This window comes from Antrihabitans cavernicola (assembly GCF_008297975.1).
GTDB lineage: Bacteria > Actinomycetota > Actinomycetes > Mycobacteriales > Mycobacteriaceae > Antrihabitans > Antrihabitans cavernicola.
In genome coordinates, this window is the sequence record NZ_VLNY01000002.1 from 339,372 (window position 1) to 454,714 (window position 115,343).

Below are 115,343 nucleotides of genomic sequence, written 5' to 3' on the forward strand. Positions count from 1 at the left end.
CTCCACAACGTGTGCGAACACAGCCGGGTTGGTCCCGAACAACGTCGCGTGCAGTTGGTCCGCCGTGACGGTGCACTGCACGCGCGCCTTCTCGTACTCGGCGAGCTGGTAGATCAGGTCGACGATGGCCTCGACGTCGCCAGGTGTAGCGCGCCGGATCGTGCCGCTCACGCCAGCTCCGGCGCGATGTTGTGGTGCACGATCTGCTCGGCGCCGTGCTCGTAGCCGAGCACCGAGTAGCCGGCCGCGGACATCCCGAACCGTTGGCCCGCCGTGACCGGGAACTTGGCCCAGCGTGCGACCAGGCAGCGTGAGAAATGGCCGTGACCGATCAGCACCACATCGCGATCGGGGAGGATCGGTGCGACGGTCGACAGCACCAGATCGGCGCGGGTCTGCACGTCTTCGGCGGACTCGCCGTTGGCGCACGGATTCGTCCAGACAGTCCAATTCGGTACGCGCTCACAGATTTCCGGCGTCGTCAGGCCTTCGTAGTCGCCGTAGTCCCATTCGCTCAGGTCGTCCCACGTCCGATCGGCGTGCAAGCCGGCGAGCTCAGCCGTTCGGATTGCGCGTTTGCGTGGGCTGGTGATGACGAGCGGGTCGCGCAGCTTCAACGCGGCGATCGCCGGGGCGGCCGCGCGGGCCTGCGCTTCGCCGACGTCGGTGAGCGGAATGTCGGTGAGCCCGGTATGGCGGCCGTCGCGCGACCACTCGGTCTCCCCATGACGCATCAGGACCAGCCGAACGACTGCTGCACTCATGGTGCACATCATGCCTCGGCGGTGTCCTCGCTCGGGCGGGGTGGTGCTCGCGACGTGCTAGCTGCGGGCAAATACTCGCAGGATCGGGCGATGTACGGAAGGATCGTGGGCGTGACAAAGGTACTCGCGGTGGCGAATCAGAAGGGTGGGGTCGCAAAAACGACGACGGTCGCGTCGCTCGGTGCGGCCCTCGTGGCACTTGACCAGCGCGTACTCGTCGTTGATCTTGATCCTCAAGGATGCCTCACGTTCTCCCTCGGGCACAACCCCGATCGGCTGGATTCGTCGATCTACGACGTCTTGACCGCGGGGACGCACGCGAAGGAAGTTCTTCTCGACACCTCCGACGGCGTCGCACTGCTTCCGGCAACCATCGATCTTGCGGGTGCCGATGCGGTGCTGTTGATGCGTCCGGGACGCGAGTTCGCGCTCAAGCGCGCGTTGGCGCCGCTGCGCGACCAGTACGACGTGATCATCATCGACTGCCCGCCGTCGCTCGGCATCATGACGCTCAACGGGCTCACCGCCGCCGACTCGGTGCTGGTGCCCCTGCAGTGCGAAACGCTGGCCCATCGTGGCGTCGGCCAGCTGCTGCGCACCGTTCGTGAGGTGCAGGAGATCACCAACCCTGATCTGGCACTCCTCGGTGCGCTACCGACCCTGTACGACGCCCGGACCACCCACTCGCGTGACGTGCTGTCCGACGTCTCGGATCGCTACGGGCTGCCCGTTCTATCCCCGCCGATCCCACGCACGGTGCGCTTCGCCGAAGCATCCGCCTCCGGTTCGACCGTGCTGGCCGGTAGGAAGAACAAGGGCGCCGAGGCATACCAGGAACTCGCCGAGCAGTTGGTCGGATACTGGTGGGGCGGTAAAGAACTCGCGACATACGCGACACATCACTCGGCCTGACGGCGGTTGCGGGTCAAGCCAACCTGTTTACGTGGGATTCCTACCGGATACCGGGAGGGAAGCCACACGATCAGGAATCGCGCAGCGGGATCTTCGGCCCGACTGATCGCTGAGTGGCGACGGTGGTCCGGGCGATAGTGAAGGATCTTGCTCGGAATTCGATCAGAATCCTTCAAAGTTGGCCAGGCTCAACCTTGATCGCCCGGAACCCATGGCGATGGCCAATCCTTTTGCCGCAGTAGCGCATCTGTGCCACCGTCGGCGTAGACGATACTCCCGCAGAGCAGTGCCGAACCTGGACCGAGCAAGAATTCGACCAGCGCTGCTACCTCGTCCGGCGCACCTCGACGACCACGAGGAACCGGGTACAGGTCCAACAGCGCTGCCATCTTCGGATCGACATCCGGCCCCGAGGTCATCGGTGTATCGATCATTCCCGGCGCTACGGCGTTCAGCCTGATACGTGCGCCGATCCACTTGCGGCGCACCGCCTCACGGCGCGTCCACCAGGCGAGCGCCAGCTTGGTTGCGGGATAGGCGGCGACCGGGCCTACCGCATCCGCGAGCGCTACGGCGTCATCCTCTCGATCGTCGAGGAGCGCATCAACCAGGTCCGCGGGGACGCCTGGTTGGGTAGTGGTGCTGCTGGACGAGATCGCAACGGCCGCGGGCGAGCTCGCGCGTTCGAGTGCCGGACGCAGTCCGTTCAGCACAGCCACGGTGCCGAAGTAGTTGACTGAGGCCAGCTTTCCGCCGGTATGGCTGGACAGAGGACCGAGGCCTGCGCAACACACAACACCGTCGACGACGCCGGAGCAGGCTTCTAGTGCCTGCGCGACCGCGCCCGAACGGCCGTCTCGCGTCGAGAGGTCTGCGGTCACGGTGGCCCCGGCAAGGTCGATGCCTATGACGGTGGCACCGGCGGATGTCAGGCGCTGAGCAGTCGCGGCACCGATTCCCGACCCTGAACCGGTGACGACGATAGTAGGCATGCCTGCAAAGCTACGTCACCCGAGCGCGACGACAGTGTCGCCGCGTTGTTCGAGCACGAAATTGCCGAGGACAGCCGTGCCGATCGGTCCCTGCGTGATCGGCTTGCCATCGGATCCGTTGCGCTGCAGATCTATTCGCCGTACCTCACGACCGTTGGACGGATCGAGCACAGCGAGCCCGCCCACGATCGGCACCAGCAGACTGCCCGCCATCATCGAGCCCGGACCCAGCACGCCTTGGGCGGCCCAAATCGGTACGAAGTCGCTCATTCGCAACGCGATGAGCTGCGATCCGGTCCAGATCGTGTAGTTGCTCGCATTCTTCGCAACCACCGAGTCGGCGGCCAAGGGTTGGGAAAGCGCATATTGCTGAACGGGATTCGCGTCGCCGTCGAAGACTCCGATGCGCGGACCCTCGTTGCCGCTCGGCGGTAGATACACCGCAACCCGATCGCCGGAGACCGCGAGCACCTGCGCGCCGTCGACGCCCGGTGTAAGACCCGCGATCACGCTGGAGCCGTATTCCTCGGGCTTCTGATTGTCCTTGGGCGACGGATTGAGCAACGTCAGGCGGTCGCCAGCCTCTTTCGGGCAGCGTTCGAGCACGGCGACGCGAGTATTCGACGATCGTGCGGAGTCGTAGTGACAGCCCGAGCGGGGTTGTGCTTTCGGCTGGACGGGTGCGTCGATGCGTCCGTACTCGAGCGTGCGCACCAGGTCCGAGCGCCAGACTTCGAGTCGCGAATCACCCTGTGCGACAACGTAGGTGCCGTCGGCTGACAAGCGGATGCTGTTGTCCGCGTCGCTGGTCCGTTGCGCTTCCCTGAGCCCGTCCGGGCCGTCCAGTTCGGTGACCTGGCTACAGCCGCGACGATCGCGGTAGACCGCAACCGCCGTGCCCCAGGAGTTGATCACGCCACACAGCGGCATGTTGCGCTGGTAATGCCAGAGTTCTTTGCCGTCTTCGATGTTGCGGCCCGTGACGGTTCCGTCGTCGCCGGTGACCACAGCCCCGCCCGCGGTGAGCGGGACCGTGGTGACGTTGCTCGGCTGCCGCCAGATCTCGCGCAGTCGATCGGGGATCGTCAATGCCGTCTTCGGCGGCACAGCGGAGGTTTCCGCCGTGACGGACGTGGTGCCCCTGGCATCGCTGTGCAGCCAGATCACCGAAATGGCAACGACGACTGCGACAACGAGAGCCGCGGCAACTATGAGGTCGACGCGGCTACGTCGCTCGGGTGCCAGCACGGTGCGAGGCTACTCCGCTGCCGCCGACACGGTTTCCGGTGCGGTGGCCGCTGCGCCGTTGCCCGATCCCCGACGGCGACGCCGCTTGCGCGGTGCCTTCTCGTCGGTGCCTGCTGTTGGGGCGCCGGGGGACTGGACCGGGGGAGCGGACTCCGCGTTGTTGCCGGTTGTCGCTGCCGCATCCGCAGGCTGACCCGCGCGGGTACGGCGACGGCTGCGGTTGCGATTGCGCGGGGCCCTCGTGGCAGCTTCGCCGGACTCGGAGGTCTGGTCCCGCTTCGGAGCGTCCTTCTTGGCCTTGCGAACCGTGCCGGTGGCGTCTGTCGGAATGTCGAGCTCGTCGAACAGATGCGGTGAGCTCGAGTAGGTTTCGACGGGATCGGCGTTGTCGAGGCCGAGAGCCTTGTCGATCAGTTGCCAGCGCGGGATGTCGTCCCAGTCCACCAGCGTGACGGCGATACCTGTACGACCTGCACGACCGGTGCGGCCGATTCGGTGCACGTAGGTCTTCTCGTCCTCGGGGCACTGGTAGTTGATGACGTGGGTGACGTCGTCGATGTCGATACCGCGGGCGGCCACATCGGTGGCGACCAACACGTCCACCTTGCCGTTGCGGAACGCGTTCAGCGACTTCTCACGCGCCACCTGGCCGAGATCGCCGTGCACGGCGCCGACTGCGAAGCCGCGCTCCGCGAGATCGTCGGCGACCTTCTGTGCGGTGCGCTTGGTGCGGGTGAAGATCATCGTGGCGCCGCGGCCCTCTGCCTGCAGGACACGTGCGATCATCTCGGTCTTGTCCAGGGCGTGTGCGCGGTAGACGAACTGCGAGGTCCGCTCGTGGACGGCCGACGAATGGGCCTCTTCGGCGCGGATGTGCGTCGGCTGCGTCAGGAACGTCCGAGCCAGGGTGATGATCGGTCCCGGCATGGTCGCGGAGAACAACATCGTCTGACGTCGGTCCGGAACCATGCCGAGGATGCGCTCGATGTCGGGAAGGAAGCCGAGGTCCAGCATCTCGTCGGCCTCGTCGAGAACGAGGACGCCGATCTTGCCCAGGATCAGGTGACCTTGCTTCGCCAAGTCGAGCAGTCGGCCGGGCGTACCGACGACCACGTCGACACCGACCTGCAGCGCCTCGATCTGTGCCTCGTACGGACGACCGCCGTAGATGGAGAGCACCTTCAGGTTGCCCTGGTGGTTCTTCAGGTACTTGCCTGCGTTCTCGAGGTCTTCGGTGACCTGGATGCAGAGTTCGCGGGTCGGCACGATGATGAGCGCGCGCGGGGTGCCGTCGAGGACGGCGGTGCCGGTGTCGGCGGTCGCGATGCGGTGCAGCAGCGGAACGCCGAAACCGAAGGTCTTACCCATGCCGGTGCGGGCCTGGCCGATCAGATCCTCGCCCGAGAGGGCCAGGGGGAGCGTCAGTTCCTGGATTGCGAAGGTGCGTTCGATGCCGATCTCGTCGAGCGCGCGCACGATTTCGTCGCGAACACCCAATTCGGCGAAAGTGGGGGGTGTATGGGTCTCGTCCAACTGTGCGTCGACGAACGTCTCGGTCAAGCCGGGTTCTTGGTCGACAGTGATCTTGCTCAGGGGTCTGGCCTTCCTCGTGGTCTCGCGCGCACGAGGTTTAGGGCCCGGCCGATGGGTCAGCCGTTCGTTGCCCAGAAAATCCGGTGTGATTTCGCAGTCGGCCTCGGCGCGGAAATCGAAGAAGATTTCGGCGAAGCTGCAGCAACGACTCGGATCTGTGCGCGCACATTATCGGCGGGCATCTGCGTAATTCTCTTCACCGATCTCGGGAAAAGTCGCCGATGTCCTCCCTCATGGTAACTTGCCAGGTCGCAATGGCGGAATCGGCGACGGTCCGGCCCAGGTGGGGGTGCAGAATGCGGCTACTCTTGGGCGTCATGGGAGCCAATCCATCCGCGTCGCTGACCCCGTCTATCGCATCCGATCACCCCGGTGTGGCCGAACTGTTCGCCGTTCTTGCCTACGGCGAGATCTCCGCCTTCTATCGACTGGCCGAGGAGGCTCAGCTTTCGCCCAGCATGAAGGGCAAGCTGGCGCTCGCGAAGATGGCCGCAGCCGAGATGAATCACTTCGAGACGCTGGAAACCGCGCTGTCGGACCGTGGGATCGACGTCTTCGACGCCATGGCACCGTTCGTCAGAGCCCTCGACGCCTATCACGACTCGACCAACCCGTCGACGTGGCTGGAATCGATGGTGAAGGCCTACGTGGGCGACGGCATCGCTGCCGATTTCTACCGCGAGATCGCCGGCGCGCTGGAACCCGAGGTCGCCGACATCGTCCGCGATGTGCTCGCCGAAACCGATCACTCCGAGTTCGTCGTCGACGAGGTGCGTAATGCCGTCGCCGCAAGTCGCCAGGACAAGGACCGACTGATGCTGTGGGGCCGCCGCCTGCTCGGCGAGGCGATCACCCAGGCGCAGTTCGTGTTGGCGCAGCGCGAGGAGCTCACCGAACTCGTCATCACCGCCACCGGCGATCTCAACAACATCATCGCCCTCTTCGATCGCATGCAGGAAAGTCACGCCGAGCGCATGGCCGTGCTCGGCTTGATCTGAGTCGGGCGTTCGCTGACAGCACAGCCGCCGGGCGGTCCGCTGCGCACACGCTGCACTAGCCTGACGTTGACACGTGATGGACGAACGTTCGGAGGTTGGCCGTGGAGGTCAAGATCGGTATCTCGGATAGCCCGCGCGAATTGATTGTCAACAGTGCGCAAACGCCGGACGAGGTGGAGAAGATCGTGTCGGGTGCGATCGGTGCGTCCGACGGCGTCGTCTCGCTGATCGACGAGAAGGGTCGCAAGTTCCTCATCCAGGCATCCAAGGTCGCCTACGTCGAAATCGGTCCTACGACCGGCGGCAAGGTCGGCTTCGCGCGGAGTTGAGCGCGTCAGAGGTGATGTAGCGGTACGTGCGACAAGCCGCCCCATGCGAGGGCGACGGTCGTGTCTACTGCTTCGTCTTTCGGAATCGGACGGGCGGCCTCTAGCCAGTAACGAGCTGTGAACTGGCTGGCGCCGACCAGTCCGACCGCAAGAATTCGTGCCCGATACGGGTCGAGTCCCGAATCCTGGCTCACCAGATCGAACACCGCGTCGACGCAGGCCTCGGTTGCCTGCTCGACACGCTGCGCCACCTGCGGCTCGCCCATGAGGTCCGATTCGAAGACCAAGCGGAAGCCCTGCTGCTCGTGATCGACGAAATCGAAGTAGGCCTGCACAGCTGCTCGGACTCGCTGCTTGTTGTCGGTGGTGGAGCGCAACGCCTGGCGAACACCTGCGATCAGGCTGTCCACATAGTTCTGCAGCACTGCGACGTACAAGTCCAGTTTGCTCGGAAAGTGCTGGTAGAGAACAGGTTTGCTGACTCCGGCGCACTCCGAGATTTCGTCCATGCCGGCGGCGTGGTAGCCGCGGGTGACGAAAACTTCGCTTGCCGCAGCAAGTAATTGGACGCGACGCTCGTCCTTGGGGAGACGCGTTCCGCGTCGGGTGGAGGCCGCGCTCCTGGACCCTTTTCCGTCCGGTGAGGCCCGGTCCACGAGGTCAGTCATGTCGGTCACGATACTCGCGGAGGGTGTGCCCGCTCACGCGCCGGTCGGCGCGCCGGGGCGCCGTACACGGAGTATGTGAGATTCTGGACGCGTGATCGAGTATCGAGGGCCGGACATGCGTGGGCGAGGCCCACGCGGCCGTGACCCCCGACAATCGTTCGAAGACGGCGATACGGACGAGCTCGGCGGTGCCCGCGACCGCGACCGTCGACCCGATCCGAGGCGGGCCGAACCCGGACGAACGACCGATCGCTACTCGGCGACACGCTCACATCAGCCGCTGCGTGCGCAGTGGGACCCGACCAGCCGCGACGACACCCGCGTCCGGCCCAAACGTCCCGAGCGCCGAACGAAGAAGCAGAGCAGGCTCGGGCGGTTCGTATCCACCTACGGGTGGCGGGCGTATGCGATCCCGATCCTTGCGATCGTGACGGTGTTCGTTCTGGTCGACGCGTTTCGGCCCGATGATCCGGTGGCGGGGCAAACCGGTTCGCAGTCCGGGGTCGCCGATCCGGGTTTCGGCGCGTTGAGCAAAAGCACCGATGGGACCAGCGTCGTCGGTGTGCCGCCCAAGGGCGATGGAAACTTTGCGAAAGACCTACCGACCGGCGCCCTTCCCGACGGTGGTTTCTTCACCCCGTCGGGCGCGGGCACTTGGCACGTGTTGCCGGGAACCACCGGCCAGGTCGGCCAGGGCACCCAGCAAGTGTTCACCTACACCGTCGAGGTGGAGGACGGCATGGACACGTCGGCCCAGGGCGGCGACGACTCGTTCGCGAAGATGGTCGATCAGACGCTGTCGAATCCGAAGAGCTGGACCAAGGACCCACGGTTCGCATTCAAGCGAATCGACCAGGGGGACCCGGACTTTCGGATTTCGCTCACCACGCAGATGAGTACCAGGACGGTCTGCGGATACGACATTCCACTCGACACCTCGTGCTACGACCCAGCCATCGATCGGGTGGTTCTCAACGACGCGCGTTGGGTCCGCGGTGCTGTCGCTTTTCAGGGCGACATCGGCTCGTATCGGCAGTACCAGATCAACCACGAGGTCGGGCACGCGATCGGCTACTTCCAACACCAGCCGTGCGAGCAGGACGGCGGGCTGGCACCGGTGATGATGCAGCAGAGTTTCGGTACAGCCGACAACGACATCGCGAAGCTGGATCCTGAAGGCGTCGTCCCGATGGATGGCAAGGTGTGCCGCTTCAACCCATGGCCGTTCCCACGCGGCTGATTTGTTCCCCGCGGTGTCGTTCCGCCACGGTCGACGGTGCGGGATGATTGCACCGGGTTCCCGTGTTGCATCGAAGTGAGTATCGCGAAACCGTGAGGAGTCGACGTGTCGTCGAAGAGTTCACTTCCGCCGCTGGTGGAGCCGAGTGGCGAACTGAGCAAGGACGAAGTTGCCCGCTACAGCAGGCATTTGATCATTCCCGACCTGGGCATGGCGGGTCAGAAGCGTTTGAAGAACGCCAAGGTGCTGGTGATCGGCGCAGGCGGTCTCGGCTCGCCCGCGCTGCTTTATCTCGCCGCGGCAGGCGTCGGGACGCTGGGCATCGTCGACTTCGACGAGGTGGACGCGTCGAACCTGCAACGCCAGGTCATCCACGGCGAATCCGATATCGGCAAGCCGAAGGCGGTCAGCGCCAAGGAGTCGATTCACGAGATCAACAGCAACATCGACGTCCGCCTGCACCAAGTGCGCCTCGAACCCGAGAACGCGATCGAGATCTTCCGCGACTACGACCTGATTCTCGACGGCACAGACAACTTCGCGACTCGCTACCTGGTCAACGACGCGGCCGTGCTGGCAGGCAAGCCGTACGTCTGGGGCTCGATCTACCGCTTCGAGGGCCAGGTGTCGGTGTTCTGGGAGGACGCGCCCGACGACTCTGCTGGTGAAAAGCGGGGCCTCAACTATCGCGACCTCTACCCGGAGGCGCCGCCGCCGGGAATGGTGCCGTCCTGCGCCGAGGGTGGCGTGTTGGGTGTGCTGTGCGCATCGATCGGATCGGTGATGGTGACCGAAGCGATCAAGCTGATCACCGGCATCGGCGATCCGCTACTGGGCCGTCTGATGGTCTACGACGCACTCGACATGAGCTACCGGACCATCAAGTTGCGCCGCGATCCCGACCGTCAGCCGATCACCGAACTGATCGACTACGACGCGTTCTGCGGGGTGGTGTCCGACGAAGGTCAGGCTGCCGCTGCCGGCTCCACCATCACCGCCGTCGAACTGAAGCAGATGATCACTGCCGGTAAGGACTTCGCGCTGATCGACGTCCGCGAGCCGGTGGAGTGGGACATCGTTCACCTGCCCGGTGCCACGTTGATTCCGAAGGACCGAATTCTGTCGGGCGAGGCGCTTGCCGAGCTGCCGCAGAACAAGCCGATCGTGCTGCACTGCAAGACCGGTATCCGTTCGGCCGAGGCGCTGGCTGCACTGAAGAAGGCCGGCTTCGCCGATGCCACCCATCTGCAGGGCGGTGTGATCGCGTGGGCGAAGCAGGTGGATCAGAGCCTGCCGGTCTACTGAGTTTCTGTCCTCACCAGGCGCGTCAGGCGCAGGGTGCGGGCGGTGCGGCGGTAGCGTGACGGCTGTGAGCTCAGCCGAACCCCCCGAACATGTGCGCTCCACCTTCGGTTTACGAGGCGTGGAGCCCGTTCCGCTGGGCTCGGAATGGGACGGTGGTTGGCGGTGCGGCGACGTGGTGCTCTCGCCTGTTGCCGATCATGCGCGGGCGGCCTGGTCGGCGAAGGTGCGCGAGACGTTGTCGGTCGACGGTGTGCGCTTGGCGCGTCCGGTCCGTGGCACCGACGGGCGCTACGTGGCATCGGGGTGGCGCGCGGACACCTTCATCGAAGGGACGCCGGAGCCTCGTCACGACGAGGTGGTGTCGGTATCGCTGCGTCTGCATACCGCGACCGCGCAGCTGGAGCGCCCGCGCTTTCTTGCACAGCCACCGGTTGCGCCGTGGGTCGATGTCGACGTCTTCGTCGCTGCCGATCGCTCCGCCTGGGAAGCCGTTCCGCTACGCAGCGTTCGTGGGTCGGCGCAGCTGGAGTCCACCTCACCCGACGGCCAGCGCAGCGTCGAGCTGATCGGCCAGCTGGCCACTCTGCGTAAACCCGTCGAGACGCCTGCGCAGCTGGTGCACGGCGACCTCTTCGGCACCGTGCTCTTCACCGGCACCGCGGCACCCGGCCTCACCGACATCACACCGTATTGGCGACCGGCACCGTGGGCTGCGGGCGTGGCCGTCGTCGACGCGCTGTCCTGGGGTGGTGCCGACGACGGGCTGATCGAACGCTGGGAAGACCTGCCCGAATGGCCGCAGATGCTACTGCGCGCCTTGATGTTTCGCCTTGCGGTGCATGCTTTGCATCCGCGATCGACGGCAGAGGCGTTTCCGGGTTTGGCGCGGACTGCCGATCTGGTGCGGTTGATTCTCTAAGCTTCAGCTTCTCGAGTACGCCAGTTTGGCGGCAAGGCGTTCCAGATAGGCGATCACTTCTTCTTCGCTGCGATCGGGCATGCCGTAGACCACGTCGGTCACTCCGATGCTGTCCCAATGCTTCAGTCGCTCCACGTCCGGTTTGCCGTCGAGCACCACGATTCGTGGTGTGCCGTCACGGTTTCCGTCGCGCCATAATTTCTGCAGCAGCGCTACGCGGTCGTCGATTTTCTGCTCGCCCGGCGTGGTGATCCAGCCGTCGGCCGACCTGACGATCCATGCGAACGTCTTCTCTGTTCCGGCTGCGCCGATGAGGACAGGTGGAACCTGCGCAGGTTTCGGCCAAGCCCAGCTGGGGCCGAATTTCACGAACTCGCCGTCGTAGCTGGCTTCGTCCTGGGTCCAGAGCGCACGCATAGCCTCGAGGTATTCACGTAACACCGTTCGACGTTTCCCTGACGGCACGCCGTGATCGGTGAGTTCGTCTGTGTTCCAACCGAACCCGGCACCAACTGTCACGCGCCCACCGGAGAGATGATCGAGCGACGCGATGGTCTTGGCGAGCGTGATCGGATCGTGTTCGACGGGCAATGCGACCGCGGTCGATAGTTCGATGGTCGTGGTGACCGACGCGATGGTCGCCAGCGCAACCCAGGGATCGAGCGTGCGCATGTAGCGATCGTCAGGCAGCGACGCGTCGCCGGTCTGCGGATGCGCGGCGTCACGCTTGACCGGGATATGGGTGTGCTCCGGGACGTAGAACGTGTCGAATCCGTTTGCCTCTGCCGCGCGCGCCGCGCTGGCGGGCGTGATGCCGCGATCGCTGGTGAACAACACGATTCCGAATTTCAACGTCACGGTGAAAGTAGAACACGTTCTTGTTTGGTGTGGCAATGGCCCCGGTGTCGGCGAGTTGATGGTTACGTAGCCATTGGCCGAGTGGCCGCCTACGTAAGCATCAACTCGAGGGGTGTGTCGTACCCCATGGGCAGTATTAACGCATGGGGGAGTTCGATCGGCCGTTCTTGGCGTCGGCCGCGCTCAGCGCGGGGAAGCTGACGCTCCACACGTTACGTAAGGAATGTGCGCGGATCTATCGGGACGTATACGTACGCAAAGAGATTCGTATCGATGCGCGGATGCGCGCCGAGGCTGCGCTGTTGTTCGGAGGCGACGGCGCGGTGCTTGCCGGAATGTCTGCAGCCGCGGCGCTCGGTACGAAATGGATCTCGGACGAATGCCCGGCGGAAGTCGTGCGTCAGGGATATCAAGGCAGTCCTGCACGACTGATCATCAGGTCGGATCAAATCGCGCCCGACGAGCAGGTGCGGACAGCGATCGGCCCGGCAACCAGCCCTGTGCGGACGATGTTCGATCTAGGTCGGCGGCTGCCGTTCGGCCAGGCGGTGGAGGTGCTCGATGCACTGTGCCGAGCGACGTCGTCGAAACCCGTCGACGTTGCCGAGTTGATCGACCGGCACCGCGGCTGTCGTGGCCTGCTGCAGTTGCGGCGAGTTCTCGACGTGGTCGACGGCGGTGCTGAGTCCCCGCCGGAAACGCGCACCAGACTGCTCCTGATCGCGAACGATCTGCCGCGTCCGAGTACCCAACTCGAGATCCGCGACGAGTCCGGTTATCTGATTGCGCGGGCCGACATGGGTTGGTGGGAGTGGCAAGTCGTCGTCGAGTACGACGGTGAGCAGCATTGGACGGATCGCCGGCAGCGAGCGTGGGATATCGACCGGACGGCGATGCTGGAAGCGATGGGTTGGCGCGTCGTTCGAGTGAGCTCCGACATCCTGCGGAAGCGCCCGCACGTCGTCGTCGAGCGGGTTCGGGCCAAGTTGCTCGCAGCTGGAGCGCCGATCGCGTCGAGATGATGGTTACGAAGCCATCGACCGAGTAGCCGTCTACGTAGCCATCATCTCGACGTAGCCACTACTCCGGAATCTCTGCGAGCAGGTCGCTGAAGAAGCAGCGGGCGGAGCGGGCTGCCCGCTCGCTGTCGCCGTCGATCACGGCGTGCACCAGGTCGGCATGCTCTTGGTGAAAAGTGTCGCCGGACTTGGCAGTTCGTGCCCGGATGCCGTGCTCGATGACGGGCAGCAACGAATCGTAGAACTCGAGGTAGACCGTGTTGTGGCTCGCGACGACGATCGCGCGGTGCAGCTCCACGTCGGCATCGATGGCGCGGGTGTCGTCGTCGTTCCACGCAAGGCGCCGAATTTCCAAGAGCCGCAGCATGTCTGCGATATCGGAGTCGTCGCGCCGCTTCGCTGCGAGTGCTGCCGCTGTCGTGTCGAGCGCCTGTCGCAGCTCGAGGATGTCGCGCTCGTGGGCGTCCGCGAAATACTTGCCGAGGGTTCCGCCGAGGTCGGATGCCGCGATGACGAACGTGCCGGAGCCCTGTCGCCGCTCCAACATGCCCGCATGGACCAGCGCCTGAACGCCTTCGCGAACGGTGTTGCGGCCGGTGCCGGTGAGTTCGGTGAGCTCGGGCTCGGTCGGGATTCGGGTGCCCACCGGCCAGCGACCGTCGAGGATCTCCTGACGAAGGAGTTCGGTGACCTGCGCGATCAAGCTCGAACGGCGAGCGGGCTGCATGTGTGATTGCTCCTGACGAAAGTGACGTTGCTCGCCATCAGGTTAGCGCGTCTTGCCCTAGTCATCCGGTCATCCTATGATTTTGTGGTGTCTGCAACCATCGAAACCCAGCGTCCGGAAACGAACGACCTCCGTCGGTCCTTGATCGCCGGACGCATCTTGGTATTCGTTGCAATCGCATTCTCCGCATTGACCCTGCGCGTTGCCGTCACCGCATTCACACCGCTCGCCGCGCGCATCAGCGACGAGGTCGGGTTCTCGTCCACCGTCGTCGGCGTTTTCGGTATGCTCCCGACGGCAATGTTCGCCCTGTTCGGCCTGTTCACCCCCGCACTCGGCAAGCGTTTCGGCCTCGAACGCACCGCGCTGCTGGCCATGCTGCTGGCGGGAATCGGCATGCTGACCCGTGCGCTGGTGTCCGACGTGTGGTCGTTGCTGTTCCTGTCGGCCGTCGCGCTGGCCGGTATGGGCATCGGCAACGTGGTGATTCCTCCGCTGGTCAAGCGCTACTTCTCCGACCGCCTCGCCGTGATGAGCAGCATCTACATCACGATGGTGCAGTTGGGCACCGTCGTTCCCGCACTGATCGCGGTGCCGGTTGCGGACAGCCACGGCTGGCGGACGTCGCTCGGTATCTGGGCTGTCGTCGGCTTCGTTGCCGCAGTGCCCTGGATCGCGATCATCGCCGATCGGCGCGGTCGCGATCGCACCGACCGCACCGGTGTGGCGCCCCATAACGCCCAGCGGAAGGGCAAGACCTGGAAGACCTCGCTCGGCTGGGGGATGGCAGGCATGTTCGGCATGACCTCGTTGATCACCTACTCGATGTTCACCTGGGTCCCCAAGCTGCTCACCGATGCAGGAGCCAGCTCGGCATTCGCAGGCAGCATGGTCGGGGTGTTCGCTCTGGTCGGCCTGATCTCGGCGTTCGCCGCACCCACACTGTGTGCGCGCATCGCCAACCCGTTCCCGATAGTGGTTGGTTGCGCCCTCTGCTACGTCGTCGGATTCCTAGGACTGCTGATCGCGCCGATGTCCGCACCGGTGCTCTGGATCGTGATCGTCGGACTCGGCCCGAGCACGTTCCCGATGTCGCTCACGCTGATCAACCTACGGACCCGTTCCCAGGTGGGATCGTCGGCGTTGTCCGGGTTCACCCAGGGGATCGGGTACACCGTTGCGTGCGTCGGTCCGCTGCTGTTCGGTGTGCTCCACGACACATCGCACGGCTACGCGCTGCCGTTCGGCCTGCTGTTCGTCGCGGTCGGCGTTGTGCTCGTATCCAGTTGGCACGCCTGCAAACCCAGGTATCTGGAGGACATGTGGCCACGTTCGTGATCACCGACAACATGCCCGTAACATCCGCGTAACCCTCACTGGCGAAGTACCGCGCGGGTGAGAACCAATTGACGCGCAGGACATTTCACGCAGCATCGCGGCAATACCGTCTTTCTACCGTTGGGCCACCTAATAATTCAGGAGGCCCACGTGACCACTGTGTCGCTCAAGCAGTCCCGCAAGCGGTGGATCGAGAACTGGGACGCCGAAGATGTCGACGCCTGGGAAGCAGGCGGTAAGACCGTCGCCAAGCGCAATCTGATCTGGTCGATAGTTGCCGAACATGTCGGTTTCTCGGTGTGGTCCATCTGGTCGGTGATGGTGCTGTTCATGCCCCAAGCGACCTTCCACATCGATGCAGGCGGCAAGTTCTTCCTCGTCGCGATGCCGACGCTGGTCGGTGCGATTCTGCGGATTCCGTACACCGTTGCCACCGCACGTTTCGGCGGCCGCAACTGGACGGTGTTCAGCGCTCTGGCATTGGCGATCCCGACGCTGTTCACGCTGTATTTCGTGATGCACCCGGGCACGTCGTACACCACGTTCATGATCGTCGCCGCATTCGCAGGCTTCGGCGGCGGCAACTTCGCGTCGTCGATGACCAACATCAACGCCTTCTACCCGCAGCGGCTCAAGGGCTGGGCGCTCGGCCTGAACGCGGGTGGCGGCAACATCGGTGTTCCGGCGATTCAGCTGATCGGGTTGTTGGTGATCGCGACCGTCGGCAACACTGCGCCCTACCTGGTGTGTGCCGTCTACCTGGCTCTCATCGCTGTCGCTGCTGTCGGTGCATCGCTCTTCATGGACAACCTCGGCAACCAGAAGGCCAACCTCGCGTATATGGGCAAGGTGCTGCGGCACCGTGAAGCCTGGGTGATGAGCTTCCTTTACATCGGCACGTTCGGATCGTTCATCGGCTTCAGCTTCGCTTTCGGCCAGACACTGCAGATCAACTTTCTCGGTTCCGGTGACACCGCCGCGCAAGCGGCTCTGCATGCGGCGCAGATCGCGTTCATCGGTCCGCTGCTCGGTTCCATCGCACGCCCGCTCGGCGGCAAGCTGTCCGACCGGATCGGTGGCGGCAAGGTCACCCTGTACACCTTCGTCGCGATGATGGCGGCGGCCGGAGTTTTGGTGACCGCGGGTGTGATGGACGACAACACGAAGGGCGCCGCAACGGGCGCGACGATGACCGCCTACGTCCTCGCCTTCATCGCACTGTTCATCCTCTCCGGCATCGGCAACGGCTCGACCTACAAGATGATTCCGTCGATCTTCGAGGCCAAATCGAAGAGCCTCGACGGTTTCGACCGGGAGCAGAAGGCCACCTGGTCGCGCAACATGTCCGGTGCGCTCATCGGATTCGCCGGTGCCGTAGGCGCTCTCGGCGGTGTGGCGATCAACCTGGTGCTGCGCGCGTCGTACAACGGCCAGGCCAAGTCGGCGACCAACGCCTTCTGGGTGTTCCTCGCCTTCTACGTGGTGTGCGCCGCCGTCACCTGGTTCGTGTTCCTGCGTCGGCCGTCTGTCGCCACAGCGTCGCCCGCCGTCGAGGGCGAGAAGGCTGCGGTGTCGGCATGAGTGCGCCTGTGAAGTCCGCAGTGGTCATCGGCCACGGCATGGTCGGGCATCGCTTCGTGGAGGCGCTGCGCTCGCGCGACGACGCCCGTGCGTGGAAGGTGACGATCCTCTGCGAGGAGCGGCTGCCCGCCTACGACCGCGTCGGTCTCTCGTCCTACGTCGGTGCCTGGGACCACAAGGAATTGGCGTTGGCGGGCAACGAGTACGACGGCGACGCCCTTGTCGACCTCCGCGTCGGTGAAGGTGCCGCCTCGATCGATCGGGACGCCAAAACGGTGACCACGACGGCCGGTGCAGTCGTCGCCTACGACTCGCTCGTCATGGCCACCGGTTCGTACGCCTTCGTGCCGCCGGTGCCCGGCCACGACTTGCCCGAGTGCTTCGTCTACCGCACCATCGACGATCTCGACGGCATCCGGGCAACGGCTGAGGCCGCGGGTCCGGGAGCGACAGGCGTGGTGATCGGCGGTGGACTGCTCGGCCTGGAAGCCGCGAATGCGCTGCGTCTGCTGGGGATGACTCCGCATGTGGTGGAGTACAACTCGCGCCTGATGCCCGCGCAGGTCGACGAGGGTGGTGGCGCGGTTCTCGAACGCCTGGTCACCGATCTGGGTCTGACCGTGCACACGGGTGTCGGTACGCAGTCGATCGAGTCCACCGAAACCGGCCTACTTGTCCAGCTCTCCGACGAGTCCACGATCGACGCCTCACTCGTGGTGTTCTCCGCAGGCATCCGCCCGCGCGATCAGCTGGCGCGCGATGCGGGCATCGAGGTTGGGCCGCGCGGCGGCATCATCACCGATCTCGGCCTGCAGACATCGGATCCCAGCATCTACGCTGTCGGCGAATGTGCTGCGGTGGAAGGCGTTTGCTACGGATTGGTCGCACCCGGTTACACCACAGCAGAGATCGTGGCGGACCGGTTGCTCGGCGGCGTGGGGGAGTTCCCCGGCGCCGACATGTCCACCAAGTTGAAGCTCCTCGGCGTCGACGTCGCGAGCTTCGGCGACGCGCATGCCACTGCCGAAGGTGCACTCGAAGTGGTGCTCAGCGACGCCGCGAAGGGAACATACGCCAAGCTGGTCGTCTCCGACGACGCGAAGACACTGCTCGGCGGAATCCTCGTCGGCGATGCGAGTGCATACGCAATGCTGCGGCCGCTGGTCGGGCGAGAGCTGCCTGGCGACCCGGCGTCGTTGATCTCGCCGACCGGTGAAAAAGTCGGTGCCGCAGCGCTTCCCGATGATGCCGAGGTCTGTTCGTGCAACGCGGTGACCAAGGGCGCCATCTGTGGTGCCATCGCCGACGGTGCATGCGACATCGCCGCAGTCAAGGGCTGCACCAGTGCAGGCACCACCTGCGGTGGTTGCCTACCGACGATCAAGCAGTTGTTGGCGTCGTCCGGTGTCGTCATGTCGAAGGCGTTGTGCGAGCACTTCGAGCAGTCGCGTGCCGAACTCTTCCAGATCGTGCAGGCCACCGAGACCCGTACGTTCTCGGCTCTGATTGCCAAGTACGGCAAGGGAACAGGCTGCGACATCTGCAAGCCGACGGTGGCGTCGATCCTGGCATCCACCGATTCCGATCACATCCTGCACCGCCAGCAGGCATCGCTGCAGGACACCAACGATCACTTCCTCGCCAACATCCAGAAGAACGGCACCTATTCGGTGGTGCCACGGATGCCCGGTGGTGAGTGCACGGCGGAGCAGCTGATCGTGATCGGTGAGGTTGCACGCGATTTCGGGTTGTACACCAAGGTCACCGGTGGTCAGCGCATCGACCTGTTCGGCGCCCGCGTCGAGCAGTTGCCTGCCATCTGGAAGCGACTCGTCGACGCGGGTATGGAATCCGGTCAGGCGTACGGCAAGTCGTTGCGGACGGTGAAGAGCTGCGTCGGGTCGTCCTGGTGCCGCTACGGCGTGCAGGATTCCGTCGGCATGGCCGTCGACCTCGAGAACCGCTACCGCGGCCTGCGATCGCCGCACAAGCTGAAGTTCGGTGTCTCCGGCTGCGCGCGGGAATGCGCGGAGGCCCGCGGTAAGGATGTCGGCGTCATCGCCACTGAGCACGGCTGGAACCTCTACGTCGGCGGCAACGGCGGGCAGACGCCCAAGCATGCGCAGCTGCTTGCCGGCGCACTCGATGACGACACGCTGGTCCGCTACATCGATCGGTATCTGATGTTCTACGTCCGTACTGCCGATCGGCTGCAGCGCACCGCGCCGTGGCTGGAAAGCCTCGACGGCGGACTCGACCATCTCAAGGCCGTCGTGTGCGACGACAGCCTCGGCATCGCCGAGGAGTTGGAGGCCGCAATGGAAAAGCACGTGGGTGGGTACAAGGACGAGTGGGCGGGTGTGCTGGAGGACCCGGAGAAGCTGTCTCGCTTCGTCTCCTTCGTCAATGCTCCTGACGAGCCGGATGCCACCGTGGTGTTCGACGAGTCGGGCAAGCGAAAGGTGCCGGTGTTGATGGGTATCCCACGGGTGCACGCAGCTTCCAATCCAGCGTAGGTCTGCTTACGCCAGGGGCATCGGGTCGTAACCGCGAAGAAACACCAGGTCCGTAGAAATGAACGTAATACCAGGAGGGATGGCCATGACGGTTGTCGATACACCAGCAGTCGGCTCTCGCGAGCACACGATGAGCGATGCGCGGCGCAACACGGTCGCGGACGGCCGTCTCGAATGGACGTCTGCCTGCTCACTGCGTCATTTGATCCCGGGCCGAGGTGTGGCCGTACTTCTTCGCGGTGGCGAGCAGGTCGCCCTGTTTCTGCTGGAGGACGGCAGTTTGCGGGCACTCGGCAACATCGACCCGTACGGCAACGCGGCAGTCATGTCGCGTGGGCTTGTCGGGGACAGGGGCGGCGAACCGACGGTGGCGTCGCCGCTGCTCAAGCAGGTGTTCTCGCTGATCGACGGACGCTGCCTCGACGACGAGTCCGTGCGGCTTCCGGTGTACGACGTTCGAGTCTGGGGTGGCGTGGTGCAAGTCCACAGCGTGTTGAGGCGAACGAGCGCGTGACCGAACCGGATCGCCCACTGGCAGGGTTCACGATCGGCGTCACCGCCGCCCGACGCGCGGAGGAATTCGCGACGTTGCTGGAGCGGCGCGGCGCGCAGGTGGTGCACGCACCGGCAATCCGCATCATTCCGCTCGCGGACGACGCGGAGTTGGAGCGGGTGACGCGCGACATCGCGCTGGACCCGCCGGATATTACCGTCGCCACCACTGGCATCGGCTTCCGCGGCTGGATGGAGGCAGCAGAAGGCTGGGGCCTCGCCGACGACCTCACGCGATCGCTGGGTTCGGCGCGGTTGCTCGCACGCGGTCCCAAGGCGAAGGGTGCGATCCGCGCGGCGGAATTGCGCGAGGAATGGTCGCCCGCATCGGAATCCTCGGCCGAGGTGCTCGATCACCTGCTGGCCGAAGGCGTCGCCGGTCGACGAATCGCTGTTCAACTGCACGGTGCGACCACCGAGTGGGAACCGATCCCTGACTTCTGCGAAGTGCTGCGCTGTGCGGGTGCAGAGGTCATCGCGGTACCCGTGTATCGATGGACACCGCCCGACGACCAGTCGTCGATGGATCGCATGATAGAGCTGGGTGTGTCGTCCGCAATCGATTCGATCACGTTCACCAGCGCGCCCGCCGTGGCGTCGATGTTGATGCGTGCCAAGGAAACCGGTCAGCTGGAACCGCTGTTGCATGCGATGCGCGGCCGGGTGCTACCGGCCTGCGTCGGGCCCATCACGGCTGCACCGCTCGAAGAGTTGGGCGTCGCGACGACGATGCCTGCCCGCGCTCGATTGGGCGCCCTTGCGCGGCACATGGCAGAGGAACTACCGCGTCGTGCCAGTCGAATTCAGGCGAACGGTCACCTACTGAGCGTCCGCGGTAACTGCGTTGTGGTGGACGGTGAGGTCAAGCAGCTGCCCCCGGCGTCGATGGCGCTGATCAGGGCGCTCGCCCGCCAGCCTGGCCGCGTCGTGTCGCGGGAGAATCTGCTGGCGGTGTTGCCCGGTGGTGGCGACGACTGCCATGCCGTCGAAACTGGAATCGCCCGCCTCCGTTCGGCACTCGGCACACCGAAGGCAATCCAGACGGTGGTCAAGCGTGGCTATCGCCTGGCACTCGATCCGGCCGAATGTGTGGACAACTCACGGGAGCGCCCATGACCACCCTGGTGCTGGTCGCCCACGGCACGCGTAGCCCGCGCGGCGTCGAGATGATCGCGGCTCTGGCAGAGCAGGTTTCGGCTCGCGTCGACACCGTGCACGTCGCGTTCGTCGATGTACTCGGCCCGTCGCCCGCGGAGGTGCTTAGACGCTGTCCGGGCGAAACCGTTGTGGTACCAGCCTTTCTCGCGTCCGGATTTCACGTCCACAACGACGTTCCCCGTGAGGTCGCCGAGAGTGGGCACGACGCCATCGTCGTCACCGACGCGATGGGACCCGATCCGCGCCTCGCCCGCGTCATGGTGGAACGTCTTCGAGCTGCAGGCTGGCGACCCGGCGATGCCGTTGTTCTGGCCGCGGCCGGGTCGTCGGACCACCGGGCGCTACTGGATGTACGACGCGCCGCGGGGATGCTGGCGGATCGAGTCGGGCAACGCGTCGAGATCGGCTATGTGGCAACGGGTTCGCCGAAGGTCTCTGAAGTGATCGAGCGCGTCCGTCGACAAGGTGCCAAGCGGGTCTTCGTCGCGTCGTACCTGTTGGCGCACGGACTCTTTCAGCAGCGACTCGACGACGCGGGCGCCGACGGTGTTGCCGATCCGCTCGGCGTGCACCCGGATGTGGTCGGATTGCTGGTCGACCGCTTTCGCGCGGGCGCACGCCTGCTGGATCAGGCGGCTTTGCGGAACGGCACGATGTCGTCGAGCCGGCCGGACTGAATCTTGTCCACCCATGCGGCGTCGGCCAAGAGGGCGCGGCCAAGGGCGACGACGTCGAACTCGCCGCGCTCGAACTGATTTCGCAATATGTCGAGCCGGTCATAGGTGGACTCGGGGATGGCCTGGTCCTCGGAGAGGAACACCGAGTCGACGCCGACGGATCCGACGGTGATCGCGGGCAGGCCGGTGACCTTCTTGGTCCAGCCTGCGAGGCCGGTGGGGTCGGATGCCGAGGTTTCGAAGCCGGGCACCCAGTGTCGACGCGTCGAGGGGTGGAATACATCGACGCCCGCGGTGACCAGCGGCGCGAGGATCGACTCCAGGTCGGCGGGGGTCTCGGCGATGCGTGCGTCGTAGTGCCCGCCCTTCCACTGCGAGAAGCGGTAGACGATGGCGAAGTCGGCGCCGACCGCATCACGCACGGCCGCAACAACTTCGGCGGGCAGGCTGGACCGCCTGCGTAGATCGCCGCCGTAGCCATCGGTACGGCGGTTGGTGCGCTCCCAGAAGAACTGGTCGAGCAGGTAGCCGTGGGCGCCGTGGATCTCGACACCGTCGAAACCGATCTTCTTCGCGAGCGCTGCGGACTCGGCGAACCCGGCGATCACCCTGTCGATGTCCGCCGTGGTGAGCTCCGCGCCGAGGGGTTCGCCCGCGAGGTCGATGCCGGACGGGCTGACCGACGCAAGGTCCGGCTCGAACTCGACGTCAGTGCCGCGGGCCACGCCGGTGTGCCACAGCTGCGGGATGATCGCGCCGCCCTCGCTGTGCACGGCCTCGGCTACCTTGGCCCATCCGGCAGCGCTGGCGTCTCCGTAGAAGCGCGGGACCGCGGAGCTGGGACCTGCGGCGGGGGCGTTGACGTACGTGCCTTCGGTGATGATGAGTCCGACTCCACCCGCCGCGCGCTTGCGGTAGTACTCGACGTTCTCCTCGTTCGGTATCCCACCGGGCGACTTCATCCGGGTCATGGGTGCCATTGCGAAGCGATTTCGCAGCCGCAGCGACGACGCGGAGAACGGTGCGAACAGGCCATCGAGTTGTGCAGAAGTCATGTAGGGGGTCAACCGCATCAGGTGCCCGAAGTGTTCCCGAGAGTGAGACTGATCGCTTACGCTCCCGATATGCGCAGTTTGCCGAAGGTCGCAGTCGTGCTCAGTGCTCTTGCCGTGTCGATCGCGGTTCCCGGTATCGCTCAGGCGACGCCCAGTTCGGGTGTCACGGCGGTGACGTTCGCGCAGGGCACCGTTCCCGCGGGGCTGATCCCGTTCGTCGCGGGCGCCACCGATGTCACCATCCGCGAGATCACCATTGCCCCGGGCGGCACGACGGGCTGGCACTTTCACGACGGCCCCGTTGTCGGGATCGTGCGCGCGGGCACGCTCACCCATCCGGGGCCGGACTGCAAACCTGTCGTGTTCGACACCGGCGCAATCATCGACGAGCCGAGCGGTGACGGCTACGTGCACATCGGACGTAACTTGGGAACCACACCGGTGATTCTCGATGTCGCCTACCTGCAACCGACGGGCAAACCGTTGTTCGAGGACGCGCCTGCACCTGCGTGTGTCGGTACTGGCGTCGACGGCTAGGCCGCGACCACCAAAGGCGTGTCCTCGATCAGACAGAGGACCCTCTCGGAGTTTTGCCCAGTTGCGACTTCGGAGTGCCACCGTCTGTGTATGTGACTGCTCCGTTTAACACGTCGGTCGGAATAGACAAACCTGCGAGCGCCGACGGCTCCAACTTCATTAGATTATTACTTTGATGGCGTGCCACCGAGTGCAGTTTCCCCTGACCCGAGTCGGATCTCAGCCACGAAACGACTCGGCGGCGAATTATCGGGCTAGTGGAGTCCCGCCATTTCCATCCGTATAGATTGTTCGTAATCGCGGCCTCAGCGCTATTGATCGTTATTTTGAACTTCGCACGGGTCATTGCGCCAATTATGACATCCGGGATGAAAACATCATGGTGAAGGTCGAACCAACAATCGCGCCTCGCGCATAAAACTCGCTCGTGAAATCCGAGCGCTTCCCCATGCGAAAGATATTCGTCTAGTTCTATCGATTGCAAACGATCTTGATTGGTGACGAGCAAGATGAGATCACGCCCACCTGGCTCTAATCGGTGTAGGTTCTTGCGGGTGATTCTTTGTCTTGCGTTAGACATCCTTCGGACTACAGGGGTGAATAATTCGTCGCGTAAGGCGAGGTCGCCTTGCTGTTCACGCGAGAGAAGAAAGAAGTCATTGGCACCCGTTGCAGTTCCCCTTCGAACTTGCGCAAGATCGCGCAACGATACTCTCTTCCGCATCCCCAGGTCCACGTTTCTGGGGCGCGTGCACCTTCGATCCTCTTGAGCGAAGAGTGCTCGCCATGAGGATGGGCATTCAGCGTCTCGCGAAACCTTAATCGAGGTTTCTGCTCCCCACCTTGAAAAAGTCAGGTCTTCGGTGGTCGATGATTCGGCGCCGACCATTAATGCAACTGCGTCGACTTGTGCGTCTTCAAACCTCCAGGAATCGACTAGGTGAAGTTCGACTCTTCTATTCTTCAATTGCCAGAGAGTCGATCGAAGACGATCGGCGTACTGCGACTCTAGCCATTGCGCTGGCAGCAACAGGCACATTCCGTCGCTCGGACGAAGATGTAGGAGGGTTATCGCAGTGATATGTGCTGACAGACTAGCTCGTCGAGAACATAGGCCACCCGAAGCGAGCGTCAGCCGCTCGCGGTCCTCCGTGGTAAGCAACTGCGCTCTCGTATAAGGAGGGTTACCCAAGAATAGACGTGGTCCACCAATTGGCGAAGAGTCCGACGCAATCCAGCGAGTATAGTCATTGAGAACTAGACGAATTCCGGGACAATCTGACGATTCCCCAACAATCTTGGTTGCACTGCCGATATGACTCGCCATTAGGCCTAAAGTCACCGGATTCACGTCGACTGCGTAGACGTTAGCTTCGTCCCAGATTCTCGCAGAAAGTGTCGAGAAGACGCCTACTCCCGCGCCTACGTCGACAACGGCCCGGGGTGAGGCTTGTGTGCGCATCCACGTCTCGACCATGTACTCAACTTGCTCGGCTGGAGTGAAGAATGTACCCAAGTGCCTTCGGTTAGCTGGTCGAACGGCGCTGGAATATAGCTGTGCTAGGAGGTCGTTCGGTCGTGCCTCAAATACACCCGTGAGCTCGCCGACGAGATGTTGAGGAGGAGTCGGGCCCGCTTTAATCCAATTCGAAATCTCAAGAGGAACATGATCGCTCGGGAAATCAGGTGTCAGGGCGCGGATCAGTCCTCCGAGCGCTGCAAGAGAGGTGCGTTCAGCCCTGGTCGCTCCCGGGATGGTCTTTTGATCCATCGGTTCAACGCTTGTCGACGACAGCCAACTGCTCACCCGGCTCTGCACGCTTGGTACTAGCAAGTGATCCATCCTCCGTCGCTCTCGGATACCTCACGATCGTTGGACCGCATCGCTCGATTCCTCTATGAGCAAGTTACCGCGATGGTGTGTCTCAGTCGGCCAACAGTGCGGTGCGACACCGCGTCGCTATGTGGCATCGAGTGAAGTGCGGCGCCCAATGGAGATCCATCGCAGAAGAGCGGCGTCCTGGCAGGTCCCCGATAGTCGGACCACGTCGTTTTAGAGTCGCGTTCTGATTGATGTCAGTCGATTTCGCAGCCGTCCACCGGTTGGTGGGTGTGGGTGCATCGGGCAGCGTACTCGGCGGGGTGAGATAGCCGAGAGACGAGTGCCGGTGCCGACGGTTGTGGTCGTCCTTGAAATCGGCGATCACCACCCGTGCTTCGAGCAGGCTCGTCCAGTGGTTCCGATTCAGGCACTCCTTCCGTAGCCGGTTGTTGAACGACTCGATGTGCCCGTTGTTCCACGGCGTCCCTGGCGGTATATACGAGATACCGACACGATCGGCACAGAACTGTTGCAACACATGGGATATGAACTCCGGACCATTGTCCATCCGCAACACCAGCGGTGGGCCACCCCATAACGCGAACGCCTTGTCCAACTCCTCTGTCAGCCGCTGGGCAGTGATGGATCGCTCGACGATGTTCAGCACCGACAACCTGGTGTGCTCGTCGAGCATCGAGGCGATCTTGATGGCTTTGCCGTCAATGGTGGAGTCGAACTGGAAGTCCAGTGCCCACACGACTTTCGGTGCATCCGGGTCGATCTGCGGTGCCGAACTGACTCCGGCCCGCTTACGCGGGTGGTGGAGGCGAACCTGCAGGCCTTCTTCCTTCCACAGCCGGTGCACCTTCTTCTTGTTCACCACCAGACCTTCGTCGTGGCGCAGATGTGCCCACGCGCGCCGGAACCCGTGCAGCGGATGCACGCGCGCGTAGGTGCACAGCACGGCTCGCAGATCGGCGTCCGGGTCCGCGGGTGTCTGCGCGAGCGGGGTGCGCGCGTAGGTGGATCTGGGCAGCCCAACAGCTTTGCACGCCAACCGTTTCGACATGCCCAGTGTTGCCACGAGCATGTCCACGGCACGACGTTCGGCAGCCGGGCTCAGAATTTTCCCTTCGCAACCTCCCGCAACGCGTCCTTCTCCAACTCTGCATCGGCGAGCAGGCGTTTGAGCCGGCCGTTCTGCTCCCGGAGCTCTTTGAGTTCATTCGCCGCATCGGTGTCCATCCCGCCGTAGGAGCGGCGCCAGTTATACAACGTCGCCGCCGACACCTCCAGTTCGGCGGCGATCTGTTCCTGCGTCTTGCCCGCCGCAGTGAGCTCATCGGCCCGGCGCAGTTTGCGCACGATATTCTCTGCGGAGTTCCGCTTCCGTCCAGCCATGTTCTCGATCGTCCTATCCGCCCACATCAAGGGCATCAGGACTCTAAAACAAGACGGACCCGTTCACCGGGGACATGCCAGTCCCTTGGGGCCGGGCTCAAGGATGTGGCATATGCAACGTGACACCTAGATGTATGCGATCGATTGACTAAGACCCCGGTAGCCACGTGGGCGCTACAACTCTGATTCCTGCATGATCCGCGCGCTATGGTAGCGAGATGAGCGCCTACCTTCTCAATCAGATCAGGTTTAGTTTGTGACGGGTTATCAACGTGAGTCATTGTCATTCTCGGTGGATACCCATCTCCTTCGCGAGCTCGGCGCACTTCTAGTCGGACGGGATTCGACTGCACTACTTGAGCTGGTGAAGAATGCGTACGATGCGGATGCGAGCGTCGTGACCGTTCATGCGGAGGGGCTTGACAAACCGAAAACGGGAACCCTTACCGTTAGCGACGATGGAAATGGAATGACATATGAGCGGTTCAAAGATGCATTCCTGAGAATCGCGGGTCGCGATAAAGAGGGTAATAGACTTTCGCCACGATTTGGTAGACGCTACACGGGAGCCAAGGGCATTGGCCGCCTTGCCGCACAAAAACTGGCGCCACAACTCAATATCACCAGTATTCCGCGCAGGGATGCGATCAGAGGTGAAAAAATCGAAACGTCGACCGGAGTCCGCGCAACACTCGATTGGGATCGAATGGAGTCAGACCATGACGATCTCAGCATGCTTGGTGATTCGCTAACGGCGCAGCGGGTGTCGATAGACGACGCCACTCGATCTGGAACGACACTTACCCTATCGGGGATTTCCGATGTTTGGTCTTCGGGCCGACTCGGGCCCTTTATTCGAGAAATCCGAGCGTGTCGGCCCGCAGACATCTTTATCCAGGGCCTGCCTCGGAAGATGGTAGACAAACACTTGCTTTTTGACGAGCCAATCGTTCGCGAACATGGAGAATCGGACGTTGGATTCAGCCTCGATCTCTCAGGGCAATTCGAAGGAGGCGACGAACTATGGCCATCGCTGGCTGCGCGTTCCTCTTGGGTTGTCGAGATAGACGCGAACGAGGACGGAATCAAATATTGTGTATCTCCGACTAAACGACTTCAGGCCAGCTTAAAGCCGCCGTCTACGCCGACTTGGGCGCGGAAGTATGAATTTGCGGGCGAGCATCCGAACGGGAAGAATGGGCCATTCTTTCAGGCGCGGATTCTAGTTATCGAAAACACCCTCGGTCGCCGCACGACCCCGCTCGCGCGGTTCGCATATACAGAATCGGGAATTCGGGTCTTTCTAGAAGGATTTAGGGTGCTTCCTTATGGTTCGCTTGGTGATGATTGGCTTGAACTCGATCGCGACTATTCAAGGAAGCCCAGAGACTACGATACGAATGTAGACACAGGGCCATTGAAGCCGATAGAAAACGAGGGCTATTTCCAGCTCGGCAATAGATCCTATTATGGGGCAGTGTTATTGACCGAACGCGGTGCTCCACACCTTCAAGCTCTCGTGAACAGAGAAGGATTCGTCCCAGATGAATACTTTGATAACCTCAAGTCGATTGTCCGCACGGGTGTAGATCTGAGTGTCCGAGCCAGGGCCTCACTTCAGAGGCGCATCTCGGCCGCGGAGCGTGCAGATGCAAGGTCGGGTCAAGAGTTCAAGCCCGAAGAAGATCCAATCAAGCCTCGGAATGAGGCGGAAACTCCTAACGATGGAACCGCCGAACCAAATGAAATCAATCAGGCCTATAGCGACGCGGAGTTCGCCGATGACATCGACGAGGACATCGATTTCCCGCGCAGTTTCGGCAAGATCGATGACACGATCACTGAAGTGCTCAGCCTTGCAACAAACCTGCGTGCCGAGCTTGCCACAACTGAGCTCCGCGACCGGAGCACGCAGCTGCTAAGTCTGTTGCAGTCTGTCCAGGTCGACGTCGCCGAGCTTCGCGACGAGCAACTTACTCTTCGCACGTTAGCTGGTGTTGGCACGCAGTTTACGGCTTTCGTTCACGAGATAAACGGTCTCTTGGGGCAGGCGCAGGCACTTCGGTCGCTCTTGAGTAATTTCCCCGAAGCCGAACAGATTGCGAATCTTCGGCAACGAAAAGCGCTCAGAGCGCTTCAGGAGTCGTCCGATGAACTTGTACAGTCCCTCACGAGGCAAATGAGTTACATGACCGATGTCGTCGGACCCGATGCCCGACGCCGACGTCGCCGACTCAACGTCACGGATCGTGTTGAATCCGCGATTAGAGTCCTTGCGCCACGCATAGCTGATAAAAACATTCGATTGGAGAACGCCGTATCGGTAGCGATCTTGACTCCTCCCGTATTTCCGGCCGAGATGTCCATAATCCTGACAAATCTCTTGACAAATGCAATAAAGTTTGTAGATGCAGGCGGAACCATCAGCGTAGATGCTCGTCTGGGGGCGGACATGTCGTTACATTTGAGAATCGAAAACACGGGGGTGCGCGTTGCGAAGTCAGATTGGTCTCGATTTTTTCGTCCATTTGAATCGAGTACTACCAACGTCGATGTTGTATTAGGTCAAGGTATGGGACTTGGGCTTCCGATTGTGCGAAGCCTCGCTTCTGACTATGAAGGGACTGCCAGTTTCGTGACCCCCTCGCCTGGTTTCTCCACCGCTGTGGAGGTAGTGCTCCCGGACCCGCGTCCAGATATCGCGCGAAAGAACCAAGGCTAGGAACACTCAACCCGGATCGAAACTGGAGACGAAATTGTCATTATCTAACCCAACTGTTTGTCTGATCGACGATCAAGACCAAAGCGTCGCCGTATACGCCTTACAAGACCGCGGAATATCAGCGCAATATCTGCACCCTCTTGAAGTGACTGTCGATCATCTCGCGAATGCAACTCTTCTAGCGGTCGATCAATATTTTGATCTTTACGATGATCGTGTTGATGATGATTTTCGCCTACCTGATAATTTGCCTCCTGCTGTTCTCCCCAGGGACGGACTTGCTCTGTGTGGGGTGCTCAGATCCGCAAGTAAGCTAACAGGGCGTTCAACGCCGCTTGGGATCGCCCTTAGGTCTGGCGAATTGGACAAATTGACGCTGAACATGCCACAAGGAGTTCGTGAGCCGTTCGTGGCTACTCAACACGATCTCGAATGGGTGTTTCCGAAGGCTTACGACGAGGACGTTCGTGAAGCCCTCGATCCTTTGGAACAAATCGTTTCGCTTGCAACCGCAATGCAGGCTTTTCCTGCTGACTGGTCGAAGGGGCGCACCCGCGCGATTGGCGCAGATTGGGTCGGCGCTACAAGGTTGCCATGGTCGAATCTTGCTGTTCGGCAGATCAATCAATGTCGGCCACCGCTTGAGGTCGCCGAGAGTAGTGCGCATGGCTTGGCATGGTTGCGATGGTTGGCGACGCGGATACTGCCCTTTCCTACTTTTCTGCTTAGCGATGTCCGTGTTGCGGCGTTGCTTGGGGTAACACCGTTGAGCTTAAAGGGCACGCTCGCATCGTCCGGAAGTGGTGTTGCCAATCAGCTGCGAGCGTGTATCTTCGAAGGACCGCTATCAGGGATGCAGCCTCGCCGATTTTGGCGGGCCGGAATTATTGAATTGGTCGAATCTTTTGTTATGAGCTCCGATATTACCGACTCATCGGAAGTGGGGCGCACACTGGTTAAGCTCGACGGCAACCTGCTTGCTCATGAAATTGACGATCCTGTAGTTTGCATCGATCGTGACTATCGAGAATTGGACACTATAGCCAGCCGTGATGAGTCACAGCGGCTCGCGCCTGACGGTTGGCCGCCGTACGCAGATCCCGCATGGGCGCTGTCTAGTTCTATCGAGAGCGAGGGCATGGATGAGCTGCTTGCTCCACGTGCCGGGTTTATGCGGTGACATCGAGCTCAGTTAACTCAGTTGTATTCGATACTGGCCCGCTACTCTGCGCCGGATCGAGCAAAGAGTTCGGCCTTGCACCTCTCTGGCGACGTTTTCGGACGAGGCTAGTAGTGCCCAAGAGTGTCAAGGATGAGTTGATGAATATATCGCGGAAAGGCGGGGCAATCGCGGATTCCGCGACCAAGATTCTCGCCAAAGGCCCGCAATCCTTCATCAAGACTGACGCATCGCGGTTTCCGGCCAAAGAGCGTCAGGCGGTTAGAGCCTTGATCATCGATGAAGAAGAGAAGGCGGCGAAAAAGAGCCGCAGGGAGCCGAAAGTATGGGGCAATGACGGGGATATCGACGCTATACTGCTGGCGACTCAAATCGGCGCGATTCTCATCTGCAACGACCATCCAGCGACAGCTGTGGCAAGAGATTCATATCAGTTAGCCACGGCCTTTTTTGCAACGATTTTGGCCGCCGAAGTCAATGATGGAAATATGCTCGCGGATGAAGCAGCCGAAGCGCTATTGGAAATCGACGATCTCGGCATTCATACAGGCCTAAGAGCGATTAGTTCAATGGCGATAACGCAGATGACAGTGCCTCCAGGCTTTTAGCTAGCGCTCCTCTTGGGTATGCGATCGAAAATACGTGCGCCGAGGGCGTTGAGTGATACCCGGCGGAGCAGATGGGAGTTTCCCGCCAACTCCATGCAGTGACAATGGTGTCTTGATCGAGGTGGTCTGACTCGACTTCACAGCGGGTCAGCGGTGGATCGGATCCACCCACGGCACACGGGTGAGGGATTCCGCTCCTTCGATGTCCAGGTTGACCACACTGGTTCCTGGCCCGACCGGACGAGTACACACTCCAGCTCCTCGTTCGCACTGGCGTTGATCTCTTGGTGCGGTACGAACGGTGGCACGAAGATGAAGTCGCCCGGTCCGGCTTCGGCGACGAATTCCAGCCGTTCACCCCACCGCATGCGAGCTTTTCCGCGCAGCACGTAGATGACGCTCTCCAGCTCGCCGTGATGATGAGCACCGGTCTTCGCGCCCGGATGAATGGTGACGGTGCCGGCCCACAGCTTCGACGCCCTCCGCCCGTGCGAAGTCGATCGCGGTCGCGCGCTTCATTCCCTGCGTCTGAGCGGTATTGGGGTCGAGGCTGTTCGCCGGAACTACGCGAACGCCGTCGTGTTTCCAATCTGAAGACACGTTTTGGCCTCCTTTCTTCAGTTCGGTAGCTCCACCAGTTCGACGGTATCGCCGTCGCGCGTGTCCGGTTGCACTATCGCAACCGCATGGCAGTCGATCAATCGAGCCAGATGTGCTGTTCGGGTGTCGGTTTCGGCGATCCACTCGCCAGTGCGGTCGACGCGCGCGGGAACGATTCGCGTGGTGTTCGCCGCGACTGCACCGGCGTTGACGAGGACACCCAGCTGTCGAGGTCGGGGGATCCGACCGGTGAGACCGTCGACGATTGCGGGAGCTGTGACGAGCAGTGTCGCTGTTGCCGCATAGGGGTTTCCCGGCAGGCCAAGCACGATTCGATGATCGGCCAGCTCGGCCACCACCTGCGATCCGCCGGGCCGGCACGACACCCGATGCACCAGCAGGTTGGCGCCGCACCGATCGAGGGCGGTTCGCAATTGATCGGCCGCACCGCCGCCGGTGGCGCCGACGATGACGATCAGGTCGGCATCGGTTGCGGCGGCGAGCATCTCGTCGAAACCGTTGGCTGTGTCACGCAGGTGCGCCTCGCCCGCTGTGCGAATGCCGCACCACGCCAACAGGTTCGGTAGGACAGGGCCGAGCGAGTCGCGGGTCTGACCGTCTCGCAGCGGTCCATCGCGTCTGATCTCGTCGCCGGTGACCACGACATGCGCGCGCACCGGGCCGCGCACCCGGGCATCGAACACGTCGCCGCTGCGGGCGGCGGAAAGCAACGCCGGAGTAACGTGCGTGCCCGACTCCGCCAACATCCGGCCCGCCGGCCAATCCTCGCCGGATCGGCGAATGTCGTTGCGAATCGGTGCGTCCGGGATACGCGTGAGCACGCCGTCGTGCAGAGCGGCGAACTCGTCGCGCACCACCGAGGTGCTGCCGTCCGGAACATGGGCACCCGTCGCGATGCGCACTGCCTCGCCGTGGTCGAGTCGGCTCGGCCGGTCGCCGCCCGCGTACCCGACGTCGTTGCGCAACTGCCACGGTCCGTCGCCTGCGACGGCGTAGCCGTCCATCGCGGAGACGTCGAATCGGGGCAACGGCTGGGCGGCCCTGATGGGGTCGGCGAGGGCGGCGCCGAGAGCAGCGTGCAGGGGCAATGTGCGGTAGGGGAGTCGAGTGATTGTGGTGCGTAACAGTTCTCGGGCATCGTCGAGAGTCAGAGTGCGCGCGGATAGCGCGAGATCGACTGCCCGGTGCACGTCGTCGACGGTGTCGCAATCGCCGATACCGTCGAGGTGCAAGGAAGTGATGTCGTTGGGCACCAACGCCTTCATCGCCTGATTGTCGAGTGACCCCAAGGCAGCGACACGCTCGACGAGCGCCGCCGTGCGCCACACGCCCAACAGGTGCTGCGGGCGACCGTCGTCGTCGATCGCGAAGACGGCGTCGGCGCCCGAATCATTCGACAACGCAGCCAGTTTCGTGACCGCTGCCGCGCTGAGAAAAGGCATGTCCGCGGCGAGCACCACCACCGACGGTGCGGGATTCGGTAGCGCGTCGAGCGCGGCTCCGATCGCCGCGACCGGTCCTGCGCCCGGCGGACGTTCCTGGGTCTGCACTATCGATGTGGGCAGTTCGGGGCGCTGCGGGCCGACGACCACGATGCGGTCGCACCCTGATACCGCCGCAACCGCTGCGTCGAGCATGGTCCGCCCGCCGATCGCGATAGCGGGCTTGTCCACGCCGCCCATGCGGGAGGCGCGCCCCCCGGCCAGGATTATCGCGTCGACCAGCATGGAAGCAATGCTGTCACACGGTCAGTTTCGGATCGGAACATTCTGCAGGCGAACCTGCCCGCGCGCGATGGTCTTGCCGGTTTCGGCGGAGGTGATGGTGACGAGCCACAGCTGCTGGATCCGGCTCTGTTGGAGCGGTTCGGCCAGGACCTCCACGCGGCCCGCCCGCGTGGAACTCAGGAAATCGGTGGCGTTGTGGACGCCGACAGCGAACTCGTTGCGATCTTGTACGGCGAGGCTTGCGCCGATGCTCGCCGCAGTTTCGACGGCCGTCGTGTTGACCCCGCCATGAACGACGCCCCACGGTGTGTGGTGGTTTTCGTCGAGGTCGATGTGACCGACAACGCGGGTGCCGCTGGCTTCGGTGACCTCGAGGCCTGCGCCCTTGACGAAGCGGCTGAATGTATCGGGATCGAAGCTGGGGTTCATGGATCGATCGTAGGCTGGCCGCCGAAGTCGAATCGCGCCGATCGCAGGTGTACCCGACCGTCCGTGATCGGCACGCCTTCCTCTTCCAACCGTGCCAATTGCCTGTTCTCCAAATGGCGGGCCGGTCGACCACTCGACCCGATCACCCGATGCCACGGCAGGTCGGCCGAGTCGGTGCGCATGATCCACCCGACTGTCCGTGCGCTCGACAGTCCGGCGGCGGCGGCGATGTCGCCGTAGGTCGCGACGCGGCCCGCCGGAATAGCGGCGACAAGTTCGCGGACGCGCTCTACCTGCTCTTCCGTCGTGACGGCCACCTACAACAGCTCCCGGATGATCCGCTCGGTGTCGGCCGGGCGGGCGAGCGGAATCATGTGGTTGCAGTCGAACTCGTGGAGCGAGAGGTGATCGCCCAGCCGTTCGACCAGCGCCGACTTGAACGCATCCGAGACGTAGGGCGGCTGCACCTTCATGGCTTGCGCCAGCACGGTTGGCAGTCCGGCGGGCGGGAGCATGAACTCGCGGGCCAGCTCGCCGTAGTACGCCGCCATCGCCGGAACACTCACGCGCCACCCGACCCTCGAGCCGGTGGTCGGCACCAGATGTTCGGTCAGTTCGGCCTCCAGCAAGCGGGGTTCGATCTCACCCCAGTCGCTGCCGCGCTTCTCGTTGCGGGCCTCGGCCGCATCCGTGTAGTCGGGGAACGCGACAGACGCCGTCGCGACCTCGAGTACCAACGAAGGATCCAGTCCGATCGCCGGGTCGAGCAGGACCAAGGCGCGAACCAGTTCGGGGTGGCGGTTGGCCAGATAGATCGCGACTGCGCCGCCGAACGAATGGCCGACGACCAGCGCAGGCTCACCGGTTTCGGCGCGTAACACCTCGGCGACCGCATCGGCTTGCGATTCGAAATGCCACGGCGGGTTCGCCGACGAGCGGCCGTGACCGAGCAGGTCGGGGGCCAGAACGCGCGCATCCGCAAGATTTTCCGTGGCGAGCGACTCCCAGCGCTTTCCGTGGCCGGTGATGCCGTGCAGCGCCAGAACGGTTTTGCCGTCTTCCGGGCCGTATCGATAGACGTTGAGCATCGGCCAAGTGTGCACGACGGCAGATTCGGTTGCTGGTCAGTGGCAGCAGGCATCGCCTTTCCAGGCGTCGATGCCTTCCTTGACCGCGATGGCGGCGATGACGAGTCCTGCGATCGGATCGGCCCACGACCAGCCGAACATGCTGTTGAGCAGCAGTCCGACGAGCAGCACGGCAGACAGGTAGGTGCACAGCAAAGTCTGCTTGGAATCGGCGACCGCGGACAACGATCCGAGTTCGCGGCCTGCCCGACGTTGCGAGTACGAGAGCAACGGCATGATCGCGAGACTGACTCCGGCCAGCACGATTCCGATGGTCGAGTGCTCGGCGTCCCGACCGCCTGTCAAACCGCGGACCGCGTCGACGGTGACATAGGCGGCGAGGGCGAAGAAGGAGAACCCGATGATCCGCAGCGCGACCTTCTCGCGCGCTTCGGGGGCTCGCCCCGCGAACTGCCAGGCCACGGCAGCGGCCGACGACACTTCGATCACCGAGTCCAGGCCGAAACCGATCAGCGCGGTCGACGACACACGAGTGCCCTCGGTGAGCGCGACGATTGCCTCGATCACGTTGTACGAGATGGTCGCGGCGACGAACCATCGGATGCGCCGTGTCAGCATCGTCCGGCGTTGTGCGGTCAGGACGACCATCAGCAGCAACTCTCGTCGTCGGCTGCGGGGCAGCACGTCGGGTCGACGGCGAGCACCAGTCCGACGAGGTCGTCGAGAGCTTTCCCGATCCGTGGGTCGGCGAGTTCGTAGCGGCTGCGTCGGCCCTCCGGCACAGCGACGACCAGTCCGCACCCGCGCAGGCACGCCAGGTGATTGGAGAGTGTCTGTCGCGACACCCCGATCTTGTCCGCGAGCTCGGACGGGTAGCCCGAACTGTTCCGCAAGCTCAACAGAATCTGCGTGCGCGTCGAGTCGGACAGGGCGTAGCCGAAGCGAGCCAGTGCATCGGAGTGGACCAGGGTTTCCATGCACTCAACGGTACAGAAATATCTGTATTCATGACAGTCTGTACTGAGGCGGCAGTGTGTCGGCGGGGCACTGTCGTAGCCCTGTGCTGCAATGCGGTCATGGGAAACGGGGTGCGAGCGGCAACACCGTCGATGCGTTTGGTGCATCGCCGGCGATCCGCCGCGCCTCGACGGCTGTGGAACGCGGATGTGCGCGATCTCCTGATTGCCGATGGGCCTGTCGGGGGCTGGGCGCCGTGGCACGTTCTGGGTGGACCCGGAACCGGGAAGACGGCAATGCTGACCGATCTTGCGGTCGAGCGGATCGTGGCCGGCGGCGACCCGGAGTCGGTGTTGGTTCTGACGCAGTCGCGCCGCGCGGCGACCGATCTTCGCGAGGCGATCACCACCGGTCTGCTCGGCGCGGAAGGCGGTCATGGGCCGACGGCGACGCGGGAGCCGCTTGTTCGGACCGTTCACTCCTACGCGTTCGCGGTGCTGCGATTGCAAGCTTCGACGCACGGAAATCCGCCGCCGCGGCTGATGACCGGTGCCGAACAGGATTCTGTGTTGCGCGAAATGCTGCGCGGTGACATCGAAGACTGCGCGCAGCTGTGGCCCGAGCGGCTACGACCGGCGCTGGCAATGGGTGGGTTCGCGGCGGAACTGCGCGATCTGATGTTGCGTTCCAGCGAACGCGGGCTCGGGCCCGAGGATCTGATTCGGTTGGGCCGCAGGCATTCACGGCAGGAGTGGGTGGCCGCGGGCAAGTTCGCGATGGCCTACGAGCAAGCGACGCTGCTGCGCTGGGCGGTCGGTGTGGAAGCGCCGGAGGCGACAGCTCCCGCACTCGACGCCGCGGAACTGGTCGGTGCGGCGTTCACCGCGTTGGCGGCGGATCCGGAACTGCTCGCGCGCGAGCGGGCGCGTGTGCGTTGCATCTTGGTCGACGATGCCCAACATTTGGATCCACAAGCGGCTGCGCTTGTTCGGCTCGTCGGCACCGGAGCCGACGTCGCCGCGATCGCAGGTGACCCAGATCAGGCGGTGTTCGGCTTTCGTGGCGCCGATTCCCGCTTTCTGCTCGACGTTGCAGACGAGACCAAGCGAATCGTTTTGGGGGACAACCACAGAAGTGGGCGTCGAATCGGTCGTCTGACGGCCGGGCTTGCGGCGAAGCTGCCTGGGTTGCCGCCGCATCGAGGTGCGGTTCCGGTGGCGGGAGCCGACGACGCGGTAAGTATTCGGGTGCTCCCGACCGCGGCCAAAGAGGCTGCCCTGGTGGCGGATACGTTGCGGCGTGCGCACTTGGTCGACGGTGTTCCGTGGTCGCAGATGGCGGTGATAGTGCGATCGGTCCCGCTGTCCATCGCGCCGCTGCGTCGGGCGTTGTCCGCAGCCGGTGTGCCATTGGGTACCGCGGCATCGGAACTGCCGCTGGCCCGTCAGCGTGGTGCGGCGTGGCTGCTGCTGGTGTTGCGTGCTGTCGCACGGCCGACGGAGTTCTCCGGCGACGACGCGCTCGCGCTGATATCCGGCCCGGTGGGTGGCGCCGATCCGGTGAGCTTGCGGCGCCTTCGTCGTGGCCTGCGACGTGCTGAGTTGGCTGCGGGTGGCGACCGCGAGTCGATCGAGTTGCTGCGGCAGGTGCTGGTCGGCGGCGGATCGGACGGTAGCGGAACGGATGACGTCACCCGGCAACTCACCGACGTCGAAGCCGCTCCGCTGCGCAAGGTGCGCACAGTGCTCGACCGCGCGCGGAAGATCATCGCAGGCGGCCGCGGCGCCGAGGAAGTGCTGTGGGCGGCCTGGCAGGCCAGTGGCCTCGAACGCCGGTGGGCGGCAGCGTCGGCACGTGGTGGACCTGTTGGCGCACAAGCAGATCGGGACCTGGACGCAGCAGTCGCTCTGTTCGATGCGGCGGCCAACTATGTCGATCGCTTGCCGCGCTCGACTGTCGATGGATTCATCGATTATGTGGAGCAGCAACAGATTCCGGTCGACGCGGGCGCGCGTAACGCGGTGCGCGGCGAGGCCGTCACGATCCTGAGTGCACACTCCGCTGCCGGGCGTGAGTGGGCCGTTGTCGCGGTCGCCGGCGTGCAGGAAGGGATTTGGCCGAGTCTGCGGGGACGAGGCAGCATCCTTGGGACCGATGTGTTGGTCGAGCTGACGGCCGGAATCGGTGAGCCCGGTGACCGGCTCTCTCGAACCGCACCACTCCTCGCAGACGAGCGCAGGCTGCTGTTGGTCGCGTGCAGTCGGGCGCGCCGGGCCCTGCTCGTGACTGCCGTCGAATCCGCGTCGGGCGATCGCGATCTGGTTCCGTCGCGATTCATCGACGAATTGGTTGCCGATCTCGGTGCCGACGACGCGCCGCCCACCACCGTTGCCGAGCTGCCCGAAGGTCGGGTGCTGGCGCTGCCGGCCTTGGTCGCCGAGTTGCGCAGTGTGGTCTGCGATTCCGATGTTCGCGACAACGATCCCGAGCGGCATGCGCGTGCGGCTTCGCAACTTGCGCGCCTCGCTGCCGCCGGTGTCAAAGGTGCGCACCCGGACCAGTGGTACGGACTCGGTAGAGCCACAACCGACAAGCCGCTATGGGATCCGGAGGACGGTCCGGTCCCTATGTCCCCGTCGACCGTCGAGCTGCTGCGGAGCTGCCCACTGCGGTGGGCGCTCGAACGCAACGGCGGCTCGGACAGTGACAACGTGCGCGCTGTCGCGGGAACGTTGGTGCACACGCTTGTTCAGGCTGTCGCAGGTCGGGTTCCCGATGCGCAGATTCACCGCGCTCTCGAAGATGCCTGGGAATCCATCGATCTGGGTTCGGAGTGGTTCTCCCGCCAGGAGTTGGAGCGCACGCGCGCCATGCTGGAAACGTTCTCCGACTGGCTCCAGGGCTCGCGCGTCGAGCTCACCGAAGCGGGCGTCGAGGTGGCTGTCGACTGCACCCTGCCACCGCGCGCCGACGGCGATCCCGAGGTACGTATCCGTGGTCGCATCGACAGGCTGGAGCGCGATCCCGACGGACGTCTGGTGATCGTCGACGTGAAGACCGGTAAGAACCCGGTGACAGGCAAAGACGCGCAGCAGCACGCGCAGTTGGCCACGTATCAAGTTGCCGCTGCCGCAGGCGGAATCGACGGCGAGGACGCGGCCGAGCCGGGCGGCGGACGCCTGGTCTACGTCGCGAAGAAGCACAATAGGGACGGTGCGACGCAGCGCGGACAGTCGGCTCTCGATGCGGAGGGACTCGCGGAGTGGCGGGAGACCATTCACGACGCGGCTGCGGCAACCCGTGGCCCGGAATATCTCGCCGTCGTCAACGACGGCTGTCGACACTGCCCGGTGTCCGACAGCTGCCCTGCGCAGGACAACGGAAGACAGGTGACGGACGGATGAGCGCGCCACGAGTGAGCCCCGCCGACCTGGCCAATGCGTTGGGCCTGCCGCGTCCGACTGCCGAGCAGGAGGCGGTGATCGCGGCGTCGCCAGGCCCGACCCTGGTGATCGCCGGTGCCGGGGCTGGGAAGACCGAGACGATGGCGTCCCGGGTGGTCTGGATGGTCGCCAACAGGCTTGTCGCGCCGGAACAGGTTCTGGGCCTGACCTTCACGCGAAAGGCCGCCCAGCAGCTCACCTCTCGCATCCGCACCCGGTTGGCTCGACTGGCCGGTTCGCCGCTGCTCCGCACGATCGATCCGTCGGGCGAATTGCGTGCGAGCATCCTCGGCGGTGACCCCGAGGTCAGCACGTATCACTCGTACGCGGGTCGGCTGCTTGCCGAGCACGGGCTGTTGCTGCCGATGGAGCCGACGTCGACGCTGCTGACCGAAACGCAGCTGTGGCAGGTGGCACACCGGGTGGTCGCGGGCTGGGACGGTGCTCTCGACATCGAGCGCAGTCCGGCGTCGATCACCGAGTCCGTGTTGGCGCTGGCCGGTCAGCTTGCCGAGCATCTGGTCGACAGCAACGACCTCCGCGAAGCGCACACCGAACTGGACAAGCTGATCCGCACGCTCCCCGCCGGGCCGCGCCAACGCGGTGCAGGCCCCTCGCAGACACTGCTCAACATCGTGACTGTTCAGAACCAGCGAATCGAGCTACTTCCGTTGGTGCGCAGACTGTCCGAGACGTTGCGGCAGCGCGGTGCACTCGATTTCGGTAGCCAGATGTCGTTGGCCGCGCGGCTCGCCGCCGATCATCCGAGTGTGGGCAAAGCCGAGCGCCAGCGGTTTCGGTTGGTGCTGCTCGACGAGTACCAGGACACCGGTCACGCGCAGCGTGTGCTGCTGTCCGGGCTGTTCGGCGGGGGTGAAGACAAGCGCCTCGCGGTGACCGCCGTCGGCGATCCTATGCAGTCGATCTACGGCTGGCGTGGTGCGTCGGCCGCCAACCTGCCGCGTTTCGCCACCGACTTTCCCCGCGCCGCGGCTAAGCCTGCGCGCACGCTACCGCTGTCCACGAGCTGGCGGAATCCGCCGGAAGCGTTGAGTCTGGCCAACCTGGTCGCGGAGCCGTTGCGGCACAGGGGAGTACCGGTCGAATCGTTGCGAGCTCGGCCGGGTGCAGGTTCGGGCGATGTTCGACTTGCCTTGCTGGACACGGTGAAATCCGAGCGGGTGTGGATTGCGGAGCAGATCGCTCGGGATTACGCGGAGGCCAAGGACGACGATCGACCCCCGCCGACCGCGGCAGTGCTGGTCAGGCGCAACGCCGACGCCGCACCGGTCGCAGAAGCGTTGCGCGCCAAAGGCTTGCCGGTGGAGATCGTCGGGCTGGGTGGGTTGCTGCATACGCCCGAAGTAGCGGATGTGGTCGCGATGCTGCGATTGATCGCCGACCCCGCGGCAGGGGCGGCAGCGGTGCGGGTGCTCACCGGATCTCGCTGGCAACTCGGAGTCGCCGACCTGCGGGCGCTGTGGCGGCGGGCCTCGGAACTGTCTATCGTGCCGGATCGCACAGACGGCGCGGCCATTCACGATGCAGTCGCGTTGCGGGACGCGCTCGGTAGCTCGCTGCCCGGTGAGCATGCTGAGAAAGCCGGTCTGGGGGATGCGATCTCGGATCCCGGCTTGCCGGAACGGTATTCGGAGTTGGGCTACCAGCGCATCACGGCACTGGCCAAGGAATTGACGTTCGTTCGCGAGCGGATCGGGCAGCCGCTTACAGAGTTGGTCGCCGAGATCGAGCGCACCATCGGCATCGGAGTCGAAGCGCAGGCGCGGGTCGACGGGAACGGATTCGGTGTCGGCCGCGAGCATCTGGATGCGTTCGCCGACGTGGTGGCGAGCTATGCGAGCGACCCGTCGGCATCGGTGGGTGGGCTGCTGTCCTTCCTCGACGCCGCGGACGACGTGGAGAACGGACTGGAACCCGGCGAGGTCGAGGTCGCGCCGGATCGGGTCCAGGTGCTGACCGTGCATTCGGCCAAGGGCCTGGAGTGGCAGGTGGTAGCGGTACCGCATGTGGTGCGTGGCGTGTTCCCCTCGAACAACGCGTCTGCCACCTGGCTGGGCTCGGTTGCCGAGTTGCCGCCGTCGCTGCGTGGCGACCGTGCTTTCGACGACGAGGATGCCGACGGCGTGCCTGTGCTGAACGTCGAGGACGTCAACAATCGCGCCGACCTCGACGAGGCCGTGAAGCGTCACAAGGCGGCACTGGCGCGGCGCAAGGCGGACGAGGACCGTCGCCTCTTCTACGTTGCCCTCACCAGAACCGAACGCGTGCTCTACGTTTCGGGTCATCACTGGGCCGAGACCGGGATCGACCCCAAGGGGCCGTCGCCGTTCCTCGAGGATCTGAAGGCGGTCGTCGATGCCGCAGATCCGGCCCAACCGTTGGCACTCGTCGACCGCTGGGACCCGGCGCCCGAAGACGGAGCTGCCAATCCGTTCAAGGAATCGCCGGTGTCCGCGCTGTGGCCGAAGGATCCACTCGGCCAACGTAGGGCGGCAGTGACAATTGGGGCGCAAGCCGTGCTCGACGCCATGGCGCACGCGGTGCCCGACAACACCGACGACGATCCGGAGAACTGGGCCGCCGACGTCGATGCGTTGCTGGCCGAGCACACGGCCGTGGCGCGCACCGAGACCGAGGTGGCGCTACCCGGCCAATTGACCGTGAGCCAGATGGTGGAACTTCGCGCAGACCCGGACCGCTTGGCAGCTCGCTTGCGCAGGCCGCTACCGTTTGCGCCGAACCCGTTGGCACGCAGGGGGACCGCGTTTCACGCGTGGGTCGAACGACGATTCGGTGCCACGCGGTTGCTCGATCTCGACGAGTTGCCCGGTGCCGCAGACACGGGTGCGGTCGCGGACACCGAACTCACCCGATTGCAAGACGCGTTTCTGGATTCGCCCTGGGCAGTGCGAAATCCGGTCGAGGTGGAAGTGCCGTTCGAGACGTCGGTGGGTGGAACGGTGGTTCGTGGTCGAATCGATGCCGTCTTCGCCGACAAAGACGGCTGGACCGTTGTGGATTGGAAAACCGGAGCCGAGCCGACGCCTGCCGAAGTACAGGCGGTCGTGGTGCAGCTCGCGGTCTATCGGCTCGCATGGGCTCGGCTGGAGTCCTCGCGTACCGGCGAGCCCGAGGTGGACATCCTTGCGCGGGTGCGAGCGGCGTTCCACTATGTACGGTCGGGGAGGACCATCGCACCTGACGACTTGCCGGGCCGGGTCGAGCTGGAACGGCTCATCGAGTCGGCGGGGAGGACGATCGACAATTCGCAGGAGGGAACGAATTGAGTACCAAGCAAAGAGAATTGCCCACGCGCCGCACATGCGCGGCCATGGAGGTCCACCGGCGCCTGCTGAGTGAATCCGAGTCCTACCGGATCGCTCGCGACGAGTTGGAGAATCTGACCTTCGAGCTCGGCTCGCGACTCGGACCGATCGCAGGTGAAACCAAGCGAATCACCGTCGTGGTCCATGTGGTCTCCCGGGCGGGGGCGCAGCCGGTGACCGACGCGCAGGTTGCCAGCCAGATCGCGGTGCTCAACAAGGACTATCGCGCAACCAATTCCGATATCTCATCGGTGCCCGCACCGTTCGTGAACCTGGTCGGGGACGCGGGTGTCGAATTCGCACTCGCCGCCACGGATCCGGAGGGCAAGCCCACCTCAGGGATCACGCGGACAACCACAAAGGTCAGTGCCTTCGACGCCGACGACAAGGTGAAGGCGGCCGCGGCGGGTGGTGCCGATCCGTGGCCCGCGGACAAGTACCTGAATCTGTGGGTGTGTCAGCTGGGCGGCGGTCTGCTCGGCTACGCACAGTTTCCTGGCGGGCCCGGCGAAACCGATGGCGTCGTGATCACCGCCACGGCGTTCGGGACCTCGGGTACAGCTGCTACGCCGTTCGACAAGGGCCGGACCGCAACTCACGAAATCGGCCACTACCTCAACCTGTTTCACATCTGGGGCGATGACGGCACAGGGTGCAACGGCACCGACGAGGTGGACGACACGCCGAACCAGGGCGGCAGCAACCACGGCATGCCCGCGTTCCCGCACGTCACATGCGGCAACGGCCCCAACGGCGACCTGTTCATGGACTACATGGATTACACCGACGACGCGGGGATGGTGATGTTCACCAAGGGGCAGGTGGCCAGGATGGCAGCGTGTTTGGCCGGCGCCCGAAAGTCGTTGTGGGCCAGTCCGGTTCCAGCGCGTCATGGCTGATCCGATCGGCCGGTGGGGGCACTCCTTCGAGGAGGACCACGACGACGTGACCGTCTACCGACCCGCCGATTTCGATTTCCCGCGAGCGCGTGGGCGGGACGGCATCGAATTCTGCAGCGACGGTTCCTATGTCGACTGGGCGATCGGCCGCGGCGACGCGCCGGTTCGTCGGGCTGGTACCTGGTCGCCCGACGTCGATTCGTCGCAGCTCAATGTCACGACTGCGGCTGGTGACCGCAAGGTGATGCGAGTACTGAGCCATGCGGACGACAGGCTGGACCTTCACATCACCGACGAGATCTGAGGCGTCACGCCCTGCTGCGCACCTTCAACGCCTCCGTCACGAGTGGGATCTGCAGAGGCAGCCGCAGCAGGCCGCCGGCCTTCATGGGCGTCGTCGTCTTGTCGCTCTTCAACAAGTCCGCTGCCATCTTGATGTTGCCGGGAAGAACGGCGACGAACAGCAGTGCCGCAGCGCCACCGGCCATTTTTCGGGTCTGCGGTGCCAACAGGGCGGCACCGACAGCGAGTTCCGCCACGCCCGACGCGTACACGTAGGTGCGGGCTTCGCCCGGAAGCTGGGTGGGGACCAGTTGATCCCACATCGCAGGCTTGGCCAAGTGCAGCGTTCCTGACCCCAGCAGGATCGCTGCCAGGCGAAACGCCGCCGATCGTGCAGATTTGGACGAGTCGGCGAGTGGAACGGAAGCGGTGGGGCGAGTGCGAAGCGGCATTCGTCAACAATGCCCGATGCCGAGATTGCGCCGCCACTCCACCGGTGCGTGCTCGAGCGAGCTAGGCTGCCAGCCGATGTCCGTGACGGCCGCAATGGGAGACCACAAGCCCTCCTGATGAGCGAAGCGAATGATCCACTTATGAGCGAGCGAAACGACGAGGCCGCCCGTGCCCGGTAGATTCCGTGCGCGCCTGCGCAACTACGAAGGTCTCACCGACAGGCCGGATTTCGCCCTAGTCGGCATTCTTCGCATCCCCGAACTGCAGACCAGCCCGTGGATCGCGATCAGCAAGCGGATGGCACTCGCATTCGGGTTGCTGCTGCTCGCGGCCATCATCGTCTACATCGACCGCGCCGGATATCGCGATGCGCAGGAGAACGAACTCTCGTTCCTGGACTCGCTGTACTACGCAACCGTGTCGCTGTCGACCACCGGATACGGCGACATCACGCCGGTCGCGCCGTCGGCTCGACTCGTCAACATCCTGGTCATCACCCCCCTGCGTATCTTCTTCCTGATCTTGTTGGTCGGTACGACGTTGGCGGTGTTGACCGAGCGGTCACGCCAGGCATTCAAGATTCAGCGATGGAGGCGAAACGTGCGTAATCACACTGTGGTTGTCGGATACGGCACCAAGGGGCGCACCGCTGTGGACGCCATGCTGGGCGACGGTGTTCCACCGGGCGACATCGTGGTGCTCGACTCGGATGCGTCGATGCTCGAGCCTGCAGCGAGCCTGGGTCTGGTGACGGTGCACGGGTCGGCGACCAAGTCGGATGTACTGCGCCTCACGGGCGCCCAACATGCGGCCTCGATCATCGTCGCCACCAATCGCGACGACACCGCCGTGCTGGTCACGCTGACGGCGCGCGAGATCGCGCCGAAGGCAAAGATCGTCGTCGCCATCCGGGAGGCCGAAAACACACACCTGGTGCGGCAATCCGGCGCCGACTCTGTAGTGGTGTCCTCCGAGACCGCGGGCCGACTGCTCGGCATCGCCACCACGACACCCAGCGTCGTCGAAATGGTCGAGGACTTGCTCACTCCGGAAGCCGGTTTCGCGATCGCGGAGCGAGATGTCGATCGCGACGAGATCGGTGGGTCACCACGGCATCTGCGCGACATCGTGCTTGGCGTGGTTCGTGACGGACAGCTGGTGCGGGTCGGCGAGGCCGAAGTCGACGCCATCGAAGCGGGGGACAAGTTGCTCTACATCCGCATGGTCAAGTCCTGAGCCGTCCGACTCCGGTCACGGCGGCCCCTTATCGTCGCGCCCGTTATCGTCACAGTGTGGCCAACTTCGAGCTCTCCGAGATTCCGTCGCTGTCGCGATCCACACTCGACCGGGCTGAGGACTTGCGCGCCGATGAGCAAGCACTGAAGCAAGGTTGGACGAACGCGGCGCTGCTGCGGGTGAATCGGCGCGGTCAGGTTCGCATCGACGGGTCCACGCTGGTGCTCGACGCCGCGACGGACCTCGCAGCCGAGCCGGCCGAAGACGCGGTGTTCCTGGGCGTCGACAACGGTCGACACGTCTGGGCCGTGCGCACCGACGACTTAGAAGGCACCACAGGCGACCTCCGGGCATCCGGATCCGACCTCGACGACACCAGTGCCGGCATGCTCACAACCGCTGTGGCGCTGTTGAATTGGCACGCATCGGCGAACTTCAGCTCCATCGACGGCAGCCCGACCCGCCCGACCAAGGCGGGCTGGTCGAGGATCAGCGAGTCGACCGGACACGAAGAGTTTCCGCGCTCCGATCCCGCGGTGATCTGTCTGGTCCACGACGGCGCCGAGCGCGTGCTCCTCGCGCGACAGCACACGTGGCCGGAGACGATGTTCTCGATATTGGCCGGATTCGTCGAAGCGGGTGAATCGATGGAGGCATGCGTCGCCCGCGAGATCAAGGAAGAAGTGGGCCTCGACGTGCACGACATTCGGTACCTGGGCAGTCAGCCATGGCCGTTTCCGCGGTCGCTGATGATCGGCTTCGCTGCTGTCGGAGATCCCGAGCAGACCATCGAGTTCACCGACGGCGAGATCGCAGAGGCGCATTGGTTCACGCGCGCCGAGGTGCGCGAGGCGCTGGCACAGGGCGATTGGACATCCAAATCAGGCGTCCGCTTGCTGCTGCCGGGATCGATCTCGATCGCCCGTGGCCTCGTCACCGCATGGGCCGCGAGCGACTAGCCGAACACCGCGACCAGATCGTCTTTGTCGCCCTCGAGGTCGCCCGCCGCGATCGCGAGCTCTATCGGGAGCAGCCGTGTCGCCATGCCCAGCACCACCTGGGGGTCTGCGCGAAGGACCGTGTCGGGTTGGCTATCCGCGTCGACGGTGATGTGGGTGCCGGATTCGTCGACGCGCACGGTCACTGTGGTGTCGTCGACCGCAACGCCTGCGATCGCCGGCACCTCGGAGCGCTTGTCGCCCAGCAGCGACTCGAGCGCGACCACCAACCAATGCGCTTGGAAGACATCGCCCTGCGGGCCCGAAACCATGAGCGGCGTGCTCCAATTCACCAGTGCGGCAATGGGACCGCGAAGTTCACTGCCCCAGGGTGTGAGTGCGTAGGCGACGCCGTTGCTCTCGGCGTCGAGCTGCCGCGAGATCACGCCGACGTCTTCCAATTCGCGTAGGCGTTCGGCGAGCAGGTTTGTGGAGATGCCCGGAAGCCCAGCCTGTAGTCGCCCGTAGCGGGCCGGGCCACCGAGTAGCTCCCGCACGATGAGAAGACTCCACCGGCTGCTCACCACATCGAGCGCGCGCGCCAAGCCGCAGTACTGACCGTAGGACCGTTTGGTTGTCATTGTTCCTCGCTCGAACCTACCCGTCACTTCACTTTTGATTGTAAACTTCGGAAATCATACCAACTGCGAGAGCTTCGAAGGATGACGACATGGCTATTGCGCAACCTGTAGGCGAGCGTCCGGCGTGGGTGGACGATGACTTGTTCCCGTTCGAAAGCCGCTTCGTAGAGTTGGACGGAAACGTCGTGCACTACGTGGACGAGGGTTCGGGGCCCATCCTGCTGATGCTGACGGGAAACCCGGTGTGGTCCTTCGTCTATCGCGAGGTGATCGTCGCTCTGCGCGACCGTTTCCGATGCATCGCAGTGGACTTTCCAGGGTTCGGTCTCTCTACCGGAGCGCCCGGCTTCGGATACCGCGCCCAGGATCATGCCGATCTGCTCGTGTCATTCCTCGACTGGCTAGACCTCTCGCAGGTGACGCTGGTCGGTCACAACTGGGGTGGTCCGTTTGGCCTCTACGCCGCCCAGCAGCGGCCGGGCATGTTCGAACGCCTCGTCCTGTCCAACACGTGGGCGTGGCCGTTGAACGGCGATCCCTCGAGCGAGGTGTTCTCTCGCGGCATGGGAAACGCGATCGGACGTGCGGTAATCAGGCGATCCAACCTGCTCGTCAAGTTCTACATTCCCGCGTCGCACAAGCGTCGGAAGCTGTCCGACGCCGAAATGGCGCACTATCACCACGCGATGCCGACGCCGGAGCGTCGACACCCATGCGCGGTGCTCCCCGGTGAACTCGTCGGCGCGCGCGAGTTCTTCACCTATCTGGCGGAGAATCTCGGTGCGGTCGAGCAGCTGTCGACGCTGATCGTGTGGGCGGATTCGGATCCGATTTTCACCGACAAGTATCGCAAGCGCTTGGAGGCGAGTTTCCCCAACCACTCGACGACTGTGCTCCGCGGTACTGGCCACTTCCTGCAATCCGACGCACCGGCGGAGTTTGTCGAAGCCATCGATGGTTGGTGGGCCGAACTGGGCAGCCCGACCACTTCGCTCCCCGACTGACCAGTTCGCAGCCCTTACAGGGGGTGTGAAGCGGACGAAGGGTCTGCGAGGTGCCGCGAACCCGTGGGTTAAACGCCTGCGAGAGCCTTCTTCACCTCGGCCAGCGATGGGTTGGTGGCGGTACTGCCGTTCGGGAACTTGAGGGTCGGAACCACGTGGTTGCCGCCGTTGACGCTGCCGACGAATTCGGCCGCTGCCGGATCTTGTTCGATGTCTACCTCGACGTAGCTGATCCCGGCTTCTTTCAGCTGGGTCTTCAACCGGCGGCAGTAGCCGCACCAGGTGGTCGAGTACATGGTCAAGGCGTTATCGGTAGCAGTCACGAGCGGTACAACACCGCGTGCGCAACTCCTGTTCCCGGGACGCTTGACGAGAGAATACTAAGCGCGCATACTAAATTTATGACCTTGATAGGAACAGCACAGGCAACGTCCACTGCGGCACCCGCCGCCTTCTTCGATCGTTGGGCCGACATGTCGACGTGGCCCGAATGGAACACCGATACCGAATGGGTTCGCCTCGACGGCCCGTTCCAGCAGGGAGCAACCGGAAAACTCAAGCCGAAAGGCGGTCCGGCCGTGCGGTTTGTGGTCGAGCGGTTGGTGCCCGAACGCGAATTCGTCGACGTATCGTCGCTGATCGGCGCGAAACTCACCTTCAGTCATCACGTGACCCAGCCGAGCTCGGACCAGACCGCGATCGATGTCGAGGTCACCATCACCGGTCCGCTGCGGTGGGCGTGGACCAAGGTGATGGGCGCCGACCTCGCAAAATCCGTTCAACCCGACCTCGACGCGTTGGTCGTTGCAGCGGAGCGGGCATGACTGCCTACTGGCTCAACGTGGTTTCTCGCGAACACGTCCACCGCGGAGCCTCGCTCGGGATCACCCAGGCAAACCATGGAAAACGCTCCGCAGTCACCCGGATGGGGCCGGGCGACGGGCTTGTCTACTACTCGCCGCGCGAGGGAATCCGGTCCGGCGCGCCGGTCAAAGCGTTCACGGCGATCGGGACCATCGACGACGCCGAGCCGTGGCAGGCCGACGAAGGAGACTTTCAACCGTGGCGGCGTTCGGTGTCATATCGGGCCGATGTCGTGGAAGTGCCGATCGACGATCTGCGCGACGAGTTGGACCTGACGAGCAAGCCGAACTGGGGAATCGTCCTGCGGCGCGGGTTGATCGAATTGAGTGCGCACGACTTCGAGATCATCTCGAAAGCGATGAAGGGTGGCTAGGGTGCCCCAAGGTCTGCAGACCGAGTTCTCCGGTCCCGACGTCAGCCCCGGCATGCTGCTGTGGCAGGTGACGAACAAATGGCAGGCGGCACAGCGGGCCGCTCTCGCGCCGGTCGGCCTCACCCACGTGCAATTCGTCCTGCTGGCGGCGTTGACCTGGCAGTCCGGCAAGGGTGCAGTGATCACACAGCGCGAACTCGCCGACCACGCGGCAACGGATCCGATGATGACGTCGCAGGTCTTGCGGACCCTGCAGGAAAAGAAGTTGGTGGAGCGGGCCGCACATCCCACCGACGGTCGAGCCAAAGCGATCCGGCCGACCGAGGCGGGCGCCGCGTTGGCGAACAAGGCGAACGCAATCGTCGAGGAGTGCGACCGTTCCTTCTTCGGCACACTGGGCGACGACGTATCGGTGCTGGTCACTTCGCTGCGCACCCTGCGAGACGGCGCCCGCTAGAACCGACCTACGCGAGTGTCGGACGGCGCTGACATGATGGACGCCATGCCATCGGACGGGTCGGACACCGGATCGGCCACCGGTCTCGATCCCGAGCAGACCGCGGCGGTCCTCGCGCCACGCGGACCCGTATGCGTTCTCGCCGGCGCGGGCACCGGCAAGACGCGCACCATCACCCATCGCATCGCGCACCTCATCACCACCGGTCACGTCTCGGCCGGGCAGGTGCTCGCGGTGACCTTCACGGCGCGAGCAGCGGGAGAGATGCGCGGCAGGCTCCGAGCGTTGGGCGTCGGGGGAGCGGCAAACCAGGTGCAGGCGCGCACGTTCCACGCGGCAGCCCTGCGTCAGCTGCGTTACTTCTGGCCGCAGGTGGTCGGCGATGTCGGCTGGCAGCTGCTGGATCGCAAGTTTGCGATCGTCGGCCAATCCGCAAGCCGCGTAGGGCTTTCCACAGCAACGGACAGCATTCGCGACCTCGCGAGCGAAATCGAGTGGGCCAAGGCGTCGTTGATCGCGCCCGAGGACTACCCGAATGCGGTGCAGCGCCTGCGCCGTGAGACGCCGGTCGACGCGGCCAAGGTTGCGGCGGTCTACGCCGGATACGAGTCGATCAAGGTCGGCGGTGACACCATGCTGCTCGACTTCGACGACCTGCTGTTGCACACGGCAGGCGCTCTCGAAGCGAATCAAGCTGTCGCGGAAGAGTTTCGCGATCGCTACCGCTCATTCGTGGTCGACGAATACCAGGACGTCACGCCACTGCAGCAACGGGTACTCGACGCGTGGCTGGGCGAGCGGGACGACCTCACGGTGGTCGGCGATGCCAACCAGACCATCTACTCGTTCACCGGTGCCACACCGAAATACCTACTCGACTTCTCACGTCGATTCCCCGACGCCACCGTCGTACGGCTGGAACGCGACTATCGCTCGACGCCGGAAGTGGTGTCGCTGGCGAATCGGGTGATCGGCGCGGCCCGCGGTCGAATCGCGGGAACACGCCTGCAATTGATCGGTCAGCGGCCACCCGGTGTGGAGCCGACATTCGTCGAATACGACGACGAGCCTGCCGAGGCCGCCGGTGTCGCGCGCACGATCAAGCGGCTGATCGGCAAGGGTGTGCCGCCGTCGGAGATCGCAGTGCTCTACCGCATCAACGCGCAATCCGAGGTGCACGAGCAGGCGTTGACGCAACTCGACATTCCGTATCAGGTGCGCGGCGGCGAAGGGTTCTTCACAAGGCAGGAAGTTCGGCAGTCGGTGCAGGCGCTACGCCAGGCGGCTGGCCGCGACGATCTTCCGGAGAACGTGATCGGCGCCGATCTGGTGTCCCTGGTCAAGGCGGTGCTCGCACCGCTCGGTCTCACGGCAGCCGAGCCGTCCGGCACGCAGGCGCGGGAGCGGTGGTCGTCGCTGGTCGCTCTGGTCTCGCTCACCGAGGAGCTGATCGAACACGACGACGCGTTGGACCTCGATGGACTGCTGCGGGAGCTGACCGCTCGCGCCGAGGCCAGGCACCCACCCGTCGTGCAGGGCGTCACCCTCACGTCGCTGCACGCGGCGAAGGGCCTCGAATGGGACGCCGTGTTCCTGGTGGGACTGTGCGACGGAACACTTCCCATCGCGCACGTGCTCGGCGACGGCGGTGCGGGGACAGACGAAGCCGCCGTCGAGGAAGAGCGCAGGCTGCTCTATGTCGGTGTCACCCGTGCGCGCGAGCATCTGGAGTTGTCGTGGGCGCAGGCTCGCAACGAGGGCGGCCGCAAATCACGTCGTCGTAGCCGGTTCCTGATCGGGATGATTCCCGACGATTCACCTGCGTCGCGAATTGCTGCGCCCGCGCCGCAGAAGAAGCGGCCACGGTGCCGCGTGTGCGGAAAACCGCTGATCGGGACCACCGCCACCATGCTGGGCCGCTGCGACGTGTGCCCGTCGAACGTGGACATCGAACTGCTGGATGCCCTGAAGTCCTGGCGCCTCGACAAGTCCCGCGAACTGAACGTGCCTGCGTTCGTGGTGTTCAGCGACAACACGCTCACCGCGATCGCGGAACAGCATCCGCAGGACGACCGCGCGTTGGTCGCAATACCGGGAATCGGCGCCAAGAAGTTGGAACGGTTCGGCGCAGATGTGATCGATGTCGTCAAAACCGCAGGTCAAAAATAGGTTGTCGATCTTGGATCGGTTGCCTACTGTATTGAGTACGCACTGGGGAAGCCTATGTTCGTATGTCATATTGGAAACGACTCGGAAGGGAGGTAGCGAGAAAATGAAGATCGACAAGATTGGAAACATTGCCATGAGCGCTAAAACCGCAATGACGCCTGTTTCGCTCGCCTCCCAATGGACTGCTGGCTCTGTATCCGCAGCACTCCTCGCACCCGGGATGGATTGGCGACCGGCAGCAGGAAACGAGAACGTCCTGCACGCGTTCCGCGTACGCAATGCATCCAGCGCATCCGTGATCGGGAGCAACCTCCGAAGACGCCTTCGGTAACAGCTCCAGACTTCTTGGCCACGGATCGCAATCGCGAACCGTGGCCATTTTTTTGGAACAGATCAGCTCCAAGACTCCGGCACCGGTTCGCAGAAGAAATCCAACGCACGATCAAGAACCGTCGCACGAGAGCAAGGAGAACGACGTGTCTACCGCGACTATCCGGACGACATGCCTAGCCCAGGTCGAAAGCCGCACCGCCACAAGCGGATTCGAGGCAGCACCTGTGGGGACGATGTCCGCGGTGCGCGAACTGCCGTGCAGGGTGGACGATCCCGATCTGTGGTTCGCCGAAAACCCCACTCAACTGGAGCAGGCCAAAACGCTCTGCGCCAGCTGCCCGATCCGTAAGCGGTGCCTATCGGCAGCGCTCGATCGCGCGGAGCCGTGGGGTGTGTGGGGCGGCGAGATCTTCGAACAAGGCATCGTCATAGCCCGCAAGCGCCCGCGTGGCCGGCCCCGCAAGATTGCATAGCCGTCCATGACCCGAAATGGGCGCGTTCCCCGGCCGATACGGCCGGGGAACGCGTCAGTCCTCGTCGAAGCCGGGTAGCGACTCCGACAGGATCCGCATGTAGGGCGCTTCGGCGTCGAGCTGCGCACAGATTCCCACCGAGCCCAGCAGCACTCGGAAGATCATCAGGTACTCGGGAGGCAGGTTCAGTGCACGGGCAGTGCGGAACTGGGCACTGTTGAAATCTGCGGCCGAACCGACCGCGCGCTGCATCCACGTACGGGTGAAGTGGAACGAATCGGTCTTGATGGGATCGGTGAACGGCCGTAGATAATCGTCGATCTCGTCGTGGGTGACCGTCTTGCCCGGCAGCACGAAGTTGTTGTCGCGCAGCAGCTGTGTGAGTTCTTCGTAGCGCTCGTCCTTGGACAGCCGAACCATCCTGCCCAGCACGGTCGGCAGCCCATCGGGCATCGGTGCGCAGGCGCCGAAATCGATCACGCCGAGCCTGCCGTCGTCGAGCAGCATGAAGTTGCCGGGGTGCGGGTCGCAGTGCAACAGACCGACTCGACTGGGTGCCGAGAAATGAAACTGTGCGAGCAAAGCGCCGGCCGAATTACGCTCCTCGACGGTGCCGCTGCTGATGATGGCGGACAGCGGTCGCGCCGTCATCCATTCGCTGACAACCACTTTCGGCGAGCTCGCGACCATTCTCGGAATGACGAACTGCGGGTCGCCGTCGTATTCCTTCGCGAACCGACGCTGATTGTCGGCTTCGATCCGATAGTCGAGTTCTTCTTCGGTTCGCTCGGTCAGCTCCGCGAGGACCGGCTTGATGTCAGTGCCGGGCATCGCGGCCGCGAACATGTTCGCGAAGCGGGACAGCGTCTTCAGATCCGCGCGTAGCGCTTCGTCGGCACCCGGATATTGGACCTTCACCGCCACGTCGCGGCCGTCCGACCAGACCGCACGGTGCACCTGGCCGATGCTTGCCGACGCCGTCGGAGTGTCGTCGAAGGAGGCGAAACGGTCACGCCACTGGGTGCCCAACTGCTGATCGAGTACGCGGTGCACGGCTTTCGCCGGAAGTGGGGGCGCTTGGGCCTGCAGCTTGGTCAGCGCCTCGCGGTAGGGCTCCGCGTATTCGTCGGGGATCGCGGCTTCCATCACGCTGAGCGCCTGGCCCAGCTTCATCGCGCCTCCCTTGAGCTCACCGAGCACGCTGAAGAGCTGCTCGGCGGCGCGATGCTGAAGTTGTGCGTCGATTTCGGCGCGATCCCCGCCTGCGAGTCGCTTGCCGAAGCCGACCGCCGCCCTTCCTGCCATTCCGAGCGGAATGCTTGCGAGCTTTGCGGTTCGGGTCGATCCTCGACGGGGAATGTCTGGCACATGCCCATCATGTACGACGATGATGTGTGCGGCTAGCTGCCGACCGTTTGCCAGCAGTCGCACAGTGGATGCCGCGACCACATTCGTGTGCTCATCCGATGTGTCTCGAGGTCCAGCTCGAGCGTGGCGTCGAGACTTGCCGGAGCTCGTCGCGGCGGCCCGGAAAGCACGATGTCGAGCTGTCCGAGCGCCACGGCTGTGGTAGCCATCACCGCTGCAGGCGTTGCTCGACCGACCCTGCCGAGCATCTGGGCGGCCATGTGCGGCCATTCGTCGTCGTAGTCGCAACGGGTCAGGTCGGCGCAGCGGAGGCAGCTGGTGTGGCCCGGAACCACCATCGGCCCGACGATGCCCTTGCCGTCGCGGATTCGAACTTGAAGATGCGGAATGCGCGCCGCAACCAAGTCGGTCACCAGTCGGGGATCGGCGACCATGTCGTCGGCGAGGACGACGAAATCGACGCGCCACTTGCTGATGTCGAGTTCGATGCCGATAGATCCGGAGCGGGAGATACGTAGCCCGCTTCGACCGAGGCCGACGGCAATCGCGTCCGACAGCGGCCCGCGGCCGTGGATCCGAACCGATCGTGAAGTGGTCTCCGGCGTGGGATCGATCGAGGTCAACAGTCCTGCGTCGCTCAGTTCGGCCAACATCGCCGACATGTCCGCGGGTGTGACGCCGTACTCGCACGCTCGCCAGACCACCTGCGGCCGTGAGTGTTTGCCATCCAGCATGCGAAGTACTGCGACAACCGTGTCTGCCGCGACGCCCTCCGGTGGCGTCAGCAACAGGGCGGATTCGGGATCCCAGCCGAGCTGAACTGAGCCGTTGCGGCGAACCAGCACAGTGACATTCGGATCGAGTTCCAGGCCGGGTTGTCGTCGAAGGCTCGGCGTCGTTGACGTCATGGATGGAGTATGCGGTGCAAGTCGAGCGGTGCCCCTCGAAAAGTGCCGACTTATCCACAGGTCACAGAGTTATCCCCAGGCATTTGGCAGCCAATTCGGGTACTGCACTACTCAGTACGAATGTGGTGTCCGGGATCAGGCTGAGTACATGATCGCCTCCAGAACAATCCGCAATGCTGCTGCAGTGGTGTTGATCGCCGCCGCGTCCGCCGTCGCCGCTCCGGCAGTTGCCAACGCGTGGTGGCTGATTCCCTCGCCCTCGTTGTTCTGCGCGACGGGCTATGTGGACCTTTTCGCCGGAAACGTCATCATCGTCGATCCGACGGTGACGGCCGCGACTCCAAGCAACGTGAACTTTGCTTGGGTCGCCGAAAACGGGAGCGTCGGCCGGAGCGTGATGGTCCCGACGGCTGGCGAGTTGGTTGCCACGCCCGCCCCGCCTGAGTTGGGCCGGCGAGGGATTCTCAACGGTTGGTACACCACTGGTGCCGGCACCTGCGCTTTTGCGACTGTGATACTTCCGTTGCCGTAGTCGACCCGCGCTGACCCTCGTACTGTTGCAAGGTCTTTTGCCGGGGAGGGAGCACAACTGAGTAGCGGTCCGCTGTTTGCTGAAAATCCGTTTGCCGGGACAGCGATTGCGATCGCATTCTTGGCTTTCGTGGTTTCGGAATATCGAATCGGTCGTAACCGCCCGTCGCATGGGGCGGTGGATCGGGACAACGGTAGTGGCCTTGCCGTCGGAGCAGGGTTGGTGCTGGCATATGTGGGCGGTGCGGTGCTGAGTGTGGTCGTAACCAGCACCGTGATCCGAACCGCCGCTCCGGGCGTGTTCATCTTCGGCATCGTCATTGCCGCCGTCGGCCAAGGATTGCGGTTGCGCTCGGTTCGCGAACTCGGACAGTCTTTTACGTTCAAAGTTCATACAGCGACAGATCAGCGTGTGGTGTCGAGTGGGCCGTATCGCCTGATCAGGCATCCGTCCTACACCGGCGCACTTGTCTGTGCGTTCGGTTTTTCGATCGCTTACACGAATTGGCTTGCGCCCCTGATGGTCGCATTCTTGGCGCTTGGATACTGCGTTCGAATTCCCGCAGAAGAACGGGCGATGGCAGCTGGTCTAGGGCAGCCATACCTCGACTACATGCGGCGAACCAAGAGACTCGTTCCCTTCGTCTTCTAGCTCTGCTCGCCCGGCTTCTCGTCTTTACCGCCGGCCTCGCGCTCCGCTTTTTCACGCCGCTCGGTCTCTTCCAGCTGTGCGATCGGATCGTCGAAAGCTGTTGTGCCGCCGCCGACTATGCGATCGATGAAGCCTGCCGGATTGTCGAGATCCGACGAGTCGGGAAGTAGGTCGGGGTGAGCCCAGACGCCGTCACGATCGTCGATGCTTGCGTCGTCGGTGAGCCTGCGCCAGAGCGTTGCAGCTTCCCGCAGTTTGCGCGGTCGCAGCTCCAGACCCATCAGGGTCGCGAACGTCTGCTCGGCCGGTCCACCGGTCGCGCGACGACGGTTCAGGGTCTCGCTGAGCGCCGCGACACCCGGCAGGCGTTCGCCCAGCGCGTCGGCAACCACGGTCTGTACCCAGCCCTCGATCAGCGCGAGCAGTGTCTCGAGCCGTTCGAGCGACTGCTTCTGTTCCGGTGTGGTCTGCGGCTCGAAAGCGCCCTGCTGCAGGATTTCCTCGATCTTCGACGGATCGGTGAGGGCGGAGGGGTCGATACCCTGCGCGGCTTCTTCGATCGCCGAGAAGTCCATCTTGATGCCGCGGGCGTAGTCCTCGACATTGCCGAGGACGCGCTGCCGCAGCCACGGAACATGCTGGTAGAGGCGCTGATGGGCGGCTTCACGGGCCGCGAGAAACACCATGATCTCTTGCTCGGGCTGCTCGAGCCCCTCGCTGAACTTCGCGATGGCTTCCGGCAGCAGAGCCGCGGTTCCGGTCGGGCCGAGCGGGAGACCGATGTCGGTGGAGGTCAGCACCTCTTTGGCCAGCTGGCCGAGCGCCTGGCCGAGCTGCGACCCGAAAGCCAGGCCACCCATCTGCCCGAGCATGCCCAGCATCGGGCCCGCCATCTCCTGCGCCTCCGGCGGCAGGCTCTGACTCCACATGCCGGAGATCTGCTGCGCGACCGGATCGCAGAGCCTGCGCCACGTGTCGATGGTGTTCTCGAGCCAGTCGTTCGGCGTCCACCCGACGGTCTTCGACGCGCCCGCCGGCAACGTCGTCGCAGCGTCGAGCCACATTTCGGCGAGGTGCGACGCGTCGGTCACGGCGCTGCTGGTGCTCGCGGAGATGGGGGAGAAGTTGCCCAGCTGCTGGCGGGCGAGCTGCTTGGCGACGTCGTAGTTCACCGGCCCTGCCGATGCGCCACCTGCCGGTACCGTGCCCATGCCGCTGAGCATCTGCCCGAACTGCGTCAGCATCTGGCCGAGCGCGGCTGGATCGAACCCCTCCATGTTGAAGCCGAACGGCATGGCGGGGTCGGGTCCGCCGGACCCGGACGGGCCCGAGCCGGAATCGCGATTCTTGTCGCGGTCCGGATCGTTGTCGGAGTTCGAGAATCCGAAGGGCGTTTCACTCATTCCTCAACGGTACAAGGCGGACCATCCCGACGAGCCGATCCTGTTGACGCTGAGGGCGAACAGTGAGTGTCGGCACACGCTCATTACCCTGGGCCAGATGAATCGACGGATCCTCACATTGCTTGCCGCCTTGCTGCCGGTGATCGTTCTCGGTGTGGTCGGCACGATGGTAACGGTTCCGTTCGTGGCGCTGGGCCCAGGTCCCACCTTCAACACGCTCGGTGAGGTCGACGGCAAGCAGGTGGTCGACATCATCGGAACACCCGTCGATCCCACGTCAGGCAATCTGAACATGACCACGGTGTCGGTGCGCGACCAGCTCAACATCTTCGAGGCCTTCGGTTACTGGGCCAGCGGCCGGCAGGGCCTTGTTCCACGTGCCGAGGTGTATCCGCCGGAGAAGTCGAAAGAAGAGATCGACAAGTCCAACAAGGCCGACTTCCAGGATTCCGAAGACAAAGCCGAGGCCGCTGCTTTGGCGCAACTGAAGATGAACTTCCCGACGGGCCTGCAGGTGGGCGACGTCAGCACCGACGGTCCGGCCAAGGACGCGTTGAAGAAGAACGATCAGCTGGTCAGCATCAACGACACGCCGGTCCAGACCGTGCGCAACGTCCAGGACGCTGTTGCCGCGGTGAAGCCCGATACCGATGTGACTATCAAATTCCGCCGCGAAGGCAAGGACGATTCGGCCGTGGTCAAACTCGGCGCCCGCCCCGACGACAAGACGAAGGGCTACCTCGGCGTCACCCCTGTCGAGAAGCCGCTGGTGCCGTTCGACGTCGACTTCAACCTCGCCGACATCGGCGGCCCGTCGGCCGGACTGATGTTCAGCCTCGCCGTCGTCGACAAGCTGAGCCCCGGCGAACTGAGCGGCGGCAAGTTCATCGCGGGCACCGGGACGATCGAAAACGACGGCGAGGTCGGCCCCATCGGCGGCATTCCGTTCAAGATGATCGCGGCTCGGGAGGCGGGTGCGAGCACGTTCCTCGTCCCGGCGAAGAACTGCGACGAAGCCCGCCAGCGCACCCCCGACGGTCTGCAACTGATCAAGGTGGACAAGCTGGCCGACGCCGTCACGTCGTTGGAGAAGCTGCGCTCCGGGTCGACGGACCTGCCTAGCTGTGGTTAGTCGTCGTCCGGTTCGGCGTCGAACGTCGAGATGAGCGCATCCACGACGTTCGGCGCCAGATCCGGATAGGTCAGCAGCTCGAGGTCCGCGAACGGATCGTCGTTGTCTTCGAGCGGCCGCAGCTGCAGCAACGCCAACGACTCGCCCGTGCGCAGCACGCCGACGAAAAGCCTGCCGTCGCGCCGACCCGGATGCGCCTGCGCTGCAGCACGCGCAGCCATGTCGGCCGCGTCGCGATCGCTGAGGAGCGGGGCGAGGGCGTCGTCGAGGTCGGACTCGGCGTCCGGCGGTAACACCACGATCTCTTGCACCAGAATGCAACCCGAGACGCTTTCCGGCCAGCTGGTGGTAGCGAGGAATTCGTCGAGGGCAGAAGAACCACCGTCGACGTCGGCGGGGAGGCGTTCCTGCTCGATGGGCGTGAAGTCGTTGCCGTCGAGTTGATCGATCAGCCCAGGCTCCGCCGCGGCCAACACCGCAGTGGGCACCAATGCGTACATGTGCGGCGGCTGATCCCACCCGCGGGCGTCGACGAACTCGGCGACTTCCTGGACGCAACGGGCCAGGGATTGTTGGTGCGCTCCGTCTTCGGTCACGTTGGCCATCCTTGCATTCGCACTCACCCCTACGAGACGGCCGGGGGCTCTTCCGTAGAGTGGACAAAACGGACACGGCTATCGTGGCCTGTAACATTCGATTGCGACGTGCAGGCGTCGCTGAACTCCTGGAGCGTGGCTCGTGGGCATGCGGCCTCCGACTGGATTACCGTCGTTGTCGCGAAGAAGCAAGGTGCTGCTGATCGTGGCACTGGTCCTGGCGGCATTACTGCTGATCGGTCCACGCTTCATCGACACCTATACGAACTGGCTGTGGTTCGGCGAGGTCGGCTTCCGCGGCGTGTACGTCAAGGTGCTGCTGACGCGTATCGCGCTGTTCCTGATCGTCGGCGTGCTGGTCGGCGGAATCGTCTTCCTTGCCATGTGGATGGGCTATCGCAGTCGGCCGGTATTCGTCCCGGTGGCCGGTCCCAACGATCCAATCGCGCGCTACCGCACCACGGTGATGACGCGGATTCGCCTGTTCGGCATCGGAATTCCGGTGATCTTGGGCATGTTGTCCGGTCTGGTGGCGCAGTCGAACTGGACCACCGTGCAGATGTTCCTCAACGGCGGCGATTTCGGTACGACCGACCCACAATTTCACCTGGACGTCGGTTTCTACGCATTCGATCTGCCGTTCTACCGCATGATTCTGAACTGGTTGTTCGTCTCCGTCGTCATCGCGTTCCTGGTCAGTCTGGTGACGCACTACATCTTCGGCGGGCTTCGTCTCAGCGGCCGCGAAGGCGCGCTGACGCGGTCGGCGCGCATCCAATTGGCGGTACTTGCAGGAACTTTCGTGCTGCTCAAGGCGGTGGCGTACTGGTTCGACCGCTACTCGCTGCTCTCCAGCAGCCGTAAGGAACCTACGTTCACGGGCGCCAGCTACACCGACATCAACGCGGTGCTGCCCGCCAAATTGATCCTGCTGTCGATCGCCGTCATCTGCGCCCTTGCCTTTTTTGCCGGAATCTTCCTGCGTGACTTGCGAGTTCCCGCGATGGCGACGGCGCTGCTGGTGCTGTCGTCGATCTTGGTCGGCGCGGTATGGCCGCTGGTGGTCGAGCAGTTCTCGGTGCGACCCAACGCTGCCGACAAGGAACGCACCTACATCGAACGCAATATCACCGCCACCCGAGATGCGTACGGGATAACCGACGACAAGGTGGACTACGAGGACTACAAGGGCGACGGCACCAAGCAGCCGCGTGACGTGCCGGCCGACGTCACCACGATCGCCAACACCCGCCTGCTCGATCCGAACGTGTTGTCCCGTACGTTCACCCAGCAGCAGCAGCTGAAGAACTTCTACGGCTTCCCGTCGTCGCTGGACATCGATCGCTACAACATCGACGGCGATCTGCAGGACTACATCGTTGCCGCCCGCGAGTTGTCACCGAACAGCTTGACCGGCAACCAGACCGACTGGATCAACCGCCACACCGTCTACACCCACGGCAACGGCTTCATCGCTGCGCCCGCCAACCGGGTCAATGCCGCCGTGCGTGACGCGTCCGATACCAGCGCGAACACCAACAGTGGCTACCCGATCTACACGGTCAGCGACAGTTTCACGCCCAAGGACAAGCAGGTCATCAAGGTCGACCAGCCGCGCATCTACTACGGCGAGGTGATCGCGCAGGCCCAGCCCGACTACGCGATCGTCGGTGGCACCGACGAGTCGCAGCCTCGCGAATACGACAGTGACACCGACCGCTACACCTACACCGGTTCCGGTGGTGTGCCGATCGGCAACTGGTTCAACAGGTTTGCGTTCGCCGCCAAGTACACCGAGCGAAACATCCTGTTCTCCGGGGCGATCGGGGCCAACTCGAAGATCATCTTCAACCGCGATCCGCGAGACCGCGTCCAGAAGGTCGCGCCCTGGCTGACCGCCGACGGCGATACCTATCCGGCTGTGGTGGACGGCAAGATCGTCTGGATCGTCGACGCGTACACCACGTTGGACTCGTACCCGTACGCCCAGCGCAGTTCGCTGGAAGGTCTGGTCGAGGACAGCATCGACCAGACCACCGGTCGACTGCTGCCGCGCAAGGAGGTGTCCTACATCCGAAACTCGGTGAAGGCCACCGTCGATGCGTACGACGGCACCGTGAAGCTGTACCAGACGGACAAGACGGATCCGGTGCTGCGGGCCTGGATGGGTGTGTTCCCCAACGCGGTTCAGCCGGAGAGCGCGATCACGCCAGAACTGCGCGCGCACTTCCGCTACCCGGAGGATCTGTTCAAGGTGCAGCGCGAGATGCTCGCGAAGTATCACGTGAACGACCCGCGAGAGTTCTTCACCAACAACGCGTTCTGGTCGGTGCCGAGCGATCCGACGGTCGACGGTGGCGGTGGCGGATTCAACCAGCCGCCGTACTACGTGCTTCTCGGTGATCCGAAGACCGGCAAGCCGGTGTTCAACCTGACCAGTGCGATGGTGGGTTACAACAGAGCATTCCTGTCGTCGTACATCTCCGTTCGGTCCGATCCCGACGGCTACGGCAAATTCACAGTGCTGCAATTGCCGACGGACTCCCAGACGCAGGGTCCGCAGCAGACGCAGAACTCGATGACATCGGACACCCGAGTGGCGTCCGAGCGCACACTGTTGCAGAACGCCAACAAGATTCAGTACGGCAATCTGCTGACACTGCCGATCGCGGCGGGCGGAATCCTGTACGTCGAGCCGTTGTACACCGAGCGCAACACCAACGAGTCGACGTTCCCGCAGCTGTCCAGAGTCTTGGTGAGCTATCGCGAACCGGGTGCTCAGGGTGGCGTGAAGGTCGGGTACGCGCCGACACTTGCGGAGGCATTGGATCAGGTCTTCGGGGCCGGAACCGGCGGTGCGGCAACGGCACCCGGTGGTGACGCAGCGTCCGCGCCGCCCGCAGGCTCCGCTGAAGCGCCGCCGGCGAATGAACAGGCCGGTGCAACACCGCCGGTCGGGCCCATTCCCGGTGCGCCAGCGCCGAACAAGGACGCTGCGGTTGCCGAGTTGAACGCGGCGCTGGGCAACGTTCGCAGCGCGCAGTCGAGCGGCAACCTCGCTGATCTCGGTGGTGCATTCGATCGCCTGCAGAAGGCAATCGACGCGTACCAGGCAGCGGGCGGTTAAAGAAGTCAGATACGACAAAGGCGCTGCCGTCGAAGTGGACGGCAGCGCCTTTCGTCTTATCTGTACTGCTATCAGCCGACCGAGTCGATGATCGAGCTGTTGTCCTTGAGGAACTGCTGGAACTGCGGGCCGACGCCGGCCTGGTCCGCAGCGGTACCCGCGGTGGCCTTGACCTGCGCGAGGTAGTCGTTGCTCGGGGCGGCAGGCGCAGCCGGGGCGGCCGGCGGGGTCACGGCGGCAGTCGAGTCACCGCTGGTCAGGTACTGACCGCAGACGGGCCATGCGCCGGCACCCTGAGTGTTGAGCACGTTCTCTGCAACGCGCTCCTGCTCGGCCTTGCTGGCGTTCGACGGCGAACCGGAGCCGCCGTTGGCCTCCCAGGTGCTCTGAGTGAACTGCAGGCCGCCGGAGAAGCCGTTGCCGGTGTCGATGGCCCAGTTGCCGCCGCTCTCGCACTGTGCGACGCCGTCCCAGTTGTGGGTCGCGGCCGACGCGGTGCCGGTGGACAGGCCGAGCGGGACTGCGACGAGCGCGCCGGCGATGGTGGCGTAGCCGAGTGCTCGGGTGCTGATCTTCCGGTTGAAAGCCATTGTGGTAACCCTCTCCGCGCTTGCCGATGCAGAAGAACTTCTGCGATCCCTGCCCCTGGACTGTCGGGGGTCCGATCCCGCGGGCAGGTACTCGGCTAGCGGCGGGTCGGGCTTGGCCCATCGAATGTGTTTCTCCGGGCTGCTGCAAATGAACGTAACCAAGGAATTCGAGGCCGTAAACAGCGCGAGAAATTGGTAGAGCGTCCAGAAAGGCGGTCATCGATTCGGCATCGCTGCAGCTCAGGCTGCAAATATTTCGATTCGTTTTATGTTCGTTATATGTACGTTATGTGCGTCGGATCACCGTTATGCAGTGGCCCCGGTCACGTTTGTTTCGGCCACTTGCGAGCCGAAGAATGGAGGTGGGGAGGCGATTTGCACTCCGCTCCACGGGGTGTGTAACGTAGTCCTCACACCGCGGGGTGGAGCAGCTCGGTAGCTCGCTGGGCTCATAACCCAGAGGTCGCAGGTTCAAATCCTGTCCCCGCTACTAAAGAAGAGAACCAGTGCCTTCGGGCGCTGGTTCTTTTTTTGTCTTCTTGGTCGCGAGCTCCTGCCCCTAGTGAGAGTCGAGGCATCCGGCAGCAGTTGTCCAGTGCAGGCGTCGACTCTGGGAACCGACGGGCGAGCAGGAGGTTTCCGCGATGACCGGGATCAGTGACATTGCACCCCACCGGCCACGGTGTTCTTCCGTGATGGCCGATGACGGAATTCGGCTGGCGGCCACCGAGCTCGGTCCCGCCGATGCGCCGCTGACTGTTGTGTTCGCGCACGGTTACTGTCTCGGGTCCGCTGCATGGGTTCCGCAATGGACTGCCCTCCGCCAAGCGTTCGGCCGTCGGGTTCGGCTGGTGTTCTTCGACCAGCGTGGACACGGTCGCTCCGAGGTCGGCCCGTCCGAGTCGTGCACCATCACCCAACTCGGGACCGACCTGGATTCGGTTCTACGGGTGCTGGTTCCGGTCGGGCCCGTTGTCCTGGTCGGGCACTCCATGGGCGCGATGGGGGTGTTGTCGTTCGCCCGTCAGCACCCCGAGTTCGTGGAGGATCGGGTGAGCGGGGTGGCGCTGCTCTCGACCGCCGCGCACGGGTTGACGGCTCGAGGCCTTGGCCGATTGCTACGGACCCCGCTCCCGGACGTCTTGCGCGCCGCCACCCGTCACGCGCCAGGAATGACAAAGACCTTGCGCCGCTCGGCCCGACGACTGTTGGCCCCGTTCATTGCCGCAGCGTGCACCGGAACGCAACCGGTGAGCCGCGACCTTGCCGTGCTCACGGACCAGCTGATCAACGACACGGACATCGCCACCGTCGCAGCGTTCATGCGCGAGTTCGCACTACTCGACGAACGCGCCGGGCTCGATGTTCTTGCCACAGTGCGGGTTCCAGTGCTCGTGATGGGTGGCGACGCGGATCGGGTGACGCCGATCGCGCGCTCCGTCGACATAGTCGATCGTGTTCCGCATGCCGAGTTCGTCCGCATCCCGGGCGCTGGACACATGATTTGCCTCGAGCACCCGATCGCGGTGGCAGAAGAGCTGAGGGCCTGGACAGACGAAGGTCTCGCCAGCGTGATCGGGCGGGGTTACGATCGCCTCGGTTGAATATCTGCCCCCATCTCTTCAGACCCGAGGAGTACGCGATGGCGACTGGTGGACCGCAGCCGATGGCGTTGGGCGATGATGCCGCCCGCACCCTGGCGAATGCGACCAAAACCGTTCCTCAGATGGAATCGATCTCCCCGCGATGGTTGGTTCATCTACTGAATTGGATTCCGGTCGAGGCGGGTATCTACCGCCGCAACCGGGTCACCGACGAAGACACTGTCGACATCCAGTGCGACAACTTCGACGAGTCGCCGCTGCCCGAGACGTTCATCGACTACGAGAAGGATCCGCGGGAGTACCGGCTCAAAGCGGTGCACACCATTCTCGACGTACACACTCGAGTCTCGGATCTGTACTCCAGTCCGCACGATCAGATCGCGCAGCAGTTGCGGTTGACGATCGAAGCCATCAAAGAACACCAAGAAGGCGAACTGATCAACAGCCCCGACTACGGGTTGATCGCCAATACCCCTGCCAAACAACGAATCTCCACGCTCGCAGGCCCGCCGACACCGGACGACCTCGACAACCTGATCACCAAAGTGTGGAAGGAGCCCGGATTCTTCCTGACCCATCCGGAGGGCATCGCCGCGTTCGGCAGAGAATGCACCCGACGCGGCGTACCCCCGCCGACGGTGAGCCTGTTCGGATCCCAGTTTCTGACGTGGCGAGGGATTCCGATAATCCCGTCGGACAAGGTGCCGGTCACCGGCGGAAAGACCAGTTTTCTGCTGATTCGGACGGGAGAGTCGCGGCAAGGTGTGGTCGGGCTGTTCCAGCCAGGTCTCGCAGGCGAGCAGAGCCCTGGGCTGTCCGTGAAGTTCATGGGCATCGATCGCAGCGCCATCGCGTCCTACTTGGTTTCGCTGTACTGCTCTCTCGTCGTTCTGACCGACGACGCGATCGCGTTGCTCGAAGGTGCCGACGTCGACAAGTTCCATGACTACGCACCCAAGTACCGGAAGTGAGCCCGACGGGGCCTCGACCCCGCACTGGCTGCCCGACGAAGCGACGCTGAACAAGCTTGCTGGCGAGTTCTTTTCGAGCTTGCCGGGGGTGGCTTCGCCCGGCGTAGCGCAGCCGAGCACCGCTGTGCCGACGAGTCCGCCCAGTGGTCCGCCACCCAGTTCGGCCGCCACGTCCTACGCCACATCGTCGTCGGGTCTCGGCGGTACCTATGTTCCCGAGGTGCCGTCTTGGGCGACGATCGCGCCTGCTGCACCCCAACGGTTACCGGCGTCGGATTTTTACTTTCTCGACCAACCGAACGTCTATCGCGCAACACCTGATGCGGCACCGCCTGCACCGCACTTCTACTTCCTCGACCGCGGTGCCGAGCCGATTCCCGACCTCGGCCGAGCTCGGCACCCAGCGTTCGACGTCAATGCCGTTCGGGCGGACTTTCCTATCTTGCGCGAGCGGGTCAACGGCTATCCGTTGGTGTGGTTCGACAATGCCGCGACCACCCAGAAGCCACAGTCGGTGATCGATCGCGTCAGCTACTTCTACGAACACGAGAATTCCAACATTCACCGCGCGGCGCACGAACTGGCGGCCCGTTCGACCGATGCGTACGAACACGCCCGCGACACCATCGCCCGCTTCATCGGAGCCTCGAGCGAGGAGATCATCTTCGTTCGCGGTGCGACGGAAGCCATCAATCTCGTCGCACAGACCTGGGGGCGCAAGAATATTCGCGCCGGTGACGAGATCGTCATCTCCCACCTCGAGCATCACGCGAACATCGTGCCCTGGCAGATGCTGGCGTCGGAGACCGGCGCGGTGATCAAGGTGATTCCGGTCGACGAGTCGGGGCAGCTGTTGATGGGGGAGTACACCCGGTTGCTGTCGGATCGGACGAAACTCGTGTCGGTCACCCACGTTTCGAACGCGCTGGGGACGATGACACCGGTCGCCGACATCGTGTCGGAGGCCAAGCGTGCCGGTGCGACCGTGTTGATCGATGGGGCGCAATCGATTCCGCACACCAAAGTCGACATGCAAGCTCTCGGCGCCGACTTCTTCGTCTTCTCCGGACACAAGATCTTCGGGCCCACGGGTATCGGCGTCGTCTACGGAACCACGGAGGTCTTGCAGGACATGCCGCCGTGGCAGGGCGGTGGCAACATGATCGCCGATGTGACTCTCGAGCGGGCCATCTATCAACCGCCACCCGGTCGCTTCGAAGCGGGCACCGGAAACATCGCCGACGCAGTCGGTTTGGGCGCCGCGATCGAGTACGTCGAGCGGCTGGGCATCGAGAACATCGCCAAGTACGAGCACTTCCTGCTGGAATACGCGACTGCCGGTCTGAAGGACGTGCCGGGTCTGCATCTGATCGGGACGGCGCGCGAGAAGGCCAGCGTCATGTCGTTCGTGCTCGACGGCTACGAGTCGCTCGAGGTCGGAAAAGCGCTCAACGAGAAGGGGATCGCGGTTCGCGCCGGACATCACTGTGCGCAGCCGATTCTGCGCAGATTCGGACTGGAGGCAACGGTGCGTCCGTCGCTCGCGTTCTACAACACGTGCGCGGAAGTGGATCGTCTGATCGCAACGCTGCACCAGCTCGCTGCCGATGCGGGGCAACGGTAGCCTCTGGCGGGTGCGTCGCATAGCTCCATCGCCGGTATTGATGACGGTGAGTGGCTGCTCGATGTATCTGGGTGCCGCGCTTGGGATCGGGTTGTTCGACCACATCGGGCCTGCCGGTGTCGCATGGTTGCGCATCGTCGGCGCTGCCCTGGTGTTGGTCGTGATCGTGCGGCCACGCAGTGCGGCCTGGAACGGCCGCACAGTGTTGGTCGCCGGGTCGTTCGGGACGGTGACCGCGCTGATGAACATCTTCTTCTACGAGGCGATCGCTCGAATCCCGCTCGGCACAGCGGTTGCCGTCGAGTTCGTCGGTCCGATCGTGGTTGCGGCGTGGGGGTCACGGTCGCGGAGTGGAGCGCTCGCGGTGGTGGCCGGAGCCGTCGGCGTCGTGCTGATCGCCGACGTGCAGGTGACGTCGGAGCCCCTCGGCGTCGTGTTCGCATTGACGGCCGCGGCGTGTTGGGCGGGCTACATCGTCCTCGGAAAGCGCGTGTCGAGCAGAGGCGCTCCGATGGAATCGCTGGCCGTCGGGTTTGCAATCGCGGCAGTGGTCACCTCGCCGATCCTCGTATCGATCGTGCTGCGCTGGGACGCATCGACTCCGACCGCGCGTGTGCTGGTGCTGGGCCTGGCGCTGGGTGTGCTGTCGACAGTGGTGCCGTATTCGCTGGACCAGGTGATCCTGCGCAAGGTCGGACAGGCGCAGTTCGCATTGCTGTTGGCTCTGCTGCCGGTTGCGGCTGTGGTGGTCGGTCTGGTGGTGCTGCGGCAGGTGCCGACCGTGTTCGAATCGGCCGGCATCGGGCTCGTCGTGGTCGCGCTGGTGCTGAGCAATCGCGCGGCGGCGCCTACGCGAGCGTGACGGGCAACGACGCCCACCCATGCAGCACACGGGTCTCGCGTCGCGTTCCCTTTCCAGCTGGTGCTACGTCGGGAAAACGCTCGAAGAAGGTACGCAGACCCACCTCGCCCTCCGCGCGTGCGAGCGCTGCGCCCAGACAGAAGTGCCGGCCCGCGGAGAAGGACAGGTGCTTGTTCGCGTTGCTGCGTTCGACATCGAAATTCGCGGGGTGGTCGAAAACGCTCGGGTCGCGGTTGGCGCCCGCCAGCGAGATCACCACCATCTCACCCCGTTGGACGGGAGTCCCGGCGATCACGCGGTCGGTACGCGCGACGCGTGCGCTGATCTGCACAGGCGACTCCATCCGCAGAATTTCCTCTACGGCGTTGGACCACAGTTCCGGGCGGTCCGAAAGCATCTGTCGCTGATCTGGCGAGGCGAGCAGTAGGTCGATCCCGTTGCCCAGCAGGTTGACGGTCGTTTCGAAGCCGGCCGCGAGCACCAATCCGGCTGTGGCTTGCAACTCGACATCGGTGAGGTGTGCGCCCGCGTCCGACTTCTGGATCAGCTGGCTCATCAGATTGTCGCCAGGATTGCGCCGAAGATAGTTCAGATGCGAGGTCAGCCAATGGCCGAACCCTTCGAGGCCGCGCTGCACCCGCTGGTACTGCGGCCAGCTCAGGCCGATGTCCAGACTGGGTGCGGCCAACTCGCCGAACTCGAGAATTCGTGGTCGATCGTGCTCGGGCACACCGAGGATGTCGCCGATGATCGCAACAGGGAGTCGCGCGCAATAGTGCTCGACGATGTCGACTGCGCCGGCGCGACCGTCGATCTCGTCGAGCAGTGAGTTCGCCGCGGTTTCTACCCGGTCTCCAAGTGCTGCAACGGCTCTCGGTGTGAAGACCGACGACACCGTCTTTCGATATCGAGTGTGCGTCGGCGGTTCGACGGCCAGCAGGGACGGCGGCTGCAGCGGGTGCAGCACGCCGCCGCGCGTGTGTTCCTCGACCCATCGCAGTGGGCGCGGAAGGTTCCGACCCATGTTGACGACGTGAAAGTCTTCGGATCGGAGCAGGTCGTGAGCGACGTGGTGGTCGACCGTGATGAAGGCAACGCGTCCTCGGACCAATGGACCTTGTGCGCGAAGTTCCTCGAAATACGGCGTCGGATCGGCGAGTACCCGTGGATCCGCGATCAGCCGGGCTTGCGGATCGCCCTTTCGGACGCCGTATCGGGCGGCGGCCCGCAATACCGCCTGGGTCGCCGCCCACCGCACCTGCTGCTTCATCGCTGCCCCCTGCTTCGGTCTTCGCATCACCGTATGAGCTCTCTCGCAGTCTTCGCTACCCGTCTGCTCGTACCGTTGCGGTGCGCCGACGTGACGGCAGATAGTTACAGACATGAACCTTGCGAACACCAGAGTCGAGCACGATCTGATCGGCGACCTCGACGTCCCCGCCGACGCCTACTACGGTGCACACACCGCGCGGGCGGTCGACAACTTCCCGATCAGCGGCGTCACGCTCGCGTCCTATCCGGGCTTCATCGCCGCTCTCGCAGCGGTGAAGCAGGCGGCAGCGACGGCCAACCGAGATCTGTCGCTGCTGGACCGCACGGAAGGGGATGCGATCATCGCCGCGTGCGAGCAGATTCGCGGTGGTGCGTTCGGTGATCAATTCGTCGTCGACATGATCCAGGGTGGTGCGGGCACCTCCACGAACATGAACGCCAACGAGGTGATCGCCAACGTCGCACTGGAGATTCTCGGAAAACCGAAGGGCGACTACGGCACCTGTCATCCGCTCGATCACGTGAACAAGGGGCAGAGCACCAACGATGTCTACCCGACCGCAGTGAAGCTTGCGCTCGACGGCTACGTCGTCGAGTTGCGACGGGCCGTCGCCAGCCTGCGCGAGGCGTTCGCCGCCAAGGCCGTGGAGTTCGCCGACGTTCTCAAGATCGGTCGCACCCAACTGCAAGATGCCGTTCCGATGACGCTCGGTCAGGAATTCGCCACGTATGCAGTCACGTTGGCCGAAGACGAGACGCGTTTGGAGGAAGCCAGGATACTGCTGCACGAGCTGAACCTCGGCGGGACCGCGATCGGCACGGCCCTCAACGCGCATCCCGAGTACCAACAGTTGGCGCTGGCGAATCTGCGTGCGATCACGGGCATCGACTCGTTGGTCGGCGCGAGCGACCTGATCGAAGCGACGCAGGACGTCGGCGTGTTCGTTCAGTTGTCCGGTGTCCTCAAGCGGGTGGCGGTCAAGCTGTCGAAGATCTGCAGTGATCTTCGGCTACTGTCGTCGGGTCCGCGTGCAGGCTTGAACGAAATTCATCTTCCCGCACGGCAAGCCGGCTCGTCGATCATGCCCGGCAAGGTCAACCCGGTGATTCCGGAGGTGGTCAACCAAATCGCGTTCGAGGTGATCGGAAACGACGTCACGGTCACGCTCGCGGCCGAGGGCGGGCAGTTGCAGCTCAACGCCTTCGAGCCGATCATCGCGAAGTCGTTGTTCGACGGCATGGCGCACCTGGCGGCGGGGTGCGCCACCCTGCAGACCAGGTGCGTCGAAGGGATCACCGCCAACACCGAGCATCTCGCCGCGGTCGTTGCGAAGTCGATCGGGTTGGTGACCGCTCTGAACCCGGCGATCGGCTACGCCTCCGCAACCGCTATCGCGCAGGAGGCGCTGAGCAACGGCCGCAACATCGCCGAGCTGGTCTTGGAGCGAAACCTCTTGAGCCAGAGTCAGATCGATGCGCTGCTGTCGCCGTCGCACCTCACCGGCCGTGCGCGAAATTCGGTGCCAGAGCACTGAACTTCACGCACAGTTCTAGAGGGTCTCGTAGATGATGCTCGATATCTCGCCCTCATCTTCGAATACCGCGCCGACGTCGTCGGCGATGTTCAGGACCGGGCCTGCGTCGTTGACCATCACCGCGTACGCCACCGTGCGTCCGCTCTTGGTCTCGATGTAGCCGGCGAGGTTCTGCGCCTCGAGTTCCAGAGTCTCACCGTCGGCTCCGGGCATGATCGTGGTGCCGGGTTTGGCGAAGACGTGTCCCTTGCCTGCGAGGGTCTGTCCGGTGTGCGCGAGCGATCCGTCGACGCCCATGATCGGCAGCGCAGACTGAAAGTCGGCGGCTACCGGGGTCTTCGCCATCGCCGTGAGCAACCGGACGAGTGCACGCGGTGCAGCTTGGCTGTCCGGGGTGCCACTTCCGTTGGTGGGGAACGAGAACTGGTTGCCGTCGACGCCGTACTGGTCGATCAACGACTGGCGTTCGGCGGCCAACGCGCCCTGGATGGTGTTGCGGCCCTTGCTGAGTCCGAACAAGCTGAGCGCAAGGTTGGCGCCGAGATTGAGGCTGACCTTGAGTATCAGTCGCGCGTCCTGGCGCAGGGGTGCGGACTCGAACGAGGCGACCCGGGTGTCGTCGGAGTAGCTCGTCGTTGCGGGTGGCGGTGGGTTCTTGGCGACAGCGGGCGCCGTCACCGTGACACCCTGCGCCGCAAGGGCTTCGATGAATGCCGTGCGGGCGAACGATGCGGGATCGTCGATGCGGAACGTGCCGACGAAGGTCTCGCTGCCGGTGAGTGGCGCTTTGTAACCGGCGGGAATGTCACCCGACACGGAACCGCCGCATCCCGGTGATCCGACGCATTCGATCCGGCCTTGGTCCGACAGTGCCACGGAACTCGTCGAATCGGCAGGTCCGGTGGTGATTGCTCCTGTCACGGCAAGAGCCGCGGTCCTCGGTCGATAGTCGAGCCGCGCAGGCTGGCCTGGCTGCGTCGGATCGACGGTGACATCGACCATGTTCTCGTTCAACAGAATCGGAGTGATCAGGAGGTTGCCGTTGGGCACTCGGTAGGGGGTGAAGAGTCGATCGTCGATGACGACGTCACCGTTGACCGCATTGATTCCCGATGCCTTCACCTGCTTTGCCAACTCGGTGACGCCGTACAGCGGATCCTGCGGGGTGAGGATCGCGGTGCCGAGTGCGTTGGCGTCGTTGTGATCGAAGTCGGTGTATTGCACGGTGTTCGCGTCGATGCGCCGTCCACCGAACGTCAGGTCGCCGTTGCCGACCAGCACCAGATTGCCGTTCAGCACGCCGGCGTCGACAGTCCCGAGCCGATGAACAGGTGTGGTGACGCGGTGGTCGGCACCGAGTGCGTTCAATGCTGTACCGACGGAGAACAGTTTTCGGGTGGACCCGGTGAGTGCCATGCGATCGGCATCGAGTTCGTAGAGCGTCTCGCCGGTCGAGACGTCGGCCACCAGCAGGCTCCATTTCGCCTGTGCATAGCGGGGTTTGCGCAGGATCGCGGATATGGCATCGGGGATGTTCTTCGACGATGCGGTCGGCGTGGAGTTGCTACTGCATGACGCCGCCACCACGGTGACGCCGATGCCGGCGAGGAACGCGCGTCGCTTCATTTTTCGAACGCCTGCTGAATTGCGGCTGCCACCATCGCGACGTCGTCACCCGCATCGTGGAGGCCGGTCAGAACGTCCGGATAGGTGCCGCCGCTCATCGACAGACCGAACACCAAGTTCTTGCCGTTGTCCCTTACGAGATAGCCCGCCAGGCTTTGCACGTTGAACAGCGCGCGGCCCGTTGCGGGGTCCACTGCGGCACTCGTCCCGGTCTTGGCCAGCACCTTGCCCTTGGCGGGACTGTCCGCGCCGGACGACGCCAGCGATCCGGTGACGCCCAGAATGGGCTGGCCTGCAACGAAATCCGGTCCCCAGCTCTGGCCGGCCGCCCACTGCATCCACGCCGCCATCTGCTTGGGGGTGGTCGAAGCAGGATCGGCACCTTGCCCGTCGACCAAGACCACCTCGTTGGAGTTCAGCCCGGCCATCTCGACTTCGTCGCGGATGGTTTTCAATCCCGCTGTGCAGTCGGTGGATCCGGCTTCGACGGCGAGGAGACACATCATCGCATTGGCGCCGGTGTTGTAGCTGGTCTCCAGGATCATCGATCCGAAGGCTTTCATCGTCGGCGATTGGAACGCTGCCACTTGTCGATCGGCCGGATAGCTTGTGGGCGCGGGCAACCCGGCCTCGTTGTTGGAACTCAGAGCCGGAGCGGCGACGGTGACACCTGCACGTCCGAGAGCTTCGACGAACAACGTCCGTGCCCACGATGCCGCGTCGGGAATCCGATAGATCGTCGCGGCAGGCTTTCCTGGCGCGACAGTTCCGGTGACGACGATATGGCGGGGGTCGTTCGGATCGGCTGCGACCTGCAAGCCGGTCGCCGTGTCGGCCGTCGTCACCTTCGACTCGACGGTGAAGGCGGACGTCTGCGGCGTCGTCGCTATCGATGCGAGTTGCCCGACATCGCCTGGTGTGACGTCGATATCGAGAATGTTGTCGTTGACGAATATGGGCGGAACGAGACCTTCCTGACCCTTGAAGGTCTCCCAGATGCGGGTGTCGATCACCACGTCGCCGTCGATTCTGGTGATGCCCTTCGCAGCGACCTGGTGGGCGAGGTCGTTCAGTCCGGCGAGCGGGTCGTCGGCGACTTTCGTTGTGTTGGGGGCGATGTCGCCGTAGACGTGATCGACGCTGGTTGCGGTGAAGGTGTGATCGACCTTGCCTTGCAGCGCGCCTCGGCCGCCGAGCGTCAGATCACCCGACGCGACCAGCACCAGGTTGCCCGAGACCGTGCCTGCGACCGTCGGCGCCGATGCGTATACCGGTGTGGTGAGGCGGGTTTCGGTTCCGAGGGTGTCGTAGACCGTCCCGATCGTGAACTCCTTGGCAGTGGATCCGGTGAACACCAGCTGGTCGGGTGCGTTGGCGAGCACAGCCTTTCCGGTGTTGGGATCGGCGACGTAGTAGAGCCACCGCGCGCCCGCATATGCGGGCTTTGCCATGATCTGCCTGGCTGCGTCGGGCAGTGATCCGATTGTTCCGGTGGGGGAGTCGGCCTTGTCGGATTGGGTTGTGCATGCCGCGAGTGATGCCAGCAGGATGACGACCGGGACGAGAGCGCGAATTCCGGATCTCACAGGCCCACTCCTTCGACGAACTGCGGCCCCGACCGGACGACACAAGAATTCTCTACCCAATTGCGATACGTGACCAGAGCCGTGCGGGAAGCGCATGATGAATTTGACCTTGCCCTCGGGGCAGGGCGCACGGTGATGGAGCCGGACAAGTCGTCCGGTTCGAGGAGGCAATGAATGGGCTGGCTGAGTATCGGCGAGTTCTCGGCCAAATCGCATCTGTCCGCGAAGGCGCTACGCCTGTACGACCGGCTGGACCTGCTGACGCCGCAACGCGTCGACCCGCACACCGGGTATCGGTGGTACGTCGTCGAGCAGCTCGAGCGAGCGCGACGGGTGTCGATGCTGAGGCGGCTGGATATGCCGTTGGCGCAGATCCGTGAGGTGTTGGACCTTCCCGACGCCGAGGCGGCCGACGCGGTCGGCGACTTCTGGTGTCGCCGCGAAGCGGACGTTGCGTCGCAGCGGGCGCTCGCTCAGCTGCTCCTCGACACGTTGAAGGATACGGAGTCCGACATGTACGAAGTATCGACGCGACCGGTTCCCACCAGGGCACTCGTGAAGATCGGGCGGCACCTTGCGGCCGACGACATCGCCCCGTTCATCCGAGAAATGATCTCGATCCTGACGCCGGACAAGGTCGCGCCACTGGGCGGCCAGGCCGGGCGGCCGTTTCTTCGGTTCCACGCCGAAGTCAGCCGCGACTCCGACGGGCCGGTCGAGTTCTGCCTACCATTGTCCGATGTTCACGGCGCAGACCGCGTCCGCGACCAGCTGCCGGAAGCCCGAGTGAACGAAGAAGCCGGCGGAACAGAGGCATATCTGACGGTGCCCAAGTCCGATCTGCACAGCACAGTCGGTTTCGAGACCTTGCACAACTGGGTGCAGAAAAACCGGCCCGATGTGACGTGGGTGCCCCAGCAGATCTTCCTCCTCGACCCCGAATCTGCAGGCCCCGACGACGCCGTCGTGGAGATCTCCGCAATGGTCGACTGACACGGTTACTGTGGTCGTACCGACGGCCAGGGGGACCTACGCATGGCAAGTGTGCTCATCACGGGTGGTCATTCCGGTATCGGGCTCGAATGCTCCAGAAGCCTGGCGGCGCAGGGATACAACGTCGTTCTTGCTGGGCGGAGCCTGGCTCGGATGGAGTCGGTCGCCGACGAGCTTCGGACCGCGCACGGCGTGCACGTCGGCATGGTCGAGATAGACACATCGTCGTTGGCGTCGGTGCGCAGCGCGGCCGCCCATTGCCGATCGATGGTCGAGGACGGTGAGATCGACTCGTTGGTCGCGGTGATCTGCAACGCGGGCGGCCGGTTCGACGGTCCGGAGCGATACAGCCCAGAAGGCTACGAGCTCACGTTCGCGACGAACTGCCTCGGGCACTTTCTGCTCGTGGAACTGCTGTGTCCGGTGGTCGCGGCCGATGGCCGATTCGTGTTCACAGCGAGCGGAACCCACGACCCGGACACGATGGACGGAAAGTTGGTCGGCGCGGCGGTCGAGCCGAATGCCGTCGCACTGGCCAACGACGGGAAGGACGGAGCGAAGGCTCTGTCGGCGGGGAAGCGCTACTCGACGTCCAAATTGTGTGACGTCCTGTATGCGTACGAACTTGCCCGGCGGCTCGATCGCGCGGGCAGTTCGATCACTGCCATCGCGTTCGATCCCGGCGCCATCCCCGACACGGGTTTTCTGCGCGACATGCCCAAGGCTGTGCAGTGGATTGCGAAGAGTCGACCGATGGGGTGGCTCGAAAAGCGCATCGGTGTGACGACCTCGACCGCCGAGTTCTCGGGCGCAGCGCTGGCCGAGGTTGCCGTTGATCCGAAGCACTCGAGCGGCTCCTACCTGCAGGCGAAAGAGGGCAGGCTGTCGAAGCGGCGATCGTCGACGGTGTCCTATGACGAGGGTCGTGCGGCCGCGTTGTGGAACGACTCCAAGCAACTCGCAGGCCTACGATCAGACGAGGAGCCGGCCGAATTGCGTTGACATCCGGCCGGACTTGCAACTGCCGCAATCATCTCGCTACCGACCAAACTGCGCAGAATGTCCCGGTTCTCGGCGCGTCTTATCAGCGTTCGGTTGGCTATTCCTCGCGTCACGCGCCAGTATGTGCTGATGACCGGATCGGATTCGACGTCTGCGGGGAGTGACGAGTCCAGTCGAAGGATGACTGCAGGGACTCTGGTCGGCGGTGGCCGCTATCGATTGCTGGCGCACCACGGCGGGGCCAACGGCCTGCAATTCTGGCGTGCGCTCGACACGACGCTCGAACGCGATGTTGCGGTGACGCTGGTTCCCGCTAACTCTGAGGCAACCGGACCGGACCTGTCCAGAGGTGCATCGGTGCTGGAACGCACGTTGAGATTGGGCCGCATCGATTCGCCTGGTTTGGCGCGAGTTCTGGACGTGGTCGAATCGGGTCCCGAGGGTGTGGTCGTTGCGGAGTGGACGCCAGGGCGCTCACTGCGTGAAGCCGCCGACGACATGTCGCCGACGGAGGCCGGGCGCGCCGTGCAGTCGCTGGCCGCTGCGGCCGAGTTGGCGCACCGCCGCGGAAACGTACTGTCGATCGACCATCCGGATCGAGTCCGCATCGACGAACACGGCAACGCCGTCCTCGCATTTCCTGCGATTCAGCCCGATGCGGACCAACGAGCAGACGTTCACGGTCTGGGCGCCGTCCTCTATGCGTTGCTCACCGCGCACTGGCCCGATCCCAGTGGATCGGACACGGGTGGCTTGCCGCCCGCAGATCGCAAGCCAGATGGTTCGCCGGTGTCCCCGCGGACCGTGCGACCCGAAGTGCCGTACGCGATTTCCGATCTTGCCGAGCGCACACTCGACACCGGCAAGGGCGGCGTTCGCACCGCGGCGACCATCATCTACGTACTCGATCGGGCCCTCAATCCAGAGGCGGCTGCAGCCGCAGCAGCCGTCGCCGGACCCCGCCCTGTCGTAGCCCCCGCGACACACGCGACTGCCGCGACGGAGGGTCGTCGGTCGATCTCGCCACGATGGATCGGCCTAGCCGGGGTCTTGGTGCTTGCGCTCGTCATCTGGGGTGTAGCGAGCATGGCGTCGAAATGGAACTCGAACGTCCCGGTTCCGGCAGTCGACGACGGTCCTGCTGTCAGCACCTCGCAGACAACGCAGTCCAGTGCTGTTCCCGCGCCGCCAGCGGCTCCGGCGGCAACCTCCGCGCCGACGACCGAATCACCGGAACCGGCTTCGCCTGCGGAGCCCGCACAGCCCGTGCCCCAAGCACCGGAGCCCCAAGCACCCGCGCCCCCAGCGCCGCCCGCACCTGCGCCCCAAATGCCTGCACCTGCGCCGCCGCCTCCCGCACCCGCACCGGCACCTGCGCCGCCGCCCGCGTCGAACGTTCTGCCGTGCTACCCGGGCAACCATCACGCACCGGAGCCGGACGGTCCATGCACGTCCGATACCGATCCCGCCCCGGGTCTGGAGCAGGCTCCCGCACCGCAGGCACCTGCGCCAGCGCCGCCGGCGTCGAACGTTTTGCCCTGCTACCCGGGCTACTACCACAACCCGCCGCCGGACGGACCCTGCTACGCCTGAGCTCTTCCGCGCGACCTCGACAAGTCCTACCCTGGTGTGGACTGCATCGATGCTGGGAGTGATCGCCATGCGCGTTTCCGACGTTCTGCGGAACAAGGGTGCGGGTGTCGACACCGTGAATCCGGGGACTCAGGTGTCCGAGCTGCTGCGACGGATGGCCGATCACAACATCGGTGCCATGGTGGTGACCGGACCCGACGGAATCGTTGGAATCGTGTCCGAGCGAGACGTTGTCCGAAACCTGACCACGCATGGCGCCAACCTGCTTGCGATGCCGGTCTCCGCGATCATGACGACCTCGATCGCCAGCTGCGTTCTGGACGATTCGGTCGACAAGTTGTTCGGCGTGATGACCGAGCGCCGTATCCGCCACATCCCGGTCATCGTGGACAGAGAGCTGGTCGGAATCGTCAGCATCGGCGACGTGGTGAAGATGCGGATGGAAGAGCTGAAGAACAGCCAAGACCAGCTGCAGGCGTATATCTCGCAAGGGTGAGCCGCTCGAGCTATCGACGATTGCACGTCGTCAGAACCACTCTGCGACACCATGATGGCCTGAGCAGGTCCCACTCCGATGCTGACTATGGGAGAGTGATCCGTCCTTGCAGCGCGCGGTTGCGCCAGAGCTGTCGCCATTGGGACTTGGGATGCAATTGCCGTCCGAATTGATGTAGCCACCGCTGCACCCGTCTCCGCCCGATGACGGTGGTTCGACCGGCGGAACATACGCGGGCGTCTGAACGTACGCGGGTGCAGCGCTCGTCGTTTCCGGCGCGACTTGCTGAAGCGGCGGCGAAGTCGTCGTCGGGCGGGCTGGTTCTGGCAGTTCAGTTCTGGTTGTGACGATTTCGGTAGTCGTCGAGATCGCCGACTCCGTCGTCGTGGACGCTACGTCGGCACCGCATGAAGCGAGAACACGAGCCATTGCGTCGTGCTCCGGTGCGGTGACCCAGAGCCCGTAGGTGTGTTTGACAGCAATTTGCCGTGATACATAGGTGCAGCGGTAACTCTTGTTTGCGGGCAACCACGAGGCTGCGTCGCCGTCGCCTTTTCTCTGGTTGATGGAGCGGTCAGTGGTTTGCAGGTTGTCAGGATCGTTTGCGAAGTTGCGCATGGTCGCTGCGCCAAGGTTTTGCGCGCCCGTCTGCCATGCATCCGACAGCGCGACGACGTGATCGATATCGGTGCTGTCGACTTGTACGGACGAACCAGTATATGGATCCGATAGTGTCCCCGACACCACCGCACAGCCGTTGGATCCAGCGCGGAGAACGGCGTTGGGGATATCCCGCCGCAGTACGTCGTTGCGGGTGTCGCAGCCGTTGTGACCGCTTGCGACGGTTACGTCGTCTGACCAAGCTGGTCCGAACAGGCTGCGTTGGAAGCCCGTTTGCTGCGCGCGTCCCTTGATTGGCAATGTATCGAGCTGAGCGTATGCCAATTCTGCGCTGTCGGAATCGCTCACAGAGGCCGGGCGCGCCGGTGCAGGCAGGGGTGTCTCGGCCGATGTAGTTTGCGTCGGTCCCGTCGTGATCGAGGCAGCCGGAGCCGTGATTGTCGTAGTTGAGGCGGCGGTCTTCGTCGGTTGTCGGTCCGACGCCACATGGTTACTCGGGTCGACAGCCACAGCGAGGATCACCGCCGCTACGGTTCCCCCGATCCAGTACTTGCGCGAGGATGTCGGGATCCTGAGGCCAGGATGAGCCGCTTCCCAATTGCGGATTCGAGCCGCTCGCCAGAACGCCACGTACAGGAGTGGTGCAGCGATTGCCGTTGTCATGGTGAAGCTGGCGAGCGTTGCATCGCCACTCGCGATGCTGATCGCGAGCGACACTGTGAAGAGGGCCCCGAGGATGCCGGCAACTACCCGTACCCACATGGCATCCGCGAACCGAGTCTGAGGCTGCGCCGGCTGGTTCGGCGGAAGCGGGCTGTGCGCGGGCATGCATGATCCATTCGAGCGGAGGGTGGTGCGCCCGTGTGGGCGCGACCACAACTACTTCGCAAAGTGACCCATTTGTGTTACGCGATTCCGGTAAATCTGATCTGGTCGAATGGAGTCGCGGATTCGGACAAAAGCGATGCCACGATTTGGCATAGGCCGCGTCTCGGGAACCGCATTTGTATACGGTGGTGCCAGCGGCCGAAGCGCGTCGCATTCGGTAGGCACACCGTTCGATTCGATCGAGGAGACAGCAATGTTGCTCAGTTCCATGCAGGACGAACCACTGTCACTGGCAACGCTGTTTCGATACGGCACGACCGTGCATTCCGAGGCAGAAGTGTCCACGTGGACCGGCACCGACGTGCGTCGAATGTCGTTCGGCGAATTGGGAATCGAAGGTGCGCGGCTCGCGAATGCGTTGCGCGGACTCGGCGTCGGGGAGAGCGACCGCGTCGGCACGTTCATGTGGAACAACAACGAGCACATGGCTGCCTACGGCGCCATCCCCGCGATGGGCTCGGTGCTGCACACGCTCAACATCCGCCTCTTTCCCGAACAGCTGATCTTCGTTGCCAACCACGCCGAAGACAAAGTCGTGCTGGTCGATGCCAGCCTCATTCCCCTGTTCGGTAAGTACCTGCCGTCGTTGACCACGGTGCGTCACGTCATCGTCACGAACGGTGACGCATCCGCACTCGAAGCCCCCGCCGGCGTCGAGGTGCACGCGTATGCAGACCTGCTCGGCGCGCAGAACGACTCCTACGACTGGCCCGACATCGACGAACGTGCCGCTGCCGCAGCGTGTTACACGTCGGGAACCACAGGCGATCCGAAGGGCGTGCTGTACTCGCATCGGTCGATGTGGCTGCATTCCATGCAGGTGTGCTCCACAAACGGCATGGCGCTGTCGGATGCCGACAAGACGCTGGCGATCGTGCCGATGTTCCACGCGATGTCATGGGGCCTGCCGCATGCCGCGCTGATGACAGGTGCGTCGCTGGTGATGCCCGACCGGTTCTTGCAGCCCGAGCCGGTCGCGCAGATTCTCGCCGCCGAGAAGCCGACGTTCGCCGCCGCCGTGCCGACCATCTGGCAGGGACTGCTGACCTACCTGGACGCGCACCCGCAGGACATCACCCATCTGCGTGACGTCGTTGTCGGCGGATCGGCCGCACCGCCATCGTTGATGCAGGCGTTCCAGGAGCGCTACGGCGTGCGCATTTTGCACGCGTGGGGGATGACGGAGACCTCGCCGCTGGGTAGCGTCGCGCATCCGCCCGCGGGCTCGACCGGTGACGAAGAGTGGCATTACCGCTACACGCAGGGTCGATTCCCGGCGAGCGTGCAGGCACGTCTGGTCGGCGACGACGGCAACGTGGTGCCCAACGACGGTGAGTCGACGGGCGAGGTGGAAGTGCGCGGACCGTGGATCGCCGGGTCGTACTACTCGCCCGACGGCGCCGTGGTCGACGGTGACAAGTTCGACGACGGCTGGCTGCGCACCGGTGACGTCGGAAAGATCACGGCCAACGGCTATCTCACGTTGGTGGACCGTTCCAAGGACGTCATCAAATCCGGCGGTGAATGGATTTCGTCGGTGGATCTCGAGAACGCCGTGATGTCCAATCCCGATGTCGCAGAAGCCGCGGTGATCGGTGTGCCCGACGAGAAGTGGGACGAGCGCCCGCTGGTCGCCGTTGTGCTGCGCGAAGGCAAAGAGGCTACGGCAGAACAACTTCGGGACTCGTTGGTCGACAAGGTCGCCAAATGGCAACTGCCGGAACGGTGGACGTTCATTTCGGAGGTGCCGAAGACCAGCGTCGGCAAGTTCGACAAGAAGAAGATCCGCGCCCAGTACGGCGACGGCGAGCTCGATGTCGTAGAAATCTAGTCGAGCTCGCCGGCGTCGCTATTTGCCGTCGATATCCATTTCGACGAGGTCCTTCCGCAGCAACTTTCCGGTTGCGTTACGGGGGAGTTCGTCGAGGAAGATCACCTCGCGCGGAACCTTGTACCGCGCGAGGTTGTCCTTGACGTAGTTCTTGATCTCGTCGACATCCTTCTTCGACGACGGGCCCGCAACGATGAACGCGCGCAACCGCTTTCCGAAGTCGGCGTCGTCCACGCCCACCACGGCGGCATCATGGACGTCTTCGCGGTCGGCGAGCAGGTTCTCGACCTCGAGTGGGTACACGTTTTCGCCACCGGAGACGATCATGTCGTCGTCACGGCCGTCGACGAACCACAGACCGTTCTCGTCGAAATGCCCGACATCGCCACTGGAAAGCATGCCGTCGACCACGTTTTTGTGACGGCCGTCGGTGTAGCCGGCAAAGCTCAGTCCGCTGGAGACGAAGAGTCGGCCGATCTGGTGCGCCTTGGTGATCTTCTTGTCGTTCTCGTCGAGGGCGACGACGCGCACACCGACCGGAGGCTTGCCGACGGTGCCGGGCGCCTTACGGAGATCGGTCGGAGTTGCGACCGTTGCGACGGCGACCTCGGTGGAGCCGTACAGGTTGTAGAGCACGTCGCCGAACACCTGGGCAGTGCGGTTCGACAGGTCGGGTGACACCGAGGACCCGGCGGCGAAGATGACCTTGAGCGACTTGGTGTCGTGCTTGGCGAGGAAGTCGGGGTCCAGGTCGATCATGCGCTGCAGCATGGTCGGCACCACCACCAGCGCGTCCGCCTTGTGCTTGGCAACGCCTTCGACAGTGGTCTCCGGCTTGAACCTGCGCTGGAACACCACCTTGTTGCCCAGCGCCAGCGCGATTGTGAACTGCGAGAGACCGGTGCTGTGGAAGATCGGCGCGGCCATGAAGACGGTGCCTTCGCTCGGCAGCGGGATCCGGTCCAGGAACTGAGCCGACTGCAACGGTGAAACCCGGTCGCGCGGAGCACCCTTCGGCGTTCCGGTGGTACCGCTCGTCAGGATGATCATGCCGCCAGGCTTGCTGGGCGGTCCGTACTGCTTGGTCGACTGGCCGTCGATGAGCTTGTCGAGGGTCAGCGTGTCGTCCGAGACGTTGTCCTTCTCGTCCACCCAGGTGATGATCCGCGGGATGTCGCTCGGAATCGCTTCCAGCAACCCAAAGAACTCGCTGTCGTGCAGGACAGCCTGCACCTTCTCGCGCTTGGTGACGTCGGCGAACTGCGGCTTCGCGAAACCGGTGTTCATCATGACCAGGCGGGCACCGAGTTTGCCCGCAGCCAGCATCGACAGCACCAGCCCGCGGTGGTCGCGCGCAAGGGCGGCGATGACGCTGCCCTGCCCGATGCCCTGAGCTGCCAAGCCCCGAGCAAGAGCGTTCGACTTGTCGTCGAGTTCCTGAAAGGTCAGGGTGCCGAGCTCGTCGACGATCGCGGGTGCGGACGGATGCCGGTGCGCCCCATGCATGACAACACCTGCGAACGGGCCGTACTTCAGAACGTTCGTCGTCGAACGGAGAGCTTCGTCCGGCCGGAGCGGATTGAACAACCCGCTGCGGCGCAGCACGTTGGCGCTCTTTGCGAGGTCACCGACCTTGCGAACGGTGTCTTGGGGCGAAATCATGACCGCTACCTCCAGCGGCTCCTCGCCGGGAAGCCAGGATGACCGCGTTGTCATAAATGGGTGTGATGCCGAGGCTAGCAGTGACCGAGATCTCCTGATCGAGGCTTTCAGCCGATCGTGAAGGATTGTGCTCGGATGCCGATCAATATTCTTCACAGTCAGGCCAGGACGCGAGAAGCCTCCGTTGCCGTAACGGCAACGGAGGCTTCTCTGTACGACCCTGTTACTTCAGTTCCGCCGACGACTTGCCGAGAACGCGACGCGCGACGATCAGCTGCTGAATCTGCTGGGTGCCTTCGAAGATGTCGAGAATCTTCGAGTCGCGGCCCCACTTCTCGAGCAAGGTGCGCTGCGAGTAGCCGACGGCGCCCGCCAGTTCGACGGCCTTGAGGGTCACGTCGGTACCGGTGCGGCCTGCCTTGGCCTTGGACATCGACGCCTGCAACGAGTTCGGCTGCTTGTTGTCGGCCATCCACGCTGCCCGCAAGGACAGCAGGTAGGCGGCCTCCCAGTCGGCTTCCAGTCGCAGGAACTCTGCGGCGGCGGCATGCTGGTTGTAGGCGGGGGTGTCGTAGGAGATCTCGACGCCGGCCTCGGTCAGGATGCCGCGCAGCTCTTCGAGTGCGGCACGGGCAACACCGACGGCCATCGCGGCCACCAGCGGGCGGGTGTTGTCGAACGTCTGCATGACGCCGGCAAAGCCCTTCTCCACGTTGACTTCCGGGCTACCGAGGATGTTGTCCTTCGGAATCCGGCAGTCCTGCAGTAGCAGCACCGCGGTGTCGGACGCCTTGATGCCGAGCTTGTGCTCGAGGCGTGCGACGGACAGGCCCGGAGCGTCCCGCGGGACGACGAACGACTTGATCGCCGCACGGCCCTTGCTCTTGTCGACCGATGCCCACACCACGATGTGGGTGGAGCGCTCGCCCGCGGTGACGAAGATCTTCTCGCCGTTGAGTACCCACTCGTCACCGTCGAGAACGGCGGTGGTGGACACGGCGGCGGAATCGGAGCCGAAGCTGGGCTCGGTGATGGCCATCGAGGCCCACACCTTGCCGAAGCGTTCCAGCTGCTCGTCGGTCGACACCGCGGCGATCGCGGCGTTGCCGAGGCCCTGGTACGGGATCGACAGCATCAGGCCGACGTCGCCCCAGGACGTTTCGAGGGTGTTCAGCAGCGCGGACATGTTGCCGCCGTTGGAGTTTCCGAGCAGCTCCGTGGTCTTCGGGCCTGCATCGGAGCGGCCGCCCGCGGCACCACCGACGTCGTTGCCGGAGTCCGAAAGGCCTTCCACCATCGACGCCATGGTGTCGAGCTCTACCGGGTATTCGTGCTCGGCGAGGTCGTACTTGCGAGAGACCGGACGGAAGATTTCCGCCGCGACCTGGTGGGCCTGGTTGGAGGAGGCCCGCAGCTTCTTGGGAAGTTCGAGGTTGATCATCGGTTTCCTTAGTTCAACACGATCAGGAGTGGGGGCCTAGATGAGGACAGTGCCTTCGGCGACACCGATTGCGCGCATGTCGCGGTACCAACGCTCCACCGGATGTTCCTTGGTGTAGCCGTGGCCGCCGAGGAGCTGAACACCGTCCAGTCCCATCTGCATGCCCTTCTCCGCCGCCAAGCGACGCGCCAGCGCCGACTCGCGTGCGAACGACAAGCCCTGATCGGCACGCGACGCACCGCGCAGCGTGACCAGACGCAACCCGTCGAGCTCGATCGCGATGTTGGCGACCATGAACGCGACCGCCTGACGGTTGCTGATCGGCTCGCCGAACGCTTCGCGCTCGTTCACGTACGGAATCACGTAGTCGAGGATGGCCTGACCGGTGCCGACCGCCATCGATGCCCAGCCGAGACGGGCGAGACGAATCGAGTCGGCGTAGTCCTCAGCGCGCTGATCGGCGCTGCCGTCACCGAGTATCGCGCTTTCCGGCACGGCAACGTCGGTGAGGATCAATCGACCGAGGCCGCCTGCGCGCAGGCCCATGCTCGGATCTGCTTCCACGACAAGGCCCTTGGAGCTGGACTCGACGATGAACAGAGCGGGCTTGCCGTCGAGCTCGGCCGCGATGATGAACAGTTCGGACGACGCTGCGGCGGGCACCATCGACTTGACGCCGTTGAGCTTGTAGCCGCTGGGGGAGCGAACCGCCTTGGTCTGCAACGCAAACGGATCGAAGAGCGCGCGCGGCTCGGACACCGCGACAGCGGCGGCTGGGACGTTGTCGCCGGTGAAGGCAGGCAGGTAGGTCTGCTGCTGGGCGTCGGTGCCCCACTGCGTGAGTGCGACCGCTACACCGCTGGGTGCGAGGATCGGCAGCGCCAGACCCATGTCACCATGCGAAAGCGCTTCGGCAACAAGAGAGTTGGTGACGGCGCCACGCTCGCTGGCCGCGCCGTCGAGCTCTTCGGGAACGTTGATCAGCGTGATGCCCAGCTCGGCCGCGCGCTCGAGCAGGTTTGCCGGGGCGGCAGCGGCCTCGTCGGCGGCGTGTGCGGCCGGACGCAGGATCTCGTCGGCGAACTCCCTGACCGTTTCGACGATCATCTTCTGCTCGTCGTTCGGCGTCAGATCGAAGTAGTCGGCACCTCTTGCGGCGTCGGTGGGCAGGCGCTTCGGCTTGCCGCCGCCGGTGACGCTGGCGAACGCGCGAGTGGCCGCACCGATGGTCTTGAACCCGGTCTTGGTGCCCTCGTAGGTTGCCTTGTTGATCGGATCGCGCAGGCCGTACTTCTCGGCAAACTCCGATCCGGTAATCGTCGTCAGTGCGCGCATCGCGGTTCCCATGATGTCGCGCTTGGTCGGGTTGAGACCGACCGCGGACGTGTCTTTGGGCTTACGCTTCGTTGCGTCGTCTTGCTTGCTCATGATCACCAGTTTCTCGGTGTTCGGTGCTGGACGGAAAGGATCTTACTCCAGAGTAAGGTACGGCGAGCAGAATCGCGAGTGTCGGCCCGATTCCGGGCAAATATGAGAGCCTTGACACATGCCGATCGCAGCAGGATTGTTCGCCGCAATAGCCGCCGTACTGCACGTTTTCATCTTCGCGATGGAGAGCGTGCTGTGGGCGCAGCCCAAGGTGTGGAAGCGCTTCTCGGTGGCGAATCAGGCCGAGGCGGACGTGCTGAAGCCGATGGCGTTCAACCAAGGCTTCTACAACCTGTTCCTGGCGCTGGGCATCTTCGTCGGTCTGATCATCGGTGGTTCGGCAGGGCACGCCATCGTGCTGTTCGCGTGTCTGAGCATCGTCGGTGCCGCACTGGTGTTGGCGGTCGGCGGGAAGCAGTACTACCGCGCCGCTTTCATGCAAGGAATCACCCCGCTGATCGCTTTGGTGCTCTACGTCATCCTCTAGTCGGCCACCGTTCTATCGGTCCGGGGTACTGAGTGCCGCCGGCCTGCTCGCGGTGGTGCTCACGGCATCGAGTGGCCGATACGGCTATCACCGTGACGAGTTGTACTTCCTTGCGAGTTCGAAGCATCTGGCGTGGGGTTACGTCGATCAACCGCCGCTGACGCCGCTGCTCGTGCGCGCGATGACGGTGATGGACGACCGATCCCTGCCACTGCTCCGAGTGCCTGCGACGCTTGCCGCCGTCGGCGTCGTCGTGGTGACCGCACTGATGGCCCGCGAATTCGGTGGTGGGCGTCGGGCGCAGCTGATCGCGTCGTTCGCGGTCGTAGCGTCGGCGGTCGTACTGGGCGCCGGACACCTGATGGGCACCACCATCTTCGACCTCCTGGTCTGGGCGACGTTGTGCCTGCTGGTGATTCGGCTCTGCGACGGGCGCGATCCGCGCTGGTGGTTGGCAGTCGGTGCCATAGTGGGCATCGGTTTACAGAACAAGACGCTCGTGGTGTTCGTCGTAGCAGCCCTGCTGGTGGGAATACTGTCGGTCGGCCCGCGGCGCGTCCTTCGAACGTGGTGGCTTGCTGCGGGAATCGTGATCGCGCTTGGCATTTGGGCGCCGAACCTGTGGTGTCAGGCGAGCAACGGGTGGCCTCAACTGGAGATGAGCAGGTCGATCGCGGCAGGCGTGTCGGGGACGTCGTCGTCACGTGCCGAGTTCGTCATCACCCAACTCGGGCTGATCGGTCCGCTGCTGATCCCCGTCTGGATAGCCGGACTCTGGTGGCTGTTTCGGTCACCGTCGTCGAAGCGTTGGCGTGCGCTCGGCATCGCATATCCGATTCTCTTCGTCGTCTACTTCGGCGTCGGCGGCAAGGCCTACTACCTTGCCGGCCTGTATCCGGTGCTGCTGGCGGCGGGCGCACTCGTGGTGTCGTCGTGGTCGGGTCGTGGGCGGGCGCGCGTTCGTCTCGCCGTGGTCGCGATCGCGGTGACGTCGAACGCTGTGATCGCCGCAGTGCTGTTCCTGCCGGTCGTAGCTCCGAGCCGGTTGCCCGGCTCGGTCATCACGGCCGTGAACTACGACGCCGGGGAGACCGTCGGGTGGCCTGAGTACGTGAGTCAGGTTGCGACCGTGCGGGACTCGCTCCCTGACGACGATCGTGGATCGGTCGCCATTCTCACCGCGAACTACGGTGAGGCCGGAGCCGTCGAGAGGTTCGGCGGACGATATGGGCTGCCGTTGCCGCAGAGCGTCCACAACGCGTACTGGAGTTGGGGCCCGCCGAGCGATGCTGCGGCTGCGGTGATCACCGTCGGCTTCCAGCGCAACGAGCTACGCGACGTATTTGCTCGGGTCGACGACGCCGGTCGCCTGCACAACGCGATCGGGTTGAACAACGACGAGCAGGGTGCCTCGATCTTCGTGTGTCGAGGACCGTTGGAACCGTGGTCGCAACTGTGGCCGAAGATACGGCGGTTGGGATAGCCAAATAATCGAATGCGTTGGCCGAAGGTGCTGGCTAGCATCGCCGCATGGTCCTGGCCCGGACGAATGCGGGGAGAGTGCGCGGCACCGTCGAAGACGGCATCGCGGTCTTTCGTGGCATCCCATTCGCTGCGCCGCCCGCCGGCTCCCTGCGTTTCGCGGCACCGGTGCCGCCGCAGCCGTGGGACGGCGTGCGAGACGCGCTGACATTCGGTCCGCCGCCTCCGCAGGCAGACGCATTCGGCATGGACCAGTTGGTCTGCGGCGACGATTGGCTGACCCTCAACGTCTGGTCACCCGATCCGAGTCGCGACGTCGGCTTGCCGGTGATGGTGTGGATCCAGGGTGGCGCCTATGCGATCGGGACGTCGGGCCTTCCCGAGTACGACGGTGCGCGGCTCGCGCACGACGGCGTCGTGCTGGTGACGTTCAACTACCGCGTCGGCATCGAGGGGTTCGCGCACATCGACGGTGCGCCCGCCAATCGGGGGCTGCTCGACCAAGTTGCCGCCCTGGAATGGGTGCGAGTCAACATCCACGCATTCGGCGGCGACCCGGCGCGGGTCACCGTGTTCGGCGAATCGGCGGGCGGAGGATCGGTTGCCGCGCTGTTGGTGATGCCTCGGGCAGCGGGACTGTTTCACCGAGCAATCGCGCAGAGCGTCCCGGGAACGTTCTTCACCTCGGAGCTCGCTCGCGACATCGCCGAAGCCTGCGCCGCCGAACTCGGGTTGTCGGCCACGATTGCTGATCTGTCCGTCGTCGACCCTGGCTTGCTGAGTGCTGCGGGCGATGCAGTCGCCGCGAATATCATGGCGCACGTTGACAAATGGGGACAGGCCGCGCACCGATCCATCCTGTTCGCGCCCGTGGTGGACGGTGAGATTCTGCCCACAACGCCGTGGCACCAGCGGCACGACGTCGACATCGTTGTGGGTCACACCCGTGACGAACACCGGCTGTTCATGGCGCTGGAAGGGCTCGACCAGGTCACGTCGGAGCAACTCACATCAGCCATGGAAATCTTCGCGCCGGGGCCGTACCCGCCGGGCGAAACAACCGAGATCTACGAACGGCTGCATTCCGACTGGCTGTTTCGCATGCCGTCGCTGCACCTTGCCGAGCATGCTGCGGCCGCGTACTTCTACGAGTTGACGTGGTCGGGTGTGCTCGGTGCGTGCCACGGCCTCGACGTCCCGCTGGTCTTCGGCAACCTGACGAGCGGGCAGCCTGCTGGGTTGATCGCCGACCGCACCGCAGCCGAAGCGGTCTCGGCTCGCATGCGGGCGGCATGGATCGCATTCGCCACCGACGGCGATCCCGGCTGGCCCACCTTCGACACCGGGCTGGTGCAGATCTTCGACACCGAGTCCGTTGTCGCGCCGTACCCAGAGGCCGAGTCGCGAAAGATCTGGCAGGACTAAACGTTTGCGCCGCTTCCCCTCAGGTAGCCGGCGAAAGGCGCGCTAGAACCTCGTCGTGCAGTGGGCCGTTCGTGGCAACTGCGCTGCCGCCGTGTGGTCCCGCCGAGCCGTCCAAACCGGTGAAGCGTCCACCCGCTTCGCGCACCAGAATGTCGAGGGGTGCAAGGTCCCACAGCGACACCTCGGGCTCACTTGCGATGTCGACGGCGCCCTCGGCGACCAAGCAGTACGGGAAGAAATCGCCGTATCCGCGGACTCGCCAGACGTCGTCGGTGAGGGCGATGAACTTGTCCCGAATACCGCGCTCCTGCCAACCGGACAAGCTCGCAAAGCTGAGACTTGCAGAACCGATCGACGACACGGTCGACACCGAAAGCTGTTTCGGCTCAGCGCCTTCGAACGAACCCCAGGCGCCCGCACCCGAGGCCGCCCACCAGCGCCGCACCAGCGCAGGCGCACTGACGACACCCACGACCGGTACGCCGTCGACCAACAGCGCGATCAGCGTCGCCCAGATGGGAACGCCGCGGACAAAGTTCTTGGTGCCGTCGATCGGATCGACGACCCATTGCCGACCGGAGAACTCGGCCTCGCCGCCGAACTCCTCACCGAGCACCGCGTCGTCCGGTCGTTCGACGGCGAGCACTGCACGAACTGCGCGCTCCACCGCCAGGTCGGCGTCGGAGACCGGTGTCAGGTCGGGCTTGTCGTCTACCTGCAGGTCGAGGGCACCGAAACGAGCGCGGGTGATCGCGTCGGCGTCGTCGGCGATGCGCAGGGCCAACTGGAGGTCTTCGCGGTAATCGGGCACGTCGCAACGCTACCGGGCACAATCTTTTCCATGACCGCACCGGTGCGCTTCGACGTCATCTCGGACATTCAAGGGGATTTTCACGACTTGGACGCCGCGCTCGCCTGGTTCGCCGAGCGCGGTATCGGGGACGCGCTGCTGGTGGTCGGCGACCTCACGCCGAACGGGCACGCCGACGAATATCAAGCCCTGTTCGACCGGCTTGCTGCATCCCCGCACGCCCCGGCGCTGTTCGCGGTCGGCAATCACGATTACTACAACCACGAGTCCAACGACGTGTCCATCGCTCGGTTTCTGGAATTCACCGGGATGCCTGCGATGTACTCGGCGCACGAGGTGGGTGGTGTCACCGTGATTCGCCTCGGCACGCTGGACGGTAGTGAACGCAGCGGGCACTGCGTGATTCTGGGCGACGAGCAGCTGGCCTGGCTCGCCGAGACACTCGATGCTCAGCCGATCGGCAAGCCGGTGTTGGTGATGAGCCATCATGCGTTGCCGCGCACAGTATCCGGCAGTTACGACGACCCGATCACGCAGGCGCCCAAGCTCTACCTCGCGGACTACGCCGAGTCCGATCGGCTCCTGGACATCCTCGGATCGCACCCCGACGTAATGTTTCTCAGCGGCCACACGCACTGGAGTCTCTACCGTTCCGACTGGTTCGCCCGTCGGACAGTGGGGGGCGGTCACGTGAACGGCTTCGCGTGCGTCAACACCGGTGCGGTGCAGCGCGGTTTCGGGCCGAACGGTGCGGGTGGTGAGCAGCCGCTGGAGCTGGAAGAGAACCAGGGCCTGTCCGTGGTGGTCGACGGATCGACGATACGGATTCAGGCCCTGGACTTCCGGCGCGGCAAGGTCATCCGCACCGTCGAGTTTCGGTCAGGCAGCGCCGACTTCGTTGAGCTTGCCGGTGGCGACGTCGAAGACGAAGCCGCGCAATGACGTCGTCTTGGTGATGAACGGGCTGGATTTGATCCGCTCGAGCGACTGACGGACGTCCTCGTCCAAATCGGGGAATGCCTCCGCCGCCCAGGTCGGTTTGATGCCGGTCTCGTCCTGGATGCTGCGCTTGAAGTCGTCGTCGGTGAAGGTGAGCATTCCGCAGTCCGTGTGATGGATGAGGATCACTTCGGTGGTCCCGAGCAGTCGCTGGCTGATCGCGAGCGAGCGAATCTCGTCGTCGGTCACCACGCCGCCTGCGTTGCGAATCACGTGCGCTTCGCCCTCGGCGAGACCCAGGATGCGGTAGACGTCGAGGCGGGCGTCCATGCAGGCGAGGACGGCGACACCCTTGCTCGGTGGCAAGGGGAGAGGTCCGGAGAAGTCGGCGGCATACGCGGCATTGTTTTCGAGGAAGGTGTCGGTGACGGTCATGGGTCGTGCCTCCGGGTAGCTGGGTTCGCACTCGTGCATGTGAGCGCCTCCGGCAACGATCGGACCGCGTGCGACACGGCGCAATGGTTGCAATCACCATGACGGCAAGCCCATCCGTTGCGAGCGCGGTAGCGAAGTCACGACCACCCGTGTTCCTGTGATCTTGCTGATCGAAAACCTCGCTTTCCTGGCAATACGCACAGGAAGGGTGGGTACGGTCGGACTGGATCAGCGATCGGAATCGGGGTGTTTCGATGCCTCCGGCATCACAGCAACGCGTATATCTGCACGTAGGACTACCGAAGACAGGTACCACCTATCTTCAGGACCGGCTGTGGCGTAATCGCGATGCGGCGCAGCGATCGGGGCTGCTCTATCCCGGCGACTTTCAGCAGGCTCATCACCACGCCGCGCTGGAACTCCAACCCACGCGTTACCTGGACTGGGTCGATCCTGCGCACGCCGGCATCTGGGACCGCCTGGTCGATCAAGTTCGCAAGTGGCCGCGCACCTCTGTCATCTCCCACGAACTGTTCGCCACCGTGAGCGCCGAGCGAGCCGCGCAGGTGCTCGACGACCTGTCGTTCGCCGAAGTACACGTGGTGTGCACGGCCCGCGACCTTGGCAGGCAGATCCCATCGGTGTGGCAGGAGAACATCAAGAACCAGCACACGACGACGTTTGCCGAGTTCGTCGCCGACATCAAACGGCCCGGTAGCGCCCCCGGTCGGGAGCCGTTCTGGGAATTTCAGGATCTGCCGCGGATTCTGCGGACCTGGGGTGCGACCGTTCCGGCGGATCGTGTGCATGTGGTGACCGTTCCCGGCCGCGGGTCGTCGCAGCAGATGTTGTGGCAACGCTTCACAGCGACGTTGGGTGTCGACTCGACCCTGCTCGACCGCAAGGTGCCCACCGGTAACCACTCGCTGGGACCGACCCAGTTGGAGGTGCTGCGCCGCGTCAACAGCCACCTCGTCGGGAACGTCGCCTGGTCGCGGTACGAGTCGATGGTCAAAGAACAGTTGATCGGCGCGATGATCGCCGACTCCGAGCGTGGAACGCTGCCATCGCTGTCCGACGACGATCAGCGGTGGGCCGAATCGTTGGCGCACGAATTCATCGACGACATCGCAGCGACCGGATATTCGGTGGTCGGCGATCTCGACGATCTGATCCCGACCCGCGCCGCGGCCGACGCGGTATCCCCACCGAGCGAAGGCGAGGTGCTCGAAGCGACAGTGGAGGCGTTGTCCACCCTGGTGCGAACCGTCCCGTTGCCGCCGGTGCGGGAACGTCCGATCACGCATCTCAAACGCGCAGTTCGGATCCAGCAGCGGAGATTGCAGGCACTGCGCTTACGTCGGGTGCCGCACCGGTAGCCTTGAACCTCGTGCATCCCGACGTTTCCGCAGACCTGGCCGAGCTCGACACCACACTGAAGACAGTCGAGTCGGTTCTCGATGTCGAAGAGCTGCGGCGTCGAATCGACGAGCTGGAACATCAGGCCGCCGATCCTGAGCTGTGGAACGACCAGGACCACGCGCAGCAGGTGACAAGTCAGCTGTCCTACGCCCAGGGCGACCTGCGCCGCGTCGAGAAGCTGCGCGAACGCCTCGACGACATGCCGGTCCTCTACGAGCTTGCAGAAGAAGAGGAAGGCGCCGGCGCCGAGTCCGCACTTGCCGATGCCGATGCCGAGCGCGCGTCGCTGCGTGCCGACATCGAGATGCTCGAAGTGCGCACTTTGCTTTCCGGGGAGTTCGACAAGCGCGACGCGGTGGTCAACATTCGGTCCGGCGCAGGCGGGATCGACGCCGCGGACTGGGCCGAGATGCTGATGCGCATGTACATCCGCTGGGCGGAGAAGCACGGCTACGGCGTCGAGGTCTACGACACGTCCTACGCCGAAGAAGCCGGCATCAAGAGCACCACCTTCGTCGTCAAGACGCCGTATGCCTACGGCACGCTGTCGATCGAGCAGGGCACGCACCGACTGGTTCGGATCAGCCCGTTCGACAACCAGGGCCGACGCCAGACGTCATTCGCCGAGGTCGAGGTGCTGCCGGTCGTCGAAACCACCGATCACATCGAGATTCCCGAAGGCGACATTCGGGTCGACGTCTACCGCTCCAGCGGGCCTGGTGGACAGTCCGTCAACACCACCGACTCCGCCGTTCGCCTCACGCACATACCGACGGGCGTCGTCGTCACCTGTCAGAACGAGAAGTCGCAGCTGCAGAACAAGGTTGCCGCGATGAAGGTGCTGCAGGCCAAACTGCTCGAGCGTAAGCGCCAGGAAGAAAAGGCGGCGATGGAGGAGCTCGGCGCGGGTGGCAACGCCTCGTGGGGCAACCAGATGAGGTCCTACGTGCTGCACCCGTATCAAATGGTCAAGGACTTGCGCACCGAGTACGAGGTCAACAACCCGACCGCCGTCCTCGACGGTGACATCGACGGCTTCATCGAATCCGGCATTCGGTGGCGAATGAGCGAGCAGGCGTAAGTGTCCGTACTCGGGATCGCCCCGACGTCCGACTTCAGCGATTGGCTGCGCTCGCAGGGGCTCGAAGTCGTATTGCTGATACTCGGTGCTGCCCTGGTCGGGCGGTTCGTGACGTGGGCACGGACGCGGATCACCGATCAGATCGACCAGAGTTTCCAACACAGCGATCAGCTGGTGCGTACCGAGTCGGCGAAGCATCGGCAGGCGCTGGCGCAGGTGGCGTCGTGGGTGTTGCTGTCGATCATCTACATCTTGGTCGCGATGGCTGTGCTGAAGCGATTGGGCTTCGAGCTCGCAGGTCTCGTTGCGCCTGCCGCTGTGCTCGGCGCGGCGCTGGGTTTCGGTGCCCAGCGGATCGTGCAGGATTTGCTCGCGGGCTTCTTCATCATCACCGAACGTCAGTACGGGTTCGGCGACGTGGTCGAGGTTGCGGTGACCGGATCGGCCGAGGCGGCGTCGGGCATCGTCGAGGACGTGACGCTTCGGGTCACCAAACTGCGTTCGGCCGACGGTGAAGTGATCATCGTGCCCAACGGTCAGATCGTGAAAGTGACCAACCTGTCGAAGGATTGGGCGCGGGCGGTGGTGGACGTTCCGGTGCCCGCATCGGCCGATATCAACCACGTCAACGAGATCCTGCACGACGTCGGGACCAAGGCGTTTCAGGATCGGCGGCTCAAGCCGTTGCTGCTGGACGAGCCGAGTGTGATGGGCGTGGAGAGCCTGGACATCGATCAGGTCAACATTCGAATGGTGGCGCGGACGTTGCCGGGCAAGCAGTTTCAGGTCGGACGCGATCTGCGCGTCCGGGTGGCGGCGGCCTTGCGGCGTGAGGGGCTTGGATCGGCGGCTGCAGAGATGACGGCTATTCCATTGACGGACGGCGACCAGGCGGGTGATCCGGTATGAAGCCACGCAGGTCGACGCTGATCATGATCGCGGTGTGGATCGCACTGCTCGCGCTGTACTTCCTGGTGCGCCCGACTCCACCCAAGCCTGTCCAGGTTGTCCCGGTCGTTCCTGCCGCAACCGCGCCCGCGGCGGTGGAACCGACGGCTGCGCCCTCAACGACGGTCACACCGACCATTTCGCCCACAACGACCGCGACGAACCCGGGCGGCTAGCCGAGGGTCGTCGGATTCCGAGGTCAGGGCCGCTGAGCAGCTAAGCTGGCTCTCCGTGATCAGCCTCCAGAATGTCTCCAAGTCCTACAAGACGTCCAGCAGGCCTGCTTTGGACAAGGTGAGCGTCGAGGTGGAGAAGGGCGAGTTCGTCTTCATCATCGGTCCGTCCGGGTCGGGTAAGTCGACGTTCATGCGTCTGCTGCTCAAGGAAGAGGCGCCGACGTCGGGCGACATCAAGGTGGCCGATTTTCATGTCAACAAGTTGTCCGGCCGGCGGGTGCCGAAGCTGCGGCAGCGAATCGGTTGCGTGTTCCAGGATTTCCGGCTGCTACAGCAGAAGTCGGTAGAGCAGAACGTCGCCTTTGCCCTCGAGGTGATCGGGAAGCCGCGTTCGGTTATTCAGCGGACCGTTCCCGAGGTGCTGGAACTGGTCGGCCTCTCCGGCAAGGCCGATCGGTTGCCGACCGAACTGTCCGGCGGTGAGCAGCAGCGCGTCGCCATCGCGCGGGCGTTCGTGAACCGGCCGTTGCTGCTGTTGGCGGACGAGCCCACCGGCAACCTGGACCCAGATACCAGCCAAGACATCATGCTGCTGCTCGAGCGGATCAACCGAACCGGAACGACGGTTCTGATGGCCACTCACGACAACCACATCGTCGACTCGATGCGCAGGCGAGTGGTGGAACTCGACCTCGGACGAGTTGTTCGCGACGACGCGAGAGGCGTCTACGGCGTCGGCAGATAGCCGACCCGACAACCACTCCCGCTCTCACTGACACTCGAAGGACAGCGAACCCCTTATGCGCGCTAGCTTCATATTCGGCGAGGTCTTCCGCGGCCTGCGTCGAAACATCACCATGACCATCGCGATGATTCTCACCACCGCGATCTCGCTCGCCCTTTTCGGCGGCGGGTTGCTGGTGGTGCAGATGGCAGGCAAGACGCAGCAGATCTTCCTCGACCGCGTCGAGGTGCAGATCTACCTGACCAACGACGTGTCCGACGGCGACGCCAACTGCGAGCAGGATCTGTGCAAGGGCCTGCGCGCGGCTCTGGAGAGCACGCCCGGAGTGGTTGCTGTCCAGTATCTGAACAAGGCGGACGCGCTGAAGGACGCCAAGGAGCGCACCTTCAAGAACTACCCGGAGTACGGCGACCTGGTCAGCGACAACGCGCTGCCCGCGTCGTTCAAGGTGAAGATGAGTGATCCCGAGCGATACGGAGTCATCTTCGACGCCTTCAACAAACGGCCCGGCGTCGCCAGCATTCTGAATCAGAAGGAGCTGGTCGATCGACTGGTCAGCGTCTTCAACGGCCTGCGCAACGCAGCCTTTGCATTGGCGCTCGTCCAAGCGTTCGCCGCGCTGTTGCTGATCGCCAACATGGTGCAGATCGCGGCGTTCACCAGACGAACCGAAGTCGGGATCATGCGACTGGTCGGCGCGACCCGTTGGTATACGCAGTTGCCGTTCCTCTTGGAGGCGGTGGTCGCTGCGATCATCGGGTCGGTACTCGCCATCATCGGCTTGTTCGTGGCGAAACCGTTGGTGATCGACGGCGTGCTGGGGGACCTCTACAACGTCAACGTGTTCGCCAAGATCACGAATGGCGACATTCTCTTGATCTCACCGGCACTGGCATTGGTAGGCATCGGATTCGCCGCCATCACCGGCTACATCACCTTGCGCCTCTACGTTCGGGAATAAACCACTTGCCCCTGGACCTAAAGTTGTTGGTTGCGGGTGAATGGCACATTCGTTGCGTTGGACCGAACGAATGTGGCATTCACCCACTGATTTTCTGCACCGGTGAGCTGATGAAAGGGGCCCGGATATGAAAGAGAAGGGCCGCAAAGCCATCGCGACCAATCGCAAGGCGCGGCACAACTACTCCATCATCGACGTCTACGAGGCAGGCATAGCCCTGGTCGGGACCGAGGTGAAGAGCCTCCGCGAGGGCAAGGCGTCGTTGGTCGACGCGTTCGCGACCGTCGACGACGGCGAAGTGTGGTTGCGCGGACTCCACATTCCCGAGTTCAGCCACGGCAACTGGACCAACCACGCACCGCGGCGCACCCGCAAGCTCTTGCTGCACAAGCGTGAAATCGAAAGCCTGGTCGGCAAGACCCGGGAGGGCAACCAGACGCTGGTGCCGTTGTCGATGTACTTCTCCGACGGCAAGGTGAAGGTGGAGCTTGCGCTGGCGAAGGGCAAGCAGGACTATGACAAGCGCCAGGACCTGGCCAAGCGCACCGCCGAGCGCGAGGTGACCCGAGAGCTCGGCCGACGCATCAAGGGGATGCGCTGATATCCATCGCGCTCGCTCTGATTGCTGCTGTCGGCTACGGAGTGAGCGACTTCGTCGGCGGTATCGCCTCTCGACGGGTGGCCGCGCTGCGCGTGGTGATCGTGTCGTATCCGATGTCGATCGTGATCGTGGCGGTGATCGCACCGTTCTTCGGCGGATCGCTGACCGTCGAGTCGATCGCCTGGGGTCTCGCGTCCGGCGTTGCAGGTGGCTTGGCCGTCTGGTGGTTCTACCTCGCACTGGCATCCGGGCCGATGGCCGTCGTCTCGCCGCTGACCGCTGTTCTGGTCGCGGGCATTCCAGTCGTCGTCGGCATCGGCATGGGGGAGCGCCCCGGCATTCTCGCGTTCGTCGGCATCGCGTTGGCGCTGGTTGCCGTCGTATTGGTCAGCAAGGAATCGCCCGACGAAACCACCGGCGAGGTGGCAGGCGGACGCGAGATGCGTTTCACCCGAACCGTTGCGTGGTTGACGGTCGGATCGGGCGTCGCGTTCGGCTTCGCCTTCATCTTCCTGCACGAGATCGGCAGCGACGGTGGGCTCTGGCCGCTGTTGGCGTCGCGCATCTCGGCGACCGCGGTGGTGTGGGCCGTCGCGCTGGCAACCTCGCAGTTCTCGCCGCCGCACGGCGAGGTACTGAAGTTGGCGATGTACATCAGCGTGCTCGACGTCGTGGGTAACGCCGCGTTGCTCTACGCGTTCCATGGGTCGTTGTTGTCGCTGGTCAGCGTGATCGGCTCCCTGTACCCGGCGGCGACCGTTCTGCTCGCGATGGTGATGCTCGGCGAACGGGTCGGCCGCCTTCAGCAGGTCGGCATGGTGCTCGCGCTCGCGGCCGTGGGCATGATCGCCGCGGCCTAAGCGGGCAATCCCACGCCCGTGAGTTTCTCGGCCGCGGCCCACAGCTGACGAGCGTTGTCCTTGTTCCGTGCCTGTCGCGGAATCCGCGATGGACCCGTCGGCCCCACCAACCCGAACCGGCCGGTGGGACCGTAGTAGGCGCCGTTGGTCGCCGCGGGATCGGCGGCCGCGAACAAGATCGGCTCCGCACCTTGCTGCACCTCCTGCGACGGCAGGATCGTCAAGCTGTTGAGCAGCGACATCTTCGGCTTGTCGCGACTGAGAGTTGCGCCGGCGGTCTGCAGGTTGGTGTTGGTGTAGCCGGGGTGCGCGGCCGTGCTGAGTAGATTCCAGCGGCGTTCGTCGACGATGTCCGCCAGACGCAGCGTCAGCATCAGATCCGCCAACTTCGACTGCGCGTACGACAAATTGGGGCTGTAGCGGCGCTCCCACTGCAGATCGTCGAAGCGGATCTTCCCGTACATCGCGGTGCCGCTGCTCATCGTCGCAACACGTGGATTCGGAGCCTCCAGCAACGACGGCAGCAGTCGCATGGTCAGCGCGAACGGTCCGAGAAAATTGCTGCCGAGCTGCAATTCGAAGTTGTCCGCAGTGGTGTGACGTTCGGGCGGCGCCATCACGCCCGCGTTGTTGATCAGCAGGTCGAGCGGCGTGGTGATGCCGTCGGCGAATTCTTGGACCGACGCCAGGTCGGCGAGGTCGATGCGACGGACCTCCAGCTTCGCGTCGGGGTGCTCGGCCAATATTTCGGCCTTGGCTGCCTCGCCTTTGGCGACGGTGCGCACCGCCATGACGACGTGCGCTCCGGCCGCGGCGAGGCGTGCGGTCGCCTCTTTGCCGGTGCCGCTGTTGGCTCCGGTGACGACGGCGATCTTGCCCGACTGATCGGGGACTGTATACATGCTGAACTCCTAATAGACCGTTGGTCTGTTGCTGAATCAGGCTAACAGACTGGCGGTCCCTTCACAATAGACCGATGGTCTGAAATGATGGCGGCATGACTCAGTTCAAGCGAGCGCGCAGTGCTGAACAACGAGAGGCTCGGCGCCAGACGATTCTCGACACCGCGGCGTCGATGTTGGCCGAGATGGCCGTCTCTGACTCGAGCTTGAACGAGCTCGCGCGTCGTGTCGGTTTGGCGAAGTCGAACGTGCTGCGCTACTTCGAGTCTCGCGAGGCGGTGCTGCTCGAACTGCTCGACGAGGCGTGGCAGGAATGGACGCTCGCCCTCGGTCACGACCTCGCGGCGGCCTCGGGCTCGGTCGATCAGCGCTGCGATCAGGTCGCGAAGATCATCGTCGACTCGCTCGAGGCGCGGCCAGTGCTGTGCGACCTGCTCGGGGCGCAGGCGAGCGTGCTCGAACGCAATGTCTCGCCGGCAATCGCTGCGAAGTACAAGCGATCGGCGATGGCGAATGCATCTGCGCTCGCGGCCTCGATCGACCGGGCGATCCCTGAACTGGGCGAGTCGTCGTTCACATTCGTTGCGGCAGCGCTCATGTCGACAGGCGCGATCTGGACGCACACCCAGCCGTCGGCCGCGATGATCGCCGCCTACGAGCAGGAACCCGACCTTGCCGTGATGCGAATGGAGTTCGGCGAGAGCCTGAGAGACCTGCTCAGGGTGATCCTCGCCGGCCTCCTCGCACGCCCGGTCTAGCTAGTCACGATGTCCTTGCCGTCGGCGGCTGTGACGTTGACCCCGGACAGGTCCAACTCGCCTGTCAGATGAACCGCGTCGGAGCCCTTGCCCTCGGCGCTGATGCCTCCGGCGACGGTCAGCGTGTCGATGTTGCCTTCGATCTCGACGGTGACAACGTCGTCGCCCTTGGTCTTGATCTGACCGCCGACGCTCACCGTACCGATGTGTCCGCCCGGCTTCACGCTCAGCGCGATCGCCTTGAGCGTCATCTGCACGCCTTTGACCAGGCTCTGTCCTTCGCCACCATCGGTGGTCAGGTCGCCTGCGATCTCCAGTTTCGGCAGTTCCTTGCTCACCTGCACGCCCACCGATCCGTCACCGTGCGTCACCAGCGAGTGGAACGACGCATGTTCCAGCGAGCCGTCGTAGACGTTGAATGCACGGGCTCCTGGCCCGTTGGTGACGATCGGTGCCTGTACATCGAGGCGACCGGTGTCGCCGAAGTTCACGAAGCCGATGCCGCTCGGGCCGTTGGACGTGACGGGCGCCTTCGCGGTCCAGTTGGTTACCGCGCCCCAGGTGTCGAGCACCATGTCGTTCTGTCCGTTGGTGGTGACCGGGCCTTCGTTGATCACCTCGTCGACGTACGCGCCGCCGATCACGAACACCCCGCCGCTGATCAAATCCGGTGTGCCACTGGCGATGCCGCCGTCGGTGTGAATCTCGCCGGTGGTCAGGGTGCTCACGTGCAGTGTTCCGCCGTCGGCCGCGCCGTCCCAATCCGTATGGCCTGCAACGAAGACACCACTCCCGCGCACCGGTGTGGCCTCTGTGCCTGCCGCGATGTTTCGTAGCTCGGCGGTGATGTCGACGGCCTTGTCCGCCTGCCGGTTCCAGAGTGTGAATCCGCCCTGCAGTGCGTCGACGCCGAAGCCGTGCGGGCGCTCGGTTCGCCCACGGACATCTGCGGATTCGACGGTGACGCCATCGGCAACGACGTGTCCGGCGCGGATCGAATCGCGCGCCTCGAGAAGAATCTGTCCGATGGTGCGCACGTTGCGCAATGTCAGCGTGCCAAGAGTGGAGACGCTGGGATCGTTGAGGATGGCGACCTCGGTGTCGCGCGTTTCGATCGATATGTCTTCGAGAGTGTTGTCAGTGGTGAGGCGAACGCCCTTCGCCTTGAACACCAAGGTCCCGCCGCGCAGTGACACGCCGGGACCGAGCGTGATCATGGGTGAGTCGGAGATCTCGCCGCTCACCTCGATCTGCTGCACGCCGTTCTTCAGCGCGTCTGCGAGTTCGGCCGCATCACGCACAACCTGCCAATCGGACATTCAAGTCTCCTGACGTTCGGACGGGATCTGCTTCGACGTAGACAACGGTAGCTGCCCGCCGTCAACGGATAACCGCCGGTCAGCAACCCTGCGACACCGCCGACGCATAATCGGGATGATTCCGGCGGAGCGACGCGTTAGACTCGACAGTCCAGCAAAGTGCTGGAACGTACGGGGCTGAACGGTTTCGACTTTGTACGTGGATTCAGGGGAAGCGTGTCGGTGCAGGCAAGAGACCACCGTAAGCGTCATTGCAACCAATTAAGCGCCGATTCCAATCAGCGCGACTACGCACTCGCTGCCTAAGTAGCGACTGCGTGTCTGTCAGTCCGGGCTCGCCCTCGGTCCGGGTACTGGCATCAGCTAGAGGGCTTTACCTACCGACTCGGTCACGGAGTCGGACGGGACATCAAACAGTGACTGGGATCGTCATCCGAGCTTGTTCGCGAGACCCGGAGATTCAAGTAGAGACCTAGCGAACTGCACACGGAGAAGCCCTGGTGAAACGGCGGAGGACCCGGGTTCGATTCCCGGCAGCTCCACTTGAACAGGAACCCGCAGGTCAGAGACCTGCGGGTTCCTGCTCTTTTCGGGGCAACGAGCACGGAAAGCCGTCTACCTGCGGTTTTGAATGTTCGGTGGGTTCGATTCTCGGCAGGTCTCATGCGGTGGGTCGGTCGGCCTGACACTCGGCGTTTCCGCATCACTGTCGCGTTGTGCCTGTACGTGGCTGATTAGGGCACGTGCCAGCTTCGCCAGGCCAGGCTCCTGACGCGGTCTGCTGACCACTGCTATCCGCAGTTCCTTCTTTTGCCGGTTACTCGTCGGCTTTTCACGCCAATCCTCCGCCCTCTTGTGGGTAGGCGCCCGTGACCACTTAACCGCATGAGGTGTCGTGGGCTGCGGGAGGGACTGGTGGAGGATCCGGTGACAGTGACCTGCCCCAACGGATCCTGCATCAGTCCCTATGATCGCGTCCGTTCGCAGCGATGCCGGGGGAAGCTGTGGCCTGCCGCTTCGGGGAAGGCAAGCTCGGAACGGCGATGGACACAGGAGCGTTGTCGGTAGGCTCCGCTAACCTGCTGGTGTGGCAACGACGAGAGGGAGTCGACGCCATCGGTCGATCTGTAGAGCGGCAATGAGTCCTGGGAGTGGATGGTGAAGGGTCAGCACGTCCAGCTGTCCGACAGCCGGCTTATCGGTGAGCAGATGGCGAGGTGCGGTTTCGGTTCGGGCCACCGCGCGAGCGGTGGTGGCGGGTATGCGGCTCTGACCGCGGACCTGATCGTCCACTTCAACAAGGTGCCGCTGCACATGTCCGACCTGGAGTTCCCGAACCTGGCTCACCATGGGCCGGGCTTGTGGGCGCTACTCGGCCAGGTAATGCCCAACGACGAAGATCGCCGAGCGAAACTCGCTCAGGTTGCCCCAACACCGTGGTTCGGCTCGCAAGCCAGCGAGCTACGAGTTCACGCCGGGCCCGATAGGGAGAAGTAGTCCTTCGGCAATGGTTGGGTCAACACACGAGGACAACCCGATTCAGGCCAACGAACCGTCAGGTGGAGCGGCGATGAGCCCGTACGCCACTGGTGGAGGCGGCGTCACCTTTGAGCGCAAGGTTGCTGTCTACTATCTCGCCCGCATGCTGACTGGCCTGGGATGCACGGAGTTGGGCGACGGCCGTATGGTTGCGCGAGTCGCCTTTCAGCAGGCACCCGAACACTCAGTCGACGACTTGGTCATTCATGCCAAGAGATCCGACGAGAATGATCCCTCGCTGGTCTTCGCGCTCACCGTTCGGCGCGCCCCGAATATCGTCAAGAGCGATGCCAAAGCGCAGAAGCTGATCGGCTCGCTGCTCGCCGAGCTGGACAGTGGCGTCGGCGAGAACGTAGAGCATCGAGTCGGACTCGTCGTCGCTGGTTATCAGAACCATGCAGCGCAGCTGGCCACACTTGCCGACCTCGCGCGCGGTCAGTCCGACCCGGCGGCATTCGGCGCGCTTGTGGACGAACCGGAACGCTTCGACCGGTCGATTCGGGATCGCTTGGATCATGTCCGAGCGCTGGTGAAGGCTGCGATCCAGGATCCCGACGGCGTCGTGCCGGACGATTCGACTGTCGCTGAACGGACGTGGCTTCTTCTGTCTCAACTTGAAGTGCTCATGCCTCGATTCGAGTCGCCCGACGACTCAGATTGGGCGAGCGTGGCGAATGATCTGATCACCGATTCGCGCACTGGTGACCTCGCTGGGGCAATCGCCTTGCGCGATCGGATGGCTGTGCTAGCAGCGGCGTACGCACCAATCGCGGCCGACATCGATCTCGACCTATTGCGCCGCGCCGCCCACTATCAGATTGCGTCCTCGACTCGACGCCATCAGGACGCCTGGCAAGTTCTCGGCGGGCTGCAATACCGCGCCGCTGCGGCCGTTCGCAGCCGGGTGACGTCATCCGACGGGAACAATGAACTGCACATCAATCGCAGTGCGATCGTAAGTGGGTACCGGGAGTTTGCTGCCGCAAATCCCGTCGTGATCGTTCATGGCGAGTCGGGTGTTGGGAAGAGCGCGCTCGTGGTTGAGGCTGCACTGACGGACAACGAATCCGACGACGCGCAGGCGCTGGTAGTCAACCTGCGCCATTTACCTGTGACGGTTCTCGAACTGGAGCAGGCGCTCGGCCTTCCGCTTGCGGCTGTGCTGGCAGAGATGAGCGCACCTGACCGTCTACTTGTTGTCGACGCGGCCGACGCGGTAGCTGAGGGCAAGTCTGAGCACCTTCGCTACCTGGTGGATTCAGCACGCCACAGCAGCGTCCGAGTCGTCGCGCTGACGACCAACGACGTGAGAAAGCTGGTCCATGACGAAGTCGCTGCGCGGTGCACCGACAAGGTCATGGACTACGAGATTCCCGCGCTGATCGATTCGGAAATCGACGAGCTGGCGGCAACCTTCCCTGAGCTAGCAGCACTCGCGGCAGACGTCCACGCCCGAGAGCTGCTCCGGCGACTGGTAGTCGTCGATCTGCTTATTCGCGGTGGTGTCTCAGGGATCCCTGTGACTGATGGCGACGCCATGGAGCAGGTCTGGGCCGGGCTCGTCCGACGGCACGAACAGACAGACCGCGGCGCCCCCGATGCGCGCGACACGGCAATGCTGCGCTTGGCAGACCTGGCGATTACCGGCTCAGATCCGCTACCCGTCGTAGGCACACTCGACGGCAATGCGCTAACGGGACTTCGGCGAGATGGACTCCTGCAGACTGCGGCCAGCCAGCGATTCAAGATTGGCCCCGAGTTTGCCCACGACGAAGTACGACGCTACGCCGTGGCCCGCCTTGTATTGGCTGATGACGATCCGACGGTCAGGCTCCTGGCTGCGGGCATGCCGCGATGGTCACTTGGCGCTGCGCGGCTGGCTTCCCAGTTGTACCTGGCAGCACCTGACACGCCGGACAACCCTTCGCGCGGCCGATTCGCGCGCCTACAGAAATCATTTGACAGAGTTGTCGCTGCCGACCATGGGGAGCGCTGGAGTGATGTGCCAGGGGAGGCCCTGCTCTCGCTTCCAGACGCCGGTGCAACCTTGGCCGACGCCTGGGTCGAGTTATGCGCTCACAACAAGGCCGGACTGCACCGCCTGTGCCGATTGCTCGATCAACGGTTTCGCGACGCCAACCACCTTGTCCACCTCCCAGCAGTAGAACCGCTGATCGCCCAACTCCTCAGCGATGCGGTGCAGTGGCTCGGCGACAAGAAGCTCCAAGTGCTCGTGCGTGATTGGCTGCGGTCTTTGATCGCCGCCAATGCTGCCGAGGGCAATGAGCTGCGCGTCTATCTCCGGACGCAGCTCGTGGCTCGTTGTGGAGCAGCAGACGAGCGCCAGCAGAAAGAACGTGAAGCAGCAGAGGCGCGGCTCGCGGCCCGTACTCCGGAGGAGGTGAAACGGGATCGCGAACGCTCGACGCGAAGCGCGATGTTTGGCGAGATTGGTTATCCACAAAGCCGCCGTCGTCGGAGACGGGAACTGCCACGAGAGATTACCGACGAGGTCGTGGTCGAGTTGTTGGCTCTGCTGGGTCCTGATCTCGGCGATGAGGGCGAGCAGATCCTACGCCGGATCGCGACAGACGAGCCGGCCCGACTTCGTCCAGCTGTCGAAGGGGTATTCGCTGGCCGCGCGTCGGCGGCTCGTCAGCGCGGCTTCTTGGCGGACATTACCGAGGCCTACTACCTCGACGACGAGGAGGACGGGTCAGGGTTCCACGAGGACGGGATCCGAGATCACGAATACCACGGATTGGGAGTGCCCTTCGCTGCCTGGTATTACGGACCGTTCAGCGTATTGCTGCAAACTGATTTTCGCGGCGGCGTGCGAGCAATCAACAAGTTGCTGAACCACGCGGCGCTCGTACGCGCGCGGACCCTTGCCGGTCTCGGCGACAATGGCCGCGCACCAGCAGACAAGGAACTCGATAACTACAGCACGGAACTGAAGATCACGGGTGTCGCAGGAATATACTTAGGCGATGCCCACGTCTGGGCGTGGTACCGAGGAACCAGTGTTGGGCCCTACCCATGTATGAGTGCCCTCCAAGCCCTTGAACGTGTCTGCGACCAGTTCATTGAGGCTGGTGCCGAGATCGGCACTCTCATCGCCATCCTGCTCGACGAATGCGAGAACTTGGCGATGGTGGGCTTCGTCGTTGGCCTCCTCGTTCGCCATCTCGAAAAGAGCGACAGGCTGCTTGATCCGTACCTCTCCGAGCCACTGATCTGGCACCTTGAGTTCGGCAGGGTGGCGAGTGATGCGAGCGGGCTTGCAGCATCGTCGGAAGGCGTCGTTGGCGGGGAACGGCGACGGTGGTCGCTCCGCGAGGCCGCGATGATGCTCGTGCTTCGGGCCGACGAGGAGCGCGCGGACGACCTCCGCCGACTCGGCGAGGTGCTCGTTGAGAGAGCAGAGCAAGAGATTCGAGCGGCCGTCGGCGCTGGCGACGAGGTAACGATCGAGCGGGAGCTGGTAAGCGTTCGCGGCTGGGCGAGCGGTATGGACCGCAGCACATACAGTGCCGAGCTGACCGAAGACGGGCAGCTCATGATTCAGAGCACGCCTTCGCGCGCGCTTCTCGATGCGCTAGATGCCGGAAGCGTGGATATCCGGCGCGTGCAGGAAGCCACCCGGCTGTCGGTGGCGTACTACATCAACCTAAAGAAGGGTGCCGCCGAACCATGGACAGCCGACGTCCTGGTCGCCGACTTGGCGGCCGCGAAGCAATTGCTCGATGACACACCCGTGCTGGGCGCTGGGGGACAGTGGGACGCCCCTGCGGCAGTTGCTGCCGTTGCCTTGGAAGCGCACCTTATCGACGGCGTAGTGCTTCCCGAAGACTCACTGCTGTTCGCAGCCGAAACTATTGTGTCAATTGCTGAGTTGGAAGACCAAGGCCGTCGGTTCGAGTCGGAGGAGGCGTACTTCGAGCAGGGTGCCGATCGGGTGGCAGCGCGTGTCCTGCCCTTGCTGATGACGCCGGCTGCCGATCGGGTGCGCGCCTTGATGGACGCCGATGACGGATCCCGCGCGTTCGCTGAGGTCGTCGCGGGCGCGAAGGCCCTTGCCGCCGCGTTGCCGAACGAAGTCCGCGTCCATCTTGCCCGTGGCCTCGATCACGTATGGCAGGCGCCGTGTTCGGACTCCGCGTTGTGTCATCACGAGGCGGCATTCGACATTGTCCTCGAGAGCATGCGGGATGCTGGATTTGGTCCTTGGGATCCGGAAACGGGGAGGCGAGCCCCTGTTCGGCTGGCAGATCCAATAGCCGAGCCACTGCGAGGCTTGGCCGACGATGCTATCTACTTCCATCGGCTCGACGCTGCATTGCGCGCTCTCGCTCCGGCATCGGTCGCCAGCATCTGCGTTTCTGATCGTGCCAAGGAATTGTTTGCTGTCGTCCTCAGCACGCAGCGGAGAGCACTGCTGTCTGATGAGCGGGATATGGATGATCGCGGCACGCACGCACTCGTTGCAGCGCGGGCCCTTCTGGCCATCATTGAGGGCGGGGACGACGCTGAGCTGTTCAATCACCTGGATGCTTTCGCTGACAGGTCAGATCTTCTCGGTGCGTTCATCCGCGCTGTCTCTGCCGCAGGTGAAGAGTCCACGGCCCGAGCGGCGGTCGCAGCACGCATATGGCCGGATCTTGTCAAACGGGTGCTGTCGTACCAAGACGACCATCAGCCCTTTGACGGCGGGCATTCTGGCGACTACACACGCGCGGCGCTGATACCGAATCTGGCTGGGGAGGTCGCCTACCTCTATCCCGAGCTCACCGCTACGCCTATTGTTTGGTGGGACCCGAATGCGCTCAGTGCAACTGTCAGGGAATGGCTGCCAGGTGCGCGTGGCGATGCGACGTGCGTGGATCACCTGATCAGCTTCATTTACGCACTAGGCTCGGAGGATCAGGTACTCGTCGGGTTGCCGTGGGTCGCCGATCTGGTGAGGGACAGCGCAGAGGACATCGCCCATCGGAGCTTTCTGTTATCGAGCTGGCTGATTGAGATCCGTCCGGCGGTCATAGACAAAACAGCCCTCGCCACCTGGCAGCAGTTGGTCGACGCGCTGGTCGTAGCTGGCGATTCGAAGCTCGCGCCGTACTCGCTGTAGTCAGATTGGCAGTCTGAGCGGACGGAGGTTTACCCTGCGTAGTGGGCAGCCGACTCGCGGGGCTGTCCGCCCTGCGGTCGGATCGCCACCCCTGCATCCCGTAGCACCTTCGCACCCTCCGCTTGGCCATCCGGTGCTCGGCCTTCAGTTGCACCATGGAGGCGCCGGCTTCGTACTTGGCCACGATCTCGGCGATCTCGCCGGGTCCACCTGCTTCTTCGAGCCGCCGGAGGCGCGTTGTTTCGGGGCTGTCGATCGGCGTAGTCCGGCCTTCTGGAGGCGTTTACGCAGTTCGGAGAGGTCTTGGAGCAGGTCGGTCTGTTTCGAGTAAGTTCCCGCCATGTCCACCCCAACGCTCAGGCCCGGTCCACTCGGACCGGGCCTGAGTCGTATTCAGCCCAACACCCGCCGCGCATAGTCGTTCGTGAACACGCGCTCCGGATCGAGCCGATCGCGTACTGCGGCAAAGCGATCCCATTCCGGATAGCGGTGACGCAGCGTTTCTGCCGTCTGGAAATGCCGCTTGCCCCAATGTGGTCGGCCGCCGAACGAATCGAAGAGCTTCTCGATCGCTCGGAAGTACGGCTCCCACGGCATTCCCTCGAACACATGCACTGCGATGTAACAGGTTTCACGACCACCCGCAGGGGAGAGGTAGGCGTCGTCCGGTGCCACCCACCGCACCTCGATGGGGAACGACACGTCGAATTCGGGTCGTTCGGCGATCTCTTTGACTTCGCGAATCGCGTCGACCGCGTTCTCGCCGGGCAGCGCGTATTCCATCTCCGCCATCCGAACCAGCCTGGGAGTGGCGAAGATTCGGTACGAGCGTTCGATCCGATGGCTGCGCCCCGCGAAGCGAGAAGCTGTGCGATTGATCGTCGGAATAAGTCCGGGACGCGCCCGACCGAGGCGGCAGACGGCTTCGAGAGCATGGTTCTGGACGAATCTGTCGTTGAGCCACGCCACCGCCGGCGGGCGGGAGCGCTCCACGCTGTCGGTGCGATTGTTGCGCTTGGTCAATGCGATGGGGCTGTGCGGAAACGAGAAGAATTCGAAATGGTCGTTGCCGTCGACGTACGAATCGATATCGCGCAGAACATCTTCCAGTGGAATCGGCAGTTCGATCGCTTCCAGCACGAATGCTGGGACCGTCTCGAGAGTGACCGCCGTGACAACGCCGAGCGCGCCCACGCTCACGCGCGCCGAGCGCCAGGCCTCGGGGTCACGGCCTGCGTTCACCTCGACGATGGAACCGTCGGCAAGCACGAGTTCGATCGAGTGCAGTCCGGCCGACAGGTTCTGCAGTCTCACACCCGTGCCGTGCGTTCCAGTCGCCGTTGCGCCGGCGACGGACTGACTGTCGATGTCGCCGAGATTCGGCAGCGCCCGGCCGTGTTCGTGCAAGATCGGGCTGAGTTCGTGCAACGTCATTCCGGCTTCGACGCGGACCAGGCCGGACTCGGTGTCGATATCGAGAACGCGATTCATGCGGTCGAGCGACAGCAATGTCCCGTCCGTCAGCACGGTGTCGGTGAACGAGTGTCCCGCGCCTGCCACCCGAACCGTTCGACCCGCGCGAGCAGCCAGTTGGACGCGCTCCGCCACCTCGTCACGCGAGGTCGGACGTAAGAATTCGGAGGGGTGGCACAACTGGTCTCCGGCCCAGTTGGTCCACGTGTTGGTCATGGGTCCAACTTTAGATCCCCGCGGCCTCCGGCGGTATCAGCGCCTCCGGCTCATGCAACCCGCTTTGGCCATTTCGACCTCGGAATCGGAGAGCGGGCGACCGGGCAGCGGCGGTCGAGTGGTCGGATCGGCGCGAAGTCCGTCGAGCATGAGGGCGAAGTACCGGCGCCACACCTCGGAATTGACGTTTCGAGCAAAGTCGGCGATGGCCTCCACCATGTGGATCAGCGCAAGGAAATCGCCGGACTCGACGTCCGGTCGCAGGGCGCCCGACTGACGAGCTCGATCGACGATCTTCTCGACGGCAGGCTGCACCCGCTCCCGCATGCACGCGACGCGTTCGAGACCGTTGTCCATTCCGAGGACCACTTCGCCGAAACCGCGGTTGATCGCCATGTTCCGGCATGCGTACTCGAAGAACTGCACGAGGGCGTCCCACGGATCCGGATTGTTGAACGCCAGCTCGGCCTGCTCGGCCAAATTCTGGATGTTGTGATCGAAAACGCCGTCGATCAGCTCTTGTTTGTTCGCGAATCGGCGGTAGACCGTGCCGACACCGACGCCGGCATGTTCAGCGACGTCGTCGAGGGTGATGTCCAGGCCGCGGGTGGCGAACAATTCACGCGCTGAGCTGAGGATTCGCTGCTGATTTCGCGCAGCGTCCGCTCGCAGACGACGGGTCGCTGTGCCTTCGGCTGGGCTGGCGGTGACGGGATTCACAAGGCCATTCTAGCAAGTTTTCAAATTAAGTGGAGGCGCTTCCTCCGTTCTCGTGCTACGTTCGATCCAGTAAGTGGAGGAAACACCTCCACCTAGCGATTCGAGGGGATCGATGACCACCACCGTCACAGAACCGGAGTTCGGCGCCGACGCGACCGGCTCCACATCACCCGACACCGGACTCGGCTCGCATGCCAAGCGCTGGTGGATTCTCGGCGTTCTCGGGCTTGCTCAGCTGATGGTCGTTCTCGATGCGACTGTCGTGAACATCGCACTGCCTGCTGCCCAGCGCTCGCTGGAATTCTCCGACGCCAACCGGCAGTGGGTCGTCACCGCCTACGCGCTGGCATTCGGCAGCCTGCTGCTGCTCGGCGGTCGACTCAGCGACCTCTTCGGCCGTCGAACCACCTTCCTCGTGGGTCTCGTCGGCTTCGCGGTCGCCTCCGCCGTCGGCGGCGCCGCGACCAGTTTCGAAATGCTCGTCATCGCACGTGCGGGCCAGGGCGTCTTCGGCGCATTGCTCGCTCCCGCGGCACTGTCGCTGTTGACGGTCACCTTCACCGATCCGTCCGAGCGCGCCAAGGCATTCGGCATCTTCAGCGCCGTCGCGGGCGCAGGCGGTGCGATCGGCCTGCTGCTCGGCGGCATGCTGACCGAGTGGGCGTCGTGGCGCTGGGCGATGTACGTCAACCTCGCCTTCGCTGCCGTCGCGTTCGTCGGCGCAACGATGTTGCTCGCCAAGCACCAGTCGGACAAGCGTCCGAAGCTCGATATCCCGGGCACCGTCAGCGTCACCGCGGCGCTGTTCGGCATCGTCTACGGCTTCTCGCAGGCCGAATCGCAGGGCTGGGGCGCAACGTCCACCATCAGCTGGCTCGTTGCGGGTGTCGCGCTTCTCGGCGTCTTCGTCTTCATCCAGACGCGCGTCGAACACCCGTTGCTGCCGATGCGCATCCTCCTCGATCGGACTCGAGCAGGCTCCTTCCTGGCCGTATTCATCGCGGGCGCAGGCATGTTCGCGATCTTCCTGTTCCTCACCTACTACATGCAGCTGATCCTCGGTTACTCGCCGATCATGACCGGCGTTGCGTTCCTGCCGATGGTGGCGGCGATGATCCTGTCGTCCACCACGTCGTCGTCGATCTTCCTGCCCAAGGTCGGTCCGCGCATTTTGATGACCGGTGGCCTGGCCATCGCGGCACTCGGCATGTTGTCGCTGACTCGGATCGACGTCGATTCGAGCTACGCCAGTCATGTCTTGATCGGCCTGGTGTTGTTGGGCCTGGGTCTCGGCGCCGCAATGGCGACCGCGTTCCAGGGTGCGACCGCGGGCGTCGACCACGACGACGCAGGCGTTGCGTCCGCGACGATCAACACCATGCAGCAGGTCGGTGGCTCGATCGGCACCGCGTTGCTGTCCACGATCGCGGCGACCGCCGCCACCAATTACATGGATGGCAAGGTGCCGGGACAGTTGACGGCAGCGCACGCCGCAGTCGCCAGCTACACGGCTACCTTCTGGTGGGCCGCAGGCATCTTCGCGATCGGCGCGGTCCTCACCGGTGTGCTGATGCGCAACACGATTCCCGCACCGGCCGACAACGGTGAGCCGGTACTGGTGCACTGACCTCGACCCACACACGAGGGGCGCATCGGCCACGGCCGGTGCGCCTCTCGTGCGTCGTGGCCGTTGCGGGCATGCTGTTCGGATGGATGTCTCGCCGATGTTTCCGCTGGGGACCGTGCTGCTCCCCGGTGAGCGACTGCCGCTGCAGATCTTCGAGGAGCGCTACATCGCGATGCTGCTGGAATGCTTGGGTTCCGACGACGAACGCGGATTCGGGGTCGTCCTGATCACACGCGGTCACGAAGCGGGTGGCGGTGACGAGCGTAGCGATGTCGGCACGATGGCGCGGATTCTGTCGTGTACGACGTTGCCCGGCAACAGGTTCGGCGTCATCAGCGAAGGCTTCGAGCGGGTGCGGATCACACGCTGGCTCGACGACGATCCTTTCCCGCAGGCCGAGGTGGAGCGATGGCCCGACGAGGTGACGGCCGATCGTGACGACACAATTCTGGCGATGGTTCTCGACCGCGGCGACGAGGCCCAAGATCTGTACCGACAACTCGCGCGCAAGTTGGGCGTCGAGGAACCGCCGTTTCCCGACAACGACGATCTGTCCGACGACCCGACCGAGCGATCCTTCCAACTCGCGGCGCGAATGCCGCTCGGCCAGACCGATCGCCAGCGGGCACTCTGCGCGCCGGGGCCCGACGGACGGCTTGCCGTGATCGCGTCTGCCCTGGACGACGTGATCGCCGCGGCCAGGTTTCGGCTGCTGTAGTTCGCGCAGGGTAAAATAGGTCAGCGCGGCGGTGGGGCTCGCCGCTCCTGTCGGAGAACTGCGGTGTACGCCGCCAACGGTCCCTACTCGAATTCCCGGCTGCCCGGGCGGAGTAGGAGTGCGTACGTGAACAGACATGATCTTCCGGTTCTCGCCGTGATTTCCGTCGGCGGTGGGATCGGCGCACTTGCGCGGTACGGCATCGGCCACATGTTCCCCGTTGCCGCAGGCCACGTTCCGTGGTCCACGTTGGCCATCAACGCGATCGGATGCTTTCTGATCGGTGTCCTGATGGTGCTGATCACCGAAGTCTGGTCGGCACATCGGCTGCTGCGGCCATTCCTCGGCGTCGGAATCCTCGGTGGGTTCACCACTTTCTCCACCTATACCAACGAGATTCGCGCTCTCTTCGCAGCAGGCGACGCCGTGGTGGCAATGGTGTACCTCGCGGGCACGTTGCTCGCTGCCCTTCTCGCTGTAATCGCCGGTGTTGCACTCGCCCGCGCCGTGACGGGGACCGTCATCGAGAAAGGTGCTGTCGATGCATAGCTCCGTTGCCCTTCGCCTGTCCATCGTGCTCAGCGAAGACGATTCGTGGCATCACCGCCCGCTGTATCAGGAGATCGTGAAACGTGCGCGTGACTCGCGCCTCGCCGGTGCCAGTGTGTGGCGCGGTGTGGAGGGGTACGGCGCATCGTCGCGGATCCATACCGCGCGGTTGCTCGACCTGGCCGACGATCTGCCTGCGCTGGTCGTCATCGTCGACGAACCGGACCGCGTCCGCGCGTTTCTCGGTGAGATCGCCGAATTGCTGACCGAGGCAACCGTCACGCTCGACGAGGTCGAGCACGTCCGATTCGGTGGCGTCGGGGACGCCACGTGAGCGCACTGCTCGTCTTTCTCGGTGCAATGGTGGGCGCACCCGCACGGTATCTGGTCGATCGAACGGTTCAGCGACGCCACGACACGGTTTTTCCTTGGGGCACTTTGACGGTCAACGTAATAGGTTCGGCAATTCTCGGCGGATCGAGCGCGGCGGCGGTGAATCCTGCGATGATGTCTTTGTTAGGGGTCGGCTTCTGCGGGGCGTTGACGACCTACAGCACCTTCGGCTACGAGACGGTTCGCCTGATCGAGAATCGGGCATACCTGTACGCGTCGGCGAACGTGTTAGTAAGCGTGGCGTCAGGACTGGGTGCGGCGATTGCCGCTTACGCCGCGATGCAGTGGATATTGGCATGATCGAATATGGAGCAGCGAACATGTGGCAACCAGTCGACCGAACAGGAGCACGGTAGTGGCGCACGATCGAGCCGGTGAGCTGGCGCGGCCCGAGGACCTCGAGGATCTCCCGCAGCTCGTGACGGCGTTCTACAGCCGAGTCCCGGATCCGTCCGATCCCGCGCAGCAGGTGGTCTTCGGTACCTCGGGGCATCGTGGTTCGAGCTTGGACTGCGCGTTCAACGAAGCGCACATTCTGGCGATCACACAGGCGATCGTCGAGTATCGCGCAAGCCAGGGCATCACCGGTCCGTTGTTCATGGGTCGAGACACCCATGCGCTTTCCGAACCGGCGTGGTCGACGGCGTTGGAAGTGTTGGCGGCCAACGGTGTAACTACCGCCATCGATTCCCGCGACGGCTACACACCGACACCCGCGGTGAGCCATGCGATTCTGCGGTTCAACAGCTCGGGCGCCATGGCGCAGGCCGACGGCATCGTTGTCACCCCTTCACACAACCCGCCTCGTGACGGTGGCTTCAAATACAACGCGCCACACGGCGGTCCGGCGGACAGCGACGCGACGAACGCCATCGCGCGGCGGGCAAACGAGTTGCTGCAATCCGGGCTGGAGGGCGTCAAACGCGTCACCCTGCGACAGGCGTTGGACACGTCCGTGGAGCGCTACGACTTCCTCGACTTCTACGTCAACGATCTGCCCCGCGTGCTGAACCTCGACGCGATTCGTGGTGCGGGCATCCGCATCGGCGCCGATCCGCTGGGTGGTGCCGCGGTGCACTATTGGGGCGAGATCGGTGACCGGCACGGACTCGATCTCACCGTCGTGAATCCGTTGGTGGATGCCACCTTCCGGTTCATGACGCTAGACACCGACGGCCAGATCCGAATGGACTGTTCGTCGCCGAACGCGATGGCGTCGTTGATCGGATCGAAGGACAAGTTCGATATCGCCACCGGCAACGACGCGGATGCGGATCGCCATGGAATCGTGACTCCCGATGCGGGACTGATGAATCCGAACCATTACCTCGCTGTCGCCATCGACTATCTGGTGACCAACCGCAGCGGTTGGGATGCACTGACCAAGATCGGGAAGACGGTGGTCACGTCGTCGATGATCGACAAGGTGGTGTCGGTTCTCGGCCGCGATCTCCTGGAGGTGCCGGTCGGGTTCAAGTGGTTTGTTCCCGGACTGTTCAACGGCAGCCTTGCCTTCGGTGGCGAGGAGAGCGCAGGTGCCTCCTTCCTGCGGATGGACGGCGGCGTGTGGTCCACCGACAAGGACGGAATCGTCCTCGCGCTCTTGGCATCCGAGATTGCCGCGGTGACCGGCCAGAGCCCGTCGGCTCGGTACGCCGAGTTGGAAAAGCGCTACGGCAAGCCCGCGTATGCGCGGATCGATGCACCGGCGACACGCGAGCAGAAGAGCGTCCTCGCGCAGCTGTCGCCAGATCAGGTCACCGCAACGGAATTGGCCGGCGAACCCATCACGTCGACCATCACGCACGCGCCAGGCAACGGTGCTGCGATCGG

General features: G+C 64.0%; 101 protein-coding genes, 1 tRNA gene, 1 other RNA gene and 2 pseudogenes (2 of these 105 cut by a window edge). 66 read left to right on the plus strand and 39 right to left on the minus strand.

Features of this window, described 5'->3' with window-relative positions; all coding sequences use genetic code 11:
* Both FOY51_RS05380 and FOY51_RS05385 read right to left on the minus strand, forming a co-directional pair.
* Positions 1-171, minus strand: the 5' end (the start) of a protein-coding gene (locus FOY51_RS05380) for a GNAT family N-acetyltransferase (RefSeq protein WP_149429167.1). It extends 312 nt beyond the left edge of the window; only the first 171 of its 483 coding nucleotides appear in the window; the start codon lies at positions 169-171; the stop codon falls past the left edge of the window.
* Positions 168-764, minus strand: coding sequence for an acid phosphatase (locus FOY51_RS05385; protein ID WP_235916127.1), 597 nt, complete (start codon positions 762-764; stop codon positions 168-170). Before FOY51_RS05385 ends, FOY51_RS05380 begins: the two co-directional genes overlap by 4 nt.
* A gap of 111 nt (positions 765-875) precedes the next feature.
* Between FOY51_RS05385 and FOY51_RS05390 the strand changes: the two genes are divergently transcribed.
* Positions 876-1,676, plus strand: a complete 801-nt coding sequence (locus FOY51_RS05390; protein WP_149429169.1) for a ParA family protein — start codon at positions 876-878, stop codon at positions 1,674-1,676.
* Between the two features lie 188 nt (positions 1,677-1,864).
* Here the strand turns inward: FOY51_RS05390 and FOY51_RS05395 are convergent, their stop codons facing one another.
* From FOY51_RS05395 to FOY51_RS05405, 3 genes are read right to left on the minus strand one after another with little or no spacing between them, the layout of a single operon-like run.
* The gene (locus tag FOY51_RS05395; RefSeq protein ID WP_149429170.1) at positions 1,865-2,668 is read right to left on the minus strand and encodes an SDR family oxidoreductase; all 804 of its coding nucleotides are present in this window, start codon (positions 2,666-2,668) and stop codon (positions 1,865-1,867) included.
* A gap of 15 nt (positions 2,669-2,683) precedes the next feature.
* Positions 2,684-3,916, minus strand: a complete 1,233-nt coding sequence (locus FOY51_RS05400) for an Rv3212 family protein (RefSeq protein ID WP_149429171.1) — start codon at positions 3,914-3,916, stop codon at positions 2,684-2,686.
* 9 nt (positions 3,917-3,925) lie between these two features.
* Positions 3,926-5,569, minus strand: coding sequence for a DEAD/DEAH box helicase (locus tag FOY51_RS05405; RefSeq protein ID WP_149429172.1), 1,644 nt, complete (start codon positions 5,567-5,569; stop codon positions 3,926-3,928).
* 257 nt (positions 5,570-5,826) lie between these two features.
* On the opposite strand from FOY51_RS05405, the gene FOY51_RS05410 reads away from it, so the two are divergent.
* Together FOY51_RS05410 and FOY51_RS05415 are read left to right on the plus strand one after the other, a co-directional pair.
* On the plus strand, positions 5,827-6,507 hold the full coding sequence (locus FOY51_RS05410; protein ID WP_149429173.1) for a ferritin-like fold-containing protein: 681 nt from the start codon (positions 5,827-5,829) through the stop codon (positions 6,505-6,507).
* 101 nt (positions 6,508-6,608) lie between these two features.
* Positions 6,609-6,836: a DUF3107 domain-containing protein gene (locus FOY51_RS05415; protein ID WP_149429174.1), complete on the plus strand. Its 228-nt coding sequence runs from the start codon at positions 6,609-6,611 to the stop codon at positions 6,834-6,836.
* 5 nt (positions 6,837-6,841) lie between these two features.
* On the opposite strand, the gene fasR is transcribed toward FOY51_RS05415, so the two are convergent.
* Positions 6,842-7,504: an HTH-type transcriptional activator FasR gene (fasR, locus tag FOY51_RS05420; protein WP_149429175.1), complete on the minus strand. Its 663-nt coding sequence runs from the start codon at positions 7,502-7,504 to the stop codon at positions 6,842-6,844.
* 115 nt (positions 7,505-7,619) lie between these two features.
* On the opposite strand from fasR, the gene FOY51_RS05425 reads away from it, so the two are divergent.
* The 3 genes from FOY51_RS05425 to FOY51_RS05435 all read left to right on the plus strand — a co-directional run bounded on the left by FOY51_RS05425 (position 7,620) and on the right by FOY51_RS05435 (position 10,968).
* On the plus strand, positions 7,620-8,744 hold the full coding sequence (locus FOY51_RS05425) for a DUF3152 domain-containing protein (protein WP_149429507.1): 1,125 nt from the start codon (positions 7,620-7,622) through the stop codon (positions 8,742-8,744).
* 105 nt (positions 8,745-8,849) lie between these two features.
* Complete coding sequence (gene moeZ / locus FOY51_RS05430; RefSeq protein ID WP_149429176.1) at positions 8,850-10,049, plus strand: adenylyltransferase/sulfurtransferase MoeZ; 1,200 nt, start codon at positions 8,850-8,852, stop codon at positions 10,047-10,049.
* Between the two features lie 64 nt (positions 10,050-10,113).
* Positions 10,114-10,968, plus strand: a complete 855-nt coding sequence (locus FOY51_RS05435; RefSeq protein ID WP_149429177.1) for a TIGR02569 family protein — start codon at positions 10,114-10,116, stop codon at positions 10,966-10,968.
* 3 nt (positions 10,969-10,971) lie between these two features.
* Here the strand turns inward: FOY51_RS05435 and FOY51_RS05440 are convergent, their stop codons facing one another.
* Positions 10,972-11,820: an LLM class F420-dependent oxidoreductase gene (locus tag FOY51_RS05440; RefSeq protein ID WP_149429508.1), complete on the minus strand. Its 849-nt coding sequence runs from the start codon at positions 11,818-11,820 to the stop codon at positions 10,972-10,974.
* Between the two features lie 149 nt (positions 11,821-11,969).
* On the opposite strand from FOY51_RS05440, the gene FOY51_RS05445 reads away from it, so the two are divergent.
* Complete coding sequence (locus FOY51_RS05445) at positions 11,970-12,848, plus strand: DUF559 domain-containing protein (RefSeq protein ID WP_149429178.1); 879 nt, start codon at positions 11,970-11,972, stop codon at positions 12,846-12,848.
* A gap of 58 nt (positions 12,849-12,906) precedes the next feature.
* Here FOY51_RS05445 and FOY51_RS05450 read toward each other — a convergent pair whose 3' ends face one another.
* A complete protein-coding gene (locus FOY51_RS05450) occupies positions 12,907-13,572 on the minus strand; it encodes a FadR/GntR family transcriptional regulator (RefSeq protein ID WP_149429179.1) in 666 nt (221 codons plus the stop codon).
* A gap of 87 nt (positions 13,573-13,659) precedes the next feature.
* Between FOY51_RS05450 and FOY51_RS05455 the strand changes: the two genes are divergently transcribed.
* The 6 genes from FOY51_RS05455 (at position 13,660) to FOY51_RS05480 (ending at position 21,394) form a co-directional block, all read left to right on the plus strand.
* On the plus strand, positions 13,660-14,910 hold the full coding sequence (locus FOY51_RS05455; protein WP_235916129.1) for an MFS transporter: 1,251 nt from the start codon (positions 13,660-13,662) through the stop codon (positions 14,908-14,910).
* Positions 14,911-15,060: 150 nt separating this feature from the next.
* A complete protein-coding gene (locus FOY51_RS05460) occupies positions 15,061-16,491 on the plus strand; it encodes a nitrate/nitrite transporter (RefSeq protein WP_235916130.1) in 1,431 nt (476 codons plus the stop codon).
* A complete protein-coding gene (nirB, locus tag FOY51_RS05465; protein WP_149429180.1) occupies positions 16,488-19,007 on the plus strand; it encodes a nitrite reductase large subunit NirB in 2,520 nt (839 codons plus the stop codon). Before FOY51_RS05460 ends, nirB begins: the two co-directional genes overlap by 4 nt.
* 85 nt (positions 19,008-19,092) lie before the next feature.
* Positions 19,093-19,521: a nitrite reductase small subunit NirD gene (gene nirD / locus FOY51_RS05470; protein WP_149429181.1), complete on the plus strand. Its 429-nt coding sequence runs from the start codon at positions 19,093-19,095 to the stop codon at positions 19,519-19,521.
* Positions 19,518-20,675 (plus strand): uroporphyrinogen-III synthase, encoded by a 1,158-nt coding sequence (locus FOY51_RS05475; protein ID WP_149429182.1) that lies wholly within the window; start codon positions 19,518-19,520, stop codon positions 20,673-20,675. Before nirD ends, FOY51_RS05475 begins: the two co-directional genes overlap by 4 nt.
* Positions 20,672-21,394, plus strand: coding sequence for a sirohydrochlorin chelatase (locus tag FOY51_RS05480; protein ID WP_149429183.1), 723 nt, complete (start codon positions 20,672-20,674; stop codon positions 21,392-21,394). The genes FOY51_RS05475 and FOY51_RS05480 overlap by 4 nt, the downstream gene beginning before the upstream one ends.
* Here FOY51_RS05480 and FOY51_RS05485 read toward each other — a convergent pair.
* The gene (locus FOY51_RS05485) at positions 21,346-22,449 is read right to left on the minus strand and encodes an NADH:flavin oxidoreductase (protein WP_149429184.1); all 1,104 of its coding nucleotides are present in this window, start codon (positions 22,447-22,449) and stop codon (positions 21,346-21,348) included. The genes FOY51_RS05480 and FOY51_RS05485 overlap by 49 nt on opposite strands.
* Before the next feature lie 69 nt (positions 22,450-22,518).
* Here FOY51_RS05485 and FOY51_RS05490 point away from each other — a divergent pair, with 69 nt between their 5' ends.
* Positions 22,519-22,986 carry a cupin domain-containing protein gene (locus FOY51_RS05490; protein WP_149429185.1) on the plus strand — a complete coding sequence of 156 codons (468 nt, stop codon included), beginning with the start codon at positions 22,519-22,521 and terminating at the stop codon, positions 22,984-22,986.
* A 28-nt stretch (positions 22,987-23,014) separates the two neighbouring features.
* Here FOY51_RS05490 and FOY51_RS28210 read toward each other — a convergent pair whose 3' ends face one another.
* Both FOY51_RS28210 and FOY51_RS05500 read right to left on the minus strand, forming a co-directional pair.
* A complete protein-coding gene (locus FOY51_RS28210; protein ID WP_149429186.1) occupies positions 23,015-24,829 on the minus strand; it encodes a hypothetical protein in 1,815 nt (604 codons plus the stop codon).
* Positions 24,830-25,062: 233 nt separating this feature from the next.
* Positions 25,063-26,209: pseudogene (locus tag FOY51_RS05500) on the minus strand (IS3 family transposase).
* Between the two features lie 292 nt (positions 26,210-26,501).
* On the opposite strand from FOY51_RS05500, the gene FOY51_RS05505 reads away from it, so the two are divergent.
* From FOY51_RS05505 to FOY51_RS05515, 3 genes are all read left to right on the plus strand, one after another.
* Positions 26,502-28,931, plus strand: coding sequence for a sensor histidine kinase (locus FOY51_RS05505; RefSeq protein ID WP_187776188.1), 2,430 nt, complete (start codon positions 26,502-26,504; stop codon positions 28,929-28,931).
* Positions 28,932-29,076: 145 nt separating this feature from the next.
* On the plus strand, positions 29,077-30,111 hold the full coding sequence (locus tag FOY51_RS05510) for a hypothetical protein (protein WP_149429188.1): 1,035 nt from the start codon (positions 29,077-29,079) through the stop codon (positions 30,109-30,111).
* Between the two features lie 140 nt (positions 30,112-30,251).
* Positions 30,252-30,719 carry a hypothetical protein gene (locus FOY51_RS05515; protein WP_149429189.1) on the plus strand — a complete coding sequence of 156 codons (468 nt, stop codon included), beginning with the start codon at positions 30,252-30,254 and terminating at the stop codon, positions 30,717-30,719.
* 287 nt (positions 30,720-31,006) lie between these two features.
* On the opposite strand, the pseudogene FOY51_RS27475 reads toward FOY51_RS05515, so the two are convergent.
* The 7 genes and pseudogenes from FOY51_RS27475 to FOY51_RS05550 form a co-directional block, all read right to left on the minus strand.
* A pseudogene (locus FOY51_RS27475) lies at positions 31,007-31,189 on the minus strand (cupin domain-containing protein); the annotation flags it as partial.
* A gap of 147 nt (positions 31,190-31,336) precedes the next feature.
* Positions 31,337-33,067 (minus strand): NTP transferase domain-containing protein, encoded by a 1,731-nt coding sequence (locus FOY51_RS05525; protein WP_149429190.1) that lies wholly within the window; start codon positions 33,065-33,067, stop codon positions 31,337-31,339.
* Positions 33,068-33,088: 21 nt separating this feature from the next.
* On the minus strand, positions 33,089-33,496 hold the full coding sequence (locus FOY51_RS05530; protein WP_149429191.1) for a PaaI family thioesterase: 408 nt from the start codon (positions 33,494-33,496) through the stop codon (positions 33,089-33,091).
* Positions 33,493-33,813: an MGMT family protein gene (locus tag FOY51_RS05535; RefSeq protein ID WP_149429192.1), complete on the minus strand. Its 321-nt coding sequence runs from the start codon at positions 33,811-33,813 to the stop codon at positions 33,493-33,495. The genes FOY51_RS05530 and FOY51_RS05535 overlap by 4 nt, the downstream gene beginning before the upstream one ends.
* Complete coding sequence (locus FOY51_RS05540; protein WP_149429193.1) at positions 33,814-34,584, minus strand: alpha/beta hydrolase; 771 nt, start codon at positions 34,582-34,584, stop codon at positions 33,814-33,816.
* 36 nt (positions 34,585-34,620) lie between these two features.
* Positions 34,621-35,232, minus strand: a complete 612-nt coding sequence (locus FOY51_RS05545; RefSeq protein ID WP_149429194.1) for a cation efflux transmembrane domain-containing protein — start codon at positions 35,230-35,232, stop codon at positions 34,621-34,623.
* Positions 35,232-35,561, minus strand: coding sequence for an ArsR/SmtB family transcription factor (locus FOY51_RS05550; RefSeq protein WP_149429195.1), 330 nt, complete (start codon positions 35,559-35,561; stop codon positions 35,232-35,234). Before FOY51_RS05550 ends, FOY51_RS05545 begins: the two co-directional genes overlap by 1 nt.
* A 99-nt stretch (positions 35,562-35,660) precedes the next feature.
* Here FOY51_RS05550 and FOY51_RS05555 point away from each other — a divergent pair, with 99 nt between their 5' ends.
* From FOY51_RS05555 to FOY51_RS27480, 4 genes are read left to right on the plus strand one after another with little or no spacing between them, the layout of a single operon-like run.
* Positions 35,661-38,945: an ATP-dependent helicase gene (locus FOY51_RS05555; protein ID WP_149429196.1), complete on the plus strand. Its 3,285-nt coding sequence runs from the start codon at positions 35,661-35,663 to the stop codon at positions 38,943-38,945.
* Positions 38,942-42,292 (plus strand): ATP-dependent helicase, encoded by a 3,351-nt coding sequence (locus FOY51_RS05560; RefSeq protein WP_149429197.1) that lies wholly within the window; start codon positions 38,942-38,944, stop codon positions 42,290-42,292. Before FOY51_RS05555 ends, FOY51_RS05560 begins: the two co-directional genes overlap by 4 nt.
* Positions 42,289-43,230 (plus strand): zinc metalloprotease, encoded by a 942-nt coding sequence (locus FOY51_RS05565; protein WP_235916131.1) that lies wholly within the window; start codon positions 42,289-42,291, stop codon positions 43,228-43,230. The genes FOY51_RS05560 and FOY51_RS05565 overlap by 4 nt, the downstream gene beginning before the upstream one ends.
* Positions 43,223-43,534 carry a hypothetical protein gene (locus FOY51_RS27480; protein ID WP_187776189.1) on the plus strand — a complete coding sequence of 104 codons (312 nt, stop codon included), beginning with the start codon at positions 43,223-43,225 and terminating at the stop codon, positions 43,532-43,534. Before FOY51_RS05565 ends, FOY51_RS27480 begins: the two co-directional genes overlap by 8 nt.
* 4 nt (positions 43,535-43,538) lie before the next feature.
* Here the strand turns inward: FOY51_RS27480 and FOY51_RS05570 are convergent, their stop codons facing one another.
* Positions 43,539-43,964 (minus strand): DoxX family protein, encoded by a 426-nt coding sequence (locus tag FOY51_RS05570; RefSeq protein WP_149429198.1) that lies wholly within the window; start codon positions 43,962-43,964, stop codon positions 43,539-43,541.
* A gap of 169 nt (positions 43,965-44,133) precedes the next feature.
* Between FOY51_RS05570 and FOY51_RS05575 the strand changes: the two genes are divergently transcribed.
* Both FOY51_RS05575 and nudC read left to right on the plus strand, forming a co-directional pair.
* Complete coding sequence (locus FOY51_RS05575) at positions 44,134-45,201, plus strand: potassium channel family protein (protein WP_149429199.1); 1,068 nt, start codon at positions 44,134-44,136, stop codon at positions 45,199-45,201.
* A gap of 56 nt (positions 45,202-45,257) precedes the next feature.
* Positions 45,258-46,160: an NAD(+) diphosphatase gene (nudC, locus tag FOY51_RS05580; protein WP_149429200.1), complete on the plus strand. Its 903-nt coding sequence runs from the start codon at positions 45,258-45,260 to the stop codon at positions 46,158-46,160.
* Here the strand turns inward: nudC and FOY51_RS05585 are convergent.
* Positions 46,157-46,780, minus strand: coding sequence for a winged helix-turn-helix transcriptional regulator (locus FOY51_RS05585; RefSeq protein WP_149429201.1), 624 nt, complete (start codon positions 46,778-46,780; stop codon positions 46,157-46,159). The genes nudC and FOY51_RS05585 overlap by 4 nt on opposite strands.
* A gap of 89 nt (positions 46,781-46,869) precedes the next feature.
* Here FOY51_RS05585 and FOY51_RS05590 point away from each other — a divergent pair, with 89 nt between their 5' ends.
* Positions 46,870-47,784: an alpha/beta fold hydrolase gene (locus FOY51_RS05590; protein WP_149429202.1), complete on the plus strand. Its 915-nt coding sequence runs from the start codon at positions 46,870-46,872 to the stop codon at positions 47,782-47,784.
* Positions 47,785-47,852: 68 nt separating this feature from the next.
* Here the strand turns inward: FOY51_RS05590 and FOY51_RS05595 are convergent, their stop codons facing one another.
* Positions 47,853-48,107 carry a mycoredoxin gene (locus FOY51_RS05595; protein ID WP_149429203.1) on the minus strand — a complete coding sequence of 85 codons (255 nt, stop codon included), beginning with the start codon at positions 48,105-48,107 and terminating at the stop codon, positions 47,853-47,855.
* A 78-nt stretch (positions 48,108-48,185) separates the two neighbouring features.
* On the opposite strand from FOY51_RS05595, the gene FOY51_RS05600 reads away from it, so the two are divergent.
* From FOY51_RS05600 to FOY51_RS05620, 5 genes are all read left to right on the plus strand, one after another.
* The gene (locus FOY51_RS05600) at positions 48,186-48,608 is read left to right on the plus strand and encodes an SRPBCC family protein (RefSeq protein ID WP_149429204.1); all 423 of its coding nucleotides are present in this window, start codon (positions 48,186-48,188) and stop codon (positions 48,606-48,608) included.
* On the plus strand, positions 48,605-49,021 hold the full coding sequence (locus tag FOY51_RS05605) for an EVE domain-containing protein (RefSeq protein ID WP_149429205.1): 417 nt from the start codon (positions 48,605-48,607) through the stop codon (positions 49,019-49,021). Before FOY51_RS05600 ends, FOY51_RS05605 begins: the two co-directional genes overlap by 4 nt.
* A gap of 1 nt (position 49,022) precedes the next feature.
* A complete protein-coding gene (locus tag FOY51_RS05610; protein ID WP_214633062.1) occupies positions 49,023-49,478 on the plus strand; it encodes a MarR family winged helix-turn-helix transcriptional regulator in 456 nt (151 codons plus the stop codon).
* Positions 49,479-49,511: 33 nt separating this feature from the next.
* Positions 49,512-51,647, plus strand: coding sequence for an ATP-dependent DNA helicase UvrD2 (locus FOY51_RS05615; protein WP_149429512.1), 2,136 nt, complete (start codon positions 49,512-49,514; stop codon positions 51,645-51,647).
* Between the two features lie 566 nt (positions 51,648-52,213).
* Entirely contained in the window at positions 52,214-52,453 is a 240-nt protein-coding gene (locus FOY51_RS05620) for a WhiB family transcriptional regulator (RefSeq protein ID WP_149429513.1), read from the plus strand.
* Between the two features lie 54 nt (positions 52,454-52,507).
* On the opposite strand, the gene FOY51_RS05625 is transcribed toward FOY51_RS05620, so the two are convergent.
* A complete protein-coding gene (locus tag FOY51_RS05625) occupies positions 52,508-53,821 on the minus strand; it encodes an ABC1 kinase family protein (protein WP_235916132.1) in 1,314 nt (437 codons plus the stop codon).
* A 32-nt stretch (positions 53,822-53,853) separates the two neighbouring features.
* Positions 53,854-54,729: a hypothetical protein gene (locus tag FOY51_RS05630; protein ID WP_149429206.1), complete on the minus strand. Its 876-nt coding sequence runs from the start codon at positions 54,727-54,729 to the stop codon at positions 53,854-53,856.
* 148 nt (positions 54,730-54,877) lie between these two features.
* Between FOY51_RS05630 and FOY51_RS05635 the strand changes: the two genes are divergently transcribed.
* Both FOY51_RS05635 and FOY51_RS05640 read left to right on the plus strand, forming a co-directional pair.
* Entirely contained in the window at positions 54,878-55,261 is a 384-nt protein-coding gene (locus FOY51_RS05635; protein ID WP_149429207.1) for a hypothetical protein, read from the plus strand.
* Between the two features lie 177 nt (positions 55,262-55,438).
* Positions 55,439-55,912, plus strand: coding sequence for a methyltransferase family protein (locus FOY51_RS05640; protein ID WP_235916133.1), 474 nt, complete (start codon positions 55,439-55,441; stop codon positions 55,910-55,912).
* Here the strand turns inward: FOY51_RS05640 and FOY51_RS05645 are convergent.
* Positions 55,909-57,315, minus strand: a complete 1,407-nt coding sequence (locus FOY51_RS05645) for a zinc-dependent metalloprotease (protein WP_149429209.1) — start codon at positions 57,313-57,315, stop codon at positions 55,909-55,911. The two genes, FOY51_RS05640 and FOY51_RS05645, sit on opposite strands and share 4 nt — an antisense overlap.
* 97 nt (positions 57,316-57,412) lie before the next feature.
* Here FOY51_RS05645 and FOY51_RS05650 point away from each other — a divergent pair, with 97 nt between their 5' ends.
* The gene (locus tag FOY51_RS05650; RefSeq protein ID WP_149429210.1) at positions 57,413-58,447 is read left to right on the plus strand and encodes a YlbL family protein; all 1,035 of its coding nucleotides are present in this window, start codon (positions 57,413-57,415) and stop codon (positions 58,445-58,447) included.
* Here FOY51_RS05650 and FOY51_RS05655 read toward each other — a convergent pair.
* Entirely contained in the window at positions 58,444-59,052 is a 609-nt protein-coding gene (locus tag FOY51_RS05655) for a PPA1309 family protein (RefSeq protein ID WP_149429211.1), read from the minus strand. The genes FOY51_RS05650 and FOY51_RS05655 overlap by 4 nt on opposite strands.
* A gap of 133 nt (positions 59,053-59,185) precedes the next feature.
* Here FOY51_RS05655 and FOY51_RS05660 point away from each other — a divergent pair, with 133 nt between their 5' ends.
* Positions 59,186-62,170, plus strand: a complete 2,985-nt coding sequence (locus FOY51_RS05660) for a UPF0182 family protein (RefSeq protein WP_187776190.1) — start codon at positions 59,186-59,188, stop codon at positions 62,168-62,170.
* A 71-nt stretch (positions 62,171-62,241) separates the two neighbouring features.
* Here the strand turns inward: FOY51_RS05660 and FOY51_RS05665 are convergent, their stop codons facing one another.
* Complete coding sequence (locus FOY51_RS05665; protein WP_149429213.1) at positions 62,242-62,760, minus strand: transglycosylase family protein; 519 nt, start codon at positions 62,758-62,760, stop codon at positions 62,242-62,244.
* Between the two features lie 416 nt (positions 62,761-63,176).
* Here FOY51_RS05665 and FOY51_RS05670 point away from each other — a divergent pair.
* From FOY51_RS05670 to FOY51_RS05690, 5 genes are all read left to right on the plus strand, one after another.
* Positions 63,177-63,250 (plus strand) — tRNA-Met (locus tag FOY51_RS05670).
* Positions 63,251-63,455: 205 nt separating this feature from the next.
* Positions 63,456-64,364, plus strand: a complete 909-nt coding sequence (locus FOY51_RS05675; RefSeq protein ID WP_187776191.1) for an alpha/beta fold hydrolase — start codon at positions 63,456-63,458, stop codon at positions 64,362-64,364.
* A gap of 38 nt (positions 64,365-64,402) precedes the next feature.
* A complete protein-coding gene (locus FOY51_RS05680; RefSeq protein WP_149429215.1) occupies positions 64,403-65,335 on the plus strand; it encodes a family 2A encapsulin nanocompartment shell protein in 933 nt (310 codons plus the stop codon).
* Positions 65,307-66,959, plus strand: a complete 1,653-nt coding sequence (locus tag FOY51_RS05685; RefSeq protein ID WP_149429216.1) for a family 2A encapsulin nanocompartment cargo protein cysteine desulfurase — start codon at positions 65,307-65,309, stop codon at positions 66,957-66,959. Before FOY51_RS05680 ends, FOY51_RS05685 begins: the two co-directional genes overlap by 29 nt.
* Positions 66,960-66,999: 40 nt before the next feature.
* Positions 67,000-67,821 (plus strand): EamA family transporter, encoded by an 822-nt coding sequence (locus FOY51_RS05690; RefSeq protein ID WP_149429515.1) that lies wholly within the window; start codon positions 67,000-67,002, stop codon positions 67,819-67,821.
* Here the strand turns inward: FOY51_RS05690 and FOY51_RS05695 are convergent.
* A complete protein-coding gene (locus FOY51_RS05695; protein WP_149429217.1) occupies positions 67,808-69,091 on the minus strand; it encodes a cytochrome P450 in 1,284 nt (427 codons plus the stop codon). The two genes, FOY51_RS05690 and FOY51_RS05695, sit on opposite strands and share 14 nt — an antisense overlap.
* 112 nt (positions 69,092-69,203) lie before the next feature.
* Here FOY51_RS05695 and FOY51_RS05700 point away from each other — a divergent pair, with 112 nt between their 5' ends.
* On the plus strand, positions 69,204-70,628 hold the full coding sequence (locus FOY51_RS05700) for an aspartate ammonia-lyase (protein ID WP_149429218.1): 1,425 nt from the start codon (positions 69,204-69,206) through the stop codon (positions 70,626-70,628).
* 15 nt (positions 70,629-70,643) lie between these two features.
* Here FOY51_RS05700 and dacB read toward each other — a convergent pair whose 3' ends face one another.
* On the minus strand, positions 70,644-72,254 hold the full coding sequence (gene dacB / locus FOY51_RS05705) for a D-alanyl-D-alanine carboxypeptidase/D-alanyl-D-alanine endopeptidase (RefSeq protein ID WP_149429219.1): 1,611 nt from the start codon (positions 72,252-72,254) through the stop codon (positions 70,644-70,646).
* Entirely contained in the window at positions 72,251-73,840 is a 1,590-nt protein-coding gene (locus FOY51_RS05710) for a D-alanyl-D-alanine carboxypeptidase/D-alanyl-D-alanine-endopeptidase (RefSeq protein ID WP_235916135.1), read from the minus strand. The genes dacB and FOY51_RS05710 overlap by 4 nt, the downstream gene beginning before the upstream one ends.
* A 174-nt stretch (positions 73,841-74,014) precedes the next feature.
* Between FOY51_RS05710 and FOY51_RS05715 the strand changes: the two genes are divergently transcribed.
* The 4 genes from FOY51_RS05715 to FOY51_RS05730 all read left to right on the plus strand — a co-directional run bounded on the left by FOY51_RS05715 (position 74,015) and on the right by FOY51_RS05730 (position 77,924).
* Positions 74,015-74,833, plus strand: a complete 819-nt coding sequence (locus tag FOY51_RS05715; RefSeq protein WP_149429221.1) for a MerR family transcriptional regulator — start codon at positions 74,015-74,017, stop codon at positions 74,831-74,833.
* Positions 74,834-74,875: 42 nt separating this feature from the next.
* The gene (locus FOY51_RS05720) at positions 74,876-75,835 is read left to right on the plus strand and encodes an SDR family NAD(P)-dependent oxidoreductase (protein WP_149429222.1); all 960 of its coding nucleotides are present in this window, start codon (positions 74,876-74,878) and stop codon (positions 75,833-75,835) included.
* A 180-nt stretch (positions 75,836-76,015) separates the two neighbouring features.
* Positions 76,016-77,428 carry a protein kinase family protein gene (locus FOY51_RS27820; protein WP_149429223.1) on the plus strand — a complete coding sequence of 471 codons (1,413 nt, stop codon included), beginning with the start codon at positions 76,016-76,018 and terminating at the stop codon, positions 77,426-77,428.
* Between the two features lie 67 nt (positions 77,429-77,495).
* Positions 77,496-77,924 (plus strand): CBS domain-containing protein, encoded by a 429-nt coding sequence (locus FOY51_RS05730; protein ID WP_149429516.1) that lies wholly within the window; start codon positions 77,496-77,498, stop codon positions 77,922-77,924.
* Positions 77,925-77,954: 30 nt separating this feature from the next.
* On the opposite strand, the gene FOY51_RS27925 is transcribed toward FOY51_RS05730, so the two are convergent.
* On the minus strand, positions 77,955-79,373 hold the full coding sequence (locus FOY51_RS27925) for a GmrSD restriction endonuclease domain-containing protein (protein ID WP_149429224.1): 1,419 nt from the start codon (positions 79,371-79,373) through the stop codon (positions 77,955-77,957).
* Positions 79,374-79,629: 256 nt separating this feature from the next.
* Between FOY51_RS27925 and FOY51_RS05740 the strand changes: the two genes are divergently transcribed.
* Positions 79,630-81,264, plus strand: a complete 1,635-nt coding sequence (locus tag FOY51_RS05740; RefSeq protein ID WP_149429517.1) for a long-chain fatty acid--CoA ligase — start codon at positions 79,630-79,632, stop codon at positions 81,262-81,264.
* A gap of 18 nt (positions 81,265-81,282) precedes the next feature.
* Here the strand turns inward: FOY51_RS05740 and FOY51_RS05745 are convergent, their stop codons facing one another.
* From FOY51_RS05745 to FOY51_RS05755, 3 genes are all read right to left on the minus strand, one after another.
* Positions 81,283-82,926, minus strand: coding sequence for an acyl-CoA synthetase (locus tag FOY51_RS05745; RefSeq protein WP_149429225.1), 1,644 nt, complete (start codon positions 82,924-82,926; stop codon positions 81,283-81,285).
* Positions 82,927-83,149: 223 nt separating this feature from the next.
* Complete coding sequence (locus tag FOY51_RS05750; RefSeq protein WP_149429226.1) at positions 83,150-84,367, minus strand: acyl-CoA dehydrogenase family protein; 1,218 nt, start codon at positions 84,365-84,367, stop codon at positions 83,150-83,152.
* Positions 84,368-84,403: 36 nt separating this feature from the next.
* Positions 84,404-85,801, minus strand: coding sequence for an acyl-CoA dehydrogenase family protein (locus FOY51_RS05755; RefSeq protein ID WP_371830407.1), 1,398 nt, complete (start codon positions 85,799-85,801; stop codon positions 84,404-84,406).
* A 112-nt stretch (positions 85,802-85,913) separates the two neighbouring features.
* Here FOY51_RS05755 and FOY51_RS05760 point away from each other — a divergent pair, with 112 nt between their 5' ends.
* The 3 genes from FOY51_RS05760 to FOY51_RS05770 are packed head-to-tail and all read left to right on the plus strand — an operon-like array spanning position 85,914 to position 89,189.
* On the plus strand, positions 85,914-86,282 hold the full coding sequence (locus FOY51_RS05760; protein ID WP_149429228.1) for a DUF1304 domain-containing protein: 369 nt from the start codon (positions 85,914-85,916) through the stop codon (positions 86,280-86,282).
* A 52-nt stretch (positions 86,283-86,334) separates the two neighbouring features.
* Positions 86,335-87,765, plus strand: a complete 1,431-nt coding sequence (locus FOY51_RS05765) for a glycosyltransferase family 39 protein (RefSeq protein ID WP_235916136.1) — start codon at positions 86,335-86,337, stop codon at positions 87,763-87,765.
* 47 nt (positions 87,766-87,812) lie between these two features.
* Positions 87,813-89,189: a carboxylesterase/lipase family protein gene (locus FOY51_RS05770; RefSeq protein ID WP_149429230.1), complete on the plus strand. Its 1,377-nt coding sequence runs from the start codon at positions 87,813-87,815 to the stop codon at positions 89,187-89,189.
* A 19-nt stretch (positions 89,190-89,208) separates the two neighbouring features.
* On the opposite strand, the gene hisN is transcribed toward FOY51_RS05770, so the two are convergent.
* On the minus strand, positions 89,209-90,000 hold the full coding sequence (hisN, locus tag FOY51_RS05775) for a histidinol-phosphatase (protein ID WP_149429231.1): 792 nt from the start codon (positions 89,998-90,000) through the stop codon (positions 89,209-89,211).
* Between the two features lie 30 nt (positions 90,001-90,030).
* Between hisN and FOY51_RS05780 the strand changes: the two genes are divergently transcribed.
* Positions 90,031-90,942 carry a metallophosphoesterase family protein gene (locus FOY51_RS05780; RefSeq protein WP_149429232.1) on the plus strand — a complete coding sequence of 304 codons (912 nt, stop codon included), beginning with the start codon at positions 90,031-90,033 and terminating at the stop codon, positions 90,940-90,942.
* On the opposite strand, the gene FOY51_RS05785 is transcribed toward FOY51_RS05780, so the two are convergent.
* Positions 90,880-91,374, minus strand: coding sequence for a beta-class carbonic anhydrase (locus tag FOY51_RS05785; RefSeq protein ID WP_149429233.1), 495 nt, complete (start codon positions 91,372-91,374; stop codon positions 90,880-90,882). The two genes, FOY51_RS05780 and FOY51_RS05785, sit on opposite strands and share 63 nt — an antisense overlap.
* 254 nt (positions 91,375-91,628) lie before the next feature.
* Between FOY51_RS05785 and FOY51_RS05790 the strand changes: the two genes are divergently transcribed.
* The 8 genes from FOY51_RS05790 (at position 91,629) to FOY51_RS05825 (ending at position 98,168) form a co-directional block, all read left to right on the plus strand.
* Positions 91,629-92,753, plus strand: coding sequence for a sulfotransferase family protein (locus FOY51_RS05790; protein WP_149429234.1), 1,125 nt, complete (start codon positions 91,629-91,631; stop codon positions 92,751-92,753).
* An 11-nt stretch (positions 92,754-92,764) separates the two neighbouring features.
* Positions 92,765-93,877 (plus strand): peptide chain release factor 2, encoded by a 1,113-nt coding sequence (prfB, locus tag FOY51_RS05795; protein WP_149429235.1) that lies wholly within the window; start codon positions 92,765-92,767, stop codon positions 93,875-93,877.
* Positions 93,878-94,786, plus strand: coding sequence for a mechanosensitive ion channel family protein (locus FOY51_RS05800; RefSeq protein WP_187776192.1), 909 nt, complete (start codon positions 93,878-93,880; stop codon positions 94,784-94,786). It begins immediately after the preceding gene.
* Positions 94,783-95,001 carry an Rv3103c transmembrane domain-containing protein gene (locus FOY51_RS05805; protein WP_149429236.1) on the plus strand — a complete coding sequence of 73 codons (219 nt, stop codon included), beginning with the start codon at positions 94,783-94,785 and terminating at the stop codon, positions 94,999-95,001. Before FOY51_RS05800 ends, FOY51_RS05805 begins: the two co-directional genes overlap by 4 nt.
* A 55-nt stretch (positions 95,002-95,056) precedes the next feature.
* On the plus strand, positions 95,057-95,746 hold the full coding sequence (gene ftsE / locus FOY51_RS05810) for a cell division ATP-binding protein FtsE (protein ID WP_149429237.1): 690 nt from the start codon (positions 95,057-95,059) through the stop codon (positions 95,744-95,746).
* 55 nt (positions 95,747-95,801) lie between these two features.
* The gene (ftsX, locus tag FOY51_RS05815; RefSeq protein WP_149429238.1) at positions 95,802-96,707 is read left to right on the plus strand and encodes a permease-like cell division protein FtsX; all 906 of its coding nucleotides are present in this window, start codon (positions 95,802-95,804) and stop codon (positions 96,705-96,707) included.
* A 127-nt stretch (positions 96,708-96,834) separates the two neighbouring features.
* On the plus strand, positions 96,835-97,308 hold the full coding sequence (gene smpB / locus FOY51_RS05820) for an SsrA-binding protein SmpB (RefSeq protein WP_149429239.1): 474 nt from the start codon (positions 96,835-96,837) through the stop codon (positions 97,306-97,308).
* Positions 97,305-98,168: a DMT family transporter gene (locus tag FOY51_RS05825; RefSeq protein ID WP_149429240.1), complete on the plus strand. Its 864-nt coding sequence runs from the start codon at positions 97,305-97,307 to the stop codon at positions 98,166-98,168. Before smpB ends, FOY51_RS05825 begins: the two co-directional genes overlap by 4 nt.
* Here FOY51_RS05825 and FOY51_RS05830 read toward each other — a convergent pair.
* A complete protein-coding gene (locus FOY51_RS05830; RefSeq protein WP_149429241.1) occupies positions 98,165-99,070 on the minus strand; it encodes an SDR family oxidoreductase in 906 nt (301 codons plus the stop codon). The two genes, FOY51_RS05825 and FOY51_RS05830, sit on opposite strands and share 4 nt — an antisense overlap.
* Positions 99,071-99,165: 95 nt before the next feature.
* Here FOY51_RS05830 and FOY51_RS05835 point away from each other — a divergent pair, with 95 nt between their 5' ends.
* Positions 99,166-99,828, plus strand: coding sequence for a TetR/AcrR family transcriptional regulator (locus tag FOY51_RS05835; protein WP_149429242.1), 663 nt, complete (start codon positions 99,166-99,168; stop codon positions 99,826-99,828).
* Here FOY51_RS05835 and FOY51_RS05840 read toward each other — a convergent pair.
* Positions 99,825-101,147: a hypothetical protein gene (locus tag FOY51_RS05840; protein ID WP_149429243.1), complete on the minus strand. Its 1,323-nt coding sequence runs from the start codon at positions 101,145-101,147 to the stop codon at positions 99,825-99,827. The two genes, FOY51_RS05835 and FOY51_RS05840, sit on opposite strands and share 4 nt — an antisense overlap.
* A 173-nt stretch (positions 101,148-101,320) precedes the next feature.
* On the opposite strand from FOY51_RS05840, the gene ssrA reads away from it, so the two are divergent.
* The 3 genes from ssrA to FOY51_RS05855 all read left to right on the plus strand — a co-directional run bounded on the left by ssrA (position 101,321) and on the right by FOY51_RS05855 (position 107,814).
* Positions 101,321-101,692, plus strand: a transfer-messenger RNA (tmRNA) gene (gene ssrA / locus FOY51_RS05845).
* A 613-nt stretch (positions 101,693-102,305) separates the two neighbouring features.
* Positions 102,306-102,644 (plus strand): M48 family metallopeptidase, encoded by a 339-nt coding sequence (locus FOY51_RS05850; RefSeq protein WP_149429244.1) that lies wholly within the window; start codon positions 102,306-102,308, stop codon positions 102,642-102,644.
* A gap of 73 nt (positions 102,645-102,717) precedes the next feature.
* Positions 102,718-107,814: a P-loop NTPase family protein gene (locus FOY51_RS05855; protein WP_149429245.1), complete on the plus strand. Its 5,097-nt coding sequence runs from the start codon at positions 102,718-102,720 to the stop codon at positions 107,812-107,814.
* A 393-nt stretch (positions 107,815-108,207) separates the two neighbouring features.
* Here FOY51_RS05855 and FOY51_RS05860 read toward each other — a convergent pair whose 3' ends face one another.
* Positions 108,208-109,503 (minus strand): D-arabinono-1,4-lactone oxidase, encoded by a 1,296-nt coding sequence (locus FOY51_RS05860; protein WP_149429246.1) that lies wholly within the window; start codon positions 109,501-109,503, stop codon positions 108,208-108,210.
* A gap of 36 nt (positions 109,504-109,539) precedes the next feature.
* A complete protein-coding gene (locus FOY51_RS05865) occupies positions 109,540-110,223 on the minus strand; it encodes a TetR/AcrR family transcriptional regulator (protein ID WP_235916137.1) in 684 nt (227 codons plus the stop codon).
* Positions 110,224-110,335: 112 nt separating this feature from the next.
* Between FOY51_RS05865 and FOY51_RS05870 the strand changes: the two genes are divergently transcribed.
* From FOY51_RS05870 to pgm, 6 genes are all read left to right on the plus strand, one after another.
* Positions 110,336-111,850: an MFS transporter gene (locus tag FOY51_RS05870; protein ID WP_149429247.1), complete on the plus strand. Its 1,515-nt coding sequence runs from the start codon at positions 110,336-110,338 to the stop codon at positions 111,848-111,850.
* Positions 111,851-111,932: 82 nt separating this feature from the next.
* A complete protein-coding gene (locus FOY51_RS05875; protein WP_235916138.1) occupies positions 111,933-112,568 on the plus strand; it encodes an LON peptidase substrate-binding domain-containing protein in 636 nt (211 codons plus the stop codon).
* Between the two features lie 126 nt (positions 112,569-112,694).
* A complete protein-coding gene (gene crcB / locus FOY51_RS05880; RefSeq protein ID WP_235916139.1) occupies positions 112,695-113,117 on the plus strand; it encodes a fluoride efflux transporter CrcB in 423 nt (140 codons plus the stop codon).
* Positions 113,110-113,451, plus strand: a complete 342-nt coding sequence (locus tag FOY51_RS05885) for a DUF190 domain-containing protein (RefSeq protein ID WP_149429248.1) — start codon at positions 113,110-113,112, stop codon at positions 113,449-113,451. Before crcB (FOY51_RS05880) ends, FOY51_RS05885 begins: the two co-directional genes overlap by 8 nt.
* The gene (crcB, locus tag FOY51_RS05890) at positions 113,448-113,810 is read left to right on the plus strand and encodes a fluoride efflux transporter CrcB (protein WP_149429249.1); all 363 of its coding nucleotides are present in this window, start codon (positions 113,448-113,450) and stop codon (positions 113,808-113,810) included. Before FOY51_RS05885 ends, crcB (FOY51_RS05890) begins: the two co-directional genes overlap by 4 nt.
* 55 nt (positions 113,811-113,865) lie before the next feature.
* Positions 113,866-115,343, plus strand: partial view of a phosphoglucomutase (alpha-D-glucose-1,6-bisphosphate-dependent) gene (gene pgm, locus FOY51_RS05895; protein WP_149429250.1) — the 5' portion only. The gene runs 166 nt beyond the window's last position; 1,478 of the gene's 1,644 nt are visible here — the first part of the coding sequence; it begins with the start codon at positions 113,866-113,868; its stop codon lies off the right edge, out of view.

What these genes read in the sequence shown, in the direction of transcription:
- ftsX (WP_149429238.1), top strand. Translation starts at nt 95,802, where the DNA reads ATGCGCGCTAGCTTCATATTCGGCGAGGTCTTCCGCGGCCTGCGTCGA.
- FOY51_RS05730 (WP_149429516.1), top strand. Translation starts at nt 77,496, where the DNA reads ATGCGCGTTTCCGACGTTCTGCGGAACAAGGGTGCGGGTGTCGACACC.
- FOY51_RS05750 (WP_149429226.1), bottom strand. Translation starts at nt 84,367, where the DNA reads ATGATCAACCTCGAACTTCCCAAGAAGCTGCGGGCCTCCTCCAACCAG.
- FOY51_RS05585 (WP_149429201.1), bottom strand. Translation starts at nt 46,780, where the DNA reads ATGACAACCAAACGGTCCTACGGTCAGTACTGCGGCTTGGCGCGCGCG.
- FOY51_RS05545 (WP_149429194.1), bottom strand. Translation starts at nt 35,232, where the DNA reads ATGGTCGTCCTGACCGCACAACGCCGGACGATGCTGACACGGCGCATC.
- FOY51_RS05620 (WP_149429513.1), top strand. Translation starts at nt 52,214, where the DNA reads ATGTCCGCGGTGCGCGAACTGCCGTGCAGGGTGGACGATCCCGATCTG.
- nirB (WP_149429180.1), top strand. Translation starts at nt 16,488, where the DNA reads ATGAGTGCGCCTGTGAAGTCCGCAGTGGTCATCGGCCACGGCATGGTC.
- FOY51_RS05445 (WP_149429178.1), top strand. Translation starts at nt 11,970, where the DNA reads ATGGGGGAGTTCGATCGGCCGTTCTTGGCGTCGGCCGCGCTCAGCGCG.
- FOY51_RS05540 (WP_149429193.1), bottom strand. Translation starts at nt 34,584, where the DNA reads ATGCTCAACGTCTATCGATACGGCCCGGAAGACGGCAAAACCGTTCTG.
- FOY51_RS05630 (WP_149429206.1), bottom strand. Translation starts at nt 54,729, where the DNA reads ATGACGTCAACGACGCCGAGCCTTCGACGACAACCCGGCCTGGAACTC.
- FOY51_RS05695 (WP_149429217.1), bottom strand. Translation starts at nt 69,091, where the DNA reads ATGAAGCAGCAGGTGCGGTGGGCGGCGACCCAGGCGGTATTGCGGGCC.
- FOY51_RS05635 (WP_149429207.1), top strand. Translation starts at nt 54,878, where the DNA reads ATGATCGCCTCCAGAACAATCCGCAATGCTGCTGCAGTGGTGTTGATC.
- FOY51_RS05450 (WP_149429179.1), bottom strand. Translation starts at nt 13,572, where the DNA reads ATGCAGCCCGCTCGCCGTTCGAGCTTGATCGCGCAGGTCACCGAACTC.
- FOY51_RS05720 (WP_149429222.1), top strand. Translation starts at nt 74,876, where the DNA reads ATGGCAAGTGTGCTCATCACGGGTGGTCATTCCGGTATCGGGCTCGAA.
- FOY51_RS05830 (WP_149429241.1), bottom strand. Translation starts at nt 99,070, where the DNA reads ATGTATACAGTCCCCGATCAGTCGGGCAAGATCGCCGTCGTCACCGGA.
- FOY51_RS27925 (WP_149429224.1), bottom strand. Translation starts at nt 79,373, where the DNA reads ATGCCCGCGCACAGCCCGCTTCCGCCGAACCAGCCGGCGCAGCCTCAG.
- smpB (WP_149429239.1), top strand. Translation starts at nt 96,835, where the DNA reads ATGAAAGAGAAGGGCCGCAAAGCCATCGCGACCAATCGCAAGGCGCGG.
- FOY51_RS05530 (WP_149429191.1), bottom strand. Translation starts at nt 33,496, where the DNA reads ATGAACCCCAGCTTCGATCCCGATACATTCAGCCGCTTCGTCAAGGGC.
- FOY51_RS05655 (WP_149429211.1), bottom strand. Translation starts at nt 59,052, where the DNA reads ATGGCCAACGTGACCGAAGACGGAGCGCACCAACAATCCCTGGCCCGT.
- FOY51_RS05700 (WP_149429218.1), top strand. Translation starts at nt 69,204, where the DNA reads ATGAACCTTGCGAACACCAGAGTCGAGCACGATCTGATCGGCGACCTC.
- FOY51_RS28210 (WP_149429186.1), bottom strand. Translation starts at nt 24,829, where the DNA reads ATGGATCACTTGCTAGTACCAAGCGTGCAGAGCCGGGTGAGCAGTTGG.
- FOY51_RS05525 (WP_149429190.1), bottom strand. Translation starts at nt 33,067, where the DNA reads ATGCTGGTCGACGCGATAATCCTGGCCGGGGGGCGCGCCTCCCGCATG.
- FOY51_RS05485 (WP_149429184.1), bottom strand. Translation starts at nt 22,449, where the DNA reads ATGACTTCTGCACAACTCGATGGCCTGTTCGCACCGTTCTCCGCGTCG.
- FOY51_RS05745 (WP_149429225.1), bottom strand. Translation starts at nt 82,926, where the DNA reads ATGATTTCGCCCCAAGACACCGTTCGCAAGGTCGGTGACCTCGCAAAG.
- FOY51_RS05560 (WP_149429197.1), top strand. Translation starts at nt 38,942, where the DNA reads ATGAGCGCGCCACGAGTGAGCCCCGCCGACCTGGCCAATGCGTTGGGC.
- FOY51_RS05785 (WP_149429233.1), bottom strand. Translation starts at nt 91,374, where the DNA reads ATGACCGTCACCGACACCTTCCTCGAAAACAATGCCGCGTATGCCGCC.
- FOY51_RS05770 (WP_149429230.1), top strand. Translation starts at nt 87,813, where the DNA reads ATGGTCCTGGCCCGGACGAATGCGGGGAGAGTGCGCGGCACCGTCGAA.
- FOY51_RS05690 (WP_149429515.1), top strand. Translation starts at nt 67,000, where the DNA reads ATGACGGTGAGTGGCTGCTCGATGTATCTGGGTGCCGCGCTTGGGATC.
- FOY51_RS05425 (WP_149429507.1), top strand. Translation starts at nt 7,620, where the DNA reads ATGCGTGGGCGAGGCCCACGCGGCCGTGACCCCCGACAATCGTTCGAA.
- FOY51_RS05760 (WP_149429228.1), top strand. Translation starts at nt 85,914, where the DNA reads ATGCCGATCGCAGCAGGATTGTTCGCCGCAATAGCCGCCGTACTGCAC.
- FOY51_RS05875 (WP_235916138.1), top strand. Translation starts at nt 111,933, where the DNA reads ATGGATGTCTCGCCGATGTTTCCGCTGGGGACCGTGCTGCTCCCCGGT.
- dacB (WP_149429219.1), bottom strand. Translation starts at nt 72,254, where the DNA reads ATGAAGCGACGCGCGTTCCTCGCCGGCATCGGCGTCACCGTGGTGGCG.
- FOY51_RS05615 (WP_149429512.1), top strand. Translation starts at nt 49,512, where the DNA reads ATGATGGACGCCATGCCATCGGACGGGTCGGACACCGGATCGGCCACC.
- FOY51_RS27480 (WP_187776189.1), top strand. Translation starts at nt 43,223, where the DNA reads ATGGCTGATCCGATCGGCCGGTGGGGGCACTCCTTCGAGGAGGACCAC.
- FOY51_RS05590 (WP_149429202.1), top strand. Translation starts at nt 46,870, where the DNA reads ATGGCTATTGCGCAACCTGTAGGCGAGCGTCCGGCGTGGGTGGACGAT.
- FOY51_RS05555 (WP_149429196.1), top strand. Translation starts at nt 35,661, where the DNA reads ATGGGAAACGGGGTGCGAGCGGCAACACCGTCGATGCGTTTGGTGCAT.
- nirD (WP_149429181.1), top strand. Translation starts at nt 19,093, where the DNA reads ATGACGGTTGTCGATACACCAGCAGTCGGCTCTCGCGAGCACACGATG.
- FOY51_RS05650 (WP_149429210.1), top strand. Translation starts at nt 57,413, where the DNA reads ATGAATCGACGGATCCTCACATTGCTTGCCGCCTTGCTGCCGGTGATC.
- FOY51_RS05665 (WP_149429213.1), bottom strand. Translation starts at nt 62,760, where the DNA reads ATGGCTTTCAACCGGAAGATCAGCACCCGAGCACTCGGCTACGCCACC.
- FOY51_RS05550 (WP_149429195.1), bottom strand. Translation starts at nt 35,561, where the DNA reads ATGGAAACCCTGGTCCACTCCGATGCACTGGCTCGCTTCGGCTACGCC.
- FOY51_RS05600 (WP_149429204.1), top strand. Translation starts at nt 48,186, where the DNA reads ATGACCTTGATAGGAACAGCACAGGCAACGTCCACTGCGGCACCCGCC.
- FOY51_RS05570 (WP_149429198.1), bottom strand. Translation starts at nt 43,964, where the DNA reads ATGCCGCTTCGCACTCGCCCCACCGCTTCCGTTCCACTCGCCGACTCG.
- FOY51_RS05715 (WP_149429221.1), top strand. Translation starts at nt 74,015, where the DNA reads ATGGGCTGGCTGAGTATCGGCGAGTTCTCGGCCAAATCGCATCTGTCC.
- FOY51_RS05385 (WP_235916127.1), bottom strand. Translation starts at nt 764, where the DNA reads ATGAGTGCAGCAGTCGTTCGGCTGGTCCTGATGCGTCATGGGGAGACC.
- FOY51_RS05885 (WP_149429248.1), top strand. Translation starts at nt 113,110, where the DNA reads ATGCATAGCTCCGTTGCCCTTCGCCTGTCCATCGTGCTCAGCGAAGAC.
- FOY51_RS05410 (WP_149429173.1), top strand. Translation starts at nt 5,827, where the DNA reads ATGGGAGCCAATCCATCCGCGTCGCTGACCCCGTCTATCGCATCCGAT.
- FOY51_RS05805 (WP_149429236.1), top strand. Translation starts at nt 94,783, where the DNA reads ATGAAGCCACGCAGGTCGACGCTGATCATGATCGCGGTGTGGATCGCA.
- FOY51_RS05685 (WP_149429216.1), top strand. Translation starts at nt 65,307, where the DNA reads ATGACTACGCACCCAAGTACCGGAAGTGAGCCCGACGGGGCCTCGACC.
- FOY51_RS05395 (WP_149429170.1), bottom strand. Translation starts at nt 2,668, where the DNA reads ATGCCTACTATCGTCGTCACCGGTTCAGGGTCGGGAATCGGTGCCGCG.
- FOY51_RS05605 (WP_149429205.1), top strand. Translation starts at nt 48,605, where the DNA reads ATGACTGCCTACTGGCTCAACGTGGTTTCTCGCGAACACGTCCACCGC.
- FOY51_RS05645 (WP_149429209.1), bottom strand. Translation starts at nt 57,315, where the DNA reads ATGAGTGAAACGCCCTTCGGATTCTCGAACTCCGACAACGATCCGGAC.
- FOY51_RS05490 (WP_149429185.1), top strand. Translation starts at nt 22,519, where the DNA reads ATGCGCAGTTTGCCGAAGGTCGCAGTCGTGCTCAGTGCTCTTGCCGTG.
- FOY51_RS05790 (WP_149429234.1), top strand. Translation starts at nt 91,629, where the DNA reads ATGCCTCCGGCATCACAGCAACGCGTATATCTGCACGTAGGACTACCG.
- FOY51_RS05840 (WP_149429243.1), bottom strand. Translation starts at nt 101,147, where the DNA reads ATGTCCGATTGGCAGGTTGTGCGTGATGCGGCCGAACTCGCAGACGCG.
- FOY51_RS05680 (WP_149429215.1), top strand. Translation starts at nt 64,403, where the DNA reads ATGGCGACTGGTGGACCGCAGCCGATGGCGTTGGGCGATGATGCCGCC.
- FOY51_RS05835 (WP_149429242.1), top strand. Translation starts at nt 99,166, where the DNA reads ATGACTCAGTTCAAGCGAGCGCGCAGTGCTGAACAACGAGAGGCTCGG.
- FOY51_RS05480 (WP_149429183.1), top strand. Translation starts at nt 20,672, where the DNA reads ATGACCACCCTGGTGCTGGTCGCCCACGGCACGCGTAGCCCGCGCGGC.
- FOY51_RS27820 (WP_149429223.1), top strand. Translation starts at nt 76,016, where the DNA reads ATGACTGCAGGGACTCTGGTCGGCGGTGGCCGCTATCGATTGCTGGCG.
- FOY51_RS05780 (WP_149429232.1), top strand. Translation starts at nt 90,031, where the DNA reads ATGACCGCACCGGTGCGCTTCGACGTCATCTCGGACATTCAAGGGGAT.
- fasR (WP_149429175.1), bottom strand. Translation starts at nt 7,504, where the DNA reads ATGACTGACCTCGTGGACCGGGCCTCACCGGACGGAAAAGGGTCCAGG.
- FOY51_RS05860 (WP_149429246.1), bottom strand. Translation starts at nt 109,503, where the DNA reads ATGACCAACACGTGGACCAACTGGGCCGGAGACCAGTTGTGCCACCCC.
- FOY51_RS05515 (WP_149429189.1), top strand. Translation starts at nt 30,252, where the DNA reads ATGAATATATCGCGGAAAGGCGGGGCAATCGCGGATTCCGCGACCAAG.
- FOY51_RS05675 (WP_187776191.1), top strand. Translation starts at nt 63,456, where the DNA reads ATGGCCGATGACGGAATTCGGCTGGCGGCCACCGAGCTCGGTCCCGCC.
- FOY51_RS05855 (WP_149429245.1), top strand. Translation starts at nt 102,718, where the DNA reads ATGAGCCCGTACGCCACTGGTGGAGGCGGCGTCACCTTTGAGCGCAAG.
- FOY51_RS05870 (WP_149429247.1), top strand. Translation starts at nt 110,336, where the DNA reads ATGACCACCACCGTCACAGAACCGGAGTTCGGCGCCGACGCGACCGGC.